98 protein-coding genes, 2 tRNA genes, 1 pseudogene and 1 riboswitch are annotated in these 99,121 nt (G+C 58.3%); of the genes and pseudogenes, 58 read left to right on the top strand and 43 right to left on the bottom strand.

Annotated features, from left to right (window positions below):
• Nucleotides 1–338: transposase (locus H0484_RS08325; protein WP_226954114.1), on the top strand; the 338-nt coding region annotated here is incomplete at its 5' end.
• Between the two features lie 7 nt (nt 339–345).
• Here the strand turns inward: H0484_RS08325 and H0484_RS08320 are convergent.
• Together H0484_RS08320 and H0484_RS08315 are read right to left on the bottom strand one after the other, a co-directional pair.
• A complete protein-coding gene (locus tag H0484_RS08320; RefSeq protein WP_226954113.1) occupies nt 346–684 on the bottom strand; it encodes an Arm DNA-binding domain-containing protein in 339 nt (112 codons plus the stop codon).
• Nucleotides 685–859: 175 nt separating this feature from the next.
• Nucleotides 860–935, bottom strand: a tRNA-Phe gene (locus H0484_RS08315).
• 204 nt (nt 936–1,139) lie between these two features.
• On the opposite strand from H0484_RS08315, the gene hemA reads away from it, so the two are divergent.
• The 5 genes from hemA (at nt 1,140) to H0484_RS08290 (ending at nt 5,417) form a co-directional block, all read left to right on the top strand.
• A complete protein-coding gene (gene hemA / locus H0484_RS08310; protein WP_226954112.1) occupies nt 1,140–2,414 on the top strand; it encodes a glutamyl-tRNA reductase in 1,275 nt (424 codons plus the stop codon).
• 54 nt (nt 2,415–2,468) lie between these two features.
• Nucleotides 2,469–3,548: a peptide chain release factor 1 gene (gene prfA / locus H0484_RS08305; protein WP_226954111.1), complete on the top strand. Its 1,080-nt coding sequence runs from the start codon at nt 2,469–2,471 to the stop codon at nt 3,546–3,548.
• 12 nt (nt 3,549–3,560) lie between these two features.
• Complete coding sequence (prmC, locus tag H0484_RS08300) at nt 3,561–4,394, top strand: peptide chain release factor N(5)-glutamine methyltransferase (RefSeq protein WP_226954110.1); 834 nt, start codon at nt 3,561–3,563, stop codon at nt 4,392–4,394.
• A gap of 94 nt (nt 4,395–4,488) precedes the next feature.
• The gene (grxD, locus tag H0484_RS08295) at nt 4,489–4,818 is read left to right on the top strand and encodes a Grx4 family monothiol glutaredoxin (RefSeq protein ID WP_226954109.1); all 330 of its coding nucleotides are present in this window, start codon (nt 4,489–4,491) and stop codon (nt 4,816–4,818) included.
• Between the two features lie 2 nt (nt 4,819–4,820).
• Nucleotides 4,821–5,417, top strand: coding sequence for a UbiX family flavin prenyltransferase (locus H0484_RS08290; RefSeq protein ID WP_226954108.1), 597 nt, complete (start codon nt 4,821–4,823; stop codon nt 5,415–5,417).
• A gap of 41 nt (nt 5,418–5,458) precedes the next feature.
• Here H0484_RS08290 and ttcA read toward each other — a convergent pair whose 3' ends face one another.
• Entirely contained in the window at nt 5,459–6,499 is a 1,041-nt protein-coding gene (gene ttcA, locus H0484_RS08285) for a tRNA 2-thiocytidine(32) synthetase TtcA (protein ID WP_226954107.1), read from the bottom strand.
• A 19-nt stretch (nt 6,500–6,518) separates the two neighbouring features.
• Entirely contained in the window at nt 6,519–6,878 is a 360-nt protein-coding gene (folB, locus tag H0484_RS08280; protein ID WP_226954106.1) for a dihydroneopterin aldolase, read from the bottom strand.
• Between the two features lie 162 nt (nt 6,879–7,040).
• Here folB and H0484_RS08275 point away from each other — a divergent pair, with 162 nt between their 5' ends.
• Nucleotides 7,041–7,940, top strand: coding sequence for an NAD(P)/FAD-dependent oxidoreductase (locus tag H0484_RS08275; RefSeq protein WP_226954105.1), 900 nt, complete (start codon nt 7,041–7,043; stop codon nt 7,938–7,940).
• A 5-nt stretch (nt 7,941–7,945) separates the two neighbouring features.
• Here the strand turns inward: H0484_RS08275 and H0484_RS08270 are convergent, their stop codons facing one another.
• Nucleotides 7,946–9,709 carry a M61 family metallopeptidase gene (locus H0484_RS08270; protein ID WP_226954104.1) on the bottom strand — a complete coding sequence of 588 codons (1,764 nt, stop codon included), beginning with the start codon at nt 9,707–9,709 and terminating at the stop codon, nt 7,946–7,948.
• Between the two features lie 38 nt (nt 9,710–9,747).
• Between H0484_RS08270 and H0484_RS08265 the strand changes: the two genes are divergently transcribed.
• From H0484_RS08265 to H0484_RS08200, 14 genes are all read left to right on the top strand, one after another.
• On the top strand, nt 9,748–10,524 hold the full coding sequence (locus H0484_RS08265) for an enoyl-CoA hydratase (protein WP_226954103.1): 777 nt from the start codon (nt 9,748–9,750) through the stop codon (nt 10,522–10,524).
• A gap of 198 nt (nt 10,525–10,722) precedes the next feature.
• On the top strand, nt 10,723–11,184 hold the full coding sequence (locus H0484_RS08260) for an ATP synthase subunit I (protein ID WP_226954102.1): 462 nt from the start codon (nt 10,723–10,725) through the stop codon (nt 11,182–11,184).
• A 92-nt stretch (nt 11,185–11,276) separates the two neighbouring features.
• Nucleotides 11,277–12,158: a F0F1 ATP synthase subunit A gene (gene atpB / locus H0484_RS08255; RefSeq protein ID WP_226954101.1), complete on the top strand. Its 882-nt coding sequence runs from the start codon at nt 11,277–11,279 to the stop codon at nt 12,156–12,158.
• A 119-nt stretch (nt 12,159–12,277) separates the two neighbouring features.
• The gene (gene atpE, locus H0484_RS08250) at nt 12,278–12,520 is read left to right on the top strand and encodes a F0F1 ATP synthase subunit C (protein WP_017523626.1); all 243 of its coding nucleotides are present in this window, start codon (nt 12,278–12,280) and stop codon (nt 12,518–12,520) included.
• 137 nt (nt 12,521–12,657) lie between these two features.
• Entirely contained in the window at nt 12,658–13,128 is a 471-nt protein-coding gene (locus H0484_RS08245; RefSeq protein ID WP_226954100.1) for a F0F1 ATP synthase subunit B, read from the top strand.
• 14 nt (nt 13,129–13,142) lie between these two features.
• A complete protein-coding gene (locus H0484_RS08240) occupies nt 13,143–13,682 on the top strand; it encodes a F0F1 ATP synthase subunit delta (RefSeq protein WP_226954099.1) in 540 nt (179 codons plus the stop codon).
• A gap of 35 nt (nt 13,683–13,717) precedes the next feature.
• Nucleotides 13,718–15,259 (top strand): F0F1 ATP synthase subunit alpha, encoded by a 1,542-nt coding sequence (gene atpA, locus H0484_RS08235; RefSeq protein WP_226954098.1) that lies wholly within the window; start codon nt 13,718–13,720, stop codon nt 15,257–15,259.
• 97 nt (nt 15,260–15,356) lie between these two features.
• On the top strand, nt 15,357–16,268 hold the full coding sequence (gene atpG, locus H0484_RS08230) for a F0F1 ATP synthase subunit gamma (RefSeq protein WP_226954097.1): 912 nt from the start codon (nt 15,357–15,359) through the stop codon (nt 16,266–16,268).
• A 42-nt stretch (nt 16,269–16,310) separates the two neighbouring features.
• Nucleotides 16,311–17,729 (top strand): F0F1 ATP synthase subunit beta, encoded by a 1,419-nt coding sequence (gene atpD / locus H0484_RS08225; RefSeq protein WP_226954096.1) that lies wholly within the window; start codon nt 16,311–16,313, stop codon nt 17,727–17,729.
• 15 nt (nt 17,730–17,744) lie between these two features.
• Nucleotides 17,745–18,170, top strand: coding sequence for a F0F1 ATP synthase subunit epsilon (locus H0484_RS08220; RefSeq protein ID WP_226954095.1), 426 nt, complete (start codon nt 17,745–17,747; stop codon nt 18,168–18,170).
• Between the two features lie 187 nt (nt 18,171–18,357).
• Nucleotides 18,358–19,188, top strand: a complete 831-nt coding sequence (locus H0484_RS08215; RefSeq protein ID WP_226954094.1) for a helix-turn-helix domain-containing protein — start codon at nt 18,358–18,360, stop codon at nt 19,186–19,188.
• Nucleotides 19,189–19,190: 2 nt separating this feature from the next.
• Nucleotides 19,191–20,261: a uroporphyrinogen decarboxylase gene (gene hemE / locus H0484_RS08210; protein WP_226954093.1), complete on the top strand. Its 1,071-nt coding sequence runs from the start codon at nt 19,191–19,193 to the stop codon at nt 20,259–20,261.
• Between the two features lie 336 nt (nt 20,262–20,597).
• Nucleotides 20,598–22,700: a primosomal protein N' gene (locus H0484_RS08205; RefSeq protein ID WP_226954092.1), complete on the top strand. Its 2,103-nt coding sequence runs from the start codon at nt 20,598–20,600 to the stop codon at nt 22,698–22,700.
• On the top strand, nt 22,697–24,763 hold the full coding sequence (locus tag H0484_RS08200) for a UvrD-helicase domain-containing protein (RefSeq protein ID WP_226954091.1): 2,067 nt from the start codon (nt 22,697–22,699) through the stop codon (nt 24,761–24,763). The genes H0484_RS08205 and H0484_RS08200 overlap by 4 nt, the downstream gene beginning before the upstream one ends.
• Before the next feature lie 86 nt (nt 24,764–24,849).
• On the opposite strand, the gene H0484_RS08195 is transcribed toward H0484_RS08200, so the two are convergent.
• Complete coding sequence (locus H0484_RS08195; protein ID WP_226954090.1) at nt 24,850–25,044, bottom strand: hypothetical protein; 195 nt, start codon at nt 25,042–25,044, stop codon at nt 24,850–24,852.
• Nucleotides 25,045–25,249: 205 nt separating this feature from the next.
• Here H0484_RS08195 and H0484_RS08190 point away from each other — a divergent pair, with 205 nt between their 5' ends.
• Nucleotides 25,250–26,773: a 3-hydroxyacyl-CoA dehydrogenase gene (locus H0484_RS08190; RefSeq protein WP_226954089.1), complete on the top strand. Its 1,524-nt coding sequence runs from the start codon at nt 25,250–25,252 to the stop codon at nt 26,771–26,773.
• A gap of 146 nt (nt 26,774–26,919) precedes the next feature.
• Here the strand turns inward: H0484_RS08190 and H0484_RS08185 are convergent.
• A pseudogene (locus H0484_RS08185) lies at nt 26,920–27,474 on the bottom strand (c-type cytochrome); the annotation flags it as partial.
• 248 nt (nt 27,475–27,722) lie between these two features.
• On the opposite strand from H0484_RS08185, the gene H0484_RS08180 reads away from it, so the two are divergent.
• Nucleotides 27,723–27,797, top strand: a tRNA-Arg gene (locus H0484_RS08180).
• A 16-nt stretch (nt 27,798–27,813) separates the two neighbouring features.
• Here H0484_RS08180 and H0484_RS08175 read toward each other — a convergent pair.
• Both H0484_RS08175 and H0484_RS08170 read right to left on the bottom strand, forming a co-directional pair.
• Nucleotides 27,814–29,490, bottom strand: a complete 1,677-nt coding sequence (locus tag H0484_RS08175) for an alpha/beta hydrolase (protein ID WP_226954088.1) — start codon at nt 29,488–29,490, stop codon at nt 27,814–27,816.
• 102 nt (nt 29,491–29,592) lie between these two features.
• The gene (locus H0484_RS08170; RefSeq protein WP_226954087.1) at nt 29,593–30,708 is read right to left on the bottom strand and encodes a GGDEF domain-containing protein; all 1,116 of its coding nucleotides are present in this window, start codon (nt 30,706–30,708) and stop codon (nt 29,593–29,595) included.
• A 156-nt stretch (nt 30,709–30,864) separates the two neighbouring features.
• Here H0484_RS08170 and H0484_RS08165 point away from each other — a divergent pair, with 156 nt between their 5' ends.
• Complete coding sequence (locus H0484_RS08165) at nt 30,865–32,190, top strand: sodium-dependent transporter (protein WP_226954086.1); 1,326 nt, start codon at nt 30,865–30,867, stop codon at nt 32,188–32,190.
• A 16-nt stretch (nt 32,191–32,206) separates the two neighbouring features.
• Here H0484_RS08165 and H0484_RS08160 read toward each other — a convergent pair whose 3' ends face one another.
• Both H0484_RS08160 and gshA read right to left on the bottom strand, forming a co-directional pair.
• The gene (locus H0484_RS08160; RefSeq protein ID WP_226954085.1) at nt 32,207–32,800 is read right to left on the bottom strand and encodes an HdeD family acid-resistance protein; all 594 of its coding nucleotides are present in this window, start codon (nt 32,798–32,800) and stop codon (nt 32,207–32,209) included.
• A 66-nt stretch (nt 32,801–32,866) separates the two neighbouring features.
• A complete protein-coding gene (gene gshA / locus H0484_RS08155; protein ID WP_226954084.1) occupies nt 32,867–34,438 on the bottom strand; it encodes a glutamate--cysteine ligase in 1,572 nt (523 codons plus the stop codon).
• A 125-nt stretch (nt 34,439–34,563) separates the two neighbouring features.
• Between gshA and H0484_RS08150 the strand changes: the two genes are divergently transcribed.
• The 6 genes from H0484_RS08150 (at nt 34,564) to H0484_RS08125 (ending at nt 40,838) form a co-directional block, all read left to right on the top strand.
• On the top strand, nt 34,564–35,106 hold the full coding sequence (locus tag H0484_RS08150) for a hypothetical protein (protein ID WP_226954083.1): 543 nt from the start codon (nt 34,564–34,566) through the stop codon (nt 35,104–35,106).
• 45 nt (nt 35,107–35,151) lie between these two features.
• Nucleotides 35,152–35,230: riboswitch (SAM riboswitch) on the top strand.
• Nucleotides 35,231–35,261: 31 nt separating this feature from the next.
• Nucleotides 35,262–36,482 carry a homoserine O-succinyltransferase MetX gene (metX, locus tag H0484_RS08145; RefSeq protein WP_226954129.1) on the top strand — a complete coding sequence of 407 codons (1,221 nt, stop codon included), beginning with the start codon at nt 35,262–35,264 and terminating at the stop codon, nt 36,480–36,482.
• A complete protein-coding gene (gene metW / locus H0484_RS08140; protein ID WP_226954082.1) occupies nt 36,479–37,126 on the top strand; it encodes a methionine biosynthesis protein MetW in 648 nt (215 codons plus the stop codon). Before metX ends, metW begins: the two co-directional genes overlap by 4 nt.
• 12 nt (nt 37,127–37,138) lie before the next feature.
• Nucleotides 37,139–38,395: a muropeptide transporter gene (locus tag H0484_RS08135; RefSeq protein WP_226954081.1), complete on the top strand. Its 1,257-nt coding sequence runs from the start codon at nt 37,139–37,141 to the stop codon at nt 38,393–38,395.
• Nucleotides 38,396–38,477: 82 nt separating this feature from the next.
• Entirely contained in the window at nt 38,478–39,260 is a 783-nt protein-coding gene (locus tag H0484_RS08130) for an exodeoxyribonuclease III (RefSeq protein ID WP_226954080.1), read from the top strand.
• 192 nt (nt 39,261–39,452) lie between these two features.
• Nucleotides 39,453–40,838, top strand: coding sequence for a GGDEF domain-containing protein (locus tag H0484_RS08125; RefSeq protein WP_226954079.1), 1,386 nt, complete (start codon nt 39,453–39,455; stop codon nt 40,836–40,838).
• 12 nt (nt 40,839–40,850) lie between these two features.
• Here H0484_RS08125 and H0484_RS08120 read toward each other — a convergent pair whose 3' ends face one another.
• On the bottom strand, nt 40,851–41,645 hold the full coding sequence (locus H0484_RS08120; protein ID WP_226954078.1) for a DODA-type extradiol aromatic ring-opening family dioxygenase: 795 nt from the start codon (nt 41,643–41,645) through the stop codon (nt 40,851–40,853).
• 106 nt (nt 41,646–41,751) lie between these two features.
• On the opposite strand from H0484_RS08120, the gene pyrE reads away from it, so the two are divergent.
• A complete protein-coding gene (gene pyrE, locus H0484_RS08115) occupies nt 41,752–42,432 on the top strand; it encodes an orotate phosphoribosyltransferase (RefSeq protein ID WP_226954077.1) in 681 nt (226 codons plus the stop codon).
• Between the two features lie 87 nt (nt 42,433–42,519).
• On the opposite strand, the gene gatB is transcribed toward pyrE, so the two are convergent.
• Genes gatB through gatC form a run of 3 tightly spaced genes read right to left on the bottom strand, consistent with a single transcriptional unit; the run spans nt 42,520 to nt 45,819 of the window.
• Nucleotides 42,520–43,977, bottom strand: a complete 1,458-nt coding sequence (gene gatB, locus H0484_RS08110) for an Asp-tRNA(Asn)/Glu-tRNA(Gln) amidotransferase subunit GatB (RefSeq protein ID WP_226954076.1) — start codon at nt 43,975–43,977, stop codon at nt 42,520–42,522.
• Complete coding sequence (gene gatA / locus H0484_RS08105) at nt 43,977–45,503, bottom strand: Asp-tRNA(Asn)/Glu-tRNA(Gln) amidotransferase subunit GatA (RefSeq protein WP_226954075.1); 1,527 nt, start codon at nt 45,501–45,503, stop codon at nt 43,977–43,979. The genes gatB and gatA overlap by 1 nt, the downstream gene beginning before the upstream one ends.
• Nucleotides 45,504–45,510: 7 nt before the next feature.
• On the bottom strand, nt 45,511–45,819 hold the full coding sequence (gene gatC, locus H0484_RS08100; RefSeq protein WP_226954074.1) for an Asp-tRNA(Asn)/Glu-tRNA(Gln) amidotransferase subunit GatC: 309 nt from the start codon (nt 45,817–45,819) through the stop codon (nt 45,511–45,513).
• Between the two features lie 266 nt (nt 45,820–46,085).
• Between gatC and H0484_RS08095 the strand changes: the two genes are divergently transcribed.
• The 5 genes from H0484_RS08095 to rodA all read left to right on the top strand — a co-directional run bounded on the left by H0484_RS08095 (nt 46,086) and on the right by rodA (nt 51,689).
• Nucleotides 46,086–47,129, top strand: coding sequence for a rod shape-determining protein (locus tag H0484_RS08095; protein WP_226954073.1), 1,044 nt, complete (start codon nt 46,086–46,088; stop codon nt 47,127–47,129).
• Nucleotides 47,130–47,200: 71 nt separating this feature from the next.
• Nucleotides 47,201–48,079 carry a rod shape-determining protein MreC gene (mreC, locus tag H0484_RS08090; RefSeq protein ID WP_226954128.1) on the top strand — a complete coding sequence of 293 codons (879 nt, stop codon included), beginning with the start codon at nt 47,201–47,203 and terminating at the stop codon, nt 48,077–48,079.
• Nucleotides 48,076–48,639, top strand: a complete 564-nt coding sequence (gene mreD, locus H0484_RS08085) for a rod shape-determining protein MreD (RefSeq protein WP_226954072.1) — start codon at nt 48,076–48,078, stop codon at nt 48,637–48,639. The genes mreC and mreD overlap by 4 nt, the downstream gene beginning before the upstream one ends.
• Before the next feature lie 18 nt (nt 48,640–48,657).
• The gene (mrdA, locus tag H0484_RS08080; protein ID WP_226954071.1) at nt 48,658–50,553 is read left to right on the top strand and encodes a penicillin-binding protein 2; all 1,896 of its coding nucleotides are present in this window, start codon (nt 48,658–48,660) and stop codon (nt 50,551–50,553) included.
• Nucleotides 50,550–51,689 (top strand): rod shape-determining protein RodA, encoded by a 1,140-nt coding sequence (gene rodA, locus H0484_RS08075; RefSeq protein WP_226954070.1) that lies wholly within the window; start codon nt 50,550–50,552, stop codon nt 51,687–51,689. Before mrdA ends, rodA begins: the two co-directional genes overlap by 4 nt.
• On the opposite strand, the gene H0484_RS08070 is transcribed toward rodA, so the two are convergent.
• Genes H0484_RS08070 through H0484_RS08045 form a run of 6 tightly spaced genes read right to left on the bottom strand, consistent with a single transcriptional unit; the run spans nt 51,686 to nt 55,756 of the window.
• Nucleotides 51,686–52,477 (bottom strand): pyrimidine 5'-nucleotidase, encoded by a 792-nt coding sequence (locus tag H0484_RS08070; protein WP_226954069.1) that lies wholly within the window; start codon nt 52,475–52,477, stop codon nt 51,686–51,688. The genes rodA and H0484_RS08070 overlap by 4 nt on opposite strands.
• Nucleotides 52,478–52,487: 10 nt before the next feature.
• Nucleotides 52,488–53,393, bottom strand: a complete 906-nt coding sequence (gene argB / locus H0484_RS08065) for an acetylglutamate kinase (RefSeq protein WP_226954068.1) — start codon at nt 53,391–53,393, stop codon at nt 52,488–52,490.
• Nucleotides 53,394–53,420: 27 nt separating this feature from the next.
• Nucleotides 53,421–53,918, bottom strand: coding sequence for a peroxiredoxin family protein (locus H0484_RS08060; RefSeq protein ID WP_226954067.1), 498 nt, complete (start codon nt 53,916–53,918; stop codon nt 53,421–53,423).
• On the bottom strand, nt 53,915–54,643 hold the full coding sequence (locus H0484_RS08055; protein ID WP_226954066.1) for a BON domain-containing protein: 729 nt from the start codon (nt 54,641–54,643) through the stop codon (nt 53,915–53,917). The genes H0484_RS08060 and H0484_RS08055 overlap by 4 nt, the downstream gene beginning before the upstream one ends.
• A complete protein-coding gene (locus tag H0484_RS08050; RefSeq protein ID WP_226954065.1) occupies nt 54,640–55,233 on the bottom strand; it encodes a phosphoheptose isomerase in 594 nt (197 codons plus the stop codon). Before H0484_RS08050 ends, H0484_RS08055 begins: the two co-directional genes overlap by 4 nt.
• A 13-nt stretch (nt 55,234–55,246) precedes the next feature.
• Nucleotides 55,247–55,756, bottom strand: a complete 510-nt coding sequence (locus H0484_RS08045; RefSeq protein ID WP_226954064.1) for a YraN family protein — start codon at nt 55,754–55,756, stop codon at nt 55,247–55,249.
• Between the two features lie 60 nt (nt 55,757–55,816).
• Between H0484_RS08045 and rsmI the strand changes: the two genes are divergently transcribed.
• The gene (gene rsmI / locus H0484_RS08040) at nt 55,817–56,755 is read left to right on the top strand and encodes a 16S rRNA (cytidine(1402)-2'-O)-methyltransferase (RefSeq protein WP_226954063.1); all 939 of its coding nucleotides are present in this window, start codon (nt 55,817–55,819) and stop codon (nt 56,753–56,755) included.
• Nucleotides 56,756–56,771: 16 nt separating this feature from the next.
• On the opposite strand, the gene H0484_RS08035 is transcribed toward rsmI, so the two are convergent.
• The 10 genes from H0484_RS08035 to H0484_RS07990 form a co-directional block, all read right to left on the bottom strand.
• Nucleotides 56,772–57,698 (bottom strand): septal ring lytic transglycosylase RlpA family protein, encoded by a 927-nt coding sequence (locus tag H0484_RS08035; RefSeq protein ID WP_226954062.1) that lies wholly within the window; start codon nt 57,696–57,698, stop codon nt 56,772–56,774.
• Nucleotides 57,695–58,567 (bottom strand): RNase adapter RapZ, encoded by an 873-nt coding sequence (gene rapZ, locus H0484_RS08030; protein ID WP_226954061.1) that lies wholly within the window; start codon nt 58,565–58,567, stop codon nt 57,695–57,697. The genes H0484_RS08035 and rapZ overlap by 4 nt, the downstream gene beginning before the upstream one ends.
• 10 nt (nt 58,568–58,577) lie before the next feature.
• Entirely contained in the window at nt 58,578–59,507 is a 930-nt protein-coding gene (gene hprK / locus H0484_RS08025; RefSeq protein ID WP_226954060.1) for an HPr(Ser) kinase/phosphatase, read from the bottom strand.
• Between the two features lie 25 nt (nt 59,508–59,532).
• The gene (locus H0484_RS08020) at nt 59,533–60,003 is read right to left on the bottom strand and encodes a PTS sugar transporter subunit IIA (RefSeq protein ID WP_226954059.1); all 471 of its coding nucleotides are present in this window, start codon (nt 60,001–60,003) and stop codon (nt 59,533–59,535) included.
• A 144-nt stretch (nt 60,004–60,147) separates the two neighbouring features.
• On the bottom strand, nt 60,148–60,474 hold the full coding sequence (gene hpf / locus H0484_RS08015) for a ribosome hibernation-promoting factor, HPF/YfiA family (protein ID WP_226954058.1): 327 nt from the start codon (nt 60,472–60,474) through the stop codon (nt 60,148–60,150).
• A 157-nt stretch (nt 60,475–60,631) separates the two neighbouring features.
• Nucleotides 60,632–61,426 carry an LPS export ABC transporter ATP-binding protein gene (gene lptB, locus H0484_RS08010; RefSeq protein ID WP_226954057.1) on the bottom strand — a complete coding sequence of 265 codons (795 nt, stop codon included), beginning with the start codon at nt 61,424–61,426 and terminating at the stop codon, nt 60,632–60,634.
• A 46-nt stretch (nt 61,427–61,472) separates the two neighbouring features.
• A complete protein-coding gene (gene lptA, locus H0484_RS08005) occupies nt 61,473–62,069 on the bottom strand; it encodes a lipopolysaccharide transport periplasmic protein LptA (protein ID WP_226954056.1) in 597 nt (198 codons plus the stop codon).
• Nucleotides 62,066–62,692 (bottom strand): LPS export ABC transporter periplasmic protein LptC, encoded by a 627-nt coding sequence (gene lptC / locus H0484_RS08000; protein ID WP_226954055.1) that lies wholly within the window; start codon nt 62,690–62,692, stop codon nt 62,066–62,068. The genes lptA and lptC overlap by 4 nt, the downstream gene beginning before the upstream one ends.
• Nucleotides 62,689–63,291: a KdsC family phosphatase gene (locus H0484_RS07995; protein WP_226954054.1), complete on the bottom strand. Its 603-nt coding sequence runs from the start codon at nt 63,289–63,291 to the stop codon at nt 62,689–62,691. Before H0484_RS07995 ends, lptC begins: the two co-directional genes overlap by 4 nt.
• A 1-nt stretch (nt 63,292) precedes the next feature.
• Nucleotides 63,293–64,282, bottom strand: coding sequence for a KpsF/GutQ family sugar-phosphate isomerase (locus tag H0484_RS07990; protein ID WP_226954053.1), 990 nt, complete (start codon nt 64,280–64,282; stop codon nt 63,293–63,295).
• A gap of 144 nt (nt 64,283–64,426) precedes the next feature.
• Here H0484_RS07990 and H0484_RS07985 point away from each other — a divergent pair, with 144 nt between their 5' ends.
• Nucleotides 64,427–64,963, top strand: coding sequence for an adenine phosphoribosyltransferase (locus tag H0484_RS07985; protein ID WP_226954052.1), 537 nt, complete (start codon nt 64,427–64,429; stop codon nt 64,961–64,963).
• 53 nt (nt 64,964–65,016) lie between these two features.
• On the opposite strand, the gene fabI is transcribed toward H0484_RS07985, so the two are convergent.
• The 3 genes from fabI to gloB are packed head-to-tail and all read right to left on the bottom strand — an operon-like array spanning nt 65,017 to nt 68,070.
• Nucleotides 65,017–65,799: an enoyl-ACP reductase FabI gene (gene fabI, locus H0484_RS07980; protein WP_226954051.1), complete on the bottom strand. Its 783-nt coding sequence runs from the start codon at nt 65,797–65,799 to the stop codon at nt 65,017–65,019.
• Between the two features lie 58 nt (nt 65,800–65,857).
• Nucleotides 65,858–67,261: a transglycosylase SLT domain-containing protein gene (locus H0484_RS07975; protein WP_226954050.1), complete on the bottom strand. Its 1,404-nt coding sequence runs from the start codon at nt 67,259–67,261 to the stop codon at nt 65,858–65,860.
• Between the two features lie 5 nt (nt 67,262–67,266).
• Entirely contained in the window at nt 67,267–68,070 is an 804-nt protein-coding gene (gene gloB, locus H0484_RS07970) for a hydroxyacylglutathione hydrolase (protein WP_226954049.1), read from the bottom strand.
• Between the two features lie 12 nt (nt 68,071–68,082).
• Between gloB and H0484_RS07965 the strand changes: the two genes are divergently transcribed.
• The 4 genes from H0484_RS07965 to H0484_RS07950 all read left to right on the top strand — a co-directional run bounded on the left by H0484_RS07965 (nt 68,083) and on the right by H0484_RS07950 (nt 73,641).
• Nucleotides 68,083–68,859 carry a class I SAM-dependent methyltransferase gene (locus tag H0484_RS07965; RefSeq protein WP_226954048.1) on the top strand — a complete coding sequence of 259 codons (777 nt, stop codon included), beginning with the start codon at nt 68,083–68,085 and terminating at the stop codon, nt 68,857–68,859.
• Nucleotides 68,856–69,317 carry a ribonuclease HI gene (gene rnhA, locus H0484_RS07960; protein ID WP_226954047.1) on the top strand — a complete coding sequence of 154 codons (462 nt, stop codon included), beginning with the start codon at nt 68,856–68,858 and terminating at the stop codon, nt 69,315–69,317. Before H0484_RS07965 ends, rnhA begins: the two co-directional genes overlap by 4 nt.
• Nucleotides 69,318–69,431: 114 nt before the next feature.
• Entirely contained in the window at nt 69,432–70,547 is a 1,116-nt protein-coding gene (locus H0484_RS07955) for an efflux RND transporter periplasmic adaptor subunit (RefSeq protein WP_226954046.1), read from the top strand.
• Between the two features lie 16 nt (nt 70,548–70,563).
• A complete protein-coding gene (locus H0484_RS07950) occupies nt 70,564–73,641 on the top strand; it encodes an efflux RND transporter permease subunit (RefSeq protein WP_226954045.1) in 3,078 nt (1,025 codons plus the stop codon).
• A gap of 5 nt (nt 73,642–73,646) precedes the next feature.
• On the opposite strand, the gene H0484_RS07945 is transcribed toward H0484_RS07950, so the two are convergent.
• Both H0484_RS07945 and H0484_RS07940 read right to left on the bottom strand, forming a co-directional pair.
• Nucleotides 73,647–74,348: a TetR/AcrR family transcriptional regulator gene (locus tag H0484_RS07945; RefSeq protein WP_226954044.1), complete on the bottom strand. Its 702-nt coding sequence runs from the start codon at nt 74,346–74,348 to the stop codon at nt 73,647–73,649.
• A gap of 93 nt (nt 74,349–74,441) precedes the next feature.
• Nucleotides 74,442–75,152 (bottom strand): TetR/AcrR family transcriptional regulator, encoded by a 711-nt coding sequence (locus H0484_RS07940; protein ID WP_226954043.1) that lies wholly within the window; start codon nt 75,150–75,152, stop codon nt 74,442–74,444.
• Between the two features lie 187 nt (nt 75,153–75,339).
• Between H0484_RS07940 and H0484_RS07935 the strand changes: the two genes are divergently transcribed.
• The 6 genes from H0484_RS07935 (at nt 75,340) to H0484_RS07910 (ending at nt 82,519) form a co-directional block, all read left to right on the top strand.
• Nucleotides 75,340–76,386: an aromatic ring-hydroxylating dioxygenase subunit alpha gene (locus H0484_RS07935; protein WP_226954042.1), complete on the top strand. Its 1,047-nt coding sequence runs from the start codon at nt 75,340–75,342 to the stop codon at nt 76,384–76,386.
• Between the two features lie 108 nt (nt 76,387–76,494).
• Nucleotides 76,495–77,520 carry a xylose isomerase gene (locus tag H0484_RS07930; protein WP_226954041.1) on the top strand — a complete coding sequence of 342 codons (1,026 nt, stop codon included), beginning with the start codon at nt 76,495–76,497 and terminating at the stop codon, nt 77,518–77,520.
• A 215-nt stretch (nt 77,521–77,735) separates the two neighbouring features.
• Nucleotides 77,736–78,947 carry an ABC transporter substrate-binding protein gene (locus H0484_RS07925; RefSeq protein ID WP_226954040.1) on the top strand — a complete coding sequence of 404 codons (1,212 nt, stop codon included), beginning with the start codon at nt 77,736–77,738 and terminating at the stop codon, nt 78,945–78,947.
• Between the two features lie 148 nt (nt 78,948–79,095).
• Nucleotides 79,096–81,012 (top strand): ABC transporter permease, encoded by a 1,917-nt coding sequence (locus H0484_RS07920; RefSeq protein WP_226954039.1) that lies wholly within the window; start codon nt 79,096–79,098, stop codon nt 81,010–81,012.
• Nucleotides 81,009–81,788, top strand: coding sequence for an ABC transporter ATP-binding protein (locus H0484_RS07915; protein WP_226954037.1), 780 nt, complete (start codon nt 81,009–81,011; stop codon nt 81,786–81,788). The genes H0484_RS07920 and H0484_RS07915 overlap by 4 nt, the downstream gene beginning before the upstream one ends.
• Nucleotides 81,788–82,519, top strand: coding sequence for an ABC transporter ATP-binding protein (locus H0484_RS07910; RefSeq protein ID WP_226954035.1), 732 nt, complete (start codon nt 81,788–81,790; stop codon nt 82,517–82,519). Before H0484_RS07915 ends, H0484_RS07910 begins: the two co-directional genes overlap by 1 nt.
• A gap of 46 nt (nt 82,520–82,565) precedes the next feature.
• Here H0484_RS07910 and H0484_RS07905 read toward each other — a convergent pair whose 3' ends face one another.
• The 3 genes from H0484_RS07905 to H0484_RS07895 form a co-directional block, all read right to left on the bottom strand.
• A complete protein-coding gene (locus H0484_RS07905) occupies nt 82,566–84,041 on the bottom strand; it encodes a DUF3482 domain-containing protein (protein WP_226954033.1) in 1,476 nt (491 codons plus the stop codon).
• Nucleotides 84,028–85,449 (bottom strand): DUF2868 domain-containing protein, encoded by a 1,422-nt coding sequence (locus H0484_RS07900; protein ID WP_226954032.1) that lies wholly within the window; start codon nt 85,447–85,449, stop codon nt 84,028–84,030. The genes H0484_RS07905 and H0484_RS07900 overlap by 14 nt, the downstream gene beginning before the upstream one ends.
• A gap of 115 nt (nt 85,450–85,564) precedes the next feature.
• Nucleotides 85,565–85,813 carry a GlsB/YeaQ/YmgE family stress response membrane protein gene (locus tag H0484_RS07895; RefSeq protein ID WP_226954030.1) on the bottom strand — a complete coding sequence of 83 codons (249 nt, stop codon included), beginning with the start codon at nt 85,811–85,813 and terminating at the stop codon, nt 85,565–85,567.
• 403 nt (nt 85,814–86,216) lie between these two features.
• Between H0484_RS07895 and H0484_RS07890 the strand changes: the two genes are divergently transcribed.
• Genes H0484_RS07890 through H0484_RS07850 form a run of 9 tightly spaced genes read left to right on the top strand, consistent with a single transcriptional unit; the run spans nt 86,217 to nt 94,195 of the window.
• Nucleotides 86,217–87,386: an ABC transporter substrate-binding protein gene (locus H0484_RS07890; protein ID WP_226954029.1), complete on the top strand. Its 1,170-nt coding sequence runs from the start codon at nt 86,217–86,219 to the stop codon at nt 87,384–87,386.
• A gap of 49 nt (nt 87,387–87,435) precedes the next feature.
• A complete protein-coding gene (locus H0484_RS07885) occupies nt 87,436–88,293 on the top strand; it encodes a branched-chain amino acid ABC transporter permease (RefSeq protein ID WP_226954028.1) in 858 nt (285 codons plus the stop codon).
• 2 nt (nt 88,294–88,295) lie between these two features.
• Nucleotides 88,296–89,291: a branched-chain amino acid ABC transporter permease gene (locus H0484_RS07880; protein ID WP_226954026.1), complete on the top strand. Its 996-nt coding sequence runs from the start codon at nt 88,296–88,298 to the stop codon at nt 89,289–89,291.
• Complete coding sequence (locus H0484_RS07875; RefSeq protein ID WP_226954024.1) at nt 89,288–90,037, top strand: ABC transporter ATP-binding protein; 750 nt, start codon at nt 89,288–89,290, stop codon at nt 90,035–90,037. Before H0484_RS07880 ends, H0484_RS07875 begins: the two co-directional genes overlap by 4 nt.
• Nucleotides 90,034–90,762, top strand: coding sequence for an ABC transporter ATP-binding protein (locus H0484_RS07870; protein WP_226954022.1), 729 nt, complete (start codon nt 90,034–90,036; stop codon nt 90,760–90,762). Before H0484_RS07875 ends, H0484_RS07870 begins: the two co-directional genes overlap by 4 nt.
• 20 nt (nt 90,763–90,782) lie before the next feature.
• Nucleotides 90,783–92,000: a cytochrome P450 gene (locus H0484_RS07865; RefSeq protein WP_226954021.1), complete on the top strand. Its 1,218-nt coding sequence runs from the start codon at nt 90,783–90,785 to the stop codon at nt 91,998–92,000.
• Nucleotides 92,001–92,022: 22 nt separating this feature from the next.
• On the top strand, nt 92,023–92,343 hold the full coding sequence (locus H0484_RS07860) for a 2Fe-2S iron-sulfur cluster-binding protein (RefSeq protein WP_226954019.1): 321 nt from the start codon (nt 92,023–92,025) through the stop codon (nt 92,341–92,343).
• Nucleotides 92,344–92,375: 32 nt separating this feature from the next.
• Nucleotides 92,376–92,978 carry a MarR family winged helix-turn-helix transcriptional regulator gene (locus H0484_RS07855; RefSeq protein WP_226954018.1) on the top strand — a complete coding sequence of 201 codons (603 nt, stop codon included), beginning with the start codon at nt 92,376–92,378 and terminating at the stop codon, nt 92,976–92,978.
• Entirely contained in the window at nt 92,975–94,195 is a 1,221-nt protein-coding gene (locus H0484_RS07850; protein WP_226954016.1) for an NAD(P)/FAD-dependent oxidoreductase, read from the top strand. The genes H0484_RS07855 and H0484_RS07850 overlap by 4 nt, the downstream gene beginning before the upstream one ends.
• Here the strand turns inward: H0484_RS07850 and H0484_RS07845 are convergent.
• Nucleotides 94,167–95,402: a CynX/NimT family MFS transporter gene (locus tag H0484_RS07845; protein WP_226954015.1), complete on the bottom strand. Its 1,236-nt coding sequence runs from the start codon at nt 95,400–95,402 to the stop codon at nt 94,167–94,169. The two genes, H0484_RS07850 and H0484_RS07845, sit on opposite strands and share 29 nt — an antisense overlap.
• Nucleotides 95,403–95,544: 142 nt before the next feature.
• On the opposite strand from H0484_RS07845, the gene H0484_RS07840 reads away from it, so the two are divergent.
• The gene (locus H0484_RS07840) at nt 95,545–96,780 is read left to right on the top strand and encodes an MFS transporter (protein WP_226954014.1); all 1,236 of its coding nucleotides are present in this window, start codon (nt 95,545–95,547) and stop codon (nt 96,778–96,780) included.
• Here the strand turns inward: H0484_RS07840 and H0484_RS07835 are convergent.
• From H0484_RS07835 to H0484_RS07825, 3 genes are read right to left on the bottom strand one after another with little or no spacing between them, the layout of a single operon-like run.
• On the bottom strand, nt 96,770–97,540 hold the full coding sequence (locus H0484_RS07835; RefSeq protein ID WP_226954013.1) for an ABC transporter ATP-binding protein: 771 nt from the start codon (nt 97,538–97,540) through the stop codon (nt 96,770–96,772). The genes H0484_RS07840 and H0484_RS07835 overlap by 11 nt on opposite strands.
• On the bottom strand, nt 97,537–98,532 hold the full coding sequence (locus H0484_RS07830; protein ID WP_226954012.1) for a FecCD family ABC transporter permease: 996 nt from the start codon (nt 98,530–98,532) through the stop codon (nt 97,537–97,539). Before H0484_RS07830 ends, H0484_RS07835 begins: the two co-directional genes overlap by 4 nt.
• A 40-nt stretch (nt 98,533–98,572) precedes the next feature.
• Entirely contained in the window at nt 98,573–99,118 is a 546-nt protein-coding gene (locus H0484_RS07825; protein WP_226954011.1) for a DUF2478 domain-containing protein, read from the bottom strand.
• Between the last annotated feature and the right edge of the window lie 3 nt (nt 99,119–99,121).

The raw sequence follows: 99,121 nt of genomic DNA, 5'->3' as shown, positions 1-99,121 counted from the left end.
TGCTTCGGGCGTTGTACTTCGCCAAACAGCAACTGAATGGCTTCCTGGTCATGAAGAGCCTGAACAGAAAGCGGGCTCAGAAGATGATGCGCCCGTTCCTGGCGTTGATCGCGCAGTTTGAACAGAGTCCGGCACGGGCATTGGCTGAAACGCTCAGATCGTGGCTCGAACCGATCGTGAGGATGTGGCGCTTCACCAAATCCAACGGCATCACCGAAGGGTTCCACACGAAGATGGAGATGCTCTCACGCAGAGCGTATGGGTTCAGGAATTTTGAGAACTACCGCTTGCGGGTCTTGGCCCAATGCGGTTGGAATGGTGTAATTAACCGAGTCTAGTGAATGCCTAGATCCCCCGATTACGGGGTAGAGCCACTTTCTCGAAGGTGGCCAGCGCCTGGCGTTGGGCCTCTTGTTGGGCTTCACGCTGCATTTGGCGGGGGTCTTTGCCCGCGTTCAGGTTTTGACGATGTTCTTCGGCAGCAGTCCGGGCGGCAGCAAGCGACATGGCAGGGTAGGCGCCGAGGGTCAGTTTGACCCGGCGACTCGCTATGTCGGAGTAGAGAAATAGCCAGCTTTTTGAGCCTCGTGGCTGCACGCGGAGATACAATTTGTCCCCATCGGGCAGCATGTACTCTTTGTCGGCCGGTTTAGCCGCTTCAACGGTTTTTACTGACAGTTTCATAGCCCATCCCCAAGAGTTCCTCGGATTTGAGCCGATAGGTTAGGGTACAGCGCCAGGGTACAAAAAGCCCGGGATTCATTGGAATCCGATGAGACAGTCTGGGATGAGTTTTTGTCGCAAGCCCTTGTTTTCGCGATGGAAATGGGACTTGGTGAGATGGGGTGGGAAGAGGGGATGGTGGCCTGGGGCGGAATCGAACCACCGACACGCGGATTTTCAATCCGCTGCTCTACCGACTGAGCTACCAGGCCACGAAAGATCGAGATCATACACTAAAAACCACAGAGTTGTCCAAACGGCACTGTGGTTTTTAGCCCTTGGGGCGCTAAGGGACTATAATCTCACCCTGATTCGCCTTGAGTTTCAGGTGTTTAGCCCCCAGATGGCAGTGTATGTCCGGTGTTTTCGCTTCATTGCAGGCGGTTTCCGGGGCTGTTATCGATTGTAAGATTGCCATGTCCGTCGACGTCTTCACTTTTGGCTTGAACCATACCTCGGCGCCCCTTTCGGTGCGCGAGCGCGTGGCTGTGCCTGGTGAACTCCTGCGTCCGGCGCTTGACGCCCTGCGTAGCACTTGGGGCGCGGCGGTACGCGAGGCGGCTATTCTTTCCACCTGTAATCGCACTGAGATCTACTGTGCGGCTGAGCCGCAAGTGGTCGATCAGTTGCCGGCCTGGATGGCGCAGTTTCACAAACTGGAATCCACCAGCCTTCAGCCCCATGTGTATCGTTACCAGCAGAACGATGCGGTGCGCCATGCGTTTCGTGTGGCTAGCGGGCTGGATTCCATGGTGCTGGGCGAGCCGCAGATACTTGGCCAAATGAAAGATGCTGTGCGTGCGGCCAACGAAGCTGGCGCCCTGGGCACCTTGCTGCACCAACTGTTTCAACGCACCTTTTCGGTTGCCAAAGAGGTTCGTTCCCAAACCGCTATCGGTGCCAACTCGGTTTCCATGGCGGCGGCTGCGGTGCGCTTGGCCGAGCGCGTGTTCGGCGATTTGGACCAAGCCAATGTGCTGTTCATCGGTGCCGGCGAGATGATAGAACTCTGTGCCACGCACTTTGCTGCCGCGCATCCGCGGGGCATGATGGTGGCCAACCGCACGGTAGAGCGTGCCGATCTGCTGGCTTCGCGCTTTAGCGCCACCACCATGAAGCTCAGCCAACTGCCAGAGCGTTTGGCCGACTTCGACGTGGTGGTGTCCTGTACGGCCAGCTCCTTGCCCATATTGGGCTTGGGGATGGTCGAGCGCGCTTCGCGCCTGCGTCGCCACCGGCCCATGGTCATGGTCGATCTGGCCGTGCCGCGCGATATCGAAACCGAGGTGGGGCGTCTGGACGACGTTTACCTATATACGGTGGACGACTTGGGCCGCATGGTGCAAACCGGCACCGATGCGCGTCGTGCGGCGGTGGTGCAGGCAGAGGCCATCATCGAAACGCGTGTGCAGAACTTCATGCATTGGATGCAAAAACGAGAAATCGTTCCCGCCATCATGGAAATGCACGAAGCATCCGAGAAAGTACAACAGGCCGAATTGGAGCGTGCGCGGCGCATGCTGGCCCGAGGCGTTGCGCCCGAGCAAGTGTTAGAACAGTTGGCGTACGGTCTGACTCAAAAATTCATGCATGGCCCTTTGTCGGCCTTGAACCGCAGCGAAGCCGGTGAACGTGAGCAGTTGCTGGAGTTGATGCCCCAGTTGTTGCCGCGTACTGAACGCCGCCGGTAGCGACGCACGCCCATTCTCGCGCGCGTCCGTTTTCCTCTTTTTTTCCCTTCTCCCATGAAAACTTCCATGCGCAACCGGCTGGAGCAATTGGCTCGTCGGTTGATCGAAATAGATGCCATGTTGGCTGAGCCCGAAATCGCTTCCGACATGGACAAGTTCCGCAAGCTTTCGCGCGAGCGCGCCGAGGTCGAGCCCGTCGCTACCGCTTTTGGTGAGTACGAGCGTGCCGAGGCTGATGTGGCGGCGGCTCAGGAAATGATGTCCGACCCGGAAATGAAATCGCTGGCTGAAGAAGAGCTCAAGCTGGGGCGCGAGAAAATCGTCGAGTTGGAGGCCGCTTTGCAAGTGCTGTTGCTGCCTCGCGACCCCGATGATAGCCGCAGTGTGTTCTTGGAAATCCGGGCGGGCACGGGCGGTGACGAAAGCGCCTTGTTTGCGGGTGATCTGCTGCGCATGTATAGCCGCTATGCGGAAATTCAGGGCTGGCGTGTCGAGATCATGTCCAGCAATGAGGCCGAAGTGGGTGGCTACAAAGAGGTGATTGCGCGTATCGACGGTGAAGACGTATATGGGCGCATGAAATTCGAGTCGGGTGCGCACCGCGTGCAACGAGTGCCCGCCACCGAGGCGCAAGGGCGCATCCATACATCGGCTTGCACGGTGGCTGTGCTGCCCGAGGCTGATGCGGTGGAAGACATCGCCATCAACGCATCCGATCTGCGCATTGATACCTTCCGCGCCAGCGGTGCGGGGGGGCAGCACGTGAACAAGACCGACTCGGCGGTGCGTATTACCCACTTGCCTACGGGCTTGGTGGTGGAATGCCAGGACGACCGCTCCCAGCATCGCAACCGGGATAAAGCCATGCAGGTGTTGGCGGCCCGCCTGAAAGACCGCGAGCAGCAGGCGCGTCAGAGCCAAGAGGCCGCGACACGTAAAAGCTTGGTGGGTTCAGGGGATCGTTCCGAGCGCATTCGTACCTACAACTACCCGCAAGGCCGTGTGACCGATCATCGCATCAACCTGACGCTGTACAAGCTAGGCGCCATCACGGAAGGCGATATGAGCGAACTTATCGATGCCTTATTGGCCGAACATCAGGCTGAGCTCTTGGCTGCCTTGGCGGATAACTAAGGCGGCTTGGCGATGGCTACCGTCAAAGCCTTGCTAGAGGCCAGTCCGCTGCCGCGTCTAGAGTCTCGTATGCTCTTGCAGCAGGCGCTAGGCGTTTCGCGTGCCTGGCTGGTGGCGCATGATACCGACGAACTGCCGGAGGCCGCAGTACAGGCGTATCTGCAGGCTCAAGCACAACGTGAGCAGGGCGAGCCCATTGCCTATTTATTGGGTGAGCGCGAGTTCATGGGGCATGCTTTTCAAGTCGGGCCGGGGGTGTTGATTCCTCGCCCTGAAACTGAATTGCTCGTAGAGCAGGCCCTGACGGTTTTGGATGAGCTGGCGCACCCCGCGCCCAGGGTTCTGGATTTGGGAACCGGTAGCGGTGCGATTGCGATTTCCATAGCGTTGGCGCGGCCTGATGCGGTAGTGGTGGCCACAGATGCCAGTTCCGAAGCGCTGGGCCTGGCGCAGCGCAATGCGCAGGCGCTTGGCGCGCGTGTGGTTTTCTACCAAGGTGATTGGTACGGTGCCGTGCCCGACGCGCCAAGGTCCTTTGATTTAATCGTTTCCAACCCCCCGTATATCGCAGCGCAAGATCCTCATTTGTCGCAGGGCGATTTGCGTTTCGAGCCTGCCATGGCGTTAACAGACGGCGCCGATGGTTTGTCTGCGATACGGCTTATTGTGGCGCAGGCGCCGGCCTATTTGGCGACGGGCGGGCAGTTGTGGTTAGAGCATGGCTACGATCAGGCACCCGCTGTACGCTCCTTGCTGATCGAGGCGGGTTTTTCGGCAGTGCGCAGCTTGCCCGACTTGGCGGGAATACCGCGATCGACGGGCGGGCATATAATGGGGGATAGTTGATGCTGTTGCGCTATCCCCCTTGTTTTGTAAGGTTTTTAAGGGCGCCAGCAGGCCTGCGCCACGCAGTGCCCAACCCCTTTTTTAAGAGAACACCATGAGCGACGTTCAAGATTTCATCCGCGAAACCGTTACCGGCAACCCTGTGGTGCTGTTCATGAAGGGCACTGCACAGTTTCCGCAGTGCGGCTTCTCCGGTCGTGCCATTCAAATTCTCAAGGCTTCCGGCGTTACCAAGCTGGTCACGGTTAACGTGCTCGAAGACGACGAAGTGCGCCAAGGCGTCAAGCAGTACGCCAATTGGCCCACGATTCCCCAGCTGTACGTTGCCGGCGAGTTTCTGGGTGGTTCCGACATCATCGCCGAGATGTTTGAAAGCGGCGAACTGAAGTCTGTGTTGGAAGAGGCCGGCGCTCTGCAAGCTTAGGCATGAGCCCCTCTCCGCCCAGCCCATCGGCCCAGCCAAGACGACGCTTGGTGCTGGGCGTGACCGGCGCTACCGGGTCCATTTACGCTGTGCGCTTGTTGCAGGCTTTGCGCCGCTGCACCGATGTTGAAACGCATGTGGTGGTGTCACCTCCCGGCGTGCTCAATATCAAATACGAATTGGGCATGACGCGCCAGCAAATACACGAGCTGGCCGATGTGGTGTACAGCTTTCGCGACGTGGGCGCGGCGTTGGCCAGTGGTGGGTTTTCCACGCTGGGTATGTTGGTGGTGCCCTGTTCCATGCGTACTCTGGCGGCTGTGGCGCATGGCTTGTCCGACAACCTGATTACCCGGGCCGCCGACGTCACGCTTAAAGAGCGTCGGCGCCTGGTCATGATGGTGCGCGAAACCCCCTTGAATTTGGCGCACCTACGCAATATGACGGCGGTTACCGAGATGGGTGGCGTTGTCTTTCCCCCTCTGCCTGCCTTTTATCATCACCCGCAAAGCATAGAAGAAATGGTCGACCAGACCTTGGTGCGGGTCATGGATTTATTCGGCGTAGAGCTTCCCGGGCCGCGCTGGGAAGGCATGTAAAACCAGGCTTGGCAATGCAGGCCGGTAGGCCTGCACCATACTTACTCGACCTGCAAAGACCAGACCTTGGCCTCGCGTGTTGCGGCGCCGGGGGTTTTTCCGTTGGCCGATGCGCTAGTGGCCTCGATAGCCTGGCCTTCATCATCTTCAGCAAACGGAATCACGCCTGCGGGCGTATCGGCGAAGTCTTCAGTGTCGAAGGCCGTATCGCCGTTCTCGTCGGCCTGGCCCGTGGTTTTCAAACCGGCAAAGTCGAACAATTGCGTATCCATCAGGTGTGAGGGGACGACTTTGTTCAGCGCGCCGAATACGTTCCATGAGCGACCGGGCAAGCGCTTGTCCCAGTCTTCTATCATGCGGCGCATTTCCTGGCGTTTCAGGTTCTCTTGCGAGCCACAGAGGTTGCAGGGAATGATGGGGAAGGCCTTGAGCTGGGCATAGGCGATGAGGTCTTTTTCGGGCACGTAGGCCAGTGGCCGGATGACAATGTGCTTGCCATCGTCAGACATCAGCTTGGGCGGCATGGCCTTCAAGCGACCGCCATAAAACAGGTTCAGGAAGAAGGTACAGAGTATGTCGTCGCGATGGTGGCCCAGCGCGATTTTGCTTGCGCCCAATTCGTCGGCGACCCGATACAGAATGCCCCGGCGCATGCGCGAGCACAGCGAACACATGGTCTTGCCCGGTGGCAGCACGCGTGTCACGACCGAGTAGGTATCTTGGGTTTCGATGTGAAAAGGGACGCCGCGTGCCTTCAGGTATTCGGGCAGGATGTGATCGGGAAAGCCAGGCTGCTTTTGATCGAGATTGACGGCAATGATGTCAAAGTGAATAGGCGCCCGTGCTTTCAGCGTGAGCAGGATCTCCAGCAAGCCGTATGAGTCTTTACCGCCCGATAGGCACACCATGACTTTGTCGCCGTCTTCGATCATATTGAAGTCGGCGATGGCACGGCCCGTTTCGCGTATCAGTCGCTTGGCAAGCTTGTTGTCGTCCTGGCGCTGTTTGCGAGGGTCGGTATGTTTGGTAGTGGCTTGCCGATCGCGGGCAACGGCGAGCGAAGAAAGGTCTGGCGCGGACATGAAGAAATAAAAGGTTGGGCTAGCGTTCGCGCTGCAGTTCTATACCGACAGCGGCGCAATCAGAGAAAGCATTGGGTTTGCTGATGCGTATTTTAACCCGCTGAATTTCCGGGAATTTTTCCATCAGTGTGTCTGCTACGTGCTCTATCAGTGTTTCCAGCAGATTCACATGGGCACGTGTGCACTCGTCCAAAATGGTTTCACGTAGTTGGCGGTAATCCAGCACGGTGCGAATATTGTGGTCGCGCACAGGTTCCGCAACGCGTACGTCGAATTCGGCATCAATATGCAAGGGCTGGGTGCTGCGCAGCTCGTGTTCCAGAATGCCTATGCGGGCATCCAGCGCAAGTTGGGTAAAGAATATGCGGCGAGTTTGCATGATGTGGTATGCGGGCTATGGCGCGGTAAGAGGAAGGCCGACAGTTTGCAGGAAAACCGCTTGCGCCGCAAAGCGGGCTTGGTGTCTTGGGGGCGCCGCTATCGATGTCATAATGCATTTTCGACTGTTCAAAAGCCTAGGCGCGGTTTTTTCTTTTTTATCATGCAGGCAGATACGCAGCGCTACGACGCAATCATTATTGGGGCCGGTCCGGCGGGTGTTTCGTGCGCCGTGTGGCTGGCGCGGCTGGGCTTTTTGCCCTTGGTGGTAGAGGCAAGTAGCCGTATAGGCGGGCTGTGCCTGGGGCATCCTTACCACGACAATTGGAATGCCACTTTACCGGGGCGCACCGGGCCCGAGGTGGCAGAGCAATTGGCAGCCAGCCTAGAGCAGGCGCAAGTGCCGCTGCAATTGAACAATGCCGTGGTGCGCGTAGAGGCATCAGGCCAAACGTATGTCGTCACCCTTCTCCGGGGCGAGCGCTTATTAAGCTCGAACATTGTGCTGGCGACGGGTGTGCGGGCGCGTGGCTTGTCGGGTTTGTCGCCGGGGTCACAGCCCATGCCCGGGGTCTTGATCGGGCCTGGCGAGCACGTGGCTGCGCAAAATTTCCAAGGTAAACGGGTGGCGGTGCTGGGCGGCGGTGACAACGCTTTCGAGAATGCCTTGTTTGCCCAAGATCGCGGTGCAGAAAAAGTCGACGTTTATGCTCGCAATGTGCGGGCGCAGCAGCAATTCGTGCGTGCCTTTCCTGGCGAAAATGTGTACCCCCAGCCAGACCAGCTGGATTTGGGTGCCCGCACGGTTCAGGGCAAGCGCTACGATTTGATTTTGGTGTGCTACGGGTGGGAGCCGTGCGTTTCTTTCGCCGATGGTTTGCCGCTTGCGCGCACCGAGCAGGGGTTTATTGCTACCGAGTGGGCCACCGCGCAAACCAGTTTGCCGGGCGTCTATGCGGTGGGCGAGGTGGCTAAACGTCAGCACCCCTGCGTCGTAACGGCCTTGGCCGATGGCGTGACCGCGGCCAAGGCCATACAAGCCCGCCTGGAGGCAGGCTTGTAAACGCATCAACCACGAGACAGCGAGCATTCCTTGCTTGCGGGTGCCGACAGCGTGACGGTGAATTGACGCAATTCGTCGCGCCGGAAGGCATGCACAGTAAGCGCGTCGCCAGGCTGATAGGCGCTCAAGAGGCGCTTGAGGCTGTCTTCGGTGGTAATGCGCAAACCATCAAGAGCGACCAAGTTGTCGCCGGCGGAAAGCCCGGCTTTGTGGGCTGCGCCGCCTTCCGCCACGCTGGCCAAAGTGGTTTGGCCGTGTTGGGTGCGCAGGCGCGCATCAAGCGTGGGAGCCGTTTGGCCTGCCTTCCAGCTCAATGTGATGCCTTGTGTGGCCAGCAGTTCCGCCAAGGGCAGGTCTTCGCAACCGTATGCGTAACGCTCAAGAAAGTCTGAGGTGTCGACACCCGTTGCCTGTTCGATAAGCTCGGGCATGGCGGCTTCTGGCACGCCCTGCGGGTGGCCACGATAAAAATCCTTGCCGAATCGTTGCCACAGCAGGCGCATGACATCGTCGAGTGAGCGCTTGCCTTGGGTTTGCTGGCGTATGAGCAAGTCCAGACTCAGCGCCACCAATGACCCTTTGGTGTAGTAGCTGACGATGGCGTTGGCGGCGTTCTCATCTTGCTTGTAAAAGCGGGTCCAGGCGTCGAATGAACTTTCGGCTACCGATTGCTTGAGCCGGCCTGCGCCTGTGTGCACATTGCTGATCGTACGTGCCAAGGTCTTAAGGTAGGTTTCTTCGCTAATCAGCCCGGCGCGCAACAACATGAGGTCGTCGTAGTAGGCCGTGAAGCCTTCAAAAACCCATAGCAGGCGCGTGTGGTTTTCACGGGCCAGGTCGTAGGGTGCAAACACAGCGGGCTTGATGCGTTTGACGTGCCAGGTATGAAAGTACTCGTGGCTGACCAAGCCCAGGAACTCTTGGTATTCAGGCGTGGTCTCGGTTTGGCCCAGGGTGGGCAAACTGCGTCGTGAAGTCATCAGCGCGGTCGAGGCGCGGTGTTCAAGACCGCCGTAGCCGTCTTCGGTCACCATGGTCATGAACACATAGCGCGAAGCACTGTCCAGGAAGGGGGCGGCTTGTGTGGATTCTGGTTCGAATAGCGCCATTTGGGCGGCGCATATTTTGCGGGTGTCGCGGGCGATGCGTTCGAGGTCAAGGTTGGGGATGACCCCGGTGAATACCATTTCGTGTTCGGCGCCATGCACCGTAAAGGCAATGCTGGTAGGGGTGCCTATTTCGAATGGATGGTCGATGAAGGCATCGTAGTCTGGCGCCGTATACCAGCCAAAACCGTCGGTCGGCATGGCATGTTCAGGCGCATGCGGCATGCTGGTGTGGGCTGTCCAGTTCTTGATGCCGGGCGGCGGCTGCAGTTCTAGCAGGCAGGCGGTGTTCTCATGGCCATGGGCTTGAAGAAACACGCTGGTGCCATTGAAGAAAGCATGGCTGTCGTCAAAATGCGCGCCGCGTACAGAGAGATCCCAGGCGTAAACGGTGTACTCAAGGTGCAGGGGGCCTGTGCACGGCGCACAGCGCCATGTGTGGCTATCCAGTTTTTCTACCTTGATGTCTTGTTCGTCGTTGAACGCTTTCAAGCTCAGGATGTGGCGCGAAAAATCGCGTATGAGATAACTGCCTGGAATCCACGCGGGTAAGCTGAAGCTTTGGCCGTCAGGGTTAGGGCGCGCAAGAGTCATGTGCACACGCAGGCGGTGGCCGGATGGATCGAAGGGCGTTAAGCGGTAAAGTATGGGCTGCATATTCATGACCCTATATTACTGTTTACTCAGACTAAGGAGCAGGCATGTCGGAAACCCAAATCAAGGTCGAGCATCAGGGCCGTGTGGCACTGGTTACGCTCAACCGTCCCAAGGTGCTCAATGCGCTTAACAACGAAATCATCGCTGAATTGGCTGCGGCCATGCGCGCGTTGGATGCCGACGAGGGCGTGGGTGCCATCGTTTTGACGGGCAGCGGCAAGGCCTTTGCCGCTGGGGCCGATATCGCCGCCATGAAAGATTGGTCTTACTCGGACGTTTTCAAGGCGGATTACCTCGGCCATGATTGGGAGTCGCTGCGACGCATACGTAAGCCCGTTATTGCGGCTGTTGCCGGCTATGCCCTGGGCGGTGGATGTGAATTGGCCATGTTGTGTGACTTCATCATCGCGGCAGACAATGCGCGTTTTGGTCAACCCGAAATCAAGCTGGGCATCATCCCTGGCTTTGGCGGCACTCAGCGTCTGCCGCGCGCCATCGGCAAGGCGCGTGCCATGGACATGATCCTGACGGGCAGAATGGTGACAGCTGAAGAGGCCGAAAAATACGGCTTGGTGGCGCGTGTCGTGTCCGCTGAGAAATTGCTGGATGAAGCCATGGAAGCGGCCACCACCATTGCTTCCATGTCTTTACCGTCGGTCATGATGGCTAAGGAGTGCATCAATCGTGCCTACGAGGTGCCACTGGATGAGGGCTTGCTGAACGAGCGACGCAATTTTCATGCTTTGTTTTCTACGCATGACCAGAAGGAAGGCATGTCCGCTTTCCTGGAAAAACGTCCGCCACAGTTCCGTCAAGAGTAGACCTGGCAAACCCGTCACTACGTTCCAAGTGACGGGTTTGTGTCGCCAGGCCAACAATTAACGCGGTAGCCAGCTGACAATTTGCTTACTGGAAAAGAATAAAGTTATACTCCATGGGTTTGACACATGACGCGTGCGTGCAGCTTGTGCGGTGGCGCCAGTGTTTTTTGTTGGATGTATGCCGCAAGGCCGAAGCTGATGCCGAATCCCGCGTACAATGCGGCCCAAGCCGAAAACGAAGGGCCTGCAGAAAAGCTGGTTCTTACCGAGGCTGATCGTGCCGCTCTGCGTGCCAGCTCAGTCCGAGGCTTAGGCCGGATAGTTTGGGTCCAAGGCGTGGCGGTGTTGTTCGCGGCGCTGATATGTTGGTTGTTTTTCGGCTGGCAAGCAGGGGTTTCTGCGCTGGTCGGTGGTGGTGCCTACTACCTTCCGAATCTGTTTTTTGCCGTTCGGCTGCTGGTGGGTATGTTGGGTGCAAGGCCGGTGGGGCCAGTAGGTTTTCTGCTGGGTGAACTGGTCAAGCTTGGGGTGGCTGCGCTGTTGCTTGCGTGGGCTGCCTACGAATGGCAAGCGTGGCTAGTATGGCTGGCTATGTTGTTCGGGCTGGTATGTGTACTGAAAAGTTATGTGCTGCTGCTGATGATGGGCAAGCTGCCGTAGCGGTAAGCAGTACAAAAAAATGAATCAAGGGTCTGTTCTCCGGTTTTGGCCGGGGCGGGCATCTCGTGACGAAATTTTGGGGTAGGGTTACGATGGCTGCAGCTAGCGACGTTTCGCCACAGTCTTATTACATTCAGCATCACCTTGTTCACTTGAACAACGTAGGTGAAAAGCAAAGCGCTATTGCTGACTTCAGCATCATCAACTACGACTCCCTGGTCTGGTCCCTGCTTATGGGGCTGATTGTCGTTTTCGTTCTGTGGCGGGTCGCTAGCCGTGCCACAGCCGGTGTGCCGGGCCGTTTCCAGATGATGATCGAGTCTCTGGTTGATATGGTCCAGAGCGAAGCCAAATCCATTATTCCCAGCGAAGCCACGCGTCGTTACGTCGCTCCGCTGGCGCTGACCATCTTCCTGTGGGTGATTCTCATGAACGCCCTCGACCTGGTGCCTGTCGATCTTCTTCCGTGGATCTGGAAGGTAACGGGTCTGGGTGCCGAGCATGGCGATCCTCTCTACCATCACCGCATTCTGCCGACAGCCGACTTGAACATCCCCATGGGTATGTCGTTGGGTGTGCTGATCCTTACCATCTACTACGGTATCAAGATCAAAGGCGGCGGCGGTTTCGTCAAAGAACTCTTCACTGCGCCTTTCCATGGCCACGGCTTTGTCGGTGTGTTGCTGATGCCTTTCAACATTCTGCTGAACCTGATGGAGTACGCCGCTAAAACGGTCTCCCTGGGTATGCGGTTGTTTGGCAACATGTTTGCGGGCGAACTGCTGTTCATGCTGATCGCTCTGCTGGGTGGGGCCTGGCTCGGTGCCGATGGTGCCAGCATTGGTCTTGGTATCGGTCACGTGCTGGCAGGTTCGGTATGGGCAATCTTCCATATCTTGATCGTATTGCTGCAGGCGTACATCTTCATGATGTTGTCTCTGGTGTACGTCGGCTTGGCTCACGAGGGTCATTGATGGAATGCCAGGTAGGGCTCGGCTTTATGTCGTGCCCCACCTGCAGGCAAGGTGGCTTGCGTAGCTGTTTTCTTTTTCAGTCTTGTTGATTACACGAAGTTCTTAACCAAGGAGTTGTTATGACCAACGTTGCTCTCGTTGCTCTGGCTTGCGGTCTGATTGTCGGTCTGGGTGCTTTCGGTGCCAGTATCGGTATTGCACTGATGGGGGGCAAGTACCTCGAAGCGTCCGCTCGTCAGCCCGAACTGATGAACGCACTGCAAACGAAGATGTTCTTGTTGGCTGGTCTGATCGACGCGGCCTTCCTGATCGGCGTGGGTATTGCCATGCTGTTCGCGTTTGCCAACCCCTTCGTCGGTTAAGCGCAAATACTCACCCGGCCTATTGGGGCGGGGTAAGCCGTTGCCGGTAATGCCCAAAGTGGGCGTTTCCGGCAGCTTGGAATCAGCGTTGGGTAGTGCTACTACCTGACACCGAGTGGTATTCAAGGGAAACGACCGTGAATTTAAACGCGACTCTCTTTTTCCAGATGATCGTGTTTTTCGTGCTGGGCTGGTTTACGATGAAATTCGTATGGCCGCCTCTCACGAAAGCCATGGATGATCGCCGCCAGAAAATTGCCGATGGCTTGGCGGCCGCCGATAAGGGCAAGGCCGATTTGGCTCAGGCTCAGGCGCGCATCAGCCTCATCGAGGCCTCTGCTAAGTCCGAAAACCAGACGCGTATCCAGGAAGCTGAAAAGCAGGCTGCTGGCCTGATTGATGCAGCCCGTCGCGAAGCCGAGGCCGAAAAGGCGCGTATTCTCGAGCAGGCCCGCCAGGATGCCGCCCAAGAAGTGCAGCGCGCACGTGATGGCTTGCGTGCCGAAGTGGCAGTGCTGGCTGTCAAGGGTGCCGAACAAATCCTCAAGCGCGAAGTCGATGCCAAGGCGCATGCCGATCTGCTCGACCAGCTCAAGACGCAACTTTAATTTCAGGGCAGGCAATGGCTGAACTATCGACTGTCGCAAGGCCTTACGCCGAGGCGTTGTTCGAGTCGGTCCGCAACGAGGGAAAAGGTTTTGATTCCTGGTCGGGCCTGCTGGACGAACTGGCAACGCTGATGTCCCTCGAGGACGTCCGCGAGGCGCTTTCTGATCCGCGCCTGGACGACGCGCAGCGTACCGAATTGTTCCTGGGCCTGGTCAAGGCGCCGGTATCCGATTCGGCTCGCCGCTTTGTCGCGCTGCTTATCGAGAACGGGCGCGCTACGGCGCTTCCCGAGATCGCCGAGCAGTTCAACCAGTTGAAGAACCGCCTCGAAGGCACGGCGCTGGCCGAAATTTCCAGCGCTTTCCCTCTCGAAGATGCACAGGTCCAACAACTGGTGGGTGCGCTCGAAAAGAAATTCGGCCTCAAGCTGAAGCCCACTGTCACCGTCGATGCCAGCCTGATCGGCGGGGTACGTGTGGTGGTTGGCGATCAAGTACTCGATACATCCGTGCGTGCTCAGCTCGACCGCATGCGCGACACGCTGGCCGCCTGAAGCGGCCTGCCTAACAGGATTCCAGGAGTCTCAACATGCAACTTAACCCTTCCGAGATCAGCGAGCTGCTAAAAAGCCGCATCGAAGGCCTGGGTGCGTCTACCGATGTGCGCACGCAGGGCACGGTCGTCTCCGTTACCGACGGTATTACCCGCATCCACGGCTTGTCCGACGTGATGCAGGGTGAAATGCTTGAATTCCCCAACAATGTGTTCGGTCTGGCACTCAACCTCGAGCGCGACTCGGTCGGCGCCGTGATCCTGGGTGACTACACTGGTGTTTCCGAAGGCGATCTGGTGCGCACCACCGGCCGCATTCTGGAAGTGCCCGTCGGCCCCGAACTGTGCGGTCGCGTGGTCGACGCACTGGGCAGCCCCATTGACGGCAAAGGTCCGATCAATGCCAAGGCCACCGACATCATCGAGAAAGTCGCTCCCGGCGTGATTGCTCGTCAATCGGTTGACCAGCCTCTGCAAACCGGTACCAAAGCTATCGACGCCATGGTGCCTATCGGTCGTGGCCAGCGCGAGCTGATCATTGGCGACCGTCAGACTGGTAAGACGGCTGTTGCAGTTGACACCATCATCAACCAGAAAGGCCAGGGCGTTACCTGCGTCTACGTCGCTATCGGTCAAAAAGCTTCCACGATCAACAACGTGGTGCGCAAGCTCGAAGAGCATGGCGCCATGGAATACACCATCGTGGTTGCCGCCGCTGCCTCCGATTCCGCCGCCATGCAATACCTGGCCGCTTACTCGGGTTGCACCATGGGCGAATACTTCCGCGACCGTGGCGAAGACGCACTCATCATTTATGATGACCTGACCAAACAAGCCTGGGCTTATCGTCAAGTGTCGCTGTTGCTGCGTCGTCCTCCCGGGCGCGAAGCTTACCCCGGCGACGTGTTCTACCTGCATTCCCGCTTGCTCGAGCGTGCCGCGCGTGTCAACGCCGACTACGTCGAAGCCTTCACCAAGGGTGAAGTCAAGGGTAAAACCGGTTCGCTGACGGCTCTGCCTATCATCGAAACGCAAGCAGGCGACGTTTCCGCTTTCGTTCCGACCAACGTCATTTCTATTACCGACGGCCAGATCTTCCTGGAAACCGACTTGTTCAACGCTGGCATCCGTCCCGCTATTAACGCCGGTATCTCGGTGTCTCGCGTGGGTGGTTCCGCTCAGACCAAGGTCATCAAGAAGCTGTCTGGTGGTATTCGTACCGACTTGGCACAGTACCGTGAGTTGGCCGCTTTCGCTCAGTTCGCCTCCGACCTCGACGACGCTACCCGTCGCCAGCTCGAACGCGGTAAGCGTGTGGTTGAACTGCTCAAGCAGCCCCAGTACCAGCCTCTGGCTGTTTGGGAACAAGCTATTGTGTTGTTCGCGGTTAACAAGGGCTACCTCGATGATATCGACGTATCTCGTGTGCTCTCCTTCGAGAAAGGCCTCAAGGATACGCTCAAGGCCAAGAACGAAGCACTGGTTCAACGTATCGAAGACAAGAAGGCTATGTCTTCCGAAGACGAAGCCGAACTGGCCGCCGCCATCGACACCTTCAAGAAGCAAGGCGCTTATTAAGGCAATGTGGCGGGGGGCTGAAGCACGGGCTTCAACCACCCGAAGGTAAGGCAGGGCGCCAGATGCGCTCTGCCGAAACGCCCTGACAGGAAGTACGATGGCCGGAATCAAGGAAATTCGAACCAAGATCAAAAGCGTGCAGAACACGCGGAAGATCACCAAAGCCATGGAGATGGTGGCGGCATCCAAGATGCGCAAGGCGCAGGAGCGGATGCGTGCCGGTCGTCCCTATGCGATTAAGGTGCGCGATATTGCCGCGAACCTGATGCAGGCACATCCCGAATACCGTCACCCCTACTTACTTGAGCGCAACGAAATCAAGTCAGTGGGTGTGGTGCTGGTCACGACGGACAAAGGCCTGTGTGGTGGCTTGAACACCAACATTACTCGCTTGACGTTGGCTCGTTACAAGGCCTTCCAAGAGCAAGGTGTGAATGTGCAGTTCACCGCCCTGGGCAACAAGGGGCTGAGCTTCCTGACACGCCTGGGTACGACGCTGGTGTCGCAAGAAACCCAATTGGGCGATGCCCCCAACCTTGAGCGTCTTATCGGCGCCATCAAGGTTCAGCTTGACGATTTCGTCGCGGGCAAGGTTGATGCCGTTTATCTGGCTACCAACCGTTTCGTCAACACCATGAAGCAGGAACCCAGCTTCATACGTCTGTTACCGCTGCCTTCCGGCTTGGCGGATCCTTTCCAAAGTGGCGACCAAGAACCAGGCGCTACGGAAGGTGCTCCCAAGTCTGAATATGGCTGGGACTACATCTACGAACCAGATGCCAAGTCGGTTATCGACGACTTGCTGCTCCGTTACGTAGAAGGCCTGGTTTATCAGGCTGTAGCCGAAAACATGGCTTCCGAGCAATCAGCCCGGATGGTTGCCATGAAGGCGGCATCGGACAACGCCAAGAAAATCATCGGCGATCTGCAACTGGTCTACAACAAGACCCGCCAGGCCGCCATTACTAAAGAGCTTTCAGAAATCGTTGGGGGCGCTGCCGCTGTTTGACGCAGACAGGCATCCCGTCAAGATACTTAGCAAGGACTAGACATGAGCAACGGTACCATCGTTCAGTGCATCGGCGCCGTGGTGGATATTCAGTTCCCCCGCGACAACATCCCCAACATCTACGACGCGCTCAAGCTCGCTGATGACAGTTCCAAGTTTGCCGAAGCCGGCCTGACGTTTGAAGTGCAGCAGCAGTTGGGCGACGGCGTGGTGCGTACCATCGCCATGGGTTCGTCCGACGGTCTGCGCCGCGGCATGGCCGTGAGCAACACCGGCGCTCCCATCTCGGTGCCTGTCGGCCCCGGCACACTGGGTCGCATCATGGACGTGCTGGGCCGTCCCATCGACGAGCGTGGCCCCATCCAAGGCGAAGAGACGCGCGCTATTCACCAAGACGCTCCCAAGTTCGACGAGCTGTCTCCTTCGGTCGAACTGCTCGAAACCGGCATCAAGGTTATCGACTTGGTCTGCCCCTTCGCCAAAGGCGGTAAGGTTGGCCTGTTCGGTGGCGCCGGCGTGGGCAAGACCGTTAACATGCTTGAGCTGATCAACAACATTGCCAAGGCGCACAGCGGTTTGTCCGTGTTCGCCGGCGTGGGTGAGCGTACCCGTGAAGGTAACGACTTCTACCACGAAATGTCCGACGCAGGCGTTATCCAACTGGAAAACCTGCCTGAGTCCAAAGTGGCCATGGTGTTCGGTCAGATGAACGAACCTCCCGGCAACCGTCTGCGCGTGGCGCTTTCCGGCCTGACCATGGCCGAGCGTTTCCGCGATGAAGGCCGTGACGTTCTGTTCTTCGTCGACAACATCTATCGCTACACGCTGGCCGGTACCGAAGTGTCCGCTCTGCTGGGCCGTATGCCTTCCGCCGTGGGTTATCAGCCTACGCTGGCCGAAGAAATGGGCAAGCTGCAAGAGCGCATCACCTCGACCAAGACGGGTTCCATTACCTCCATCCAGGCCGTGTACGTGCCTGCCGATGACTTGACCGACCCCTCGCCTGCAACCACCTTCTTGCACTTGGACTCCACGGTCGTGTTGTCGCGTGACATCGCTGCGCTGGGTATTTACCCCGCCGTCGATCCGCTCGACTCCACCAGCCGTCAGCTCGACCCTCAGGTCGTGGGCGAAGAGCACTACGGCATTGCCCGTGCGGTTCAGCAAACGCTGCAGCGCTACAAAGAATTGCGCGACATTATCGCGATTCTGGGCATGGACGAATTGTCTCCCGAAGACAAGCAAGCTGTGGCTCGTGCGCGTAAGATTCAGCGCTTCCTGTCCCAGCCTTTCCACGTCGCCGAAGTCTTTACCGGTGCGCCCGGCAAGTATGTCCCACTGGCAGAAACCCTGCGCGGCTTCAAGATGATCGTCGAAGGCGAGTGTGATGCACTGCCCGAGCAGGCTTTCTACATGGTCGGTTCCATCGACGAAGCCTTCGAAAAAGCGAAGTCGCTGTAATAAAGGAAACACGCTATGGCCCATCTGAATGTTGACGTCGTCAGCGCAGAGGACTCGGTCTTCTCCGGTAAGGCGAAGTTCGTGGCGCTGCCTGGCGAGGCGGGCGAGCTGGGTATTTTGCCCGGCCACACGCCGCTCATCTCCCGTATCCGGCCGGGTACGGTCAAGATCGCTCTGGCCGATAGCGACGAGGAAATACACGTGTTCGTAGCGGGCGGCATTCTCGAAGTGCAGCCCGGCGGTGTAACGGTTCTGTCCGACACGGCTATCCGTGCCGAAGACCTGGACGAAGCCAAGGCCGAGCAGGCGCGCGCGCGCGCCGAAGAAGCCCTGCGCAACGCCAAGGACAAAACCGATGTCGCCGTTATGGAAGCCGAACTCGCCATGTTGGCGGAGCAGGTAGCTGTCGCACGCCGCTTGTCCTCCAAGCAACGTCGCTAGGACGGAAAGGCACCCAGCCGGGTGCGTGTTTCCCGACACCCAGAAACGGCCCTTCGGGGCCGTTTTTCCTTTGGGAAATGCGACTCAGTAAATGCCGATGTGTGGCTTGTGCGAATTGCCGGATTTCGTTTGGATTACTACGCTTATATCGAATGCCAACAACGATTCGATATAAGGAGGGTAAGTCATGAGGGAGCATCTGGATTGCGCGGTACTGGCAACACCAAGCAATGAGAATTACGTGGCAGGCCTGCCGGGTAGCCATGCGGGCGGCAGGCTGCTTATACACCTGCTGAAAGTAGAGGCAGGCGCAGAGGAAGGGCGTGCCTTGGCTTCAACCGCCATGAACTTACGCCGCTACGATGTGTGTTTGCTGCAGGTTCACCCGGCCAACCTGTCGTGGGTACGCACCAACCTGCAGGCTGCCAGGCCGCTACTGACTACGCCGGTCATTGCGATTACACGCGACCTGAGGGCGGCTGCACTGGACGACTTGCATAAGTTGGGGGTAGAGGATTTTTTGCGTGAGCCGTTTTGCGCAGAGGAATTGAGAGCGCGATGTGAGCGTCTGTTAGCCAGGCAGCAGGCCAAGGTTTACATCAAACATATTGAGTCAGACCCTGGCGGTTCTGCATTGAGTGTAGGCGAAGCCCATGTGACCTACCAAGAGGTGGGTGCTGAACATGGACAACACCCCACACTGGGTGCAAACAACATGCCGGTAAGTGTGCTTGAGTCTTACGCAGCGGCTGCGGCGGGTGAAAGCAGCGGTACGTCTTTAAGAGCGGCCAAAACGCAAATCGTAGAGCACTTTGAAACCGCCTATATCAAAGCCGCCCTGCATCGCCATCAAGGCAATATCGCCATGGCGGCGCGATCCGTGCAGAAGCACAGGCGTGCGTTCTGGGCGTTGATGCACAAATACAAAATAGACCCCATGCCCTACAGGGCCATGGGCCGCAACCTACCCATGCCTTGCGGCACGGGTAAAATGCCAGCGAACTTTTCTGAAGGATAACCGTGTCTTTCCCTAAGCTCCAAAACGATGTTTTTCTGCGCGCGTTGATGCGGCAGTCCGTGCCTTACACGCCCTTGTGGCTCATGCGCCAGGCAGGTCGTTATCTGCCTGAATACAAGCAAACCCGAGAGGCCGCAGGCTCGTTCATGGGGTTGGCGCAAAACCCCGAACTGGCATGCGAGGTGACTTTGCAGCCTTTGCGTCGCTTCGACCTGGATGCCGCGATTCTGTTTTCCGACATTCTTACGGTACCAGACGCCATGGGGCTGGGTTTGAATTTTCTGCCGGGTGAAGGGCCACGTTTTGCAAGGCCCTTGCGTACAGAGCAAGAGGTTCACGCTTTGCATGAGCCTGACTTGTCCAGTTTGCAGTACGTGTTTGACGCGGTCACCTTGATACGCAAAGAGCTGGGCGGCAAGGTCCCTTTGATAGGTTTTGCCGGCAGTCCCTGGACGATCGCTTGCTATATGGTCGAAGGCCAAGGTTCCAGCGATTATCGTCATATTAAAAGTATGTTGTATGGCCGGCCCGACCTTCTGCACCATATTCTGACCATCAACGCTCAGGCAACGGCGCAGTATCTTAATGCGCAGATACAAGCAGGGGCCCAGGCAGTCATGTTGTTCGATAGCTGGGGCGGCGTGCTGGCAGACGGCCTGTTTCAAAGCTGTTCATTGGCCTATACGCGTAAAGTGCTGGAGCAGCTGCAACCGGCCCCTGACGGCAGCAAGGTGCCCACCATCGTGTTTACCAAAGGCGGTGGCATGTGGTTGGAAGACATCGCTGCTGTAGGCTGTGATGCGATGGGCGTAGATTGGACGGTGAACCTGGCCAAGGCGCGTCAGCGCGTGGGTGACCGCGTAGCCTTGCAGGGCAATCTTGACCCCATGGTGTTGTTTGGCACGGAATCGGCCATACGAGCAGAAGCCAGACGGGTACTGGACGACTTTGGTGCGGTAGGGCAAGGCGGCCATGTGTTTAACCTGGGCCATGGTATTTCTCAGTTTACGCCGCCAGAGTCTGTCGCCATCTTGGTCGACGAGGTGCATAACCATAGCAAACGCCACCATTAAGCTGGTGGCCGGCCTAGGGGCAGCGCGGGCAAGCACACGGTTTTCAGCTACAGGTGAAACCAACTTGTGCACAAGCAGCGCTGCGCCGCAATAATTTTGAAATTTATCAGATACAGTATCAATAGATAAGATAAGTATTTGATATAAAGCATTTTTATTCAGGCATAACAATATTTCTCATAATCCTTGGGTTATATCCGATTGACTTCCAGGATATCTGTCCTCTTATTTTCCCCAAAGTTATCCACAGGCAGGGTAGGTGTTGTAAAAGGGATGTGGGGCTTGGTTTTCAACAGCATACTTAATAAATTACTTTAAGAATTGGCAGATTCACGCGTGGCGTCTTCTACGAACTCAGAGGGTGAGCTGACACCGGATAGTGCTTGCACGGTCTGGGTTCATGTTGCACTGGATGTACCGTTACAGGGTGAGTTCGTCTATCGCAGTAGCGTGCCGGTTCAGCCAGGTCAACGCGTCATCGTGCCTTTTGGCAATCGGCGCAAAGTGGTGGGTATGGCTGTAGCCTTGTTCGATGAACCGGGTATTGCCCCCGAACAAGTCAAAGAGATTGAGCAGGTACTGGACGACTTGCCGCCTATGCCAGCCGATTGGCTGCGTATGGCAGCCTTTGCGGCCGGCTATTATCAACGCCCCTTGGGCGAAGTCATGCTGCCGGTGCTGCCAGCCAGCTTGCGCAAAATCAGCGCCTATCAAGGTGAGCGTTCTGCAGGCGGGCCCGTGGCCCGTATTGATAAGCGCAAGGCGCGTGCCACCCCTGTCGTGCCGCCTCTAGCGGCCCCCAGGCTTAATGTAGAACAACAAGCAGCGGTGGACTATCTGGCAGGCCTGAGTGCTTTTCAACCCGTGCTGTTGCACGGTGTGACGGGTAGCGGCAAGACCGAGGTCTATTTGGGCGCCATGCAAGCGGTTTTAGAGCAGGGCTTGCAGGTACTGCTTCTGGTGCCCGAAATCAACCTCACGCCCCAGTTGGAGCAAGTCTTGCGTGCGCGGCTGGCGTCTTTACAGGCGGGGCATGAGTTAGCCGTCTTGCATAGCCGTTTGGCCGAGGGAGAGCGCTTGCGCGCTTGGTTGCAGGCGCAACGTGGCCAGGCCAGCGTGTTGCTGGGTACGCGCCTTTCTATTTTTACACCTATGCCCAAGCTGGGTCTGATCATCATCGATGAAGAGCATGATGCGTCGTACAAGCAGCAAGAGGGTTTAAGGTATTCCGCGCGCGATCTGGCTGTATGGCGTGCACGCGACCGCGACATACCTGTGCTGTTGGGCTCGGCGACCCCTTCGCTGGAAAGCTGGTTGCACGTGCAGCGCGCAAACTACCACAAGCTTAGCCTCACTCAAAGGGCCACAACAGTTACCTTGCCCGAGGTGCAGTTGGTTGACACGCGACGTTTGCGCTTGCAGCAGGGTTTTTCACCGCAGATGCTTGAGGCTATCGAGCAGCGTCTTGCCTCAGGGCAGCAAAGCCTGGTGTTCCTGAACCGTCGCGGCTATGCCCCGGTGCTGTCTTGCCATTCTTGTGGCTGGCTTAGCCGCTGCACGCGCTGCACGGCTTATATGGTCATGCATCGCCAAGGTGGGCCTCGCAATGAACTGCAATGCCACCACTGCGGGCATCGCTCACGCGTGCCGCGCGCTTGCCCAGACTGCGGCGATCAAGATCTTCAGCCCATGGGCCGTGGCACGCAACGTGTCGAAGAGTATTTGGCCGAACGCTTTCCTCAGGCCCGTATTGCGCGCATTGATGCCGACAGCACCCGGCGCAAAGGCAGTGCCGAAGCACTCTTTGCCCAGGTGCATGCCGGCGAGGTAGACATACTGGTGGGCACGCAGATGGTGGCCAAAGGGCACGACTTTGCCAAGCTGGGGCTGGTGGGGGTTCTGAACGCCGATGCCATGCTTTTTGCCCATGATTTCCGCGCGCCCGAGCGTTTATTTGCCCAGCTGATGCAGGTGGCAGGTCGGGCGGGGCGCCATACGCAAGGTGGGGCCGTCATGATACAAACCGATTACCCCGAGCAGCCCGTGTATCAGGCTTTGCGGCGCCATGATTATGACGGCTTTGCCGATTACGCTTTGCATGAGCGCGAAGAAATTGGTTTGCCTCCCTATGCCTATCAGGCTTTGCTAACCGCAGAGGCACGGCAGTTGGCCCATGCGCTGGATTACCTGCAACAAGCGCGCGATTGGCTGGCGAGCCAGCCCGAACTAGCGCAGGCCTATGAAGCTGTCATGTTGTACGATCCGGTCCCCCTGCGCATTGTCAGGGTTGCCAACGTCGAGCGCGCGCAATTGCTTGTCGAAAGTGTCAGTCGCCCTGTGTTGCAGGCGTTTCTGGCCGCTTGGATGCCAGTACTGGCGCAGCTGGGCACGGCCTGCCGCGTGCGCTGGCAACTTGAAGTGGACCCGCAACAAATATGAGCGCTTTCCCACAAACGCATGGGCATACTTTGCCTACGACTCTGAACGGCCCGCAACGTGCCGCCGTGCTGTATTTAAATGGCCCCTGCTTGGTGCTGGCAGGGGCAGGTAGCGGCAAAACACGGGTGATTACCCAGAAAATCGCCTATCTGTTGCGCGAGTGTGCCTATACGGCCAGGCAGATCGTTGCGCTGACCTTTACCAACAAAGCGGCTCGCGAAATGAGCGAGCGCGTACGCGAGTTGGTAGAGCCACGTATGGCCAAAGGCCTGACCATCAGTACCTTTCACTCGTTGGGTCTGCGGTTTTTGCGCGAGGAGGCCCAGGCAGTAGGGCTTAAGCCTTCGTTTTCCATCGTAGACGCTACGGATGCGCTGGCCATCGTTCAAGAGCTCTTGGCCACTACCGACAAGGCTCGTTTGCGCGAAGTGCAGCAAACGATCTCTTTGTGGAAAAACGCCCTGATGGACCCCGACGCCGCCGATAAATCGGCCAGTACGCCGGGCCAAGCCGAGGCGGCGCGCATCTACCGCAGTTACGACGCGACTTTGCAGGCCTACCAATCGGTCGACTTTGACGACCTCATCCGCTTACCGACCTTGCTGCTGATGCGTGATGAGACGGTGCGCGCACGCTGGCAGGCTCGCGTTAAATACCTATTGGTAGACGAGTATCAAGACACCAACGTGTGCCAATATCGGCTGATGCAGGCGCTGGTAGGTGACAGGGCCATGTTTACGGCTGTGGGCGATGATGACCAGGCGATTTATGCCTGGCGTGGGGCGACTGTTGAAAACCTGACCCAGCTTTCAAGTGACTATCCCTCGCTTGAACTGATCAAGCTAGAGCAGAACTACCGGTCGGTGCAGCGTATTTTGTCGGCGGCAAACCAGGTTATCAGCCACAACCCCAATGTTTTCAATAAGAAGCTGTGGTCCGATTTAGGACACGGGGAGCCCATACGCGTGACGGCAATGGATAACGACCAGGCTGAGGCCGAGTCAATAGCCATGCGCATTTCGGCTGAGCGCTTCGAGCGCCAGGCCCAGTGGCGGGACTTTGCGATTTTGTACCGTAGCAATCAACAGGCGCGCATCGTTGAACAGTCGCTGCGCAATCTGCGCATTCCCTACACGATTTCGGGCGGTCAGAGCTTTTTCGATAAAACCGAGATACGCGATGTGTTGGCTTATCTGCGCCTGCTGGCCAACGACGACGACGACCCTGCTTTTATTCGAGCGGTTACGACGCCCAAGCGAGGAGTAGGGCAGTCCACCCTGCAAACCTTGGGGCAATTTGCCGGCGAGCGGCAGTTATCGCTGTTTGCCTCGGTATTTGAAATCGGCCCCACCGAACGCCTGGCAGCGCGTCAACTTGAGCCCCTGCAGGTGTTCGCCACTTACATTCAGCGTTTGCAGCAAGAGGCCGCTCGTCCCGATGGCGGGCCCGCTGCGGGTGAAGCCTTGACTGGCATGTTGGAAGCTATCCAATACGAACGCTACTTGTACGACAGCTGTGAAGAACGTCAAGCGGCTACACGTTGGCAGAATGTGATGGAACTCGTGGCCTGGCTCAAGCGTAAAGCCGATGAAGATGGGATGCGTTTGCTGGACCTTGCCCAACATGTGGCGCTGGTGACCATGCTAGAGCGCGGTGACGATGAGGAACCGGATGCCGTCAAGCTCTCTACGCTGCATGCAGCCAAGGGGCTGGAATACCCCCATGTCTTCCTCATAGGTGTGGAAGAAGGCTTGCTACCCCACTTAGGGCGCGAAGAGGACGAGAACGATGGGCCTGACGCCGCCGAAACCTTGGTGCAGCGCGTGCAAGAAGAGCGGCGTTTAATGTATGTGGGAATTACACGTGCCAAGCGGTCTTTGCACATCAGTTGGTGCAAAAAGCGTCGCCGAGCCAGAGAAGACTTGATACGTGAACCTTCTAGGTTCATCGCGGAGATGGGGGAGGGGGCTGCGTCAACCGGGCCGGCTGACGAGATGGCGGGCCTAAGTCCTAAGGCCCGCCTAGATATGCTGAAGGGGTTGCTGGCGAAAAAAACCTCTTGAGTTTTTTCGGTGCAGAGGACTTGCCACTTTCAACACTGCTGGGTAATCGTTACCCTGACTCTGTCAGAAGACAGAGCGGAAAGAATTTAAGCGGCTTTGGTGCCAGCGTGGCGTTGGAAACGCAGCGCGTCGACGACCTTGACCGACAGCTTGGCTGCAGCATGGGCCGCAGCGGTAAACACGCCTTTCAGAGGCGCATTCATGTAGTGGTCCATTTCGGCTTGCAGCAGCTTGCGTTCGAGGGAGTCAGTCAAAACGATGGAGGAGGAAAGATTCTTCATGGCGACGACCTGTCTGATCTAAAAAACGGCTGAATTAAGCAATGAAGATATTCTAGGGTAAACCCTAGGTTTATGCAATATTTTTCCTGGGGTTTACCCTTAATTTGTGCCCGTGTTGTAAACATACACAAACGGTCGGGGTCCCGGCGTTTTATCATCGTCCTTTCGCCGATCAGCGCTGGTCGGCTTGTTCTGGAGCTCATCAATGAAGGATATCAATGTCATCGGCATCGTCGGAGCCGGCGCGATGGGGCGGGGTATTGCCCAGATTGCGGCTCAAGCGGGGCTGGAAGTGCGTCTGTACGACGTCAATGCGCAGGCTGTTCAGGCCGCGCGCGACGCATTGGCGCAAACCTGGGATAAATTGGTGGCCAAGGGCAAGATGCAGCCCGAAGTCGTTCAAGCTGCCCTGGCCCGCATCCAGGCTTGCACGGCCTTGCAAGACCTTGCACCGGCGCAGTTGGTGATCGAAGCCATCGTCGAAAGACTGGACATCAAGCGCGAGTTATTCAAACAGCTTGAACAGATCGTTGCCGAAGACTGCATCCTGGCTTCCAATACGTCTTCATTGCCCATCACCGCTATTGCTGCCGGCTGCGAACGCCCTCAACGCGTAGTGGGTTATCACTTCTTCAACCCAGTGCCCTTGATGAAGGTCGTCGAAGTCATCGACGGTTTGCGCAGTGATCCCGCCGTGGGCGATGCGCTGATGGCGCTTTCCCAGAAAATGGGGCATACGGCGGTACGCGCCAAAGACATGCCGGGCTTCATCGTCAATCATGCCGGTCGCGGCATGAATATCGAGGGCTTGAAAACGGCACAGGAAACGGTTGCCCCTTTTCATGTCATCGACGCCATCATGCGCGAGCAGGCCGGTTTTCGCATGGGCCCGTTCGAACTCCTGGATCTGACCGCCCTGGATGTCTCTCATCCCGTCATGGAGTCGATCTACGAGCAGTTCTATGACGAACCCCGTTTTCGCCCCTCGCCCATTACCGCCGTGCGCTTTGCCGGTGGTCTGCTGGGTCGGAAAACAGGCGAGGGTTTCTATCGCTATGTGGATGGCAAGCAGGAAGTCCCCGCCAGCGCAGCCGTGCCCTCGGCCCTTGATGGGCTGAAAGTCTGGGTGGCGCCTTACCATGCGGTAGGCCATGCGCGTGCCAAGGCGCTTTTCGAGAGCCTGGGTGTGCAGTGCGTCGCTGCCGAGCAAGCGCCCGACGATGCCCTGATCGTCGTAACGCCATTTGGTGAGGATACCGCTACGCTGATCAGCCGCCATAGTCTGGATGGCGCTCGTACCGTTGCTTTGGATACCCTGTTTGGGCTGGAGCAAGGCAAGCGGCGGGTGCTGATGTGTGCTTTGTCTACGGAAGACAAATGGCGTGATGCCGCCCATGCCTTATTGGCATCCGACGATACCCCGGTGTCCGTCATTGCCGACTCTGCGGGCTTCGTCGCTCAACGTATCGTCGCCAATATCGTGAACGTGGCCAGTGACATTGCTCAGCAAAACATTGCAACAGCCAAGGATATCGATTTGGCCGTCAAACTGGGCTTGGGTTACCCAGGTGGCGGGCCCCTTAGCCTGGGGCAGGCGCTGGGGGCAGACCTGGTGCTTGAAGTCCTGCGCAATATGCATGCCGTAACCGGCGATATGCGCTATCGGGCCAGTTTGTGGCTGCAGCGCCGCGTGCAGCTAGGTTTGCCGCTGCAAACCGAAGCGCGCTGAAGGCGATAGACGAAAAAACGCCACCCTCGAAGGTGGCGTTTTTTATGTGTGCCGGGCGCACATGAAAAAGCCGACCTTTATAGAGGCCGGCTCGTGTGTGGCATGCGTATCCGGCATGTGCGTGCCGGAAGGCTAGGCTTTTAGGGGGCGTTGTCCGCTGCGGCATCGCCTTCAGCGGCAGGTTCAGCTGGTTCTGGGAAGGAGCCGCCTGCTTGATTGGCCATGTAGACCACGGCGCGTTCGATTTCGAAGTCGCTGAGGGTGGGGTTGCCACCCTTGGGGGGCATGGCGCCCTTGCCTTCGAGAGCGACTTTCATGAGGGCTTGCATACCGGAGTCGATGAGCGGAGCCCAGGCTGCGGTATCGCCCGTTTTGGGTGCGCCAGCCACGCCTGCGGCGTGACAGGCGGTACAGGTGGATTCGTAGACTTGCTGGCCGGTTTTAAAAACCTTGGGTGCATTGGCATCGACCAGTGCAAAGCCCGCCACAGGCTTGATGCGCGAGGCGATGGCTTCGGGGGTGAGCGCCTGCGAACCCGCGCCTTGAAAAGAGCCGGACACCACCAGATTGATCAACAATAAGATGATAATGATGGGAACAATGAACGCCAGGATGATGGTAACGACCAGCTGCTTCGGGGTCTTGATGGGCCCTTCGTGTGCTTCGTTGTGCTTTTCTGCGTTGTCTGCTGTTTGGTTCATGTCTGAGTCCTGGATTCTTATGTCTTGCGGCCCTTGTTGCTTGCTATGCAATCGCTAGGTACTTGCTTTGTACCATCGGGTACGTGCAGTTTACTTGTGCTTAACTAATTTGAGACTCGCGTCGCGCGCTACGCCAATATAAGGTTTCGGGGCCGGTGCGCGTAAAGATTGCGATTATACCTGCTACTGCTAGGAAGGGCACCCTTGTACAGCACGCGAAGGCGAAGCGCGTTACAATACTGCGCGATGCGACCGTAGTTCAATGGATAGAATTAGAGTTTCCGAAGCTCTCGATACAGGTTCGATTCCTGTCGGTCGCGCCAATGCAAGCCAAGTAGATCACCCCCCTCGGTATTCATAACCTTCCCCTTGTGTGCTGCGTTGTCTCAGTAGCGCCTTTAGGGCATCCACCTTCTCCGGGGCCCACTCAACGCCGGTCACCTCCAGCCAGGCATTCAGATAATGCTCTGGTGCATACACATGTCCATACCCCATGGGAACCCCGTCTGACAAAGGCATGTCGATAAGCAGTTGCAACATGCTGACGACCGGATACCAACGCAGCAAGGGCGAGACATCAGGGGCCCTCGGTGCCTTCATCCAGTCTGCTTCGCGGTAGAACAAGCTTTTGTCGAAGAAGGTGATGGCGTCGCTACCGTATTGCAGATACACGAAACGCAGATTGCCCCAGGGCGAGGTATTGCCTTCGGGTGTTCCATGCTGGTTCATGAAGCGCACGAATCGTCCCTCTTGAAAAACCGGTAGCCATTCCGTCGACTCAGGGTTCCGGTCGGCAGTCAGGGAGCGCCATTTTTCGCTGGGGAAAGGGGGGCCGCTCCAGACGGCTCCGTCTATCGGGTCGCCTAGGACGTCGAAGAAGGTGATGGCGCGTTGTGAATTAAAAGCGCCTAGGCTTAGCCCATGAAGATAGAGCTTAGGGCGCTGATCAGCAGGGAGGGTTTTCCAATAGCGATATACGACGCGAAACAGGGCTTCCGCAGCGACTGCGCCATGCTCGGGTTCAAAAATCAAGGAAAGCGGGCTGTTTAAGTAGGAGTACTGCAACGCAACGCTTGCCACATTGCCGTTAAACAAAAACTCAAGCCCATCGATGGCGGAGGGGTCGACCCACCCGGTGCCTGTCGGGGTGATGATGACCAGCGCATCTCGCTCGAAAGCCTTCAGGGCAATGAGTTCTTCCAGCAGCAAGGCGGCACGCTCCTCGGGCGTGTCAGCGATCTGCAGGCCGGCATATAAGCGTATGGGCTCAAGCGCCGGCTGCTTGGTAAAAGCCGTGATTTCCTGCGCCGTGGGGCCGGAGGCTACGAACTCTCTTCCCGCCCGTCCGAGTTTGCGCCATTCCAGCCTCGACAGTTTGTTGCCCGCGCGCTCGGCCACTAGGGGTTGCGGACGATCTGGCTCTATCAGCGCATCAATTTGACGGAAGGAGCTATCAAGCATGTTGAAGGTGTATCGGACCAACACGCCGTTGGCGATAGTGTAGGTAAGCGCGATGGTGACTGCCGCACCGACAACAATGGAGATTCGGCGTGGGAAGCGTCGGTAGAGTTTGCCGGCTATGAGTTTTCCAAGCTTGATCAAGCCGCGAGCTATCAATAGAAGCACGCAAAAGCAGATGATGGCAATGAGGGTGACGCTGAGCGGGTAGCCACTCTCGACCGACTCCATCCCGACGGCATGGCGAACCGAGTTCTGCCAGTGCGCCGACTGATTAAGGGCCAGCACCATAATGAGAAGACAGATCGCAGCCATGATCAGACTGAGTATCTTCGTTAGCTGTTGCGTCAGGCTCGGAAGCTCTAGGTAACGCCATACGCTGCATAGCAGGACGCCGATGCCGTATCCCGCCCCGAAGGCGATCCCGGCGAGCACCCCTTGAACGACAAAGTCGCGCGGTATCAAGCTAGGCGTTAAAGATGCAGCAAAGCAAAGCGAACCAAGAATAAGGCCAAATCCTGATACGGATCGGCCCAGGGCCTGTAATCGGCTGATCATGATGAAGCGAGCTCCTGGGGGTAGATGTAGGCGTTTCTATCCGAACCATATCCGAAGAAGGCAACAAAGTCAGCAATGCGAAAGGCTGAATCCTGGGGCTACCTATGGCGTGTCGACGGCCACCACGCGATTGCGCGCTTGGCGCTTGGCTTCGTAAAGTCTATTGTCGGCTTCTCGGATGGCGGTTTCGAAATTTTTGCCAGGCTTAAGCATGGCTATACCTATACTGACGGTGTAGCGTATGGTGTTGCCTTCGTGATCTTGCAGGCTGGAGGTTTCCGTGCGGTGTCGAATGCGCTCGGCTAGCTCAAGCGCGGTTGGCAGATCGGTGTCGACCAAAACAGCCATGAATTCCTCACCGCCGTAGCGCGAAGCGATATCAGTGGGGCGCAAGGTTTGGCTCAGTTGCCGGGTGAAATGGCGTAAGACATCGTCACCGCTCATGTGGCCGTATTGGTCATTAATACGTTTGAAGTGGTCCAGATCCATCATTAACAGCGCTGTTTGGGACGTATCGCCACGCGTGCTCAGTTGGGTCATGGAGCGCATCAGGGCGCCACGGTTCAGCAAGCCGGTAAGCGGATCGTGAGTCGCCTCGCGGTGTAGGCGCAACATCAACGCCAATTGGAAGTAATTCGCCGTGACGGCGATGCTGAGCAGTGCGACCAGCAGCCATAAGTCTTGTATGCCCGCAGAAGTGAAGAGGATTTCTGAGCGATACAAGGCAAAAGCTTGAAGCACGAGCAGGCTTAAGCCCAACACGCTGGATTCGAGCAGCGTAAAGGGGAAGATCGCCAGCATGACCACCAGCATGTAAGGAATAAAGCTATAGCCTATAAGTGGTGGAGTGCCTTGAGGAATAACGGCCAGCAAAAGCGCGTAGAAGGCGGCAGGTGTGGCCAGCAGCAAGCCACAGGCAAGCAGAACGCGCGGCAGATGGTGCCGGGCATAGCGCGCCAGTAGCAGCACGACACCCAGCAAAACAGCCATCGCAATGCGGGCAGGCCATAGGTAGGGCAAGATGTCGCTGGGTAGCATGATCCAGTCCAGCAGCGACCAGAATGGCAGCAGCACCAGAAAAATCGTGCAAATCAGGGTGATGCGAGTGCGCAGGTACTCGTTGCGAACATACGCAAAATCACGTGAGTAACTGCGATGAGCCAAGGCATCGCGTAGCAATTCCAGAAACTTGTTTTTCAGCGTAAACAGACCAATCATGGCGACGTGGCGTCAAGTAGGCGGGAAGTGGTCATCAAAAGACTAGTAGTGTAGTCGGCGTAGCCCGCAAAACCCACTCAAATTCGCAAAAAAGAACGCTAACGACGCCAAACGTCGCTCTCTGGCACAATCGCTTTAGAGATCTTGGGGGCGGATATGGAAAGAACACGTTGGAGCTCCAGTTTGGGTTTTGTGCTGGCGGCTACGGGGTCGGCCGTCGGATTGGGCGCCATTTGGAAGTTTCCTTACGTCGTAGCACACCAAGGGGGCGGGGCTTTTCTGCTGCTTTATACGGCCTTAACCCTAAGCATAGGCTTGGGCTTGCTGCGTGTAGAGATGGCAATAGGCCGGGCAGCCGATGCCGGCGCTTACGGCGCTTTTCTACGCCTGGGTGGGCGATTATGGAGTCTGGTCGGGGCTTTGGCCGTGCTCGCCAGTGCTGTCATTCTTAGTTATTACAGCGTGGTAGGTGGGTGGACACTAGCCTATTTTTGGCAGGTGATTACCGAGCCCCTGGCACGCGATGGCGGCCAGTGGACGACAAGGTTTGCACAGCTGTCGGGCTCGGGGTGGGCAGCGTTCTTTTATCACGGCTTATTCATGCTGGCCACATTGACTTGCGTGGCCGCGGGTGTGCAAAAGGGCATAGAACGCCTTTCCAAGGTGCTCATGCCTTGCCTGTTCGTGATGATGTGCATACTGATCGTGCGAGGCTTGATGCTGCCCGGCGCTTGGGAGGGCGTATTGCGCTTCTTGATGCCCAACCTGAACGCGCTGGATGGCACCGCCTTGCTCAGCGCCCTGGGTTTGTCATTTTGGACCCTGTCATTGGCTATGGGGGTAATGGTCACTTATGGCTCTTATCTGCCATCGGGCGTCAATCTGGGTAAAGCAGCTCGCATGGTGGCGCTGCTGACGATGCTTAGTTGCGTGCTTAGCGGCCTGTTGGTGTTGCCACCTGCACACGCGTTGGGCCTGGGGGATAGCGCCGGCCCCGGGCTTACTTTTGTGACCATGCCTTTGGTGTTTGCCGAACTGCCGTGGGGAAATGCTTTTGGGGCGGTGTTTTTCGCCTTGCTCTTCATCGCAGCGCTGACCTCGTCGATCTCGATTCTCGAGGTCCCCGTTGCTTTTCTTATCGAAACTCTGAAGTGGCCGCGTCGCGCGGCAAGTGCTTGCGTGGCGGGTGCTTGCTATGCCTTGGGTATAGCGGCGTCGTTGAGTTTTGGCGAAAGGCCCACCCTGCAATTGGCAGGTAAGTCTGTCTTTGGATGGCTGGACTACTTGGCCAGCAATGTGTTTTTACCGGTAGGGGGCGTGCTGACCTGCTTGTTTGCCGCCTGGTGGGTGTGGCCGCGCCTGCGAGAGCAGTGGGGGGCAAGCGGCAAAGCCGGCCCCTTTGAATGGGTCAAGCGCATCGTGATAGGCGTATTCGCCCCCGCCGCCATGCTGTGGATTTTGTGGCAAGGCTTGGCGGCGTAAGGCGTGCGGAGCTGGCTTAAGAGGTGGCCCTACGGTCGTGGCCACGGCGCAGTGCTACGCCTAGGAACAGTAACGTCCAGCCTTGAAAAGCCAAGTCGATAGCCAGCAGCAGGCCAAGTATCCAAAGGCTGTTTTCAGGCCAACCTGCGGCAATCAGCAAGCCTGCCAGTAAAGAGATAAGGCCAGAAGCTGCCAGCCACTGCCATCCCGATTGGCCGCGATTGTTGAACCACACCCACAGGCGGAAGGCGCCTGCAGCGATCAGGGTTGCACCCAGAATGAGCGTGATCATGGCGGCCCCGGTAATGGGGAAGACAATGGCAATGAGGCCGGCAGCCACGTACAACAGCCCGCTGAGGCTCCAGAACACGAAGCCAGGCCAGCCTTTATCAACGCGCCAAGCATGCACCAGCTGGCCGATGCCGCCGATAAGCATGAGGATGCCCACGTAAAGCACGCTGACCAGTGTTGCACTGATGACATAAACGGCTGCGATCAGGCCTAGTATCAGCAGGACGATACCAAGACCGACGAACCAGCCCCAGCGAGCGCCCATGGCGTGTAGGGTGTTGGACAAGGCTGGACTGGGATTGAGCGGTGATTGCGTCATGGCGTCTCCTTGAGTGATACGAAGTGTTTGCCACTGTAACGCAGCAAGCAGACAAGATAAAGACAATCAGGCCGCCGGCGGCAGCGCCAAGGCAGCGTGAAACTGAGCGACGTATTCGTCGAAGCTTTCCGCATCAGAAGCCTCGAGCCGCTGTTGCTCGGTCAGTGAGTGCTTGGCGGCTTCGTCCATTTGGCGCTCAAGTGACGGCGGCAGCGCTTGATTCAACCAATGTTGGTGATGCGCCTGGCTTTTGGCCAGCGTGAAATCATGCAGACTGAGTCCAGACTCGCGCAAATCGCGCAGCAGGCTTGCCGAAGGTGTGAGTTCAACGTCGCGCAGCTTGTCGATTTGTACCTGCAGCGCATGGGCATGAGACTGGCTACCCTCGGTTTGGTCTAGCAGCTGAGCGTAGGGCTGCATGCGCTCAAGCAGCTCTATCCCCCAGTCTTGCAGACTGACGGACTGACCTTGGCGAGCGAGCATCAAGCCGGGTTGACGGCCTTCGCGGCAAACCAGACCAAAGTTGTGTTGGCTGTCTTGGCAAAAACCATTCTGGGAAAAGAACGGGCTGGGGTCGACGGTACAGAACAGCAGGAAGGTATCGATGAAGCGGGCGGTTTGGCCGGAGAGGCCGGCGGGGCTATAGGGGTCGATATCCAGGCAACGGATTTCTACGTATTCCACACCTCGGGTGGCCAATGCGGTGGCCGGGCGCTCGCCACGTTGGGTCGTGCGCTTGGGGCGAATGCTGGAGTAGTACTCGTTTTCGATTTGCAGAACGTTGGTGTTCAGCTGTATCCACTGGCCGTCTCTATGCGTGCCTATGGCCTCGTAGGCAGGCCAGGGTGTGGTAACCGCCCTGTGCATGCGCTCGACGAAAGTTTCTATGTCGTTATAGCAAAGCTGCAGGTCGGACTGGGCCTTGTTGCTGTAGCCCAGATCGCTCATGCGCAAGCTGGTGGCGTGGGGCAGGTACAGGGTGTCGTCGTCTAGTAGCTGCAGGCCGTGGCCGTTTTCAGGCAGGAAACTGCGCGACACGGCCGGCGAGGCGCCGAACAAATACATGATCAGCCAAGCGTAGCGTATGAAATTGCGTATCAGCCCCAAGTAGCCTTTGGATCGGCGGTCTTGAGTCGTGTCGCCTGGGGTTTCCAATACCTGCCAGAGATCGTCCGGCATGGAAAAGTTGTAGTGCACACCGGCAATGCATTGCATGGCCTTGCCATAACGCTCGGCCAGGCCGCGACGGTAAACGTGGCGAAGCATTCCCGAGTTCGACGTGCCATACCAAGCGATGGGGATATCTGCCTCGGGTGGCAGATGAGCGGGCATCGATTGGTTCCAGATGATCTCGCCGTCAAGCCGCTGCGCGGTGTAGCGATGAATATCGCTCAGCTCGGCCAGCACATCGGTGACGCTATGATGCGGGCGTGTGATCAGCTCGAGCAAGGCCTCGGAATAATCGGTGGTGATGTAGGGGTTGGTCAGCGTGCTGCCCAGCGCGCGCGGATGCGGCGTCATGGCCAGATTGCCATTTTGGTCGGTGCGCAAGCCTTCTTTTTCTATGCCCCGCTGGATAGCGGTGATCAAGTGCAGATGCTCGGCCAAGCGGGCAAGATGTGGGGGTGTGGATGTCATGGGGCTTGTAGGGCAAGGAATGCTGTTTTTCGCGGATTTTACCCGAGGCCAATAAAATGGCGGTTTCTTGGAAGTCAGCGTTGCGGTAATAAGGCACGACTATCCGGTTGGCAAGGCGGAGAAAGATGAAGGCAGGATGGGCAATGCGCGCGTGGGGTCGTCTGGGGATAGCGGTTTCGCTGTTGCTGTTGATGGGCTGTTCGCCCGACTATAACTGGCGCCAAGTGGCGGTTGCCGACGGGCGCGTAATGGCTTTGTTTCCGGCCAAACCCGCTACCGAGCAGCGTGATTTACCCTTCGAGGGCGGGCAGCAACCTTTTATCATGACGCAGGCGCAAGTGAATGAAAACCTTTTTGTGGTGGGCTATGCCCCTTGGGGGCAGGGCGGCTTGAGTAGCACTGCCGAGCGCGAACGGTTCGGGCACGAGGTGCTGCTGTCGCTATACAGAAACTTGGGGGTGGCGGCCCCCGAAACCCTGCCCCTGCCGGGCGAGCGCTTCACGTTGCGCGGGGGGGCTGAAGAAACCCTGCAAGTGGTGGGGCATATCTGGCTGACGCCGCACGGCCTGCTAGAAGGCTTGGTACTGGCGCCGGATGAACTTTCCAGCGAACACATGTCCGTTTTCTTCGAGGCGCTGGAAAAAGGCGTGGGTGGCGTTTTGCCTTAGGGGCGGGCCGGCTTGACGACGTTTGGTGCTAGAATAAATCCAACCATTTTTTCCGGCGCCGATTTGCTTGATCTGCTTGCGGGCGCCTCATAAATCCAGCTAAAGAGGTCCGTGCCTTGAATCAGCCAGACGCTCCCTCATCGTCATGTGTCGCCATTGCGGCACAATCTGCCCCCACCGCTTCTGTCGGCGACGCTTCCGGCTCGGTCGGCGTGGTGCAGCCTTCCTTCATTACCTTCAACAACCCACTGCCTCTTACCAGCGGTCAAGTGTTGCCCTCGTACGAGCTGGCAGTTGAAACCTATGGCACCCTCAACGAACAGCGCAGCAATGCCGTGCTGGTTTGCCACGCTTTGAATGCCTCACATCACGTTGCGGGCGTTTACGAGGGGCAAGCCAAAAGTGAGGGTTGGTGGGACAACATGGTGGGCCCCGGTAAGGCCTTAGATACCGACCGCTTCTTCGTTATTGGCGTCAATAATTTAGGCTCCTGCTTTGGCTCTACTGGGCCGGCCAGCCTGCGACCGGGTACCGAGCGCCCATGGGGGGCGGATTTTCCTGTGGTCACCGTCGAAGACTGGGTGCAGGCGCAGGCGCGTCTGGCAGACCATTTCGGCATAGAGAAATTTGCGGCGGTCATGGGCGGTTCTTTGGGGGGGATGCAGGCCATGTGCTGGGCTATTGACCACCCCGAGCGTGTCGGCCATTGCATAGTGGTGGCCAGCACGGCGCGCCTGTCTGCCCAGAATATCGCTTTCAACGAGGTGGCGCGCCGCGCTATTATTTCCGACCCCGATTTTCACGGCGGTCACTATTACGAACACGGCGTTGTGCCGCGCCATGGTTTGTCAGTGGCGCGCATGATAGGCCACATCACCTATTTGTCTGACGACGATATGGCCGTCAAATTCGGTCGTACGCAGCGCGCGCCTGCCGAGAATGGCGAGTTCCATTACGGCTATGGCGTAGAGTTCGAAGTCGAGTCCTACCTGCGCTACCAAGGCGAAAAATTCTCTACCTATTTCGACGCCAACACTTACTTGCTGATTACGCGCGCCCTAGACTATTTTGACCCGGCACGGCGTCATGGCGGCGACCTGGCTCGTGCTTTGCAGGCCGCACAAGCCAAGTTCTTGTTGGTTTCGTTTACTACCGATTGGCGCTTCCCGCCCGTGCGCTCGCGCGAGATCGTGCAAGCTTTGCTAAAAAACCAGCGACCAGTTAGCTATGCCGAAATCGACGCGCCCCATGGTCATGATGCATTTTTGCTCGAAGACCGGCGCTATCACGCGGTGGTGCAGGGCTACTACGACCAGATTGCACTAGAGCTGGGCTTGCCCGCCAGGCAACGCGTAACGGGGGTGCTGGCATCATGAGCAAACGTATTCATCGCTACGCTGCGCCCGAGGCGCAAGTCGAACAAGGGCGGCTGCGTTCCGACCTTGAACGCATTGCCAACTGGGTAGAACCGGGCTCTCGGGTGCTGGACCTGGGTTGTGGCGACGGCAGTCTGCTGGCGTATCTGCGCGACCATAAAGACGTGGATGGTGTGGGGGTTGAAGTCGACGACGAGCGCGTGATTGCTTCGGTGCGTCAAGGTGTGCATGTCATTCAGCAAAACCTCGAAGAAGGCCTGGCGCTTTTCGATGATCAGCAGTTTGACACCGTTGTGCTGTCGCAGACGCTGCAAGCCATGTTGCACACCGAGCATATCCTGTCGGAAATGGCGCGGGTGGCTAAGCACGGCATCGTCTCTTTTCCGAATTTCGGTTATTGGCCACACGGATTTTCCATCTTGCGCGGGCGCATGCCTGTTACGGGTCAAATGCCTTACCAGTGGTATGACACACCCAATATCCATTTGTGCACCTTGCGCGATTTCGAAAATTTGGCCGCAAGCATGAACCTGCGCATCACGCATAGGGTGGCTTTCAATGGTGCGCGTGAAATCGGTTTCCTGCCCGGGTGGCGCAGTACATTGGCGGTGTATCGTTTTGCATCGCCACATGGCGTGCGTTAAACCGGAGCCCGCATGAGTACAGGCACTAATCGACGTGGGGTGGGCGTTTACGCCAGTCCCCGGGTGTACCCATTGTTGCTCTTGGGGTTCGCCAGCGGATTGCCTTTGGCGCTAACCGGCGGCACCTTGCAGGCCTGGGCCACCGTCGCCGGTGTTTCCTTGCAAGAAATCGGCTTTCTCACTTTGGTGGGCACCGCCTACACGCTCAAGTTTTTATGGGCGCCATTGGTTGACCGTTATGCCTTTCCTTTGCTGGGGCGACGGCGCGGCTGGATACTGATCAGCCAGCTGCTGCTTGCGGTGCTCATTGCCTGCATGGGTATGCTCGATCCAGGCAATCAACTGATGTGGCTGGCCTTGTTGGCGGTGCTGGTAGCGTTCTGGTCGGCTACGCAAGACATTGCTTTCGATGCCTACAGCACTGACGTGCTGCGCGACGAAGAGCGCGCCGCCGGCGCGGCTTTGAAGGTAATGGGTTACCGCTTGGCCATGATTGTTTCCGGCGGCTTGGCTTTGGTTATGGCGGGCTCTTGGCTGGGTTGGCAGAACACCTACATGCTGATGGGTGGGCTGATGGCTCTTTGCGCCTTGGCCACCTGGCTGGCCCCCGAGCCCGAACATGTTGCCCGTGCGCCGCGTACCTTGGCGTTGGCAGTGGTAGAGCCCTTAAGAGAGTTTTTTTCGCGTCCGGGGGCTTGGGCGCTGCTCTTGTTGATTGTCCTGTACAAGCTGGGCGATGCGTTTGCCGGCGCTTTGTCGACGACTTTTCTGTTGCGCGGGGTGGGTTTCAGCGCCGAAGAGGTCGGCATGGTCAACAAGGTATTTGGCTTGGCAGCCACCATACTGGGGGCGTTGGCGGGTGGTGCGTTTATGGCGCGCATAGGCTTGTATCGCTCCTTGATGCTGTTTGGCCTGCTGCAGGCAGTGTCCAACTTTGGATATTGGGTGCTGGCTGTTACGCCACAAAACTTGCTAAGCATGGGTGCCGTGGTGGCGCTAGAGAATATCTGTGGTGGCTTGGGCACGGCGGCTTTCGTAGCGCTGCTGATGGCCTTGTGTAAACAGCAGTTTTCCGCCACGCAGTTTGCCCTGCTGTCGGCCTTGTCGGCGGTCGGGCGCACGTATCTTGCGGGCCCGCTGACGCCTCCTTTGGTGCAGTCCATAGGCTGGCCGGGTTTCTTTGTGCTTACCGTGTTCATCGCCTTGCCGGGGCTGGCTTTGCTGTGGTGGATGCGTTCAACCGTGAAGAGTCTGGACGCGGGTAGCTGATGCCACGACAGAGCGGGGTATGCCGTTCACGCCCAGGCGCTTGGGTTAGTATTGACTCTTTGTTCCAGGAGTATTCTTCGTCATGCTGCGTGTTGTTTCCGCCAATCTGAACGGCATACGTTCTGCCTTTCGTAAAGGCTTTCAGCCCTGGGCAGTAGCCCAGCAAGCGGATTTCATCTGCATGCAAGAACTCAAAGCTCAGGCAGGCGACATGACGCCCGAGATGTCCGCGCTGCCTGGCGGTTATGGCTTCTTTCATTATGCCGAAAAGAAGGGCTATAGCGGGGTGGGCATATACACGCCGCACGAGCCCAAGGCCGTCAAAGAAGGCTTGGGCGTGCCCGAGATCGATGCCGAAGGCCGCTACCTAGAGCTGGTGTATGACAAGCTGGTGGTCATTTCGCTGTACTTGCCCTCGGGCTCCAGTGGCGATCATCGCCAAGAAGCCAAGTTTCGCTTCATGGAAAGCTTCTATGGCCATTTGGCCGAATTGTTCCAGCGCGGCTGCCAAGTGGTGGTGTGCGGCGATTGGAACATCGCCCATCAAGAAATCGACCTGAAGAACTGGAAGGGAAACCTGAAGAACAGTGGCTTCCTTCCAGAAGAGCGTGCCTGGATGAGCAAGGTATTGGGCGAGCTGGGATGGGTGGATGTTTACCGCCACTTGCACCCCGAAACCACAGGCGATGCCTACACCTGGTGGAGCAACCGGGGCCAGGCTTGGGCCAACAACGTGGGGTGGCGCATAGATTATCACCTTGCCACGCCCGAGTTGGGGCGCAGCGCCAAGCGCGCGGCTATCTACAAAGACGAACGCTTCAGCGACCACGCACCCCTGACAATAGATTACGACGCGTCGTTGTAGGCACGCATAAAAGGCCGGCCACCGCGTATTTGAAGTTCCGCCTCTTGAACTTGATATGTGGGCGCGCCTTGGCCTGATGGAGCAGGCCACCGACAAAGAACCGCTTTTTCACTAAAATGAAAAAGCCGTCCTCGTATCTCACCAGCTCGTCGTGTTTCGAGTGCCTAAGCACGAAAAATTAGGTCTTTTCATATGTCTTCTACGCAGGATAAGCAGTATGCACAGACTTGGACCGCGTTGCTTAACCGCTACCCTGTCGAGCTTCTCGAGCAACTGAACAATCTGACCTTGAAGTGGCAAAGTGATCTTGCCGATCACTTCTACGACCGCTTGCTGAAAGACGAGGCGGCTGCGCAATTGATTTCCCATGAACAAGTGCGTACTCGCCTTCATGCTTCGTTGCGGCGATGGGTGGGCGGGGTTTACGGTGCCAGGGCGGGAGACGACCTGACAGGCTTGGTCAGTTTGCAGCGCCAAGTGGGTGTGGTGCATGCGCGTATAGACGTGCCCGTGCACTTGGTGTTGCGTGCCGCGTACAGCTTGAAAGACAAGTTTGCCGAGTTGCTGCACGAAAAATCCGGCTTGCCCAGAGTGAAGCAATTTGAGTTGCTACAGGTGATGCAAGGCATCATGGATTTGACCATGGAGATCATGAGCCACGCATACGCCACCTCGCATGATCGCAACAGCCGCGCCCAGGAAGCCTATCGCCTGTTTGCCGTGGTGCAAAATGTGGCTACCGAGCGTCAACGTCAGCGGGCCGCCCTGCTCGATTGGGAGAACCGGGTGATGTTCGAGTTGGCGATGGGGGCGCATGCTACGCAGCTGCCCCGCATCGGTGCCAGCGATTTCGGTTTGTGGTTCCGGCACAAAGGGGCGCATGCGTTTCAGGGTACCGAAGAGGCCCAGCTGATACAGGCCTCCATAGAGCGTATCGACCGCGAATTGCTGCCTGTAGTGGTCAAGCAAACCAGCGAGTCGGACGTCTCCGAGCGCATGGGTCACTTGCGTGAGTTGCGCGACGAAGCGCAAGCCATCGCCTTCAGGCTGGATGTGCTGTTCCGGCAAACCAACGAGCTTGAAGCAGGGCGGGATGCCCTGACACGTTTATTGAACCGCAAGTATCTGCCTGTGGTCATGAACAAAGAAGTGGCTTTTGCCCGGCAGCACGACATGACGTTTGCCGTGTTGGTCATAGACGTAGATAACTTCAAGCGCATCAACGACAGCTACGGTCATGATGCCGGCGACTTGGTGTTGCAGCAATTGGCCGTGGTGCTCAGCAACAGCTGTCGTGCAGGCGACTATATCTTCCGTCTTGGTGGCGAAGAGTTCCTGATGCTCTTGGTGGATATCGGCCACGACGATGCGTATAAAGTGGCTGAAACTGTGCGCCAGGCCGTGGAACACGAGAGTTTTCGACTGTCTAATGACTTAAGTTTGCAGGTAACGGTAAGCGTGGGCTTGGCCTTATACGATGGCCACCCCGATTATCAGTTACTGATGCGTCGCGCCGACGATGCGCTCTACCAAGCCAAGCATGACGGCCGCAATCGTGTCATTGCGGCCAGTGTCTGATGCGCCTTGGGCTTAACCGAATCGAAAGCTTGACGCGGTAATACCGGCAAACAGCCCCTTGTCGTGATAAACACAGGTGGCCGGGTCGTGCTCGGCTGCGCCAGCCGCTACCATCAGGGGGATAAGGTGGTCTTCGCGCGGGTGCGCCTGCCGGGCGGCGGGGGCTTGCTCCCAATCGAGTAGTTGTGGAATACGCTCGTCGATAGGGCCTTGAACCACTACCTGTTGCAGCCAGGCGTCGAACTGTGCCGAGGGCAATGCCCCGATGCTGCGTATTTCTCGAAGGTTGTGATAGCTAAGCCCACTACAGACAATAAGCACGTTTTCGTCGCGCAGCGGCGCCAGCGCTCGACCGATGGCGACGTGCAAAGCGGGGTCAAAGTGTTTTTCGATGGAAAGCTGGGTGACCGGGATGTCCGCTTCGGGGTACATGACGTACAAGGGCACGAAGGCGCCGTGGTCGAAGCCGCGCTCGGCATCTTCGTGTACGGGGCCTATGGATTGCAGCAACTGGCTGGTGCGTCTGGCCAGTTCAGGGCTGCCCGGTGCCGCGTAGCGAATCTTATAGGTGTGCTCGGGGAAGCCGTAATAGTCGTACAGCATAGGCGGCTGGGGATGCGTCATGACGGCCAGCGCACCTTGGGTTTCCCAGTGGGCCGAGATCATAAGGATGGCGTCGGGGCGACGGGGTAACTGAGAGGGCATGGCCCGCAAGGACTCGGTCAGCAAGGCGTACATGGCCTGGGCTTCGGGCATGTAGGGCCAAGGGCCACCGCCGTGGGAAACGAAGTAAACAGGTTGGGTCATGGGGGTGGTCTTTAAGTGGATAAGGGCCTGGCTTGAAGTTGCCGGACGAGCAGGCCTTTTATGAACGATAATACGGGTTCTGGAATTCCCCGTTTAGAACTGATCCATGGCTGATAATTTACACGCTCGTACTGATTTTGTCCGTTTTTCGCTAGAGCAAGGCGTTTTGCGATTCGGTCAGTTCAAGGTCAAATCGGGGCGCGTCAGCCCGTACTTCTTCAATGCCGGTTTGTTCAATTCCGGTGTGTCGGTTGGGCGCCTGGCTACCTTTTACGCACAAACCTTGGCCGCTTCCGGTGTCGAGTTCGACATGCTGTTCGGCCCGGCTTACAAGGGCATACCGCTGGCTACCGCCACAGCGGTGGCCTTGGCCTCCCAGCCTTCCATGCAAGACCGCTCGATTCCCTTTGCCTTTAACCGCAAAGAAGCCAAAGACCACGGAGAAGGGGGTGTGCTGGTGGGGGCGCCGCTGCAGGGGCGGGTGGTCATCATCGACGACGTCATTACCGCTGGCACCTCGGTGCGCGAGTCTGTCGAAATCATCCGTCATGCCGGGGCTCAACCGGCTGCCGTGCTTATCGCGCTTGACCGCATGGAGCGCGCCGGCCCCGATGACGCCCTGTCGCCGCATTCGGCAGTGCAGGACGTTGCCAACAACTACGGCATCCCGGTGATCAGTATTGCTTCGCTGGACGATATCATGGCCTTGCTCCAGCACGACGAGCAGTTCAGCGAACACCGCGAAGCGGTGGCGGCTTACCGTAATAAGTACGGTGTGGTGCGCTGAGCCAGGCAAAAAATAAACCCCAATGCTCAAAGCACCGGGGTTTAACAAGACACTGAATCATGGCCCCTCAAGGGGCCATGATGGTTATCAGGCGTCTAGTTTTTGCTTGAGCAGGTCGTTGACCTGCTGAGGGTTGGCTTTGCCCTTGGCGGCTTTCATGATCTGGCCAACCAGGGAATTAAACGCTTTTTGTTTGCCGGCGCGGTATTGCTCGACGATATCGGGTTGAGCGGCCAGCACTTCGTCGATCATGGCGCCGATGGCGCCGCTATCGCTGATCTGCTTAAGGCCTTTGGCTTCGATGATGGCGTCGGGGTTGCCGTCGTGCTCGCCGGCCCACATGGCGGCAAATACATCGCGGGCAATCTTGTTAGACAGCGTGCCGTCTGTGATGCGAGTAACGAGGGCGGCCAAAGCGGCTGGCTTGACGGGGCAAGCTTCTATGGTCAGCTCTTCGCGGTTCAAGGCGGCTGCCATTTCACCCAGAATCCAGTTGGCGGCAGGCTTGGATTGAGCGGCGGACAAGCCCGCTACGGTTTGCTCGAAGTAGTCTGCCGTTGCGCGGTCTACCGTCAGTTGGGCCGCGTCATAAGCGCTAAGGCCCAAATCGGTCTCGAAGCGCGCGCGCTTGTCGGCAGGCAGCTCGGGCATGGCTTCGCGTACACGGGCCACCCAGTCTTGCGTAACGACCAAAGGAGGCAGGTCGGGGTCGGGGAAGTAACGGTAATCGTCGGAATCTTCCTTGGAGCGCATGCTGCGTGTTTCGTCACGATCGGCGTCGTACAGGCGGGTTTCCTGGCGCACTTTGCCGCCGTCTTCTATCAGCTCGATCTGGCGGCGCGCTTCGAACAAGATGGCCCGTTCGAGGAATCGGAAGGAGTTGAGATTTTTGATTTCGCAACGGGTGCCGAACTCGGCTTGGCCTTTGGGGCGTACCGAGACGTTGGCATCGCAACGGAAAGAACCTTCTTGCATATTGCCGTCGCAGATGCCCAGCCAGACCACCAGACTATGCAAGGCACGGGCGTAGGCGACGGCTTCGGCAGCCGAGCGCATTTCGGGCTCGGAGACGATTTCCAGCAAGGGGGTGCCGGCGCGGTTCAGGTCTATGCCCGAGGACGATTCGCCGTGAGGGCCGGTGAAGTTCTCGTGCAGCGATTTGCCCGCGTCTTCTTCAAGGTGAGCGCGAGTCAGGTTAACGGTTTTTTCTTGGTCGCCGACAAAAAACTTGAGACTGCCGCCCACGACGACGGGGTGTTCAAATTGGCTGATCTGATAGTTTTTGGGCAGATCAGGATAGAAATAATTTTTACGCGCAAAGATAGAGCGCGGAGCGATCTGCCCGCCTATGGCCAGGCCAAACTGAATAGCGCGCTCGACGGCGGCGCGGTTCATGGCGGGCAGAGTGCCGGGCAAGGCCATGTCGACTTCGTTGGCCTGTGTGTTGGGGGCCGCGCCAAAGCGCGTGCTGCTGCGCGAAAAGATTTTCGAGGCGGTAGAGAGCTGCGTATGCGTCTCTAGCCCGATGACGATTTCCCAATCCATTATGCGTGTTCCGGTTTGCGTTGATGCCAGTCGGTGGCCTGCTGGAAGCGGTGTGCGGTAGCCAGCAGATGGCCCTCGCTGAAATAGTTGCCGATGAGATGCAGGCCTATAGGCAATGGCTTGGCATCTTGGCTGAAGCCGCAGGGGATGGACATAGCGGGCAGGCCGGCAAGGCTGGGGGCCAAGGTGTAGATGTCGGCCAGCCAGTCTGCGGTGGGGTCATCTTGATTGGCCCCGATAAGCTTGGCGGGCGTAGGTGTGACCGGCCCCATGATGACGTCGCAGTCAGCGTTGAAAACGCGCTGGAAGTCGTCGGCAATGAGTCGGCGGATACGCTGCGCTTGCAAGTAGTAAGCATCGTAATAGCCGTGGCACAGCATATAGGTGCCGACCAGAATGCGGCGCTTGACCTCGGGGCCAAAGCCCTCGGCGCGCGAACGGCTGGTCATGTCGGCCAAATCGCCATAGCTGTGTGTGCGATGACCATAACGCACCCCGTCGTAGCGCGACAGGTTGCTGGAGGCCTCGGCGGGAGCGATGACGTAATAGGCCGGGATGGACAGTTCGGTGCGCGGCAAAGAGATGGAAACGCGCGTAGCGCCCAGGGCCTCGAATTCGCGCAGGGCGGCTTCGACCGCTTGGGCGACATCGTTGGATAGGCCTGCACTGAAAAACTCGGTGGGCACGCCTATACGCAAGCCCTGCATGGGCTTACCGGCAGGGTGGGAGGCAAGAGCCGCTTCGAAGTCGGCGCGGATGCGACCCGGTTGGTTGGGCGTGCCTTTGCAGTTTTCGAGGCTAGTGGAGTCGCGCTCGTCGAAACCGCTGATGCAGTCTAATAATTCGACGAGGTCTTGGGCATGGCGTGCCAGCGGGCCGGCCTGGTCAAGGCTGGAGCCGTAAGCGATCATGCCATAGCGCGAAACGGTGCCATAAGTGGGCTTGATGCCGCTGACGCCGCAAAGCGCAGCGGGCTGGCGTACCGACCCGCCGGTATCGGTACCCGTAGAGGCCATGACCAAACCGGCGGCCACAGCGGCGGCTGAGCCGCCCGATGAGCCACCCGGTACACGAGTGGCGTCCCAGGGGTTGCGTGCAGGGCCGAAGGCCGAGAACTCGTTGCCCGAACCCATGGCGAACTCGTCGCAATTGAGCTTGCCCACCGATACGGCACCGGCTTTCTGGAGCTTGTCGACGACGGTGGCATCGAAGGGGCTGACGTATTGACCCAGCATTTTGCTGGAAGCCGTTGTACGCCACCCTTGTGTGACGAAAACGTCTTTGTGGGCAATAGGCAGGCCCGTGAGCGGCCCGCCTTGCCCTGCTGCCAGCAGGGCGTCGGCTGCCCGGGCTTGAGCCAAGGTCAGTTCGGTGTCGATATGCAGGAAAGCATTAAGGTCGGCTGCTTTTTCAGCAGCCGCCAAGGCGCTTTGCGCCAGCTCTTGGGCGCTGATGCGCCTGTCGTTCAGCGCTTGGCGCAGATCGGCAATGGAAGAGAATTCAGTATGCAGGGCGTTGGAATACATGGCGGGTTTATTCGATGACCGTAGGAACCAGGAACAGGCCTTCGGTCTGGGCAGGCGCATTGGCCATCAGCTTTGCGCGCTGAGGTTCGTCTGAGGCAGGCACGGCTTGGTCGTCGCGCAGGCGCAAGGTGACGTCTTCAATAATCGACAAGGGGTGAGCCAAGGGCTCGACACCTTGCGTGTCTACGGCCTGCAGGCGGGCGATGAGCGACAGCATGCCGTCCAGATCTTGTTGGGCATGGCGGGCGTCTTCGTCGGTCAGGGCGATATTGGCCAGTTTCGCGATACGCGCGATGTCTTGTTCGGAGATCGTCATAAGTCAGGGGGCACAAGCTTGTCAAATAGGCAGGTAAATTATAAGTTATCATTTACAGCTTAACCGTTAAGGTGATTTCCGGCAGGCGGGCGGTTTCGCCGCGCAGTTGTGCGCAGGCGCCCCCCAAGGGCTTGCGGCTCGCCTTGGCATGTCGATGGCGCCCCAACCGACGCCTAGGGCCAGTTGCTCCCAGGCTGTGGGGCTACCGTTCCAGCTCCGTGTGCGCGTCTTATCGCGATTCCATCTATTCTATCTACTGAGCACACATGTTCGGCTTCCTCCGCAGTTACTTTTCCAGCGACATGGCGATCGACTTGGGTACGGCCAATACCCTCATTTACGTCAGGGGTAAAGGCATCGTGCTAGACGAGCCTTCCGTCGTTGCCATCCGTCACGACGGCAGTCCCAACGGCAAGCGCATCATTCAAGCGGTAGGGCGCGAAGCCAAGCAAATGCTGGGCCGTGTCCCAGGCAACATCGAAGCCATTCGGCCCATGAAGGATGGCGTTATCGCCGACTTTACGGTCACCGAGCAAATGCTCAAGCAGTTCATCCGCATGGTGCATCCACGCAGCATGTTTGCACCCAGCCCTCGCATCATCGTGTGCGTACCTTGCGGCTCTACTCAAGTCGAGCGCCGGGCGATCCGTGAATCCGCATTGGGTGCGGGCGCCAGCCAGGTCTTCCTTATCGAAGAACCTATGGCGGCAGCCATCGGTGCAGGTTTGGCGGTCTCCGATGCCAGCGGCTCTATGGTGGTCGACATCGGCGGCGGTACCACCGAGGTCGCCGTCATTTCGCTGGGCGGCATGGTATACAAAGGTTCGGTGCGGGTCGGCGGCGACAAGTTCGATGAATCCATCATCAACTATATTCGTCGTAATTACGGCATGCTCATCGGCGAGCCCACGGCTGAGCTCATCAAGAAAGAAATCGGCTCGGCTTTCCCTGGCGCTGAAATCCGCGAAATTGAAGTAAAGGGGCGCAACCTTTCCGAAGGCGTGCCGCGCAGTTTCACGGTGTCGTCCAACGAAATCCTCGAATCGCTGACCGACCCCCTCAACCAGATCGTTTTGGCAGTCAAGACCGCGCTCGAGCAAACGCCGCCCGAGTTGGGCGCCGACATCACCGACAAGGGTATCGCCCTGACCGGCGGCGGCGCCTTGTTGCGTGATCTCGATCGTCTGCTTCAAGAAGAAACCGGGCTGCCTGTGGTGGTGGCCGAAGACCCGCTTACATGCGTGGTACGGGGCTGCGGCGAGGCGCTCGAACATCTCGAACGTCTGGGTAGCGTTTTCATCTACGACTAATCGGAAGCGTCAGTCGGCCTGGGCGTCTGTTGGCGTTGGGCATACGCTACGGCGTCGACAACGAAGGAATCATGCAAGGGCAAGGGCACGGGACGATCAGGCTATTTAAGCGGGGGCCGGCGGCCGAGGTCCGTTTGGTCGTCTATGTCGTGCTGGCCTTGTCCATGATGGTGGTAGACGCTCGCTGGCGTGTGCTTGACCCCGCGCGTCAAGTCGTGGCGGTGGCGCTGTATCCCTTTCAGCGTCTGGTCATGTTGCCGCGCGATTTGATGGCGGGTATAGACAACTGGACCAACGCCGCCTCTTTGGTGCGCAGTGAAAAAGAGGCTTTGCAAAGCCAGCGTATCGAACTGGCTCAGGTGGCTACCCATGCCGCGCAATTGGCGGCCGAAAATCAGCAGTTGCGACGTTTGCTGGGTGTGGTCGAACAAGTGCGTCAGTCGTCTGTTGCCGTCGAAGTGCTGTACGAGCCTGTTAATGCCTTCACGCGTCACTTGGTGCTTAACAAAGGTAGCGACAGTGGCATTGCGCCGGGTATGCCGGTCATAGATGAAGGCGGTATTGTTGGCCAAATTGTACGGGTCACTCCCTTCACCTCAGAAGCTGCCCTGGTGACTGACGAAAGGGTTTCCGTGCCTGTGCAGGTGCTGCGCAATGGCTTGCGCCTGATTGCCTTTGGTGGCAACGCCTCGGGCAAGGTCGAGGTACGCTACCTAACCGGCGACACCGATCTTAAGGCCGGCGATGTGTTGGTGACCAGCGGAGTAGGAGGCCTGTTTCCGGCAGGCTTGCCCGTCGCTCAAATAGACGAAGTTAGGCATGATCCCGCCACGGGCTTTGCCATGGCCGAAGCTACGCCCTTGTCGCATCCAGAGCGTTATCGCCATTTTCTGGTGTTGTTGGTCGGGAACTCCGATCCCGCGACGGAGTCTGAGAGCTCATCACCATGAAGCAAGCTACCCCGCAACCGGTTCGCCGCTCCTCGCTCAGCTCGCTAGAGCCCATAGACACCGCGCCTTTTCGCAAGCCCTCCAGTGCGCGCTTTGTCTGGGCCAGCCTGTTGCTGGTATGGTTGATCTCCCTGTTGCCTTGGCGAAGCTGGCCGCCGGCGCCCGATTTGCTGATGCTGGTTATGGTTTTCTGGGCGTTGAACGAGCCGCGCTTTGTGGGCCTGACCGTTGCATTCGTTTTTGGCTTGCTGATGGATGTGCATGACTCCGGCTTGTTGGGCGGGCATGTGCTGACCTATGTGCTGGCGACTTATGGCGCTATCGTGTTGCACAAGCGCCTGCAATTGTTCGGTTCTGTGGTGCAGGCCATACATATGTTGCCCGTGTTTGTGGTGGCGATGATGATCCCGCATCTGCTGCAGTCTTGGCTGATGGGGGCGTGGCCCGGGTGGGATTGGCTTTGGTCCGCCCTGATTACCACGGCGCTTTGGCCTGTGGCCGATATTCTTCTGCATTTACCCCAGCGTCGCGAAGACGAAATCAATTCCGGCGCGGCATAAGGCGCTTTTCATCCAGATATGTTCGAGTTCAAGGAAACCACGCTGCAGCAAAAGCGCCATATCTTGATACGGGTGCTGGCCGCAGGCTTGTTTGCCTTGCTTTGCGGGGGGTTGCTGGGATGGCGTCTTTGGTATTTGCAGGTAGAGCGCCACGAAGGCCTGGCCGCAAGAGCCGACCGTAATCGTACGGCGGTGGTGCCGATTGCCCCCCGGCGCGGCGCCATACTGGACCGCAATGGTGAAGTGCTGGCGCGCAATTATCGCGACTACGTGCTCGAAGTCACACCCGCTCAAGTGCCAGATATGGAACGCATGCTGGAAGAGCTAGGTGGTATTGTCGAGATCACCGCTTACCAGCGCAGGCGTTTTCAGCTGGCCTTGAATCAGAGTGGCCGCTACGCCTCTACCATGCTGCGTAACCGCCTGGACGACGACGAAGCTTCGCGCTTTGCGGCGCAGGCTTTCCGGTTTCCGGGTGTCTCGCTGAAGGCGCGCTGGGTGCGCGAATACCCTCAGGGTCAAACCGCTGCTCATGTGCTGGGTTACGTTGGCAGAATATCCGAAGCCGACATGACGCGGCTTGAAGAGCAAGACCAGCTTGGCAATTATCGCGGCACCAACATCATAGGTAAAAAAGGCATAGAGAAAAGCTGGGAGCAGCTGCTGCATGGCAAAACCGGCCTGGAAGAGCTGGAGGTAACAGCGACGGGCAAACCCATGCGGGGGCTTTCCCGCATCGATCCAGAGCCTGGCAATGATCTGGTGCTGTCCTTGGACATCGGCTTGCAGCGTGTGGCTGAAGAGCAGTTTCAAAACCGGCGAGGGGCCTTGGTGGCTATCGACCCGCGTACCGGCGAAGTGTTGGCCCTGGTGTCCGCACCATCTTTCGATCCCAACCTTTTTATCGACGGTATCGATACCGACAATTGGCGTGCCCTGAATGAATCGCCCGATCATCCTTTGATCAATCGACCCCTTTATAGTACCTACCCCATAGGTTCAACCTACAAGCCTTTCGTGGCTTTGGCGGCGTTGGAGCTCAATAAGCGCAGTCCCACCGAGCGGGTGGCTGACCCAGGTTATTTCGAACTGGGCGGACAGCGTTTTCGCAATGCCCAAGGTGCGGTGTATGGCCCTACAGACATGCGTCGCGCCATCGTCGTCTCGTCGGATACCTATTTTTATTCTCTGGGGCTGGATATTGGCGTCAATGCGCTGCACGACTTCAGCAAGCTGTTTGGGTTTGGGCAAGTCACCGGCATAGACCTGGACGGCGAACGTAAAGGGGTTTTGCCTTCCACCGACTGGAAGCGCCAGGCCTACAAAAAACCCGAACAGCAACGCTGGTATGCCGGTGAAACGGTTTCTGTGGCGGTTGGGCAAGGCTATAACGCCTTTACCTTGTTGCAGTTGGCACACGCGACAGCAGTGCTGGCCAATGGCGGCGTCTCGCGTCGTCCGCACTTGCTGCGTGCTTTGCGCGATGGTTTAACTGGGGAAGAAACCGAGATGGTCTACCCACCCACCCATACGGTGCCGCTCAAACCCGAGAATCTCAAGGTCATTCAAGAAGCCATGGTTGGAGTGATTCGTCAGGGCACGGCACGACGCGCCTTTAGCGATGCCCCTTACCAAGCCGCCGGCAAAACAGGGACGGCGCAGGTTTATAGCTTGCGAGGCGCCAAATACAATGCGCAAGCCATTGATGAACGTTTGCGGGACCACGCCTTATTCATGGCCTATGCGCCAGCGGAGGACCCTCGCATTGCCGTGGCCTTGATCGTCGAGAATGCCGGCTGGGGAGCCACTGTGGCTGCCCCAGTGGGGCGTGCCGTGTTCGATTACTGGCTCGATAGGCCAGCCGAGCAGCAGGTCGCTGTCGCGGCGGCGCCTGCTGAGCAGGGCCCCCCATGAAGCGCTGGATGACTTGGGCGTGGTACGCACTGCGCGCATTTGATTGGCCCTTGCTGGCTATCTTGCTGCTGATGGCGGCTTTGGGTTTGATTGTCATGCATTCGGCCGTAGGCGGCACGGATTGGCGCTTTGCCGAGCAGTCACGCAATTTTGTATTGGCCTTTTCGGCCATGTGGGTGGCCGCCTTGATACCACCGCCTCTCTGGAGGCGTCTGGCTCCCCTGATTTATGTGGTGGGCGTGGTTTTACTGCTGGGGGTAGAGCTATTCGGCGAAACCAGCAAAGGGGCTACACGTTGGCTGGACCTGGGGGTGGTGCGCATTCAACCCTCCGAGATGCTGAAAATCGCGGTTCCCTTGATGTTGGCCTGGTTCTTCCATAAGCACCAAGGGCGCATGCGCCTGGTAGATCACCTGGTGGTGCTGGCACTGTTGCTGGTGCCCTTTGCATTGATTGTGCGTCAGCCAGACCTAGGCACCGCTTTGTTGGTCTTCGCCACGGGCTTTTGCGTCATTTATTTTGCCGGATTGTCCTTCAAGCTGCTGGTGCCTGTGCTGGTGGTCGGCAGCGTAGCCTTGGGTTTGATCGTCCACTACGAAGAGCAGCTTTGCCAGGTAGGCACTGACTGGGTGGTGCTGCACGAATACCAGAAACATCGCGTCTGCACTTTGCTGGATCCCAGTACCGACCCGTTGGGCAAGGGCTTTCACACCATACAGTCCATGATTGCCATAGGCTCTGGTGGGGTTTACGGCAAAGGCTATATGCAGGGCACTCAGTCACACCTGGACTTCATCCCTGAACGTACGACGGACTTCATCTTCGCCGTTTTTGCTGAAGAGTTCGGTTTGTACGGCGGTATCCTGTTGCTGGTGGCGTACGGCTTGCTGATCTTGCGGGGCCTGGTGATTGCCGTTTGCGCAAAAGATCAGTTCGGTCGCCTGATGGCGGGTGCGCTGTCCATGATGTTCTTTGTCTATGTGTTTGTGAACATAGGCATGGTCACCGGCATACTGCCGGTGGTGGGTGTGCCGCTACCCTTTCTCAGCTATGGCGGTACGGCGCTACTGACATTGGGCGTCGCATGCGGCATTCTCATGAGCATCAGCCGCTACCGCCCTGACACCTCTGGTTAAGGTTTGGGCCCAGACCGTGCGCGCAGCCGGCTCATGCCGGTCAGCAAAGGCCCCAGGGTTTGCAAGCGTAAATCCACGTAGTTTGGGCGGCCCCTGTGCATGCTGGAAAACGGCGTGCCTGGGTGAAAAATATGCACGGTGCGCATGCCCAGGCGGCGTGCGGGGCGCAGGTTATGCAGCGTGTCTTCGACCAGGACCACGCGATGGGCGGGCACCTTGAGATGAGCCAAAACCTGTCGCATCAAGGCCATGGAAGGCTTGGGGCGCATACGCCCCTGCAGATTCATCTGGTCTATGGCCCACAGCAGATCGAAGTGATGAGCGATGCCCAGTACTTTAAGCACATCGTGGGCATAGTGGCGCGGTGCATTGGTTAATAACACCTTGCGGCCCGGCAGGCGAGCCAGCTTGGCGGCCAGGCCGGTTTCCGCGCGTACCAGCGGGGCCGGATCAAAGGCATGCGCCTTGGCCAGGAAGTCGGACGCCTTGATGCCGTGGTGGCGCACCAAGCCGATGACAGTGGCGCCGTAACGCTCCCAGTATCGTCGGCGCAGCACATTGGCGGTTTCTTCGTCCACGTCCAGTGATTGCATGACGGCCTGAGTCATATTGCCGTCTATCGCCTGAAAAATAGCGTGCGAGCAATCATGCAGGGTGTTGTCCAGGTCAAAGAGCCAGACGGTATCCTGAGGGCCATAGCGATGTTTGCGGGCGGTCAGGCTGGCGCCGACCGGTCGCAATAGGCGGCGCTCCGTTCGTGCGCGAATAATCTGGGTAGCGGTGTCCATGTTTGACGCGTCAGTGCGCGCTGATCATGGTGCCGACGCCTTGATTGGTCAGAATTTCCAGGAGCAGGCAGTGCGGCACGCGACCATCGACAATGTGTACCGAGTTGACGCCATTGCGGGCGGCATCCAGTGCACCGGCGATCTTGGGCAGCATGCCGCCTGAAATCGTGCCGTCTTTGAACAGTTCGTCTATGGTCTGGGCCGAGAGCGTGCGCAGCAGTTGGCCGCTTTTGTCCAGCACGCCGGGCGTGTTGGTCATCATGATGAGTTTTTCGGCGCCCAGCACCTCGGCCATCTTGCCGGCTACCAGGTCGGCATTGATGTTGTAGGCTTGCCCATGCTCGCCGTAACCGATAGACGAAATGACGGGTATGAACTGATCGTCTTGTAGCGCCTTGACGACGGCGGGTTCGATTTGCGTGATGTCGCCCACATAGCCGATGTCCAGCATTTGGCCGGGGTTCTCGCTGTCGGGCACCAGCTTTTTACGCGCCTGAATCAGGCAGCCGTCTTTGCCGGTCAGGCCGACGGCCTTGCCACCTGCCTCGTTGATCATCATGACGATGTCTTGTTGAACCTGGCCGCCCAGCACCCATTCCACGACTTCCATGGTTTCGGCATCGGTAACCCGCATGCCCTGGATGAAGTTGCCTTCTTTGCCGACGCGTTTAAGTGCGTCGTTGATTTGCGGGCCGCCGCCATGCACAACGATGGGGTTCAGGCCCACTAGTTTGAGCAGCACGACGTCGTGCGCGAAACTGCGTTGCAGGGCTTCTTCCGTCATGGCATTGCCGCCGTATTTGACGACCACGGTTTTGCCGTGAAAACGTCGTATGTAAGGCAAGGCCTCGGACAGCACAGCGGCCTTCACGGTAGAGGGGTAGGTGGTGGCATCACCAGAGACGGGTAGAGTCATGGCAAAAGTCGCTTGAGGAAGATGAAATCAGCCGGCCGCCAGCGCCTGCTCTACGGTGCGGACGAAGGCGTCTTTGTCGTAGTTGCCCAGGTAGCGCTTGATAATGCGGCCTTTTTTGTCGATAAGAAAGGCGGTAGGCGTCAGTTGAACGTCGCCGAAGGCCTGGGCAATGTCGCCGGAGGCGTCGTGAGCGACCATGAAAGGCAGCTTGCGTCTTTCGGTGAAGTTGCGCACGTACTCTATGGGGTCGTAATCCATGGCTACGGCAATGACTTCGTAGCCACTTGGCCCCAGCTTTTCGAAGACTTCGGCGGTGCCGGGCATTTGCTGCACGCAAGTGACACAACTGGTGGCCCAGAACTTGACCAGTACGACTTTACCGCGCAGGTCTTGGGTACTTAGCTGACGCCCATCCAGCGTGTGATAGGTGACGTCGGGCGCTGCTTTGCCTGCGTTGCCAAACTGCCAGAACAGCGCACCTGCCACCAGGACGACAGCAACGACTATGGCCAGAATCTTCTTCATTGTACGGGTATGGCTTGGACTTCGGCGGAGTCTGGGGTGGGCTCAGACATATGGTTCGACGAAGTGGTGGGGACAGACGTAACCGGAGCGGCCTGGCCGCTGTTACCCGCTACGCTTTCTGGGGAAACGATGTCGAACAGGGTAACGACTTTGTTGACTCCGCTGACGCCCGAGGCGGCCTTGGCGGCGATCTGGGCCTCGGTGGACGTCAGTTTGCCCATCAGGTACACAATGCCGCGCTCGGTGGTAACGCTGATGGTACGAGTCGGTACGCCTTGGGTGTTAATGAGTGCGCTCGTGACCTTGGTGGTCAGCCAAGTGTCGTTGGAACGCACGCTGAGAGGCGTGATGTCGCCCACGCGAATCTGGTTGTACACCTGCCGTACGTGCTCGACCTTGCTGGCGATTTCCTCGGCTTGCTGTTTGTCGGCCTCGGTGGGTACGTCGCCCAGCAGCAGCACCCGCCCCGCATAAGAGACAACGTTGGTGCGGCCACGATTTTCAAGCATTTTGGCCAAATCGTTGCTGATCTTGATTTGTATGGTTTTGTCTTCGAGTTGTTCGCCGGCGGTGCGGCGGTCGGTAGCGACACTGGCTGTTGTAGCCGCTGCCCCGCCTATAACCAGAGGAGCGCAGCCGGCGAGCGTACCTAAGCCTGCCAAAGCCAGACACAAAGCTATTAGCGTGTGACGGGAACTGTTAGAGGGACGGTCGGATGAGATCAAAGGGCGTCTCCTAGAAGCAGGGCGTCGATACCGTCGCACATGGCATGCAGCAATAGAATGTGGATCTCTTGGATGCGCATGGTGCGATCTTGCGGGACACACAAGTGCAGATCGGTTTCGTACAGGATTTCGTTGAGGCGACCGCCGCCTTTGCCGCTAAGAGCAATGACGTGCATTTCGCGTTCGTGAGCTGCCTGTATGGACTGCAATACGTTGGCGGAGTTCCCACTGGTGGAGATGGCGACCAGGATGTCGCCAGGTTGACCTAGCGCAGATACCTGGCGAGAAAAGACCTCATCGTAGCCGTAGTCGTTGCCCACGGCCGTCAGAATGGAAGTATCGGTATTAAGCGCAATGCCTGCTAACGGCAGTCGGTCGCGCTCGAATCTACCGACTAATTCGGCGATGAAATGCTGGGCGTCGGCGGCTGAGCCACCATTGCCGCAGGCAAGTATCTTGTTGTTATTGGAAAGTGCGCCAAAGAGCAACTCGACGGCGTGAGCCAACGCGGGCGCGAGTACGGGTGAACTAGCCTTGAAGGCGTCTATCGCATCATCGAAATGCGATGTCATGCGTGCGGTCATATCCATGAACGAGATTATCTCATGCCAAAGCGTTCAGCGCGAAAGCATGACGTATCCATTCTATGCGGCTGTCATCGAGAGTAACAGCGTCAAAGCGGCAAGGAGGCTGTTTGCCGGCGAAATATCGGCGGCAAAGTCGCGGTAGCCAGTACTGGGCGGCTAGTATCAGGCGCTTTTGCTTGGCTGCGCCTATGCTTGCCGCCGCTCCGCCGAAGTGTGACTGTTTGCGCTCACGCACTTCCACGAATACCAGCGTGCTCCCCTCCAGAAAAACCAGGTCTATCTCGCCGGCGCGGCAGGCCAGATTGGCAGCCAAGGGCTGTAGCCCGGCCTCAATCAAGTAAGCCAGGGCTCGCGCCTCGGCCTGGCTGCCCTGGCGCTGTGTGGGTGACTGAGCGAGCGCTGCTGGCGCGGCTTGCGCAGGCGGACTCGCTTGACTTAGTCGCTGCTGGCGCCGCCGACGTGCGCGGATAGCGCGCCGTTGTGCCGCGTGAGCAAGCGTGTAGGGGTCTGTCGTATGATGCGCCATGGCTTACCGCGCCGGCAGTTGCGCGGCGCGCCTCCTCTTATTTGCTGCCCGGAAACCAGTATGAATCAAGTCCCGGAGGCTTCGAAAGCCCACATGTCATGGAATCGTCTCGCTGAGCGGGTGGCGCAGCAGGACTGGCCGCAGTCCACGTTATACGTGGTGGCGACGCCCATAGGGAATTTGGGCGATTTCAGTCTGCGGGGCTGGCATGCACTGTCACTTTGCGACGTGATTGCGGCTGAAGACACCCGTGCCACCCGCCCCTTACTTGACGCCTGGGGCATTGATACGGCCCTGATGGCGGCCCACCGCCATAACGAGGCGGGGGCGGCTGAACGCATCGTTGAACGCTTGGCGCAAGGGCAGCGTGTAGCGCTGGTTTCTGATGCAGGCGCCCCCGGTATCAGCGATCCGGGTGCGCGCGTTGTGCGTGTGGTTCGCGAGGCGGGGTACCGCGTGATTGCCATTCCCGGAGCCAGTGCGGTGGTAGCCTTGCTGATGGCCAGTGGAGTCACTACCGACGAAAACCCGTCCTACGCTTTTGCCGGCTTTGCGCCACCCAAAACTCAGGCTCGCCAGAAATGGCTGGAAAGCTGGTGCAAGGGCGAAACACCCGTCGTTTTGTACGAGGCGCCGCATCGCCTGCGCGCTTGCCTGCGTGATTTGCATGCCATTTGCGGGGATGAGCGTTTGGTTACGATAGGTCGAGAGCTGACCAAGCGTTTCGAGGAAGTGGCCACCCTGCGCCTGGCGCAGGCCGAGGCTTGGCTGGAAGCGGATACCCACAGAGAACAGGGCGAACTGGCGCTGGTCGTACACGCACCCGAACGCGCGCAAGTGGCGACAGGGCTGGACGAATCAGTACTGAAATGGCTGGATGCGGCTCTTGAAAGCCTGAGCGTACGTGATGCCGTCAAGCTGGTCACGCGCGCAACGGGGTTGCCCAAAGACATCGTTTACAGCGCCGCGCTGGCGCGCAATGCCGACCGTGAAGCTTGAAAAGCTTGCGGGCCGTTTATTGCAAGGCAATAGTGGCTTGCTGGCCGGTACGTTCCTGAATGCGCACTGCGGCATCCAGGGCATCGCCACGGCTGGCGTAAGGCCCCATACGCACGCGATGCAGGCCATTGGCTTGTTGCACCTGAGCAGTGCGGCTTTCGTCGCTACCTAGTTGCGCATTGATATGGTGCGCCAAACCATAGGCGCTGTCGGCAGCATTGAAAGCGCCGAACTGCAGATAAATGTAAGTACCCCTCGCAAGCACGGGTTCATTGGCTGAGCGTGCCGTGGGCTGCAGATCGGCAGGCAGCGAGACAGCCATTGTTTGCGGGCTCGTCAGGGCGGTATTGCTGGGCTGAGGGGCGGCGCTGGCTGCAACGGTGCTGCCGCTGCGTTGCGCCAGGCGGATTTCTTCGTGGGTAATGGCCTCGACGCGGACTCTTGCGCTACCGTGGTTGACAAAGCCCAATTTACTGGCCGCGGCATACGAGAGATCGATAATGCGCGAATGCAGGAAGGGGCCCCGGTCGTTGACGCGCACGACGACGGAACGGCCATTATTCAGGTGGGTAACACGCGCATAACTAGGCAGCGGTAGTGTAGGATGAGCCGCCGTCATGGCGTACATATCGTAGGTTTCGCCATTGGCGGTGCGTTGCCCATGAAATTTACGTCCGTACCAAGAAGCCACACCTTCTTGCTTGAAAGGCCGGCTGTCGGAGATAGGCGTATAAGAGCGGCCCAGCACACGGTAGGGGCGTAGATTACCCCGAGCGTAGGGCTCTATGCGGGGGATGGCATCGGGTATGGCGGCGATATTGGCTGGGATGTCGCTGCCAGGGCCATCGTCTTGGTAGTAGGCGCCTTTTTTGCTAGAGGTTCCGCAGGCCGCCAGGAGTGTGGCCAAGAGGGTGCAGGCAAGTAATCGGGCGCAGCGGCTCATGGCAGATCGGGGGCGGGCTGGTTGCGGTGGCGCACCAACAAGGGGGAATGATAAGAAAAGCGGCGGGCGAGCTCTTCGGCCACGTAGACCGAGCGATGCTGCCCGCCCGTACAGCCTATGGCTATTGTCAGGTAGTTGCGCGTGTCTTGCATATACAGCGGCAACCAGCGCTCAACAAAGCCGGCGATGTCGTCGACCATGGTGCCGACACTGCCGAACTGGCTTAACCATTGCGCCACCGGAACATCGCGTCCGGTCATGGGGCGCAAGAGGTGATCGTAGTAGGGGTTGGGTAGGCAGCGCACGTCGAAGACCAAGTCGGCATCACCGGGTACGCCGCGCTTATAGGCGAACGACTCGAAGGTGAGTACCACTGCGGGTCTATCGGCACGGATCAGATCGCGTATCCAGGCGCGTAACTGACCGGGCGTGAGATCTGAGGTGTCAATGACGTGCTCTTGCTCGCGCAGTGAGGCCAGCATACGGCGCTCGGTTGCGATGCACTCTTGTAAGGAAGGCGTAATGCCGTCGCGCTGCAGGCGATCGGTCAGGGGGTGACGGCGTCGGGATTCCGAATAACGCTGCATCAGCGTGTGATCGTTGGAGTCCAGGAAAACCACTTGTATGGCGGTACCCCTGGCGCGCAAGCTGGTGATGACCGCGGGCAATTCATCTAATTCGCCGGGGGAGCGAACGTCGATGGCGATGGCCACGCGTTCCATTCCACCTTCTCGGCTCATGGCGATGAAATCGTGCAGAAAGCGCGCCGGGAGATTGTCGACACAGGTGTAACCTGAGTCTTCCAGCATACGTAAGGCGACAGACTTGCCCGAGCCCGAAATACCTGTAATAAAGACTATTTTCAGCATGTTGATACCATCAGCCGTTACGGCTGCTTTCCATGATGGCCAGTGCTTGGCGCTCGATGAACTCGCTCATGGTGTCTATGCCGCGCAGGGAAAGTATGGTGTTGCGCACAGCGGCTTCGACTAGCACGGCCAGGTTGCGTCCGGCCGCCACTTGCAGGGTGACGGTGCGCACCGGTGTCCCCAGTATATCGGTGGTTTGTTGCTGCATGGGTAAGCGCTCGAAGTTCTCGGGGTGTGTGCGCACCAATTGCACCAATAGTTTGAGCAACATTTTTCGGCGCACCGAGGTTTCGCCGAAGATGGTGCGTATGTCGAGCAAGCCCAAGCCGCGCACCTCTAGCAGGTTCTGTATCAGAGGTGGGCAATGACCCTCAATCGTGTTGGGGGCGATACGCGCCAGCTCGACAGCGTCATCGGCCACCAGCCCGTGGCCGCGAGAGATCAGTTCGAGCGCCAGTTCGCTTTTGCCTAAACCCGAGTCTCCGCGTATCAGTACACCCAAGCCCAGCACATCTAGGAATACGCCGTGCATGGTGGTGGTGGGGGCCAGCCGCTTGCTGAGATAAATGCGCAGCAAATCTATGGTCTCGGCGGCACTCAGGGAACTGGCCAAAAGGGGGATCTGTTGGGTCTGGCAAAAATCGAGAAGGTCTGCGGGGGGGCAGAGCGCTTCGGCCATGATGATGGCCGGCACGCCACCGGCGACCAAATCTTCGAGATGGTGTAGGCGACGTCGGGGCTCGAAGCGATTGTAGTAAGAGAGTTCTTCTTTGCCGAAAACCTGGATGCGCGCCGGATGGATGAGATTCAGGTGGCCGACCAGGTCGGCGCTTGGGCCGCCGTCTATGGCAACGGCACGGTTGGCGGAAGCTTCTCCGGCAATCCAAGTAAGTGAGCTTTTATCCGCGTACTCGCTAAAGAGCTCCCGAATGGTCAGCATGGCTTGCCTTTAAGTGTGGCCTAGGCTAATCAGAAGCGGTTTCGGCGGGTTCGCTGGTCAGCAGGCGGTGGATAACGGCGGGGTCAGTTTCGGTGGAGAGTGCCTGACGCACCGATGGGTTGGAGACCAAGCGGGCGATTTCGGCGAGCAGGTCAAGGTGAACCTGCGTGGCGGTTTCGGGAACCAACACGAAAAACAGCAGGTTGGCCAAGCGGCCGTCGCTGGGGTCGAAGCGCACAGGGTCTGCCAGCCGCACAAATGCGGCGCAAGGCTCTTTAAGACCTTTGATGCGGCCATGAGGAACCGCGATCATGTGACCGAGTGCAGTGGAGCCCAGGCGTTCTCGGGCAATAAGGCTTTGGATGACTGCTGTGCGGGCAATACCGTGGTGGTTTTCGAAAAGCAGTCCGGCTTGTTCGAAGGCCCGTTTTTTGCTGGTAACAGCCAAATCGAGCACAATATTGCTGAGCGGCAGGATTTGCGGCATCTGGTTCATGACGAACATTATATGGGCGGATGGCATTCTGATAAAGCCACCTCGTTGCATGCATGCAATGAAAGCCAGATATTGTGTGGGGGAAGGGTGTTCTGAGCCGGGAACGCCTGACGCAATGGGGGCGTGCCCGGCCGGGACGCGATCTTATTCCAGCTCGTTGACTTGGCGTTTGATCGGTTCGTGAGCGTGGTCTTGGACCTTGGTTTTGTACTTGATGACCTGCCTGTCGATTTTGTCGGCCAGCAAGTCTATGGCGGCGTAAAGGTCGTCGTTGTCAGCCTCGCAGTGAAGGTCTTTACCGCGTAGGCGCATGGTGACTCCCGCTGTGTGCTTGAGCCGCTCTACTGAGAGCATGACCTGGGTGTCTATGACGTGATCGAAGTGTCGGGCGACACGTGCCATTTTGCTTTTTACGTAAGCCTCAATGGCGGGAGTAACTTCCAAATGGCGACCGCTGATGTTCAGGTTCATGCAAAGATCTCCTGTAAAAACGAACTTGCCTTCTGTAGAAGAGTTTGAAAGGTCGGCTTTGGGGCTCCTTCATGAAGTTGACACGCTTTTAGTGTAGCGCTTGTGCAGCCGAAATCAAGCCCGGGCAAGGACTAAATTTGCGCGCGGTCAAACAACCCTACATTCGGAAATTTTTGCCCAGGTAGACGGCACGAACGGCCTCGTCATTGATGATGTCGCTGGGGTGGCCGCTGGTAAGCACCTTGCCTTCGCTGATGATATAGGCGCGATCGCAGATGCCCAGGGTTTCGCGCACATTGTGGTCGGTGATAAGCACGCCGATATTGCGGCCCTTGAGGAACTGCACAATGCGCTGGATTTCGATGACGGCGATGGGATCGACGCCCGCGAAAGGCTCGTCGAGCAGGATAAAACGTGGATTGCTGGCCAGGGCCCGGGCGATTTCAACGCGGCGGCGCTCGCCCCCCGACAGCGAGAGCGCCATATTGCGTCGGATGTGGCCGATTTGCAGCTCTTCCAGCAGCGACTCCAGGCCTTCAGCGATTTGAGTGCGGTCTAAGGTGCGACCGTTCTCGTCGTGTTGCAGTTCGAGCACGGCGCGGATGTTTTCTTCTACCGTGAGACGACGGAAAACAGAAGCGTCTTGGGGAAGGTAGGACAGCCCCAGCCTGGCCCGTTTATGCATGGGCATGGCGGTGATGTTGACCCCTTCGATCTCGATACGACCGGCGTCGGCGGGCACGATGCCTACGATCATGTAGAAGCTGGTGGTTTTGCCGGCCCCGTTCGGGCCCAGCAGACCCACGACTTCGCCGCTTTCTACCGATAATGAGACGTCGTGTACGACCGTGCGTTTGCCATAGGTTTTACGCAGCCCCGTGGCGTACAACCCCCCTGTTTGAGGGCTGGGGGAAAGGGGGGGCGAGACGGCCGGTTGAGCGGAAGCTGACATGGGCGTAAGTAAAGCTAAATGAGCGAAGAACAGGCGGAGGCTGGGATCAAGGTTTTGGAGCGTCCTTGCACGCCGCGGCGGCGGCCTCGGCCTTGGCACTGGGCGTTGCTAACGAGCGAACTCTGCCACCCGCAGCGGCGGATTGCGGCCCGCCGCTGGCGTTATAGGTGCTGTTGCGCTGATTGTATTTGACTCGTTCACCGCTGATGGTGTCGAAGGGTTGGCCGCAGACGTACTTGGTGACGGTGGCTTGACCTATGAGGTCGATTTCGTCGGTTTGGCCGTTGTATTCGGCGCGCAAGCCGCGAGCAATGATGATTTCGAATTTTTCGGGATTTTCTTGGCGGATGACCACGCGTGGGCTGCCGGTAACGGTGGCCGTGCCATGCTGAAAGCCCTGCTTGTCCTCACGCATGACGAGGCGGTCGGCATTAAGCGTCATCAGGCCGCGCGTCATGACGACATTGCCGGTGAAAATGCTTTGCTTTTTAAGGTCGTCATATTCCAGGGTGTCGGACAATATGAGCGTGTCGGGCTCGTTCTCGGGAGCGTTGGTTTGGGCCAAAGCCGGCTGCGCGCACAACAGCAGGATGGGCAGCAGTGCCAGCCACGAGAGCAGAGTGGGGCGTAGGTTCAGGTTCATGGTTTAGCGTCGCTGGCTTGGGGCGGGCGGTCGCGCCGGCCTTGTTGGGTATCTTGAGAGGAAATCTTGACGTCGCTGGCGCTGAGCACACGCAATTGCCGTGTGTTGTTGTCGTACTGCATGCCGGTGCCATGCATCACGGACTTGCCATGCACCACCTTGGCGGGAAGGTCGGTATAGGCGCGGTTGTCGTCGGGCAGCAGAATCAGTTCTTCGCTGCTGACGTCCATGGCTTCGCGCTCGGCGTCTGCCGCGCGATGTAGCTTGGCATTGCCACGCATGGTGATGCGTTGGCCGTCTTGGTCCATGATGGCGATGTCGGAAGTACCGACCGTCACCGGCGTGCCTGCGCGCTGGCCTACCGCGCGTGCGCGTGTGACTTCGTAAGAGTCGTCATCCGGAAAGTGCAACATGTGATCGCCTTCCATGCGATTGGCGGCGACGCCCTGGGCATCGGTGCGCAGCATGACAAAGCGCTCCGCCCAGGAATCGGGCTCGTGGGTCAGCCTCCGTGCGGCTTCTATGGGAATAGAACGCTGTGTGTAGTCTGCCGCCCACCACGTGCCGGCCACCAGCGCGAGCAGCAGCATGATGGCGATGAGTGTCGGCAGGCGATCCTTCATTGGGCCACGCCCCCGAGGATCACGGCGTTGGGGTTGAAAAATGCGGCCAAGCGGCCTTGTGCCGCCAAGATCAGGTCACAGCATTCGCGCGCGGCGCCTTGCCCCCCCTCGCGGGAGGACACCCAGTGGGCCGCTTGGGTGATGTAGCCGGGGGCATTGGGCACGCTTGCCGCAAAACCCACGCGCTGCATGGCGTAAAGATCGAGCAGGTCGTCGCCCATGAAGCCCACCTGATCCAATGTAAGGGATTCTTGAGCGGCCAGCTCGGTAACAGCGGCGAGTTTGTCGCGTATGCCTTGCAATACCATGGAGATGCCCAGATCGGCGGCTCTATGGGCAACGATGGGGCCTTCGCGACCGGTGATCAGGGCAATGGCAATGCCGCTTTCACGCATAAGGCGCAAACCATGGCCGTCGAGGGCGTTAAAGCGTTTGACAGCTTCGCCGTGCTCGCTGTACCAAAGGCTGCCATCGGTGAGTACGCCGTCGATGTCAAAGCACATGAGTCGAACCTGACGCGCACGTTCGACAACGGTGGGTGCCAGTTTTGCCAGAATAAGGGCTTCGGCGGGATGAGTAACGGTAGGAGCTTGAGTCATGTCAGAGGATCTTGGCGGCTAACAGGTCGTGCATGTGCAGGGCTCCTAATAATAGCCCGCTCTCGTCGACCACGATCATTTGCGATAGACGCCCGTCGTGCATGTGCTTTGCCGCCTCGGCGGCCAGCATGTCCGGACTGATGGTGCGGGGGTTGGGCGACATGCCCACCGAGACCGGCAACTGCCGTACGTCTCCGCGGGAAACGAGTAGCCTGCGCAGGTCACCGTCGGTAAAGATGCCCGTGGGCCGGCCTTGTGCATCTTGAATAATGACCATACCCATGCCCTTGCGCGACATTTCTTCGAGGGCGGAAGGAATGGGCGTGTCAGGGCGAACCGTGGGCAAAGATCGGCCCCAGCGCATGAGGTCGCGCACACGCGTCAGCAATCGGCGCCCCAAAGCGCCCCCAGGATGCGAGCGGGCGAAATCTTCGGCGTTGAACCCGCGCGCTTCCAGGCAGGCCACTGCCAGCGCATCGCCCAATGCCATGGTGGCCGTGGTGCTGGCTGTCGGCGCCAGATTCAAAGGGCATGCCTCTTGCTCGACTTGCACGTCCAGGTGCAGGTCGGCGGCTTGGGCCAATTCGGACTCGGGGTGGCCCGAGATGGCGATGAAGGGTAGACCCATACGCCGCGCGTAGGTAAGCACTGCCACCAGTTCGGGGGCGGTGCCGGAATACGAGATGGCTATCAGGACGTCGTTGGACGTGATCATGCCCAAGTCGCCATGTATGGCTTCTGCGCCATGCATGAAAAACGCAGGTGTGCCGGTAGAGGCCAGCGTGGCGGCAATCTTGCGCGCGACATGACCGGACTTGCCTAGGCCGGTGACAACAGCGCGGCCTTCGCAGGCCAGCAGCATCTCAACCGCTTGAGCGAAGGGCCGGCCCAGGCGCGCCTTTAGGGTTTCCAGGGCTTGGATCTCAATATCCAGCGTGCGCTGAGCGGATTCCAGCGCGAGTTTTTCAGACATATCAGTGCTAGAGTTCATGAAGGAATTTTACCGCTTGCAGCTAAGCGCGGTAACAATAAGGTTCTTCAGCGTCTGTCTGGGCTGGGCGGCACGTTGACGCAAACCGGTTTATAGTTAGAACTCTGCGCAACACCCCTCTTATTTCTCCCCTTAGAAGCATCCATGAACACCGATCCCGTCGCCTATATACGCCAGACCATACGCAGTGTGCCCGATTGGCCCAAGCCCGGCGTCACTTTCCGCGACATCACGCCTGTTCTGCAAGATCCGCGTTCATTTCGGGTGTTGGTCGATCTGTTCGTCTATCGTTATATGCGGCAGCGCCTAGACTTGGTGGCGGGTATTGATGCGCGCGGATTCATTCTGGGATCCGTGCTGGCTTACGAGCTGAATCTGGGCTTCGTTCCGGTACGCAAGCAAGGCAAATTGCCCCACCGTACGCTTTCTGAAGACTACTCTCTTGAATACGGTAATGCGGCAGTTGAAATGCACGATGACGCGGTTAAACCCGGCCAGCGTGTGCTGCTGATCGACGACCTGATCGCCACCGGCGGCACCATGTTGGCCGCGACCAAGCTGTTGCAGCGCCTGGGTGCCAACGTGGTTGAGGCCGCCTGTATTATTGATTTGCCCGAGCTTAAAGGTTCCGAAACCATCACAGCAACCGGTCTGCCGGTTTACTCGGTCTGTCAGTTCTAAACCCTGCCACCCGTCGTCCAGACGGGTGGGGGTAATGGCTTGGCCGCTTTCGCTTATTCCATACCCGGCGTTACCGTCGAGAACCCCGCATCGACGTGGGTGATCTCGCCGGTGACGCCTGCCGCCAATTCTGACAGCAGAAATGCGGCGACATTGCCGACGTCTTCGATGGTGACGTTGCGCCGCAGCGGGGCATATTTTTCGACGAATTTCAGGATGCTGCCGAAATCTTTGATGCCGCTGGCAGCCAAAGTTTTGATGGGGCCGGCTGAAATGCCGTTGGCGCGAATGCCGCGTGGGCCTATGCTGGACGCCAGGTAACGCACGCTGGCTTCGAGCGATGCCTTGGCCAAGCCCATGGTGTTGTAGTTGGGCACCACTTTTTCCGCACCCAGATAGGTCAGCGTCAGCACCGAGCTGTTGCGGCCTTCAAGCAGGGGCAGGGCGGCCTTGACCAAAGCGGGAAAGCTATAAGCGGAAATGTCGTGGGCGATTTGGAAGGCTTCGCGAGACAGTCCTTCGAGGAAGTCGCCGGCGATGGCTTCGCGAGGCGCAAAGCCGATGGAATGCACCAAGCCGTCCAGGTAGCCCCATTCGGACTGGAGGCTTTCGAAGGTCTGGGCGATCTGCTGGTCATCGCTGACGTCGCAAGGTAAGACCAGTGAACTGCCGAGTTCGGCCGCAAAACCGCGCACGCGTTCTTCGAAGCGCTCGCCTACGTAGGTGAGTGCGAGTTCGGCCCCTTGCTGGCGGCAAGCCTGGGCAATGCCGTAGGCGATAGAGCGGTTGGAAAGCACGCCCGTGACCAGTATGCGCTTGCCTTGCAGAAAACCCATGGTTGTATCCTGTACAGTAAAACGAAAATATAGAAAGTAGCTATGGTAACCGGGAAGCCTAGCCGCGCACTTGGGTGCCGGGCACTCGCAAACGCGCGCCTTGCTTAAGGTTATTGGTTTTAAGGTTGTTCAGCTTGCGCAGCGCGTCTACTGTGGTCTGGTAGCGTTTGGCCAAGGCGAACAATGTTTCGCCGCGCTTTACCGTATGGGTACGAACTGTAGCGGGGCTGCGCCGCACCACGATATCCGGGGTCGACGAGGGTGTGCGCTTGGAGGCGGCACCGGCAGCGGGCAAGGGGCTGTCGCCGGTGTCGAGCGCGGCCAAGCGCAAGCCTGTGCTGGGTGCCGCCTGAACCGGCACCACCAGCGTTTGGGCGACTGCGCGGGTTTGGCGTTTGCTGATGCCATTGAGTGCGCGTAGCTGCTCAAGCGTGACATCGAATTTTTTAGCGATGGCGCTGTAGCTTTCACCCTTGGCGGCTTGATAGGTTTTCCATTGATTCAACGTATGCGCCTGGCGCTGCAAATTGGACTGGAAAATAGGGGCTTTGTCTTTGGGCAGCAACAGCGTGGGGTTGTGCTCGGCCAAGATGACCGGGTGATTGAATGAGGCGTTCAGCGCCTGAAATTCTTCCAGAGACATTTCGGCCAGTCGGGCCGCATCGCTGACCGTCAGCGTGGGCATATCGGAGACCGTAGTGAAATAGGGCTCATTAGCGACCACCGGCAGGGTAATGCCGTAGCGCTGAGGGTCGGCGATAAGATTCTTGATAGCTTGCAGCTTAGGCACGTAGTTGCGCGTTTCATCGGGCATGCGCAAAGCCAGGTAGTCGGTGCCTAGCCCTGCGTCTTCATTGCGTTGAATAGCGCGCTTGACGGAGCCTTCACCCCAATTGTAAGAGGCCAGTGCCAAATACCAGTCGCCTTGGAATTCGTATAGGTAGCTGAGGTAATCCAGTGCGGCTTGTGTAGAGGCGATAGGGTCGCGGCGCTGGTCGCGCCATTTGTCTTGCTGCAGGTTGTAATGCAGACCCGTGCTGGGTATGAACTGCCATAAGCCGGAAGCCTTGGCGCGCGAATAGGCCGTCGGGTTGTAGGCGCTTTCAACAAAAGGTAGCAGGGCGAGTTCTGTGGGCAAGCCGCGTCGTTCGAGCTCTTCGACGATGTAATACAGATAGCGGCTGGCACGCTCGCTCATGCGATAAACAGACTTTGCGCGCTCTGCGTAATACTGCGTCCATTCTTCGGTATGCGAGTCGTACAGATTCGGAATGGCAAAACCGCGACGGATGCGATCCCACATGTCCCGGGGCGGGTTCATGAGATCGATGGTGCGGGAAGTAATGGCGGCGTCGTGCGAGGTACGGACGGCTTGGTGCTTGGTGTCGGGCGCCCGAGTGGCGCAACCTGCCAGCACGGCCAGACATACCAGCAGGAATAGTCGTTGGAAAAAAGAATTCATCGGGGTCAGGCGTTGTTTTTCCATTCTCGTAGTACGGTAAAGACCGCGACGGCGGAATCTAGGTCTTTAGCGGCATGGGCTGAGGCGGCGCTGGCTACGGATTGCTGTAGTGGGCGCAGAAAAGGGTTGGTTTCGAGTTCGGTGCCTATGGTGGAAGGCAAGGTGGGCCGCCCTTGCGAGCGCAATTGCTGGGCTTGTTCCCAGCGATGCTGCAAGGCTTGGTTGCAGGGCTCTACCTGCAAAGCCCACCGCAGGTTGGATAGCGTGTACTCGTGCGCACAGCAGACCAGGGTTTCCAGGGGAAGCTCTTTGAGTTTGCCAAGCGAGTTGAGCATTTGCGCGGGGGTGCCTTCGAAAAGGCGCCCACAGCCAGCCGAAAAGAGTGTATCACCACAGAACACGATGGGCCTGGCGTCGTCTAGGTAGCCAAAGTAAGCAATGTGGCCTGCGGTATGGCCCGGGATGTCGAGCACCGAGAAGGAAAGATCGAGACCTGCCAAGGTGACGGTGTCGTCCTCTTTGAGGCGCACGTCGCAAACGGGCAGGGTTTCGCCCAGTGGGCCGTACACCGTAGCGCCCGTTTGGGCCTTGAGTTCGGCGACCCCGCCTACGTGGTCGGGATGGTGATGCGTGATGAGAATAGCGTCTAGCTGAAGCTGGTATTCTTGCAGGTAGCGCTGTATGGGTTCGGCCTGACCGGGGTCGACGACCATGGCGCGACCGTTGCGACAGACCAGCCAGATGTAGTTGTCGGTAAAAGCCGGCACTGGCACCAGTTTGGCGGATGGATGATTGGGCAAGCTAACCATAGGAGCGTTTTCGTGCAGGAACAACCGCTAATCGTAGAACTGGCGGACTGGTTGGAAACACCCGCCGGACAATACGTGCGGGCCTGGGAGCGCAAAACGGTGGATGCCATGGTGACCAATGTATTTGGCTATCATGCAGTACAGTTGGGTTTGCCCCAGTTTGATTTCCTGCAGGCTAACCGCATCCCGACAAAAAGCCGGGTTCATACCTGGACAAAAGACGCCGGCACGCTAGCCATGCCAGCTACGCGTGTGCACGCCTACGCCGAGCCCGAGCACCTACCCTTCGACAGCCAAAGTATTGACTTGCTGATATTACCTCATGTGCTGGAGTGTTCCAACCACCCTCATCAGGTGCTGCGCGAGGCCGAGCGTGTGCTGGTGCCTGAAGGCCGGGTCGTGATCGCCGGGTTCAATCCCTGGAGCCTCTGGGGGGCGCATGAGCGCCTGCCCGGCTTAGACCCCTTAACGCCTGTGCCGGCGCATATGCAGGTTTCGCTTACGCGTCTTAAAGACTGGTTCAAGCTGTTGTCATTCGAGGCAGATCGCGGGCGCTTCGGCTGCTATGCACCACCCTGTCAAACTGATAAGTGGCTGCAGCGCTGGTCTTTCATGGAGGCCGCAGGCGATCGCTGGTGGCCGGTGTGTGGGGCGGTATATGTGGTGTCTGCGGTGCGGCGTGTGGCCGGCATGCGCCTACTGACGCCCGCCTGGAAAAAACGAGAACGCCGTCGGGGGCGCCAAGCGGTGGTCGCCAGCCGCCCGACAATGACCGAAGGTAAGCAATGAGCAGCAGTATGCAGGTGGTGGAAATCTGGACGGATGGCGCGTGCAAGGGCAATCCGGGCTTGGGCGGCTGGGGGGCGCTGATGCGCCACGGGCGTCATCAGAAAGAAATTTGTGGGGGTGAGCGCGACACCACCAATAACCGCATGGAATTACGTGCGGTGATAGAAGCGCTGCGTATGCTGAAGCGGCCTTGCCAGGTCATTGTTCATACCGACTCCCAGTACGTGCAAAAAGGCATGAGCGAGTGGTTGCCCGGCTGGAAGCGCAGGCGCTGGTTAACCGCCGATAAAAAGCCGGTCAAGAATGCCGATCTATGGCAAGAGCTTGACGCCCTGGTCGCGCAGCACGAGGTAAGCTGGCAGTGGGTCAGGGGTCACGCTGGTGACCCGGGTAACGAGCATGCCGACCAGCTGGCCAACCAAGGCGTAGAGCAGGCCAGGGCGGCTGTAGTCGACTGAAACCATTGCGGCTTGCCGGGAGGGCCGGGTTTTCTTATGGTCTGACTGATGTCGGGCTGGGTGCGTTAATATTTGCGACGATAAAAATGGCGTCCGGCTTGGGATCTGATAAGTATGAAACTCAGTAACTTCGTATGGTTGATCGCTTTGGCGGCTGGCGTGGGCTTGGGCGTAGCGGGCTCGCGGTGGTTAGCCAGTCCATCAGCCGTCCCCGCGGAAGCCGCACCTGCCGCTGCTCAGGCGCCGGCTCCAGGCACTACGCAGCAGGCTGAGCCACGCACCGTGGAAGTCGCTAAAGTACAGGTCATGCACTTGCCCCGCAGCGTGTCGGCGGTGGGGTCGCTGCGCTCAGAGGACTCCGTGGTGTTGCGCCCCGAAGTGGCAGGGCGCATTGCCAACATCCATTTCCACGAAGGTCAGCCGGTCAAGAAAGGCGATGCCGTGGTCAGTCTGGACGACAGCGTGCTGCGCGCCCAGCTGCAACAGGCGCAGGCCAGCCTTAACCTGGCGGCAAGTCAGCACCGACGTTCAGCAGAGCTGAGCCGTCAGGGTTTCATCAGCCAACAGGCTCGTGACGAAGCGGCCAGCCAATTACAGCTGCAGCAGGCTGCGGTGGCGCTGGCCAAGGCTCAACTCGAAAAAACCGCGATTCTGGCGCCTTTCGATGGCTTGATCGGCTTGCGCAATGTGTCGGTGGGCGAATACGTGGCGCCTGGCACAGACCTTGTACCGCTGGAATCCATCGACCCCCTGCAGGTCGATTTTCGTGTTCCCGAGCAATACCTGGGGCAGGTGCAAGCTGGGCTTAAGCTGGTGCTGCACTTTGACGCCTTGCCCGGTGTCGAGCGTGAGGGTGCGGTGGGCGCCATCAGCCCAGCGGTGGATGTGGCCGGGCGCTCCATTCTGCTGCGCGCCAATGTCGACAATCCCGATCATCTCTTGCGTCCTGGCATGTTCGCCCGTGTGCAGTTGCGTTTCAACGACGCACAGGTGCTAAGCGTGCCCGAGGCCGCCTTGGCGCCGGTGGGGCAAACCCAATACGTGTACCGCGTGCAAGATGGCCGGGTCGAGCGCGTAGCCGTCGAGCTGGGTCAGCGCCAGGCGGGCAGGGCGGAAATCACGGCGGGCCTGCGCGAAGGCGACGAGGTCGTCGTCGCGGGCGTACAAAAAGTTGTTGATGGTCAACCGGTGCGTGCCGTGCCGGCGGGCAGCGCTGTAGCCGGCGACTAAATACGGAGCACGACGCATGGTTCTGTCGGAAACCTGCATCAAACGGCCTGTCTTTGCGACAGTGCTGTCACTGGTCATATTGCTGATTGGTCTGATCTCTTACGACCGCCTGACGGTACGGGAGTATCCCGCCATCGATGAACCGGTGGTGTCGGTGCGCACCGACTACAAAGGCGCTTCGCCTGACGTGGTCGAGTCGCAGGTGACCAAGCCTCTGGAAGATCAGTTGGCCGGGATGGAGGGCGTGAATGTCATGACGTCCAACAGCCGTTCCGAACGTAGCTTCATCAATATCAAATTCAATTTGAATCGCGATCCTGACGCTGCCGCGGCGGATGTGCGCGATAAGGTGGCCAGGGCGCGGCGTTTCCTGCCTGATGAAATCGACGAACCCATCATCAGCAAGGTCGAGGCCGACTCCACGCCGGTCGTGTTTATTGCGGTCGAGGCGGGAGGGCTATCGGCGGTAGAGGCTTCCGATTACATCAACCGCTACGTCAAAACACGGCTGTCAGTGTTGCCCGGTGCGGCAGAGGTGCGTATTTTTGGCGAGCGCCAGCCGGCCATGCGCATCGACATAGACCGTGTAAAGCTGGCGGCTTTGGGCCTGACGGTGCAAGATGTAGAGAATGCGCTGCGCAGCCAGAACGTATTGATTCCAGCTGGGCGTATCGAGTCCATTGAGCGCGAGTTTTCGGTGGTTTCTACCACTGACCTCACCACCATAGAGCAGTTTCGCGACGTTATCGTCTCTAATGAAAAGGGCTACCCGGTACGCTTGGGCGATGTGGCCAGTGTCGGTATAGGCCCAGCCGACGAGCGCATGCTGTCCCGCTTCAATGGTGCCGATGGCCTGAATATCGGGGTGACCAAGCAATCCACCGCCAATCCGCTGGAGCTGTCACGTGCGGTGCGGGAAGAGGTCGAAGCCATCAACGAGACCTTGCCCGACGGCCTGCGTCTGAATATCGCCTACGATAGTTCGGTGTTCATCCAGGAGTCGATCAACTCGGTCTACACCACCATCTTCGAAGCCATCGTTCTGGTGGTGCTGGTCATTTTCTTCTTCTTGCGCAGCGTACGCGCCAGTCTCATTCCCATCGTCACCATCCCCGTATCGCTGATAGGCGCGATGGGGCTTATGTATTTCATGGGTTTCTCCATCAACACGCTGACGCTGCTGGCCATGGTGCTGGCGATAGGCTTGGTGGTGGACGACGCCATCGTCGTGCTTGAGAACGTATATCGCCATATAGAAGAAGGCAAAACACGCATCGAGGCTGCCATTATTGGCATACGCGAGATCGGCTTTGCCGTGGTGGCGATGACCCTGACCTTGGTGACGGTGTATGCCCCCTTGGCGTTTGCCACTGGCCGCACAGGGCGGCTGTTTATCGAGTTTGCCCTGACGCTTGCGGGGGCCGTGCTGATTTCCGGCTTTGTGGCCCTGACGCTGACGCCCATGATGTGCGCAACCTTGCTGCGTCCACAAACCTCACATGGGCGGCTTTATCGCTTCATTGAGGGGCTGCTGGAAGGTCTGACCCGGGGATATCGCCGTAGTTTGGCGCTGGCCTTGCGTCATCGTTTCATCGTTTTGGTCTTGGGCTTGGCCGTGGCCTTGGCCAGCGGCGTGCTGTTCAACGTGGTGAAAAGCGAACTGGCGCCCATAGAGGATAGGGGGGTGGTGTTTGGCATTATTACGGCACCCGACGGCGCCACGCTTGATTACACCCTGCAAAGCATAGAACGCATCGAGTCTATGTATGGGGACATCCCCGAGTCGGCAGGGAATCAGACCATTCTCGGCTTTCCCACCATTATTGATGGCTTCGCCATCTTGCGTTTGAAGCACTGGAACGAACGCGACCGCAGTCAGCAAAGCATAGCGGCTTCTCTACGGCCCAAGTTTGATGCGCTCCCAGGCATAAGGGCTTTCCCGACCAACCCGCCCTCACTGGGGCAGCGGGCTACTTCCAAGCCGGTGGAGTTCGTTATTCTTAGCCAGGATTCCTACGAGCAGCTGGCGGCGTTGACGGATCAATTCATTGCGCGACTGCGCGACTATCCCGGCTTGCAGAACATCGATACGGATTTGCGGTTGAACACCCCCGAACTGCAGGTGTCGGTCAATCGCGAGCGGGTGTCCGACGTAGGCGTATCGGTAGATACGGTGGGCCGCACCTTGGAAACCATGCTGGGCGGTCGGCAAGTGACGCGCTATCGTGATCGTGGCGAACAGTACGACGTCATCGTGCAGGTGAACCGTCGAGACCGGGCGGCACCTGCCGATATTTCCGACATCTACGTGCGCACCTTGGGCGGTGGTATGGTGCAGTTGGATAACTTCGTCAATGTGGTTGAAAGCGTTTCCCCGCAATCCTTGAATCACTTCAACCGTTTGCGGGCGGTGAAGGTGCAGGCGGCGGTCGCCCCCGGTTATGCCCTGGGCGAGGTGCTGGAACACATGAATCAGGTGGCTTCCGAAGTGCTGCCTTCTACTGTGCAAATCGATCTGGACGGCCAGTCGCGTGAATTTCGTGATTCCTCGGGCAGCATCTACCTGGTGTTCCTGATGGCTATCGTGTTCATCTATCTGGTGTTGGCCGCTCAGTTCGAAAGCTGGCGCAACCCTTTCATCATCATGTTGTCGGTGCCGCTTTCCATGACGGGCGCGCTGCTTGCCTTGTGGCTGACGGGGGGCACTTTGTCTATTTACAGCCAGATAGGCTTGATCACTTTGGTTGGCTTGATCACCAAACATGGCATTCTGATCGTGGAATTTGCCACGCAGTTGCGCGAAGAAGGCATGGAGAAGCTGCAGGCGGTGGCCGAGGCCAGTGTCATGCGCTTACGCCCCATCTTGATGACCACCGGGGCGATGGTGCTGGGTACTTTGCCTTTGGCTTATGCCGCCGGGGCAGGTGCCGAATCGCGCCAGCAAATAGGTTGGGTGTTGGTGGGGGGCTTGACCTTGGGCACCTTGCTGACGCTTTACGTGGTGCCTGTGGCGTATACCTTGATCGCGGGGGCGGTGACCCACCGCTCTAGCGAAGGCGAAACCGCAGATCAGGGCGCCGCCAAGCCAGAATAAATGCCCTAGCGTTTAGCCGGTGAAATCGAGTTGACCAGAAGGTCACTGACGTAGCCGGCCCAGTCTTCTATGTTGTCGGCTTGCATCAAGTCGTGGCTTAAAAAGGCCGAGAACGTGTAGCGGTTGGAGACGTAAAAATAGCCCAAGGCCGTCATGGCAATGTACAGCTTGCGGCAATCTACGTTTTCGCGAAACAGCCCTTTTTCTACGCCTTTGGCCACGATGTCTTGCAAAATGGCGATGGCGGGAAGCGAGTACTGCTCGGGCGAGCGCGACTTGGAAATATGTTTGCCCTTTTGCAGGTTCTCGGTGCCCAGCAGCGTCAGGATCTCGGGGTTGGAGACGTAATAGCGCAGTGGGAATTCCACGAATTTACGCAAGGCGCCGACAGGGTCTTCAAGGTCCAGGGGTAGGTTTTTTTCGGCCTCGAACATGTCTTTGTAGGCGTTCTGCAAGACCTCGATGAACAGTTTTTCTTTGCTGCCAAAATAATAATAAATAAGGCTGTCGTACGACTTGGCGGCTTTGGAGATCGTGTCTACACGCGCACCCTCGTAGCCTTCTTTGGAAAAAATCTTTTTGGCGGCACGCAGAATATTGTCTCGTGTCGTTTTGGCCGAGCGTCTGCGGGTTCTGGGCTTGGCCGCAGTGGAGCCTGTCGTTTCTGGCTTATCGGCGGCGGGCTGTTTGCTGTCAGGGCTGTTCATGAATTGATCAAGTACGGACTTGCGGCGAATAGCCGTCCTGGTGTTGGCGATGCCTGCGGATCTGGTTTCGCGCCGGCGCTAGTTTACGCACATTTACGTGGTTGTTTTGTGCTTGCGTACGGAATCCAGCAGCAGCGTGCTGATGTAATGCGCCCAGGCCTCTATGCGTTCGGGGTGTAACAGGTCTCGATTCATGAAGGCCGAAAAAGTATGGCGGTTGGAAACGTAAAAGTATCCCAACGATGTAATGGCCATATAAAGCTGCTCGCAATCAACGTCTTTGCGAAACACCCCTTTCTTGATGCCTTTGTCTATGACGCTTTGCAGAATGGTGAGCATGGGCAAGGCGTATTGGTCGGCGGTGCTTGATTTGGAAATATGTTTACCCGCGTGAAGGTTTTCGGTGCCGAGCAGCACAATGACCTCGGGGTGGGCCATGTAGTAGCGAAACGGAAACTCGATGATTTGGCGCAAGGCTGCCTCAGGGTCGTTTTCGTCTAGGGGCAAGTTCTGGCCGGCCTCGAAAATATCGCGATAGGCGCCTTCCAGTACCTCGACGAACAGCTTTTCTTTGCTACCGAAGTAGTAGTAGATGAGGCTGTCGTACGATTTGGCGGCCTTGGATATTTTCTCGATGCGCGCCCCTTCGTAGCCTTTGCGCGAAAACACCTCGCGCGCGGCTTTCAGAATGTTCTGGCGCGTGGTTTTGGCGCAGCGAGCTTTGAAGGGCCGTTTGCGAGGGGCGGGTTCTTCCTTACCGATGGAGGCGACTACCGCGTTCAGGTCGATGTCTTTCGCTTTCATGTGGTTGTGATAAGTCTGGCTGTTAAAGAGTTTGCCATAACAAAACAGATCAGGGTATTATGCACTTAATGTAGCGAGCGTTCTATTAATTATATGCGTGGGTGATGTATCCTTAAATGCAGATGGATAATGCCAGGTGTACCCCAGCCCACGGGGGCGCCGCCCGGCCCTGACAAAGGAGGCTCTCATGGCCGAATATGTATTGAATACGTGGTATCCCATTGCATGGTCTCGCGACATCGCCAACGAACTGACCAAGCGCCGCATTATCGAAAAAGACCTGGTGCTGTATCGCAGTTCCACGGGCAAGGTCGTCGCACATCTGGATATCTGTCCGCATCGCATGGCGCCCCTTTCTATCGGTCGCCTCAAAGACGACGCCATCGAATGCGGCTACCACGGCATGACCTTTGATTGCTCGGGCAAATGCATACGCATTCCTGGGCAACGTATCGTTGGCAGCCCAGCGGTCGATACCTTTCCCACTCACGAAAACATGGGTTTGGTGTGGATCTGGATGGGCGACCCCGAAAAGGCCGACACCTCTTTGGTGTACGACTTGCCGCAGTACCACGACAAAGAAAACTGGAGCTCCGTCGAGGGCGACGCCTTGGAAATCGGCTGTTTTTACTTGAACCTGGCCGACAACCTTTGTGACCCTGCCCATGTTAGCTTTGTGCACCTGAGCACCTTAGGCAACGCGGCCAGCGAAGACGTGCCCGTGCAGTTTGCCCCCACCGAGAACGGCCAAGTCACCTGGCGTTGGATTATCGACGCGCCCGCCATACCGCTGTTCCAGAAGTTCGGCAACTTCAAGGGCAATGTCGATCGTTGGCACTATTACCATTACACGGCCCCCAGCATTGCCGTCATCGACTTTGGCAGTGCGGCCACCGGCACAGGCGCACCTGAAGGCAATCGAGACGACTGTATCCAGATTTATGCCTGCCATTTCATGACGCCGGTGGATGCGGACACCACCATCGATCATTGGCTGCATGTCAAGAACTTCCATGCCGATGCTGAAACCAATAGCCGGCTTTCCGAGCAGTTCCGTATTGCTTTCAGTGAAGACAAACTGATTCTCGAGGCCATCCACCACAACGAAAAACATGGTGTGAATACACGGCCTTATCGCTTGGCTATTGACGCTTCGCCTGTGCGCATGCGCAAGTTGGTACAGACGCGCATCGAAGCCGAGAAAGCCGGCCAAGCTGAACCGGTTGTCGCTTAAAAGTACTCGGTGCCGCTCTTGCGGGCGGCACAAGACACCCCGTTTCAAGCGTGGTGTAAGAAACAATAATCAAGACAAGCCGGTAAAAATCCGGCACAGGAGACAAATATGGATGAGGGCTTCCCATTTCTGTTGGGTTGCAATGGCCGTGGTGCGCAGGCGTCTTCGCCCGAGCGCCCGGTTTCGTTGGAAGAGCACAGCATAGACGAGCAGTTCCGACTGGTAAAAGAGTCTGGCGTTTTCGATTACTTTGACCGTCTGCCCTTGCGCAGCAACCAGGGTGAGTACGAAAAGGCCATGGCCAAGTACGACCTGCCAGTGCACACCTGCAGCTGGTTTTATATGCTGGGTCGAGACGAGGCTTTGCTGCACGACAACCTGCGCATCTGTAAAGAAGTGGGCGCCAGTTGTCACAACATCATGACCTTTACCCATCATGCCGACGGTCATGTCATTACCGATGACGAGATCGTCGCGCATTACATGGACGTCTACGAGGCCGGCGACAAATTGGGGGTAATCCCCTCATTCGAGCTGCACGTCAATATGTGGACCGAGCAGTACGATAGGGTGACGCCGATTGCCAAGCGTATCCAAGACATGGGTGTACCTTTTCACTACACCATGGATTACAGCCACGTCATCTTCAAAATCGGCGATGACCAAGAGCAGGATATCTCCCACTGCCGCGAAGCGGTCGCTAAAGGCGATATGGTGCTTGACCCCTTCGAGGCCGGCTCTTTATGTCAAGAATGGCTGGATCTGGGCATGGTGAAGTGGATACAGCTGCGTACCGTGGGCCCGAATCAGCCGCGCAACGCCTGGGCGCTGGATGAGCAAGGCGAGCCGGGCAGGGGCATTCAATACCCTATCGTGCCGCCTAAGGCAGGAGAGTGGCATTCCCCCTGGCATGCCTATATGGTCGAACCCTCCAAAGAGGCCATACGCCTGGCGCTGCGCTACCACTTGCGCAACCCCGGCAGCCCCCTGCGCTATATCACCACCGAGATGATCAATCTGATCGACTACGGTCTGAATGCCAAGTACAACCTGTTCGAACAGAACGTCGCAGCCGCACGGTTTATTCGTCAGGCCTGGAAAGAAGAGCAAGCTTTGTTCAAGGCGGGGCTGTAAAAAGTGGTGTGCCGCCAGCGTCTGGGGCAAACAATCGTTTTTCCAGACGCGGGACCAAGGGTGAACCCCATATTGCACACATCATTTGATTCCCCTAGTATTTGTAGTGAGTACTACATCCATAGAATTTTCTAAAGTCAGGCTTTAGGCGTGACTCGTGACACGCATAAATTCTGTTTAATGTATATTGTATATTTTAAGACAAGGAAACAGCCATGAGAACTTGGAAGCATATGGCGCTGGCGGCCGCACTGACGCTGGGCTTTGCCTGTGGCAGTCAGGCTGTACGGGCCGAATCCGACACCATCCTGATTGGTGAGATCAACAGCTACAAGGCGCTGCCGGCCAACATGCACGGCTACAAGCGTGGCTGGGAACTCGCCCAAGAAGAGATCAACAAATCCGGCGGCGTCCTGGGCAAACAGTTGAAGACCATCTTCCGCGACGACAACGCCAACGCCGGTGAAGGCGTGCGTATCGCCGAAGAGCTCATTTCACGCGAAAACGTCGACATCCTCAGTGGCGTCACCTTGTCTCACGTGGGTGTGGCCATTGCCGACTTTGCCAAGCAGCGTGAACGCTTCTTCCTGGCTTCCGGGCCGCTTAGCGACAAGGTCATTTGGCAAGACGGCAACCGTTACACCTATCGCTTACGTTATGGCACCCACCAGCTGGCCGCCTCGGTTGCGCCTTCTGCCGCCAAGCTCAACAAAAAGCGCTGGGCACTGATTTACCCTAACTACGAATACGGCCAAGCGGCTGTGGCGGCATTCAAGTCAGAACTCAAGAAACTGCAACCCGATGTAGAGTTCGTCGCCGAGCAAGCCCCGCCTTTTGGCAAGCTGGATGCCGGCCCTGTGGTTCAGGCCCTGGAAGACGCCAAGCCTGACGCTATTTTCAGCGTGCTCTTCGGGCCTGACCTGACCAAGTTCGCCCGCGAAGGCAAAACACGTGGTTTGTTTAAAGATCGTGAAGTCGTCAGCTTGCTGACCGGCGAACCCGAATACCTGGATCCTCTGCGTGGCGATGCGCCCGACGGCTGGATCGTGACGGGTTACCCCTTCACCAACATCGACACACCCGAGCACCAGGCCTTCCTGAAAGCTTACGAGGCTAAGTACAAGGAGCCTCCTCGCCTGAACTCCGTAGTGGGTTATGCCACCGTCAAGGCTTTGGCCGCCGGTATAGAAAAAGCCGGTTCCACCGATACCGAAGCGCTGATCAAAGCTTTCAAGGGCCTGGAATACGAGACGCCGTTCGGCAAGCATGTCTTCCGCGATATCGACAACCAGTCGACTTTCGGGCTGCATGTGGGTCGCTTGGCCGTCAAGGATGGCAAGGGCATCATGCCTGAAGGCGAATATCTGGACGGCGGTCAGTTGCTGCCCAGTGACGAAGAAGTCAAGGCATTGCGCAAGGCCGACTAAGCGCAAGCTAGTCTCGTCCCGGTCGTGTCTTCCGTTTGCCCTGTCTCTTGCGCCAAATACTTATTTCATCATTGCGGCGCGTAACTGAGACAGGGCATCTGCGGGCGCAAGCGCGGCCACTCAGATCAACCTCCTGGTCTCGATACAAATGGATTTTTCTGGATTCATCGTTCAGCTGCTGAACGGGCTAGCGGGGGCTTCCTCGTTATTCCTGGTGGCTTCAGGGCTGTCGCTCATTTTTGGGGTGACACGCATTGTCAACTTTGCCCACGGTTCTTTCTACATGGTGGGCATCTATGTCGCGTACTCTTTCGTCGAAACCTGGGGGCAGGGCCTGGGTTTCTGGGTGGCTGTCGTTTGTGCGGCCTTGATGGTCGCCTTGCTGGGCGCCTTCATCGAAATCGTTTTGCTCAGGCGCATTTATCATGCGCCTGAACTCTTTCAGTTGCTGGCAACCTTTGCCGTTGCGCTGGTGCTGCGCGATGTGGTCCTTAGCTACTGGGGGCCAGAAGAGCTGCTGGGGCCACGCGCGCCGGGGCTCGAAGGTGCGATCGCAATATTCGGGCGCCAGTTTCCTACCTACGATCTCTTCCTCATTGCCGTCGGGCCTGTTGTGCTTGGCGCGCTATGGTTGATGTTGTCGCGCACGCACTGGGGAACCTTGGTACGCGCTGCGACACAAGATCGTGGCATGGTAAGTGCGCTGGGTATCAATCAAGCCTGGCTGTTTACCGCCGTATTTGCGCTGGGGGCTTTCTTGGCCGCACTGGGCGGCGCGCTGCAATTGCCGCGCGAACCGGCCAACCTCGAGATGGATATCCACATTATCGGCGCGGCCTTCGTCATTGTGGTGGTGGGCGGTCTGGGCTCTATCCCCGGCGCTTACGTGGCGGCCTTGCTGATTGCCGAGATCAAAGCGGTCTGCGTCTGGCTGGGGCTGGTCGAAGTGATGGGTATGTCCATCAACTTCACCAAACTGACCTTGGTTGTCGAGTTCCTGGTGATGGCAGTTGTGCTGATCGTGCGTCCTTGGGGGCTGTTCGGGCGACCGCAAGGACACAACAAGCAGGTAACGGTAGGCGAAGAGCCTTTGCGTCGCGCAAGCCCCACCATGAAGTGGGTGGGCGGCTTGTTATTGCTGGCGCTGATTGCGCTGCCGCAAGTGACCAAGGCTTCCCCGTACGTTACGGTGTTGATGATAGATGTGCTGGTCGCCGTATTGTTTGCCGTTAGCCTGCATTTCATTATGGGCCCAGGCGGCATGCACTCGTTCGGTCATGCGGCTTACTTCGGCATAGGCGCGTACGCCGCGGCACTGTTGGTGCGTTACCTGGGCGTGCCCATGGAAATGACCTTGGTGATGGGGCCGCTGGTGGCTGCCGTGGGTGCCTTGGTGTATGGCTGGTTCAGTGTGCGTCTATCCGGGGTTTACCTGGCCATGCTGACGCTGGCTGTGGCTCAAATCACCTGGGCGGTGGTGTTCCAGTGGGATGACTTCACGGGCGGCAGTAACGGTCTGACCGGCATCTGGCCCGCTAAGTGGCTCAATGACAAGGTCAGCTACTACTACCTCACCTTGGCCTTGGTCGCACTGGGTGTGCTGTGGATGCGGCGTGTGTTGTTTTCTCCCTTCGGCTATGCCATGCGAGCAGGGCGCGACTCCTTCTTGCGCGCCGACGCCATCGGTATCAACGTCAAGCGTATCCATTGGTATGGCTTTGTGCTGGCGGGCATGGTGGCTGGCTTGGCGGGGGCGCTGTTTGCGTTCTCCAAGGGCAGCATCGCTCCCGAAATCCTGCACGTCAACAAGTCCATCGATGGTTTGGTGATGGTGTTGCTGGGCGGTATGCAAACCCTGGCCGGCCCCATTGTCGGTGCCATTTCCTTCACCTGGTTGCATGACACCGTAGCACGCGGCACCGAGTTCTGGCGCGCTATGCTCGGCGGCATCATTTTGCTGCTGGTTCTGCTGTTCCCACGTGGTATTGCCGGTACGCTTAAGCAGCTCTTCGAGCGTTTTCAGGCGGGTTCGGCTCAACGCAATCAACAGGAGGCGCGTCCATGAGCTTGCTGAAAGTCTCCAACCTGGGTAAGTCTTTCGGGGGCGTGCGCGCTGTCGATGGCATTACCTTCGACATCAACCCCGGCGAATTGCTGGCCTTGATCGGCCCCAACGGGGCCGGCAAGTCCACTACCTTCAACATGGTCAATGGCCAACTGCGGGCCGATACCGGCTCCATCAAGCTGGACGGTCACGAGCTTGTCGGCCAGCCGCCGCGCAAAATCTGGGCGCTGGGCGTAGGCCGCACGTTCCAGATTGCCGAAACCTTTGCTTCGTTCACGGTGGCCGAGAATGTGCAGATGGCGCTGTTGTCGGCCGATAGCAAGCTGCTTTCCACCTGGCGTCGGGCTGCCGACTACAAGCGCGATGAAGCCCTGGCTTTGCTGGACAAAGTCGGGATGGTGGCGCAGGCCGATAGGCCTTGTAGCGACCTGGCTTATGGCGACGTCAAGCGTGTCGAATTGGCCATTGCGGTGGCCAATCGGCCCAAGTTGCTGCTGATGGATGAGCCTACCGCCGGTATGGCGCCTAAAGAGCGCAACGATCTCATGGCCCTCACCAAGCAGCTGGTCATCAAAGAGAACATGGCGGTGCTGTTTACCGAGCACAGCATGGACGTCGTGTTCGCTTATGCCGACCGCATGATCGTGCTGGCCCGTGGCCGCCTTATCGCTGAAGGTGGGCCTGAAGACATCCGCAACCATCCCAAGGTTCAGGAAGTCTATTTCGGGACGGGCAAGACATTCGAAAAGAAAGCCGAAGCAGAGGAAGCGTCGTGATGGAAAAGGAAGTTTTGCTACAGGCCAAAGGCCTGAATGCCTGGTATGGCGCGGCGCATATTCTGTTCGATCTCGACATCGAAGTGCGTCGTGGCGAGGTGGTTGCCCTGATGGGGCGTAACGGTGCCGGCAAGTCGACGACGCTTAAAGCCTTGATGGGCATGTTGGACAAACGCCGAGGCAATATCCGGTTTTTGGGTAATGATATTTCGCGCACGCCTCCTTTTCATGCTGCGCGCATGGGGTTGGCCTTCGTGCCCGAAGATCGCCGTGTGTTCACCGACCTTACCGTGATGGAAAATTTGGCAGTTGGCCGTCAGCCACAACGCACCTGGCCCGATGGGCAGCTTGCCCCAGAGTGGACGCCCGAAAAGCTATTCACCTTGTTCCCCAACCTGGGAGCCATGCCGCAGCGTCACGGGGGGCGCATGAGCGGCGGTGAGCAACAGATGCTGACCGTGGCGCGGGCCCTGATGGGCAACCCATACTTGGTGTTGCTGGACGAGCCTTCCGAAGGGGTGGCGCCGGTGATTGTCGAGCAAATGGCGCACATGATCCTGGAGCTCAAGGCCAAGGGTGTCAGCATCCTGCTGTCCGAGCAAAACATGCACTTTGCCGAGCTGGTGTCGGATCGCGCTTATGTGCTGGAAAAAGGACAGTTGCGGTATCAGGCGTCGATGGCCGAATTGGCGGCCAATGATGACGTCAGGCGCGCTTACCTAAGCGTCTAGAAAAGAGGCAGCTCCTTTACTCACAAAGGGGCTGTCCGCTATTGCTTCAGGCGTCGGAACTCGCATTCATAAGCGCCAGCGACAGCGCCCGTACCGTTTCGGTTCTTTGGTCGTCCGGCTTGTAATTGTCTCCCAGGGTAGACCACTGCGCTTGTACCCTGGCTTGCAATAGTGGTTCCGGCAGGCTTCGTGCGCGCAAGGGGTGTTTAGGGCCTTGGGTTTGCGCTTCGCTCGCTTCGCTCAGCCTCGCCTCATCACCAGCCTCACTTGAGGATGGTTCGAGTTTAATAGGGGCTAAAGCCGCATGGCCACGGCGTTGCAGCGCTTCTATCAATGCCAGCTGGCGCAAACCCAGCAGGCGCAGCACGGCGTCATCGATACTGACTTCCTGATAACCTTGTATGCGCCCTAGCAGGCGTTTGCCCAGGCGCTCCGCGCCTTGCCATAAACCGCCCACTGCGGCGCCCAGTACGGCGGCGGCTCCCAAACTCAGGCCGCCGGTCAGCAGGTCTACTGTGACGCCCGCCATGGCGCCGGCAGCCATGCCTTTGCTTACCTGCAAACCCATATCCTTGAGCGCCTGCGGGCTGAACAGGTCCATACCCCAACGCTCGCCTGACAATGGCAGGGCATGTGCAGGAAAATCGCTGGTGCGAAAGTTATACAAAGCCAGCAGCATCTGCACGCATTGCTGTTCGCGATCGCGGACAAGCTGGCGTAGGCGTTTTGCGGTTTGTTCGAGGGCAGCTGTCTCTGGGGGACTGCTAAGACGCAAAGCGGCGACGTCTATCAGCAGTTCGGCCAAGCCTTGCATGGCCTGCTCGTGACGGGCGGCTTTTTGCTTTGCGATGTCTGTTTTGATGGCCTGCAAGGCGGGGGCATGGGAGTCCAGCAGCAGGGCGAGCTTGTCATACAACTGTGCCTCGCCATCGGTGGCCGGGGCGACGGTGTCGAAACTGGCAGCCACATGCAAGCCCAATGGCCCTAAAGCGGCACGCCAAGCATCGGCTCTTTGCTGGGGGGCATTGACGAAGTTCAGTACAGGAAGCAAAGGCTTGCCGCATTGCGCCAAGATAGCCAGTTCGTCGCGGTGCTTGCCCAGCACAGGATCGCGGGCATCAATAATATAAAGACCGGCATCGCTATCCAGCAACTGCCGCAGTACCCGGGCTTCCTGCTCAAAACGTCCTTGAGCGGCCGGGCTATCGAGAAAACGCTGAATACGGCCTGGGCCGATATCGCGGCTGCCTTGGGTATGCAGGGTGTCCAGGTGGTCCAGCAGGCCCATGCCGTCTTCCAGGCCGGGCGTGTCGTAAAGCGCTACCAGTGCCTGGCCCTCTGTTATCAGGCGCACGCCTTCTACGTGTCGGGTGGTGCCGGCTTGATCGGCGACCTCACCAAAGTCGGGGTCGCGCGTAAGCGTGCGCAACAGCGAAGTTTTACCGGTATTGGTATGGCCTACAACAGCCAGCTTGAGAGGGGCGGTGGGCGCAAGGTAAGGCACGGCGTCAGGCGTGGGCATGGGCCAAAGCGTCCAGGGCGCTATTCAATGAGTCATGACACTGCGGCTTGGGCGCCGGTAGCGTGTCCAGGGCTTGGTGCCATTGGGCGAGTCGGCGGGCAGGGCCTTCAGGACCGGAAAGGAGCACGATATGCAGCTTGCCGGCCAGGGCATGGGCTTCTTGGAGAAAGGCCAATGAACCTCGGTCAGGCGTTTGGTTGCCGTCCAGGACTAGCACGAGGGTGCCAGGCGCTTGGCGATGCATTTGCTGTAATAAAGCCTCGCGCTGATCACGCTGAGTGATGTTGGGGCCTACCTGAAAGCGGCTGGGTATAGCTAGGGGAGGCCAGGTGGCCTCTTCGGCCAGTTCAAAACCTATAACCAAAGGGGCCGTGCTAAAGCAAGCGGCCTGGCTGTCGCGCGGTGTGGCGATAGCATCGGATGCACCGGGCTGGGCGTCTATGCCTATGGGTTCGCTGGCCGGCATCAGGCGGGGGCGCAATTCGGCGTAGCCCGGCTGGACTTCATCGATGGCAAGCTGTGGCAGGCGGCGTCGTAGCACGCACAAGCAATAAACCAATGCCAACAGACGCGGCGCAATGCCGTAAACCACGATGCACCCCAGCAGCCAACTCGACCACAAGGCCTGATCCGTAGCGGCGGAAGCGGGCGTATTGATGCTGTTTTGCACGGCTTCGGGCGAGGGCAGGGCAAATCCCAGCTGGGCGGGCAACCAGCCCAGAAGCTGCGTGAGGGCAATGAAGAACCCGGGGGGCAGCAGGGTGGTTTCCCAGGTGAAGTCGTAGCGCTTTGCCGCCAGGGCCAACAGCAGCACCACCACTTGTGCAAGCAAAGCCACCAGCCAAGTCAGTTGGCTGATACTGCCGAACGCCCACCGTAATAGGCCGTAGCGTCCCAGCCATTCGACCAGTGAGGTTGCGGGCAGGGTTTGATTTGGCCCGCGTGCCAGCTTGTTGGCAATCCAGAGCCAGACTTTACCCAGCAGCGCCGACTCGCCACGCCCGGGCAGCATCAGGCTGAACAACCAGAACACGAAGGTGAGGGCGTGCAGACCCAGCAAAGCCAGTAAAGCGACAGCCAAATTGACGGGGTGAAGATTATCGCCCAGCGCTGCCAGCGCCGCGCTGCCGCCGGCCAGCATTGCCAACAGCAGCAAGGCCAGCAGTGCCAAGCGCGCCAGCTTCTGCCAGTGAGTGACGGCTTCGCTCAGGCCTTCGCGTTGCGCCAGCCATTGCGCGCGCAGCAGTATGCGTTGTGCCAGGTTGCCGCCTAGCGCCCGGGCGCGACGGCATTCGCTGGCGTCTTCCAGAAGACCCCAGCGGGCTTCACGCAGCCGGACGGTCTCGGCCAGCCAATGTGCGCGCATAGTAAAAACGGGTGGGGAGGGTTCCGGTGTAGGCAAAGGCATGGTTTACAGAAAATGCGGTCATGAAAAAAGGCATGCACGGGGTGCCGTACATGCCTTTCAGCTTTCGTAAGGCGCTAGGCGCTACGACAGCATAACGAAGAAGTCAGCTGAGGGCTCAACTCTTCTTGGCGATAAGGCCATAGATAAAGAGCACAATAATTGCGCCGACCACCGAACCTATCCAGCCTGCCGCTTCGCCTGGCTGATACCAACCTATGGCGCCCCCCAGGTAACCGGCGACGATTGAGCCCACGATACCCAGAACGACGGTCAGGATGAAGCCCAGCTTTTGATCTCCCGGCATGATTGCACGGGCAATAAGGCCGACGATGAAACCAACGATGATCATGCTGATAATGGCCATTTGCAGCTCCTAGAGTGAGGTAGGTGGGCGCGCAGGGCGCATCGGTATTCGATTCACCAGAGTGGATGGAATGCCGCTGGGCCTAGCCACGTTGCCATCATAGGTAAGCGAGGCGAGGTCGTCCAGAGTTAGGTGGGCGGCTCGATGTAAAAAAAAGTTAATAAGGCCGGAGAGGCCTAGGCGGGCGGAACAGGTCGCATGCCAGCGGGCTCGCATCGGGGTTTTCCATTAATCACACATGGTTGGTATATCAACTTGTTGACATACCAACCATATGTTCATAGAATCACTCCACCTTCGACCCGGGATGCAGGCTGGAAGCGGTGGAAGGTTCATTTTCATGACGACATAAATAAATGCAGGGCACGCCAAGAGCGATTAGCCCGAGCACACAGGAGACACTATGAAGATTCTGCGCATGGGCCTGGCGGCCTGCCTGGCTGCTTCCCTTTCAAGCGTTGCATGGGCCGATACCGTCAAGGTCGGCATCATTGCACCGTTTTCCGGCCCTTTTGCTCATTACGGCAAATTATTCAAAGACGGCGCCGAGGCTTATCTTAAGAAGCAAGACGGCAAATTTGCCGGCCATGATATTCAAATCGTCTATCGCGATAGCGGCGGCCCTAACCCCGCCGGCGTAAAGACCGCAGCGCAAGAGCTTATCGTCAACGATAAGGTGGATTACCTGGGCGGCTTGGTGTTTACGCCTAACGCCATGGCGGTTGCGCCCCTGATCCAGCAGTCCAAAACGCCTACCGTCATTTTCAACGCGGCCACTTCGTCCATCACGCCGCGCTCAGACTACTTCCTGCGTACTTCGTACACCTTGTGGCAGGTCACGCAGCCCTTGGCCAAATGGGCCTATGACAAAGGCTACAAAAAGGTGATCACTGCCGTCATGGATTACGCGCCTGGCGTAGACGCAGAGAAAGCCTTTGATACCGAATTCAAGAAGCTCGGTGGCGAAATCGTCGACAACATCCGCATGCCCATGAGCACGAATGATTTCAGTCCTTTTGCTCAGCGCATCAAGGCTTCCGGTGCCCAAGCCGCGTATATCTTCCTGCCCGGCGGCCCGCCCAACCTGGGTTTCGTCAACGCTTACAACCAGAACGGTTTGCGTGAAGCAGGCATCGAATTCCTGGGGACGGCCGAAATGGATGAATTCGATCTGCAGAAGTTCGGCGATGCCGCCGAGGGCCTGCTGACCGCTTTCCATTATTCCGCCGCCCATGACTCCGACGCCAACCGCGACTTCGAAAAAGCCATGAAAGCTCAGGCCAACGACGCGCTGCTGAACTATGCCTCGGTGGGTGCCTATGACGGTATGCACATCATTCATAAGATGGTCGAAGCGACCGACGGCAAGAAGGACGGTGCCAAAGCAATCGAGGCTATCAAGGGATACAAATGGGAGAGCCCGCGCGGCCCAGCCAGCATTGACCCCGAATCGCGTCACATTACTCAGAACGTTTACCTGCGCAAGGTTGAGCGCGGTGCAGACGGCAAGTTGAAGAACACCGAAATCGAAAATTTCGGCCCGCATCAAGATTACGGCCTGCAACAACAGTAAAGACGTAGATGGTGTATCTCAGCGACGTGTCTTCTGTCAGGAGCCCAGTGTGCCGCACCTAAGCAATATCATCATCGATGGCGTGGTCTACGGAATGGTGTTGTTCATCATTTCCGTAGGGCTCTCCGTCACCATGGGGCTGATGCGCTTCATCAACCTGGCGCATGGCGCGTTCGCGATGGCGGGCGGCTATGTGGCGGCGCTGTTGGTGCGCGAACAAGGCTGGCCGTTTTTGGCCGGCGTGTTCGCCGCCTTGCTCGCCGCCATGGCGGTTGCCGCCGTGGTCGAGCATTTTGTCTTTCGCCACTTATACAAGCGCACCGAGTTGCAACAGGTGCTGTTCACCATAGGTTTTACTTTTGTCTGTATTGCATTAGCCAACTTCCTGGCCGGTGCCTACATACAGCAGTTGCCTTTGCCCGAGTGGATGCAGGGTTCCATGTCTTTGGGTGACAGAACCCTGCCCAAGCAACGTGTAATGGTAGTACTGGCGGGCTTGCTGGTTGTGGGGCTGTTGTGGTGGTTGGTAGCGCGTACACGTTTTGGTATCTGGCTGCGCGCCTCGGTGGACAACGCTGGGATGTCAGCCTCGCTGGGTATCAATATTCGTGCCGTGCAATGCGCCACCTTTGCCGTGGGCGCGGGCCTGGCAGCCTTGGGGGGTGTGTTGGGGGCCGAGCTCATGCCGCTTGAGCCGTATTACCCGCTCAAGTATCTGGTTCTGATGCTGGTAGTCGTCTCAGTCGGTGGCCTGGGCAGTATTTCGGGCACCTTGTGTGCGGCGTTGCTGCTGGGGGTGGTAGATACCGCCGCCCGCTACCTGGCTTCGGGCTACGGCAACTTTTTCTTCTATGCAGCCATGATTCTGCTGCTGGCGTTCCGCCCTCACGGCATACTCCGGAGATAGGCATGACATCATCCCATGCCGCTCTTGCCGGCAAACGCAAGACTTTACTGCCGTGGCATGCGTATGCCATAGGCCTGGGCATTATCTGCGCTCTGTATTGGTTGTTCCCGGGTAGTACCTTGATCCTGACGCGGGTTGCGGTTCTGGCCATCTTCGTGATGTCGCTTGACCTTGTCACCGGCTACGCAGGCCTGCCTACGCTAGGGCATGCCGCCCTGTTCGGCGCGGGGGCTTATGGGGCGGGGCTTTGCGCCATGCACCTTAGCACCGACCCCTTGGTGGGTTTGGCGGTGGCGGCCATTGCCGGCGCACTGTTGGCCTGGATCTCCGGCGCTTTCTTGGTGCGCTATGAAGGCCTGGCATTCCTGATGCTGACCATCGCCGTTGCCCAGATCATGCAGAATCTGGCCAGCAAGCTGCAGTCCATTACGGGGGGCGACGACGGCTTGTCCGGCTTCGAGATCAGCCCATTGTTTGGTCGGTTCGAGTTCGATATGTTCGGCATTACCGGCTATTGGTATAGCGCCATTGTGCTGTTGCTCAGTTATGCCGTGTTGCACAGGGTCATGAACTCGCCCTTTGGTTTGTGCTGCCAGGGCATACGCGAAAACCGCGATCGCATGCAGGCCAACGGTACGCGCATTCACCCCCATTTGCTGCGTTTATACGTGCTGTCGGGCGTCTTTGCCGGGCTGGCGGGCGGCCTTTCCGCACAGATCACGCAAGTGGTCGGGCTGGACAGCCTGAGCTTCAACCTGTCGGCAGAGGGTCTGGTCATGCTGGTGTTGGGCGGGACGGGCAACTTGGTAGGCGCCGTTATAGGCACGGGGCTTTTCATGGGCATTCACCATTTTGCCTCTTCCGCCAACCCCTTCCATTGGCTGTTCGTCATTGGCGCCTTGCTGATGCTGGTGGTGTTCCTGCCTAAAGGCGCTGTGCAATATGTGGCTAAGCGTCTGGGGGCATCGGTGTTGTCCATCTTCGGGAGACGGGCATGAGCGTGTTGCGCGTAAAAAACCTGAGCAAAGCTTTTGGTGGCTTGCAGGTAACGAATGATGTGTCCTTGACCTTGAACGCGGGCGAGCGCCTGGCCCTTATCGGCCCTAATGGTGCGGGCAAGACGACACTGGTGAATCAGATCGCGGGTTTTCTGCACGCAGACTCCGGTAGCATCCACCTGCACAACGAAGACATAACGGCCTGGCCTGGCTATAAGCGTGTGCGTCATGGTTTGGTGCGTACGTTTCAGATTTCCAAATTGGCGCCCACCCTGCCTGCCATAGAGCAAGTGGCGCTGGCCATACATCAGCGTGAAGACAGCATAAGCAGTATGTGGCGTGATCGCCGCAGCTATACGGCGGTGCTGGACGAAGCCGCACAGATACTCGAAGGTTTGCATCTTTCGCGTATTGCCACAGCGGCACCGTCGGCCATGGCCTATGGTGACCAGCGACTGCTGGAAATCGCGCTGGCTTTGGCCTTGCGCCCCAAAGTGCTGTTATTGGACGAGCCTATGGCCGGTGTGCCGCGTTCAGAGGCGCAACTAATTCTGGATGCCTTGTCGCGCCTGCCGGCGGATCTGGCTGTCGTCATTATCGAACACGATATGGACTTGGTGTTTCGCTTTGCGCATCGGATTCTGGTGCTGGCCAATGGCGCGGTGCTGGCTGAAGGCACGCCAGACGACATTCGGCGTAATGAGGTCGTACGTGCGGTTTATCTGGGCAAGGCGGAGCTGGCATGAGCGAACTTTTCACATTGACCAAAGCCGTGGCCGGCTACGGGCCTTTGACGATTCTGCACGAAGTGTCGTTCAGCATAGGCGAAGGCGAGCGAGTGTGCCTGATAGGGCGCAACGGCGTGGGTAAGTCAACGACGCTCAAGACCATCATGGGCTTGACGCAGTGGCGTAGCGGGGCGGTGCATTGGCGCGGCCAAGACGTCACCCGCAGTGGCACCGTACAGCGTTCATGCATGGGCATAGGGTATGTGCCCCAAACACGCGATGTTTTTCCTTCTCTTACTGTGGAAGAGAACCTGGTGGCCGGCTTGCGCAATCAGCCACGATCCGAAATTGAGCGCGCCTATCGCTGGTTTCCACGCTTGAAAGAGCGGCGCGGCAACGGCGGCTCGGAACTCTCGGGCGGCGAGCAACAAATGCTGTCGGTGGCCCGTACCTTGTTGGGCAATCCGCGCTTGCTGCTGCTTGACGAGCCGCTCGAAGGCCTGGCGCCCATTATTTGCCAAGAGTTGATGGAAGCCTTCGAACGGCTTAGCGCCGAAGAAGGCGTGGCCATTCTGTTGGTGGAGCAAAAAGTACAAGAGGCGCTGTCATTTGCGCAGCGCGCCTTGATTCTGGATCACGGAGCCTTGGTGCACGAGGGTGGGGCGGCGGAACTGCTGCACGACTCCCGCTTGCTCGACCGCTACGTATCCGTAACGGAAGTGCCGGTGCAGGTCGCCGGCTGATTGGACATCTGGAGACGATGATGCAAACGATGCAAGACGATACGGCGCGCGAAATCAATGTGCCACGCCTGGATCTCGATCCCTTTTCCGACGAGTTTCTGACCGACCCCTATCCCTTCCACGAGCAAATGCGCGAGGCTGGCCCGGTTGTGTGGCTGAATAAGTACGGTATCTGGGCGGTGGCCAGGCACAAAGAGGTGCATGGCATATTGACTGACTGGTCTAACTTCATTTCTTCCGCGGGCGTGGGGCTGGCAAACTTTCGCACTGAAACCCCTTTCCGTCCGCCTAGCCTGATCCTGGAGGCCGACCCACCCAGCCATACTCGCGCTCGTGCGATTCTGGCGCGTGTGCTCTCGCCCAAAGTGGTCATGAAGATCAAGGTCGACTTCCAGGCTTACGCGGAAGAACTGGTCGAGCGCTTGGTAGCCCAAGGCGAGATTGATGCCGTCAAAGAGTTGGGCGAAGTCTACCCGCTCAAGGTGTTCCCCGACGCATTGGGTTTGTCTGAGCAAGGCCGTGAGAACCTGCTGCTTTACGGCAATATGGTGTTCAACGCCTTTGGCCCGCGCAATCATATTTTCCAGGATGCCGTGCAGCGTTACGAGCCGGTGCGCGACTGGATCATGACGCAATGCCAACGAGAAAATCTGCGCCCCGACGGCTTTGGTGATTTGATCTACCAAGCAGCTGAAGCTGGTGAGATCACCATGGAAGAAGCACCCATGCTGGTGCGTTCCTTCTTGTCGGCGGGTGTCGACACCACGGTTAACGGCATTGGCAACGCGGTGTATTCGCTGGCGATCAATCCAGACCAATACGCCAAGCTTGCCGCCGAACCAGGCAAGGCACGTGCCGCATTCGAGGAAAGTCTGCGCTACGAATCATCGGTGCAAACATTCTTCCGTACCGTGAATGCCCGGATGACGTACGCCGACGTCGATATGCTGGAGAACGACAAGGTTGTGACCTTCCTGGGTTCGGCCAACCGCGACCCGCGCCAATGGCAGAACCCGGAAACCTTCGACATAGACCGCAAGCCTGTCGGGCACGTGGCCTTTGGCACGGGCATCCACGGCTGCGTAGGCCAGGCTGTGGCGCGTATGGAAGGCGAATTGGTGTTGGCTGCCTTGGCCAAGCGGGTCAAACGTATCGAAATCACGGGTGAGCCACGCCGACGCTTGAACAATACGTTGCGCGCTTTGGATTCATTGCCTGTGCGCCTGATACCGCATTAAGTTTTTTCAGTAGGAAGTCGTTGTGGCGATCATTAAATACGTAGACCATACGGGTCAAGTCACCGAAGTGGAAGTTTCGGGCGGAATCTCTGTCATGCAGGCTGCCGTCAACCATGGCGTAGCTGGAATTGTGGGAGAATGTGGCGGTTCGGCCATGTGCGCCACCTGTCATGTGTACGTGGACGAACAGGATGCCGACAAGTTTCCCCCCATTTCAGCGCCCGAGCAGGAAATGCTCGACTGCACGAGCAGCCCGCTCAAGCCCACAAGTCGTCTGGGTTGCCAACTGGTGGTGGAGGGTGACGCAAGCATCACTGTCCATCTTCCGGAAACCCAACAGTAGGCGCGGTCAAAGCGGGCCCGCGCAATCATTCGATGCCAACTAAATCGTCTCAGACTGCGCGGGCAAACAAACCCGCTGCCAGGCGGCAGGCAGCTCAGCGCGCCGACAAGTGGCTGCCCACCGGCATAGAGCTAGAGCAATACGCACCCGCGTATTTCACTTTCATTACCACCAAGCTGGCGGGGGGCGCCGCCTCGGCATACCGGCGTCATTTTGGCGTGGGTATCGAGGTCTGGCGCGTATTGGTGATGCTGGCGCTGGACGAAAAAGTGTCGGTGAACATGGTGTGCCGCCTCATTGGCATGGACAAAGGTTCGGTCAGCCGCGCTTTTAAAAGCATGTACGAGATGGGCCTGATTTCTTTCTCGCACGATCCTCACGATGGTCGGGTGCGCTATGCCACGCTGACCGAGGCCGGTCGGCGCAAACACGACGAAATCAAAGCGGTAGCCATGGAGCGCCAACGCGCTTTCCTCAACTGCCTGAACCCCGAAGAAGTACCTGTGCTGCTAGACATGTTGTGGCGTTTGCATGGCAATCTGCCCAACGTTGAACAGGCGACACAGGTCTATCTGGAGGCGCACGTTCTGAACAAAAAAGCGCCTTCCAGCCGAAAGAAAAAGGAAAGCAAGTGAGTCATATCATTGTGGTGGGCGGCGGCCATGCCGCCGCGCAGATTTGTGCCAGTTTGATAGAAGCCGGCCAAGGTGAACGGGTGGTGCTGGTGTCCGACGAGGCTTACGTGCCTTACCAACGACCGCCCTTATCCAAAAGCTATCTGAAAGAGCCAGAGCCCGCGCCGGCCTGGATACGCGCCGACAGTTTCTATACCGGTAAGGGAGTCGCCTTGCGTCTTTCCAGCCGCGCCATGCGGATTGATCGCCAGGCGTGTCAGCTGCATCTGGCCGACGGCACGACTTTGCCATACGAGCAGTTGGTGCTGGCAACCGGCACGCGTGCGCGTACCTTGCCCGGCCTGGAAGGCATGGGCGCCAATGTGCATACCTTGCGTACGCTTGATGATGCGGCAAGGCTGCGCCAGCAGTCGCAGCAAGCCGAACATGTCTTGGTGGTGGGCGGTGGCTTCATAGGTTTGGAAATCGCCGCTACCATGGCGCTGCAGGGCAAGCGGGTAACTTTGCTTGAGTCGGCCCCACGCCTGTTGGCCCGATCGGTGTCTCCCGAAGTCTCCCAGTTTCTGCTGGCCCATCACCGCAGCCGCGGCGTAGACATCCGACTGGATGCCTGCATAGAGCGTTTTGAAGGCGATGAGCAAGGTGTCAAGCAGGTCTGGCTAAACGGCGAGGCCTTGCCCGTGGATATGGTTATCGTAGGGATTGGAGCAGTGCCCAACGAAGAGCTGGCGAGTGATGCCGGCCTGCTTTGCGAGAACGGCATCGTCGTGGACGAAAACATGCGCACCAGCGATCCACAAATTTTGGCCATAGGCGACTGCACGGCATTCCCTTCGCACATTCTGGGGCGTCGCTTGCGGCTTGAGTCCATTCAGAATGCCAATGACCAAGCGCGTTGTGCCGCTGCCACCCTGCTGGGCCAAACCCAAGCTTACAGAGCGCTGCCGTGGTTCTGGTCTGACCAGGGTGAGGTACGCCTGCAGATCGTCGGTCTGGCGCAGCCCCATCATCAGCGAGTATTGCGCGGCCAGATGCATGACGGCAAGTTTTCCGTGCTGTATTTTGATGGCGAAGTCTTGGCTGCGGTGGAGTCCATTAATTCGCCTTCCGACCATATGGCTGCGCGTAAGCTGGTGGCCGCTGGGCAAGCCGTGCCCGCCGAGCAAGCCCAGGACGTCTCGGTGCCGCTTAAGACTTTCGAGGCTCAGGCAGCTTGATGGTCAGGTTTCGGCCAGCGCTCAGGCCGAAACAGGTGGCTACGCTCATCAGTACCATGAAAAAAATGGCGACTGAGTTCCAGCTGTCTGTGACCTCGTGTAGCCATCCGACTAGAAACGGCCCTGTGGCAGCGATGGTGTAACCCACGCCTTGGGCCATACCTGATAGGGCCGCGGCGACTTGGGCATTGGGCGAACGCAGGACCAAGAAGGCCAGCGACATGGCGAATATGCCGCCCAAGCCCAGCCCAGCCACGGTGGCATGCAGCCATACTTGGCCTATGGGGGCAAAGAAAAGGCCTAGTATCCCCACCCACATCAATATGGATAAGCCGGCGATGACGCCGCGCTGATCGCGGCCATGCTGTGCCATCCAGGGGGCGGTGAGCGAGGTCACGATCTGTACCAGCATCAACAGCGAGAGGGCAAAGCCCGCATTGAGGGGACTGAGGCCACGGTCGATAAGAATGACGGGTAGCCAGCCGAAAACGCAGTAGGCAATGGTGGACTGCGTGCCCATATACAAGGTGATATGCCAAGCCAGCCAGTTGCGGCTTAACTTGGGTAGGGCGGAGGCGCTACGCACTGAGGCGGCCGTCTGGGGCGTATTGCGATTGATGCGCCACCATGCCACGATACTAACGGTGGCGGGTACCAGCCAAAAAGCCAGCGACCAGCGCCAACTGCTGCCCGGTAGCTCTTCCAGAGGCACGGCCAATGCGGCGGATATCGTGGCGCCCAGGCACAGCGCGGTGGAATAAACCCCCATCATCAGACTGGCTTTGGTGGGGAAGTGCTGTTTGATAAGGCCGGGCAGCACCACCATGACTATGCCTATGCCTATGCCTCCGACCAAGGTACCTATGAAAAGACCGGGGGCGCCGAAAAGGCTGCGTAGAGCGATACCGATGACCTGGATGATCATGCCCAGCGTGACCAGACGTTCGGCTGAAAAATAGGGTAGCAGCTTAGGCGCTATGGGGGCGATAAGGCCGAAGCACAGCACAGGCAGGGTGATCAGCAAACCCACCGCCGTATTCGAGAGCTGCAAAGACTGGCGTACGGAATCCAGCACCGGGCCCAGGCCGGTGAGCATGGGGCGCAGATTCATACAGACGAAAACCAGCACAGCGATCAGCCACAGCAATTGCTTTTTCGAGTGCGGCTCGTCGAGCGCAGGTGTGGCAGGTGTGGGCTTGGAAGACATGGCGTGAGAGAAATGGAGCAGCGGCTAAATACGACGAGTGTGCCACAATATGGGCTGATAGGGTGCCGCAGGCCAATCAGGTAATCATAGGCGGCGCGGGTGGTTGCGGGGTAGTGGGTCGCTCCCCACGGGAAACAAAGACATGAAGCTTGAAACAGACGTGGCGGCGCAGCCTGATAAGGGCGTCAGCCTGGCGTATTTGGTGGTGCTGGCAGGTATTTGCAGCGCCTTGCACATATGGAAGTTGCCGCCTGCTTTGCCAGCGATCCGCGCAGAACTCGACATGAGTTTGGTCACTTCCGGGTTTCTGTTGTCTTTGGTGCAACTGGCCGGCATGACCCTGGGTTTGCTCACCGGCATGACGGCCGAAAAAATCGGCTTGCGCCGTTCGGTCGTGGTGGGGCTGCTTTTACTGGCGGCCAGTTCCGTAGGCAGTGCGGCGTATGCCACGCTTACCAGCCTGCTTTTGTGGCGAGCCCTAGAGGGCGTGGGCTTTCTGTTGGTGGTGCTGCCCGGGCCGGCGTTGATACGGCAGTTGGTGTCGCCGGCCAAGCTTAGCCGCGTGCTGGGGGTATGGGGCTGTTATATCCCGGTAGGCTCCATCATTATTTTGCTGGTGGGTTCGTGGGTGTTGGGCATGGCTAACTGGCGCGTGCTTTGGCTGGGCTTGGCCGTCGTCACGGTGCTTGTCGCCGCGATCGTGTGGCGCGGTTTGCCCGCCGATGCAGCGCCTTCCGGCGACGCAAAAAAGTCCTCGTTTTCGGCCTGGAGCATTATCCGTCTGACCTTATCCAGTGCCAATATCTGGATGGTGGCCTTCATGTTCGCCATGTATGCCGGGCAGTGGATCTCCGTGATTGGTTTTCTACCCACCATTTATCAGTTAAGTGGTGTGTCGGGAATCATGGCTGGGGTCCTGACAGCCATTGTGGCCGGCTCGAATGCGATAGGCTGTTTGTACGCGGGGCGCTTGCTGCATCACGGTTTTACGCCGCGAACGCTGGTCTTGACGGGCTACGCGGCCATGATGATCAGCAGCATAGTGGCGTTTGCGTTCCCGGTGCCGGTGTGGGTGCAGTTCGCCGCAGTTTTGGTGTTTTCTACCCTGGGGGGCTTGGTGCCCACCACGATGTTCTACTTAACCATCAAGCTGGCGCCCGCGCCACAAGCGACGGCTGCCTCGGTGGGCTGGATGCAGCAGTTGTCGGCGGCGGGTCAGTTCTGCGGGCCCCCACTGATTGCCTGGGTGGCGACTGTGGTGGGGGGATGGCAGGGCACTTGGTTGGTAACCGTCGCGGCAGCATTGCTGGGCTCGGCCACAATGGTGCACTTGTCCAGGCGTATCAGCAAAAATCAGCCTTCAGCCCTCAGTCATTAGGCGGGGTTTTCTGATGGCCGACATCCAAGTCGGCCGGTTCCAGATCGTATAGCCAAGCGATACGTTCGGGGCTCAGTATTTGTTGGGGCGCCCCGTGCGCTTGTATAGCGCCGTCTTTGAACAGGCTGACCTCATCCGCAATACGCAGGGCGTGCTCGGGTTGGTGGGTGCAAAACAATATGCCCATGCCTGCATCAGCCAGGCGCCGCATGTGCTTGAGCACTTTTATCTGATTGCCGAAATCCAGACTTGCTGTGGGTTCGTCCATGATCAATGCTGCCGGTGATTGCGCCAAAGCTCTGGCAATCAGCACCAGTTGCTTCTCACCCCCGCTAAGCTGGTCGTAAGCGTGCGCCGCCAAATGCTTGATACCAAGCGCCTCCAGGCTTTGCAGGGCCAGGCTGCGGTCTTGGGCCGAGGGCGAGGAAAACAACGGCACATGGGCGGTACGACCCAGCAGAACCAGGTCTTGTACATTTAATGAAAGTGAGCTGTCTTGCGCCTGAGGCACGTAGGCCAGACAGTGTGCCAGTTCGCGCAAGGGCCACTCATGCAAGCGCCGGCCTTGCACGTATACCTTACCGCTTAGGGGCGGCAAAAAACCCAGCAAAGTCTTGAATAAAGTGGTTTTTCCGGTGCCATTAGGTCCTAATAAAGCCACGATACGCCCGGCATGCAGGCTGATATCCAGCTGTTGCGCCACCCTTTTTTGGGCGTAGCCGATATCCAGGCGAACGGCGTTGATCAGGGCGTTGCTCATGACAGCCGACGCGAACGAAGCAGCAGGTACAGGAAGAACGGAGCCCCCAGCAACGATGTCAGCAAACCCAGGGGTAGTTCGGTGTGGCTGACTGCACGAGCCAAAAGATCGGTGAGCACCAGAAACACGGCCCCCAGCAGCGCTGCCGTGGGCAGCAGGCGCGAGAATTCGGCACCGACGAGTAGTCTGGCGATATGCGGCATGATCAGACCCACCCACGCTATGATGCCTGCGAAAGCCACCGAACAGGCGGTCAACAGCGTGGCTGCGGCGATCAGTAGTAGACGCAGGCGGTTGGGGTTTTGGCCCATGGCCAGGGCTTCGTGGTCGGGTAGATTCAGTATGTTGACACGCCAGCGCAAGAGTATTAAGGGTAGCATGGCCATGGCGATGCCTGGTGCAAGCCAGCGCAGCTCGTGGCTGGTCACGGCTTGCAGGCCCCCCATCAGCCAAAACGTAATGGACGGCAGTTGTGATGTGGGATCGGCCAGCAGCTTCAGCAACGATAAGCCCGCGCTCAATAGGGCGCCTATGGCGACACCGGCCAATACCAGCACTAGCACGCTGTCTTGCCGGCGTGCCGCGCGCCCGACCAAATACACGCAGGCAACGGCCAGCAAGCCACCGGCGAAGGCCAGACCTTGAACCCATAACAAGGACAGGCTCATGAAAATGCCCAGCGAAGCTCCGAGCCCGGCACCCGCCGATACGCCCAGAATGTCGGGTGACACCAGCGGATTCCGAAACATGGCCTGATAGGCCGCGCCGGCTGCAGAGAGTGCCGCGCCTATGAGGGCGGCTGCAAGAGCACGAGGCAAGCGCAGTTGCCAGACGACAGTGTCGAGCAATGCGGAGCTGTGATGGCCTGTAAGGCTGGCCCATAAAGCCGGCAAACCGACGGGGTATTTGCCGGCGCTAAGGCTGAGTGCCAGCGTGACGAGCAGCAAAATGAGTAGCGCTGCGAGCAGGGCGGTATAACGCAGCGAAGTCATGGATGTTCAAGTGGGCGACCGCCGCACCGCACAAGTCCCTTCACGCGGCGTGCTCGGCCAGTGGCCATTTCTGGGCGGCAGGCAGGCTGCGGGCCCAATCGTATAAAGCTTCTTTGGTGGCGGGCATTTCATGGGCCAGCCCGCCGGTAAAGTGGCGCCATGCCTCTAGGTAGGTTTGAGAAACAACCGTCAGCATTGGGATGCCTTCACCCATGAAGGACAACATCTCTTGGGCAAAGCCTTTGCCATCGGCTTCGAGAATACCAAAGCGATTCACAAGAGCCAGGTCGACTTGAGCCTCGAAGGCACGATGCAGAACGACGGCCGCAGCAATCAGGGCGCCGGGATCGAGACAGCAGGCGGTGGAGCCCTGCCCCAAATTCTGAGAAATGGGGTAGATCTCGCCGGTATGTACATCAAGCACGGTGCGCGTGGCGCAATCGTCGGCTGAGTCGGCGGGGCCGCGTACCAAACCACGTATTTTCCAGCCGCGCGTCGTCAGGTCGTTGAAAAAGGCGATAAGCAGGTCATCGGCCTGGTGCTTCCCCGAGTGGACGATGGCGGCGATGGGCAGCGATTCAGTCATGAC

Origin of the sequence: Mesopusillimonas faecipullorum (assembly GCF_020539505.1) — a bacterium.
GTDB classification, from domain to species: Bacteria; Pseudomonadota; Gammaproteobacteria; order Burkholderiales; family Burkholderiaceae_B; genus Mesopusillimonas; species Mesopusillimonas faecipullorum.
This window is presented reverse-complemented; position numbering and strand designations above follow the sequence as displayed.

What these genes read in the sequence shown, in the direction of transcription:
- H0484_RS07840 (WP_226954014.1), top strand. Translation starts at nt 95,545, where the DNA reads ATGAAGCTTGAAACAGACGTGGCGGCGCAGCCTGATAAGGGCGTCAGC.
- hpf (WP_226954058.1), bottom strand. Translation starts at nt 60,474, where the DNA reads ATGAACCTGAACATCAGCGGTCGCCATTTGGAAGTTACTCCCGCCATT.
- H0484_RS07940 (WP_226954043.1), bottom strand. Translation starts at nt 75,152, where the DNA reads ATGAAAGCGAAAGACATCGACCTGAACGCGGTAGTCGCCTCCATCGGT.
- H0484_RS08265 (WP_226954103.1), top strand. Translation starts at nt 9,748, where the DNA reads ATGTCGGAAACCCAAATCAAGGTCGAGCATCAGGGCCGTGTGGCACTG.
- H0484_RS08020 (WP_226954059.1), bottom strand. Translation starts at nt 60,003, where the DNA reads ATGAACCAGATGCCGCAAATCCTGCCGCTCAGCAATATTGTGCTCGAT.
- folB (WP_226954106.1), bottom strand. Translation starts at nt 6,878, where the DNA reads ATGCAAACTCGCCGCATATTCTTTACCCAACTTGCGCTGGATGCCCGC.
- H0484_RS07890 (WP_226954029.1), top strand. Translation starts at nt 86,217, where the DNA reads ATGAAGATTCTGCGCATGGGCCTGGCGGCCTGCCTGGCTGCTTCCCTT.
- H0484_RS07990 (WP_226954053.1), bottom strand. Translation starts at nt 64,282, where the DNA reads ATGAACTCTAGCACTGATATGTCTGAAAAACTCGCGCTGGAATCCGCT.
- H0484_RS08070 (WP_226954069.1), bottom strand. Translation starts at nt 52,477, where the DNA reads ATGGACACCGCTACCCAGATTATTCGCGCACGAACGGAGCGCCGCCTA.
- metW (WP_226954082.1), top strand. Translation starts at nt 36,479, where the DNA reads ATGAGCAAACGTATTCATCGCTACGCTGCGCCCGAGGCGCAAGTCGAA.
- lptC (WP_226954055.1), bottom strand. Translation starts at nt 62,692, where the DNA reads ATGAAGGATCGCCTGCCGACACTCATCGCCATCATGCTGCTGCTCGCG.
- H0484_RS07845 (WP_226954015.1), bottom strand. Translation starts at nt 95,402, where the DNA reads ATGTCTTCCAAGCCCACACCTGCCACACCTGCGCTCGACGAGCCGCAC.
- ttcA (WP_226954107.1), bottom strand. Translation starts at nt 6,499, where the DNA reads ATGTCCGCGCCAGACCTTTCTTCGCTCGCCGTTGCCCGCGATCGGCAA.
- H0484_RS07835 (WP_226954013.1), bottom strand. Translation starts at nt 97,540, where the DNA reads ATGAGCAACGCCCTGATCAACGCCGTTCGCCTGGATATCGGCTACGCC.
- prfA (WP_226954111.1), top strand. Translation starts at nt 2,469, where the DNA reads ATGAAAACTTCCATGCGCAACCGGCTGGAGCAATTGGCTCGTCGGTTG.
- H0484_RS08150 (WP_226954083.1), top strand. Translation starts at nt 34,564, where the DNA reads ATGAAGGCAGGATGGGCAATGCGCGCGTGGGGTCGTCTGGGGATAGCG.
- H0484_RS08215 (WP_226954094.1), top strand. Translation starts at nt 18,358, where the DNA reads ATGAGGGAGCATCTGGATTGCGCGGTACTGGCAACACCAAGCAATGAG.
- H0484_RS07975 (WP_226954050.1), bottom strand. Translation starts at nt 67,261, where the DNA reads ATGAATTCTTTTTTCCAACGACTATTCCTGCTGGTATGTCTGGCCGTG.
- H0484_RS07925 (WP_226954040.1), top strand. Translation starts at nt 77,736, where the DNA reads ATGAGAACTTGGAAGCATATGGCGCTGGCGGCCGCACTGACGCTGGGC.
- H0484_RS07985 (WP_226954052.1), top strand. Translation starts at nt 64,427, where the DNA reads ATGAACACCGATCCCGTCGCCTATATACGCCAGACCATACGCAGTGTG.
- H0484_RS08290 (WP_226954108.1), top strand. Translation starts at nt 4,821, where the DNA reads ATGAGCCCCTCTCCGCCCAGCCCATCGGCCCAGCCAAGACGACGCTTG.
- rodA (WP_226954070.1), top strand. Translation starts at nt 50,550, where the DNA reads ATGAAGCGCTGGATGACTTGGGCGTGGTACGCACTGCGCGCATTTGAT.
- H0484_RS08160 (WP_226954085.1), bottom strand. Translation starts at nt 32,800, where the DNA reads ATGACGCAATCACCGCTCAATCCCAGTCCAGCCTTGTCCAACACCCTA.
- H0484_RS08270 (WP_226954104.1), bottom strand. Translation starts at nt 9,709, where the DNA reads ATGAATATGCAGCCCATACTTTACCGCTTAACGCCCTTCGATCCATCC.
- gshA (WP_226954084.1), bottom strand. Translation starts at nt 34,438, where the DNA reads ATGACATCCACACCCCCACATCTTGCCCGCTTGGCCGAGCATCTGCAC.
- atpE (WP_017523626.1), top strand. Translation starts at nt 12,278, where the DNA reads ATGACCAACGTTGCTCTCGTTGCTCTGGCTTGCGGTCTGATTGTCGGT.
- mreD (WP_226954072.1), top strand. Translation starts at nt 48,076, where the DNA reads ATGAAGCAAGCTACCCCGCAACCGGTTCGCCGCTCCTCGCTCAGCTCG.
- H0484_RS08220 (WP_226954095.1), top strand. Translation starts at nt 17,745, where the DNA reads ATGGCCCATCTGAATGTTGACGTCGTCAGCGCAGAGGACTCGGTCTTC.
- H0484_RS08035 (WP_226954062.1), bottom strand. Translation starts at nt 57,698, where the DNA reads ATGAGCCGCTGCGCCCGATTACTTGCCTGCACCCTCTTGGCCACACTC.
- hemA (WP_226954112.1), top strand. Translation starts at nt 1,140, where the DNA reads ATGTCCGTCGACGTCTTCACTTTTGGCTTGAACCATACCTCGGCGCCC.
- H0484_RS08130 (WP_226954080.1), top strand. Translation starts at nt 38,478, where the DNA reads ATGCTGCGTGTTGTTTCCGCCAATCTGAACGGCATACGTTCTGCCTTT.
- H0484_RS07905 (WP_226954033.1), bottom strand. Translation starts at nt 84,041, where the DNA reads ATGCCCACGCCTGACGCCGTGCCTTACCTTGCGCCCACCGCCCCTCTC.
- rsmI (WP_226954063.1), top strand. Translation starts at nt 55,817, where the DNA reads ATGAATCAAGTCCCGGAGGCTTCGAAAGCCCACATGTCATGGAATCGT.
- H0484_RS07875 (WP_226954024.1), top strand. Translation starts at nt 89,288, where the DNA reads ATGAGCGTGTTGCGCGTAAAAAACCTGAGCAAAGCTTTTGGTGGCTTG.
- gloB (WP_226954049.1), bottom strand. Translation starts at nt 68,070, where the DNA reads ATGGTTAGCTTGCCCAATCATCCATCCGCCAAACTGGTGCCAGTGCCG.
- pyrE (WP_226954077.1), top strand. Translation starts at nt 41,752, where the DNA reads ATGGCTGATAATTTACACGCTCGTACTGATTTTGTCCGTTTTTCGCTA.
- atpB (WP_226954101.1), top strand. Translation starts at nt 11,277, where the DNA reads ATGGCTGCAGCTAGCGACGTTTCGCCACAGTCTTATTACATTCAGCAT.
- H0484_RS07855 (WP_226954018.1), top strand. Translation starts at nt 92,376, where the DNA reads ATGCCAACTAAATCGTCTCAGACTGCGCGGGCAAACAAACCCGCTGCC.
- atpG (WP_226954097.1), top strand. Translation starts at nt 15,357, where the DNA reads ATGGCCGGAATCAAGGAAATTCGAACCAAGATCAAAAGCGTGCAGAAC.
- H0484_RS08260 (WP_226954102.1), top strand. Translation starts at nt 10,723, where the DNA reads ATGCCGAATCCCGCGTACAATGCGGCCCAAGCCGAAAACGAAGGGCCT.
- atpA (WP_226954098.1), top strand. Translation starts at nt 13,718, where the DNA reads ATGCAACTTAACCCTTCCGAGATCAGCGAGCTGCTAAAAAGCCGCATC.
- H0484_RS08320 (WP_226954113.1), bottom strand. Translation starts at nt 684, where the DNA reads ATGAAACTGTCAGTAAAAACCGTTGAAGCGGCTAAACCGGCCGACAAA.
- H0484_RS08275 (WP_226954105.1), top strand. Translation starts at nt 7,041, where the DNA reads ATGCAGGCAGATACGCAGCGCTACGACGCAATCATTATTGGGGCCGGT.
- H0484_RS08060 (WP_226954067.1), bottom strand. Translation starts at nt 53,918, where the DNA reads ATGAAGAAGATTCTGGCCATAGTCGTTGCTGTCGTCCTGGTGGCAGGT.
- hprK (WP_226954060.1), bottom strand. Translation starts at nt 59,507, where the DNA reads ATGCTGACCATTCGGGAGCTCTTTAGCGAGTACGCGGATAAAAGCTCA.
- atpD (WP_226954096.1), top strand. Translation starts at nt 16,311, where the DNA reads ATGAGCAACGGTACCATCGTTCAGTGCATCGGCGCCGTGGTGGATATT.
- rnhA (WP_226954047.1), top strand. Translation starts at nt 68,856, where the DNA reads ATGAGCAGCAGTATGCAGGTGGTGGAAATCTGGACGGATGGCGCGTGC.
- argB (WP_226954068.1), bottom strand. Translation starts at nt 53,393, where the DNA reads ATGACTCTACCCGTCTCTGGTGATGCCACCACCTACCCCTCTACCGTG.
- gatA (WP_226954075.1), bottom strand. Translation starts at nt 45,503, where the DNA reads ATGTATTCCAACGCCCTGCATACTGAATTCTCTTCCATTGCCGATCTG.
- H0484_RS08170 (WP_226954087.1), bottom strand. Translation starts at nt 30,708, where the DNA reads ATGATTGGTCTGTTTACGCTGAAAAACAAGTTTCTGGAATTGCTACGC.
- lptA (WP_226954056.1), bottom strand. Translation starts at nt 62,069, where the DNA reads ATGAACCTGAACCTACGCCCCACTCTGCTCTCGTGGCTGGCACTGCTG.
- H0484_RS07880 (WP_226954026.1), top strand. Translation starts at nt 88,296, where the DNA reads ATGACATCATCCCATGCCGCTCTTGCCGGCAAACGCAAGACTTTACTG.
- H0484_RS07830 (WP_226954012.1), bottom strand. Translation starts at nt 98,532, where the DNA reads ATGACTTCGCTGCGTTATACCGCCCTGCTCGCAGCGCTACTCATTTTG.
- lptB (WP_226954057.1), bottom strand. Translation starts at nt 61,426, where the DNA reads ATGTCAGCTTCCGCTCAACCGGCCGTCTCGCCCCCCCTTTCCCCCAGC.
- gatB (WP_226954076.1), bottom strand. Translation starts at nt 43,977, where the DNA reads ATGGATTGGGAAATCGTCATCGGGCTAGAGACGCATACGCAGCTCTCT.
- H0484_RS07900 (WP_226954032.1), bottom strand. Translation starts at nt 85,449, where the DNA reads ATGCCTTTGCCTACACCGGAACCCTCCCCACCCGTTTTTACTATGCGC.
- prmC (WP_226954110.1), top strand. Translation starts at nt 3,561, where the DNA reads ATGGCTACCGTCAAAGCCTTGCTAGAGGCCAGTCCGCTGCCGCGTCTA.
- mrdA (WP_226954071.1), top strand. Translation starts at nt 48,658, where the DNA reads ATGTTCGAGTTCAAGGAAACCACGCTGCAGCAAAAGCGCCATATCTTG.
- H0484_RS07995 (WP_226954054.1), bottom strand. Translation starts at nt 63,291, where the DNA reads ATGACTCAAGCTCCTACCGTTACTCATCCCGCCGAAGCCCTTATTCTG.
- H0484_RS07935 (WP_226954042.1), top strand. Translation starts at nt 75,340, where the DNA reads ATGGCCGAATATGTATTGAATACGTGGTATCCCATTGCATGGTCTCGC.
- H0484_RS07915 (WP_226954037.1), top strand. Translation starts at nt 81,009, where the DNA reads ATGAGCTTGCTGAAAGTCTCCAACCTGGGTAAGTCTTTCGGGGGCGTG.
- H0484_RS08125 (WP_226954079.1), top strand. Translation starts at nt 39,453, where the DNA reads ATGTCTTCTACGCAGGATAAGCAGTATGCACAGACTTGGACCGCGTTG.
- H0484_RS08050 (WP_226954065.1), bottom strand. Translation starts at nt 55,233, where the DNA reads ATGGATATGACCGCACGCATGACATCGCATTTCGATGATGCGATAGAC.
- H0484_RS08175 (WP_226954088.1), bottom strand. Translation starts at nt 29,490, where the DNA reads ATGATCAGCCGATTACAGGCCCTGGGCCGATCCGTATCAGGATTTGGC.
- H0484_RS07930 (WP_226954041.1), top strand. Translation starts at nt 76,495, where the DNA reads ATGGATGAGGGCTTCCCATTTCTGTTGGGTTGCAATGGCCGTGGTGCG.
- H0484_RS08200 (WP_226954091.1), top strand. Translation starts at nt 22,697, where the DNA reads ATGAGCGCTTTCCCACAAACGCATGGGCATACTTTGCCTACGACTCTG.
- H0484_RS08165 (WP_226954086.1), top strand. Translation starts at nt 30,865, where the DNA reads ATGGAAAGAACACGTTGGAGCTCCAGTTTGGGTTTTGTGCTGGCGGCT.
- H0484_RS07910 (WP_226954035.1), top strand. Translation starts at nt 81,788, where the DNA reads ATGGAAAAGGAAGTTTTGCTACAGGCCAAAGGCCTGAATGCCTGGTAT.
- fabI (WP_226954051.1), bottom strand. Translation starts at nt 65,799, where the DNA reads ATGGGTTTTCTGCAAGGCAAGCGCATACTGGTCACGGGCGTGCTTTCC.
- H0484_RS07950 (WP_226954045.1), top strand. Translation starts at nt 70,564, where the DNA reads ATGGTTCTGTCGGAAACCTGCATCAAACGGCCTGTCTTTGCGACAGTG.
- H0484_RS08120 (WP_226954078.1), bottom strand. Translation starts at nt 41,645, where the DNA reads ATGACCCAACCTGTTTACTTCGTTTCCCACGGCGGTGGCCCTTGGCCC.
- H0484_RS08190 (WP_226954089.1), top strand. Translation starts at nt 25,250, where the DNA reads ATGAAGGATATCAATGTCATCGGCATCGTCGGAGCCGGCGCGATGGGG.
- H0484_RS08135 (WP_226954081.1), top strand. Translation starts at nt 37,139, where the DNA reads ATGAGTACAGGCACTAATCGACGTGGGGTGGGCGTTTACGCCAGTCCC.
- H0484_RS08195 (WP_226954090.1), bottom strand. Translation starts at nt 25,044, where the DNA reads ATGAAGAATCTTTCCTCCTCCATCGTTTTGACTGACTCCCTCGAACGC.
- gatC (WP_226954074.1), bottom strand. Translation starts at nt 45,819, where the DNA reads ATGACGATCTCCGAACAAGACATCGCGCGTATCGCGAAACTGGCCAAT.
- H0484_RS07825 (WP_226954011.1), bottom strand. Translation starts at nt 99,118, where the DNA reads ATGACTGAATCGCTGCCCATCGCCGCCATCGTCCACTCGGGGAAGCAC.
- grxD (WP_226954109.1), top strand. Translation starts at nt 4,489, where the DNA reads ATGAGCGACGTTCAAGATTTCATCCGCGAAACCGTTACCGGCAACCCT.
- H0484_RS07865 (WP_226954021.1), top strand. Translation starts at nt 90,783, where the DNA reads ATGCAAACGATGCAAGACGATACGGCGCGCGAAATCAATGTGCCACGC.
- H0484_RS07895 (WP_226954030.1), bottom strand. Translation starts at nt 85,813, where the DNA reads ATGGCCATTATCAGCATGATCATCGTTGGTTTCATCGTCGGCCTTATT.
- mreC (WP_226954128.1), top strand. Translation starts at nt 47,201, where the DNA reads ATGCAAGGGCAAGGGCACGGGACGATCAGGCTATTTAAGCGGGGGCCG.
- H0484_RS07920 (WP_226954039.1), top strand. Translation starts at nt 79,096, where the DNA reads ATGGATTTTTCTGGATTCATCGTTCAGCTGCTGAACGGGCTAGCGGGG.
- H0484_RS07945 (WP_226954044.1), bottom strand. Translation starts at nt 74,348, where the DNA reads ATGAACAGCCCTGACAGCAAACAGCCCGCCGCCGATAAGCCAGAAACG.
- H0484_RS08095 (WP_226954073.1), top strand. Translation starts at nt 46,086, where the DNA reads ATGTTCGGCTTCCTCCGCAGTTACTTTTCCAGCGACATGGCGATCGAC.
- H0484_RS07955 (WP_226954046.1), top strand. Translation starts at nt 69,432, where the DNA reads ATGAAACTCAGTAACTTCGTATGGTTGATCGCTTTGGCGGCTGGCGTG.
- H0484_RS07870 (WP_226954022.1), top strand. Translation starts at nt 90,034, where the DNA reads ATGAGCGAACTTTTCACATTGACCAAAGCCGTGGCCGGCTACGGGCCT.
- H0484_RS08045 (WP_226954064.1), bottom strand. Translation starts at nt 55,756, where the DNA reads ATGGCGCATCATACGACAGACCCCTACACGCTTGCTCACGCGGCACAA.
- rapZ (WP_226954061.1), bottom strand. Translation starts at nt 58,567, where the DNA reads ATGCTGAAAATAGTCTTTATTACAGGTATTTCGGGCTCGGGCAAGTCT.
- H0484_RS08240 (WP_226954099.1), top strand. Translation starts at nt 13,143, where the DNA reads ATGGCTGAACTATCGACTGTCGCAAGGCCTTACGCCGAGGCGTTGTTC.